We start from the raw sequence: 111,627 nt of genomic DNA on the forward strand, positions 1-111,627 counted from the left end.
CGTAGATGAGGCAGTCGCCGGTGAGCGGCATCACGCCTTCATGCGTCTCCAGCGAGGCCTCGCCATCGATGAGCAGACCCAGCCACAGGCCCGGTGCGGCCCCCGGCGTGCGGCCCGCGATGGTGAGGGCGCCGCCCGTCACCACCGCGAATTCGAAGCCCATCGGCGAGGTGATGGCGAGCACCGACCCGCCTGCCTCTGCCGTGTTCGGAAACGGCATCTGCAGGCGCTGCATGGCGGCGGCCCATGCCGGGGCGCGCTCCGCCGCCGGCAGCGACGCGACGTCGAAGGACCAGGCGTCCGGACTGGAGACTGCCTCCCCCGGCCGGGCCGGATCAGCGGGGATCGCGGACACTGCCCTTGTTCGGGAACATGCCACGGTCGATCCGCACATGGATGCCCTGCGTGCCATCGACAACCTGCGTCACGCCAAAGTCGGCGCCGACGCTCATCAGCGAATAGGCGTCCGTCCGCGACAGGCCCTGATGTTCGGAGAGCAGTTCGATCATGTCCATCGCGGCATTCTTCATCGCCGCATCGAGATCGTCGCCAAAGCCGTGGACGATCCAGTGATTGGGCGTCTCCAGCAGCGGCGATGGGAACTTGAAATCCTTGCGCAGGATGATCTGGAACAGCACGTCGAGCGAAGCTTCGATGGCGGTGCCGCTGATCTCGCCATCGCCCTGGCTGACATGCGGATCGCCGATGGAGAACAGCCCGCCCTTCACCTGCACGGGATAATACATGCGGGCATTGGCGCCGATCCGCCAGTTATCGATATTGCCGCCATGCAGGCCCGGCGGGATGGTGCTGACCGGCGCATCGACCGCAGGCGCGACGCCGGCGGTGCCGAGATGCGGGCGGGCAGGAATGGTTACGCCGGGCAGCGCCGGTTGCCGGTCGCAATGCGGGCAATTGGTGATGCGGCCGGGCGTCGTATAAACGCCCTCGACATCATAGGCGTAAAGCGCGGTGGCGGTGTTGGCGTTCGGGTCCAGCTCGTAGATCGTCACCCGCTCGGTCTCGCCGAACTCCTTGTAGAGATGCCCCCAGTTCGCCTGCAGATTGGAGCCGTAGTTGAAGCGCGGCGTCATCTGGAAATAGCGCACCTCCAGCATGTCGCCGGGCTCTGCGCCCTCGACATAGATCGGCCCGGTCATGATGTGACAGCCCGGTGCGCGCGTGCTGGGATCGACCTCGGTAAAGATGCGCTGGATGTGCTCGTCGAACATCAGCTCGGGATCGTCGCCAGCGTGGTGCGTCACCGCCTGCGCCTGGATGAGATCGCCGCTCTTGACGGTCAGCGCCGGTTTCAGTTCCGGTGAGAAGAAGCCCCAGTGCACGGTCTCAGGCGTCGCCCGCAAATAGTGCAGCGCTCCGGGCTGCGTTTCGCTCCGTCGCATTCCATGATTGCAGATCAGCGCCATAATTCCCCTGCTCGTCAGTCAGTGTTGGGTTTGTGGAGGCTCAGGAAGCCCCGATGAGGATGCTCGTCATGCCGAGCGACTTGTGATGGATGAAATTGGGGTGCAGCTGCGCTTCCTCACCCGGATGACGCGCACCCAGCACATAGAGCAGCGGCCAGAAATGGTCGGGCGTCGGCACCGACAGGCGGGCATCGTCGCCCAGCGCCGCGAAATCGATGACCGTCTGCGGGCGATCCGCGACCACGGCGTCCAGCATCGTGCTGTTGAACCGGTCGGCCCACGGATAGGGCTCGGCATCCGGGTTGTTCCAGTCCATCGCCGGCAGATTGTGGACGATGTTGCCGGTGCCCATGATGAGCACGCCCTCGTCGCGCAGCGGGCGGAGCATCTGGCCGATCTTCCAGTGCTGCTCGGGCGTGGCATTCACGTCCATGCCCAGCTGCACGACAGGAATATCGGCCTCGGGATAAGCGTGGACGAGCACCGTCCAGGTGCCATGATCCAGGCCCCAATTGGCATCCATATGGACCGGCACGGGATCGAGCAGTTCGGCCACACGCCGCGCCAGGGCGGGATCGCCGGGCGCGGGATATTGCATGTCGAACAGGGCCTGCGGAAAAGCCCCGAAATCGTGGATCGTGCGGGGTTGCGCCATCGCCGTCACGGCCGTGCCGCGTGTCAGCCAGTGCGCCGAGATGCACAGGATCGCCTTGGGCTTGCCGATGCTCTGTGCGATGCCCTGCCAGGCCTGCGTGGTGCTGCTCTGCTCGAGCGCCACCATGGGGCTGCCATGGCCGAAGAAGATCAGCGGCAGGCGGCTCATTGTCCGGCTCCCGCTGCGCAGGCGCACCTTGCGGACAGACAGGGTTGAACTTGTAGGCTCATGGTCGCTTTTGCCTCATGCTTGCCGCTCGGGCCGTTGCATTGGATGACTGGAGGCTATGGGAAGGGTCGCGGCCCGGTCTTGCAGATTGGCGCACAACATGTTGTTCCGCCAACCCGCCAAGCGGGCCGCACGCACCCCTCATTCCTTGGTGAACGTCTCGGGAAACTGCGGATTCTCGCCCGCCTTGCCCCACAGCAGGATCTCATTGCCCCACGGGTCGACGAAGCAGTGGTTATAGCCGTTGAACTCGGCCCAATAATGGTCGCGCCACAGCAGGGTCGCGCCCAGCTCCTGCGCCGTCGCCAGGATTCGATCCGCCGAATCATCGTCGCTGATCAACACCCAGATGCGCGGCTTGCGGCCATCGCTGGCGATATGGCGCGGCGCGACGCCTGCCGGGTCGGGATGCGGGCGCATATTGTCGACCTTGGCGATGCCCATATGGAGATTGCCGATCTCGCTGTCCGTCCCGTCCTTCTTCTTGAAGAAGCCGCCCGGCACCATGCGGTGATAGACGCCCATCGGGCGGGGATCATTCTCCCAGCCGAAGACCTGCGCGTAGAATTCGCCGGCAGCATTGGGATCGTCGGCGGGAATATCGAAGAAAATAAGCGAATTGGTCATCATCACCTCTGACTGGACACAAGCCTTTCGGCCGCCGCGCCAGTTAGGCAGCGCGGCGGACGCGAAGCTGTGTCTCCTACGAACAATGTTTTGATTTCGGGCCTCAGCCCGTCGCGGCGAGGCCCTGCCCCGCCGCCGGCGAGATCAGGAGGTTGCGTGCAACCGCGTGACCGGCGCCGAGGGGCCGCGACGACGGTCCCACTCCTGCTGGTAGCGGTCCACCAGCCACACATTGAGCTGGCGCTGCGCATCTTCCTGCCAGCTATAGCGCCCGCGCGGGGCGAAGCGGGACGAGAGCCCCTGCTGCACCAGCAGATCGACGTGCAGATCCTGCGCGACGATATCCGCCGTGTGCTCGTCATTGATCCGGCGCTTTTCCTCGAACTCCGGGTCCTCGAAGGCGCTGGGATGATAGAGGCTGCCGAAGGTCAGGCCGTGCGTGGTCGGCGAACGCGCATCCATGATGAGGTAGATCACCACATCGTTGAGCACGACCAGCGACAGCGTCGGCGGCAGGTTCACGAACAGCAGCCGGCTCTGCTCCTCCTCCGTCAGCTTGGGGAAGACCGGCAGCAGCGCCTTCTCGGTGGGGTTGAAGCTCGCATTGGGGTGCGTGGACCCGTTGAGGCGATAATAGCCCGCCGTCTCGCGCGGCACTTCGGGGAAGCTCGCCAGCGAACTCGGGACGAAATCGTGCAGCCCCTGGTGAAGCCGGCTGGCATGATAACCATCATTGTTATTCTCGAACTGGACCTTCCAGTTCCACGGATATTCGTGGGACAGCGGCTCGGGGCCGCGCAGGCTGGCAAACTCGTAATTCGCCACCACCGGCTCGATCGGCCCCATGCGCGATGCCAGCGATTCCGCTTCGGAATCGAAATTGACGAAGATGAAGCCGTGCCACAGCTCCACCTTGAGCTTGGGCAGATTATACTGCGCCTTGTCGAAATTGCAGGTGCGGCCCATCGCCGGCGCGCCGACCAGCTTGCCGTCCAGATCATAGGACCAGTGGTGATAGGGGCAGGTGAAACCGCGCGTATTGCCCTTGCCTTCCGCCACCAGCATGGCGCGGTGCTGGCACACGGCGGACATCGCCTTGATCTCCCCGTCCCGCCCGCGCGAGATGATGATCGGCTCATTGGCGTGGCTGGTCGTGAAGAAATCCCCGACCTCCGCGATCCACTCGTCCCGCCCGACGCAGAGCCACTCGCGATAGAACAGCGCGTCCTTCTCGAAGTCGTAGAACTCCTGACTCGTGTAGATCTCCGGCGGCAGCGTCTCCGCCTCGTCCGTGGGCTTCACCGAGGAGGCAAAGCTGTCGAAGAACTTGTCGGTCAGAAGAGTCATGTCACATCCTCGCAATTGGCGACCACGCCGCGCCGCGCGTTCAGTCCCGACCCTCGGCCAGAACCGCCATGCAGCGCGAAGCACCCCAGGCTGAGAAGATGTGTACCAACCGCCGCCCCGACTGGCTTTGCGCCGGGCGACCAACTTTTTGTCGAGAGAGGCAGGGTGGACCGGGTGGCGCGAAGCTGCGCGGGTTGGCCGGCGCCGTCAATAAGAGAGGTTGGGGTGCATTCCGGACGCGGCGCTGGCCCGACGCCGCGCATTCACGACGGGGCACGCTCTATAGCGCTTAACCTGTCTGCGATAAGGGGAAATGGTGGAGCCGAGGGGGATCGAACCCCTGACCTCTACACTGCCAGTGTAGCGCTCTCCCAGCTGAGCTACGGCCCCGATCATTGCAGCGGCGACGGGTGGGTCCGTCGCGGCGAGGCGCTGCCTTTAGGTCAGGCTCTGCCTCGCTGCAAGTCCATTTTTTATGGCGCGCAATCTTTCCTGCGCGCTCAGTTTTCTTCGTCGTTATCGTCGCCGGCATCGACGCCGAGATCGTCATCGCCGCCGAGATCGACGTCGTTGTCGGGCGAGCCTTCGGCCTCATCGACGTCGATGTCGATGTCCAGATCATCGTCCGCCGTGCTTTCCGTATCCGCGCCGGCCGCGACCTTCTGCGGCGCTTCCTCGAAGGGCAGCGGCTGCTTGGACTTGAGCACGGGCTCGGGCGTCCAGACATTGCCGCATTCGATGCATGTCACGGGCTCGTCCTTGCCCAGATCATAGAAGCGCGTTGCGCATTTGGGGCAGGTCCGCTTCGATCCCCATTCAGGCTTCACCATGTGCCGCCTCATCCTTCCAGAGAGTAATAGCCAAGTGCGCGGACAGGCAGGCCTGCCGCGAAGTGTGGGGCGCCTTGCCATAGCGGGCGGGCACTGTCAAAAGCAGTTCGCCATTTTTATTGCCCGCCCTCCTGCTCCGCGCAGCGACGGCCATTTTTCGGACCTGATTTTCATGACTGACATTGCGCGCAACATGCTCTTCGAGCCTGGCGCTCCGCTGCGCGGCACGGTGACCGTGCCCGGCGACAAGAGCATTTCCCACCGATCCCTGATGTTGTCCGCGCTGGCGGTGGGCGAGAGCTGCGTCTCCGGCCTGCTGGAAGGCGAGGACGTGCTGGCAACGGCGGCGGCGATGCGGGCGCTCGGCGCGCAGATCACGCGCGGCGAGGATGGCGTGTGGCGCATTCATGGCGTCGGCGTCGGCAGCCTGACGCAGCCCGCGACCGCGCTCGACATGGGCAATAGCGGCACCTCGACGCGCCTGCTGATGGGCCTGCTGGCGAGCCATGATCTCACCGCGACCTTCGTAGGCGATGCCTCGCTGAGCAAGCGCCCGATGGGCCGGGTCACCACACCGCTCGGGCTGATGGGCGCCGAGTTCATGACCTCGCCGGGCGGCCGCCTGCCGCTCACCATGCGCGGCATCGCCCCGGCGGTGCCGATCGAGTACCGGTTGCCGGTTGCATCGGCCCAGGTGAAGTCGGCCGTACTGCTCGCCGGCCTCAACACGCCCGGCATCACCCGCGTCATCGAGCCGGTGCCAACACGCGATCATAGTGAGCGGATGCTACGCGGCTTCGGGGTGGACCTGGTCGTGGGGATCGAAGCAGACGGCACGCGGATCATCTCGCTGACCGGTGAGGCCGAACTCAAGCCACAGACGCTGGTGGTGCCGGGCGACCCCTCCTCCGCCGCCTTCCCCGTGGTCGCGGCGCTGATCACGCCGGGGTCGGACATCACCGTCACCAATGTCGGCATGAACCCCACCCGCACCGGCCTGTTCGCCATGTTGCAGGCGATGGGCGCGGACCTGACGCTGACCAACCAGCGGGAAGTCGGTGGCGAGCCGGTCGCGGATATCGTCGCGCGCCACAGCACGCTCACAGGCATCGACGTGCCACCCGAGGTCGCGCCGAGCATGATCGATGAATTCCCGATCTTCTTCGTCGCGGCAGCCTGCGCACAGGGCACCACCCGCACCACCGGGCTGGATGAGCTGCGGGTGAAGGAATCGGACCGACTCGCCCTGATGGCGCAGGGCCTCGCCCGCCTCGGCGTGTCGGTAGAGGAGACACCCGACGGCCTCATCATCCACGGACGCGGTGGCGAGCCGCTGGACGGCGGCAATGAACCGCCGACGATCGGTGCCGATCTCGATCACCGCATCGCGATGAGCTTCGCGGTCGCCGGTCATCACACGCGCGGCGGCCTCATCATCGACGATATGAGCCCGGTCGCAACGAGCTTTCCCGGCTTCACCGACATGCTGGCCACGCTCAAGGGCGCGGCATGATCATTGCCGTCGATGGTCCCGCTGCCTCCGGCAAAGGCACAATCGCGCGGGCGCTGGCCCGGCATTATGGCCTGCCCCATCTCGACACGGGCCTGCTGTATCGCGCCGTTGGTATGACAGTCACGCGGCAGGGCGGGGACGCCGACAATCCGGCCGATGCCGCAGCGGCCTGCGCTTTTCCGGACAGCCTGCTCGCCGATCCGGCGCTGCGGTCGGAGGAAGCCGGCCCCCTCGCCAGCCGCGTCTCTCGTCACCCGCAGGTGCGCGCGGCGCTGCTGGAGCGGCAGCGTGCCTTCGCCGCACAGCCGGGCGGCGCGGTGCTCGACGGGCGGGATATCGGTACCGTAATCGCGCCGGATGCCGACGCCAAATTGTTCGTCACCGCCAGCCTTGCGGTGCGCGCGCTGCGCCGCCATGCGGAACTCTCCGCCCATGGCCATCCCGTCGCGCTGGAAGCCCTCTCCGCCGACCTCGCCGAGCGCGACGCGCGTGACATGCAGCGCGCCGATGCGCCCCTGAAGCAGGCCCAAGATGCGGACTTGCTGGATACAAGCAATTTGAGTATAGACGCCGCCGTTCAGCATGCGATCGCGCTGGTGGACGCTCGCCTGAAGAGTCGCCATTAGACGGCTTGGATGAGGCGCTTCGCGTTGCGAGGCGCCCTTTTGCTTTTCCCAAAGCACGAGTGATCGCCTTCGCGCCGCCTGGTGAATGCCCGGCCGGCATGAGGTCGTTCGGGCAGTTTGGCCAAAGACCACCGGAGACAACCGGTTGGCCAGCAACGACTTGAAGGAACTCTTACATGGCCTCTCAGGCAAACCCGACGCGCGATGATTTTGCCGCGCTTCTCAATGAATCTCTTGGTGGTGCAGACGGCGGCTTCGAAGGCCGCGTGGTCAAGGGCACCGTCACCGGCATCGAAAACGACCTCGCCGTCATCGACGTGGGCCTCAAGAGCGAAGGCCGCGTGCCGCTGCGCGAGTTCGCCATGCCCGGCCAGAAGGCCGATCTGAAGGTTGGCGACGAAGTCGAAGTCTATGTCGACCGTGTCGAGAACAGCAATGGCGAGGCCATGCTCTCGCGCGACCGCGCCCGCCGCGAAGCCGCGTGGGACAAGCTGGAATCCGAATTCGCCGAGAGCGCCCGCGTTGAGGGTGTCATCTTCGGCCGCGTCAAGGGCGGCTTCACCGTCGATCTCGACGGCGCCGTGGCCTTCCTTCCCGGCAGCCAGGTCGACATCCGCCCCGTGCGCGACGTCACCCCGCTCATGGACATTCCGCAGCCCTTCCAGATCCTCAAGATGGATCGTCGTCGTGGCAACATCGTCGTGTCGCGTCGGGCGATCCTGGAAGAGACCCGCGCCGAGCAGCGCAGCGGCCTCATCCAGACGCTGAGCGAAGGCCAGATCATCGAGGGGGTGGTCAAGAACATCACCGATTACGGTGCGTTCGTTGATCTGGGCGGCATTGACGGCCTGCTGCACGTCACCGACCTCAGCTACAAGCGGATCAACCACCCGAGCGAGATGATCAACATCGGCGACACGGTGAAGGTGCAGATCATCCGCATCAACCGTGACACGCAGCGCATCAGCCTCGGCATGAAGCAGCTCGAGAGCGATCCGTGGGAAGGCGCATCGGCCAAGTACCCGATCGGCGCCAAGCTCTCCGGCCGCGTCACGAACATCACCGAATATGGTGCGTTCGTCGAGCTGGAGCCCGGCATCGAGGGTCTGGTCCACGTTTCGGAAATGTCCTGGACCAAGAAGAACGTCCACCCCGGCAAGATCGTTTCGACGAGCCAGGAAGTGGAAGTTCTGGTGCTCGAGGTCGATGCCGAGAAGCGTCGCATCAGCCTTGGCCTCAAGCAGGCCCAGTCCAACCCCTGGGAGAGCTTTGCCGAGCGTCACCCGGTCGGCAGCCAGGTCGAGGGCGAAGTCAAGAACGCCACCGAGTTCGGCCTGTTCATCGGCCTGGACGGCGACGTCGACGGCATGGTCCACATGTCCGACATCGCGTGGGGCATCTCCGGCGAGGACGCGCTCAACCTGCATCGCAAGGGCGAGACCGTTCAGGCCATCGTGCTTGACGTGGACGTCGAGAAGGAGCGCATCAGCCTCGGCATGAAGCAGCTCGAAAAGGGCGCGCCTGCCGCTGGCGCGGTGCGTGGCACCGGCCTCAACAAGAACGAGACCGTGACCGTGACCGTTCTGGAAGTCCGCGACGGCGGCCTGGAGGTTCAGGCTGGCGACGACGGCGTCACCGGCTTCATCAAGCGCAGCGACCTTGGCCGCGACCGCGACGAGCAGCGCCCCGAGCGCTTCCAGGTCGGGCAGAAGTTCGACGCGCTGGTGATCGGTTTCGATCGCTCCAAGAAGCCGAACTTCTCGGTCAAGGCGCTCCAGATCGCCGAAGAGAAGCAGGCTGTCGCGCAGTACGGTTCGTCCGACAGCGGCGCGTCGCTGGGCGACATTCTGGGTGAGGCGCTCAAGGCGAAGAACTGATCGCCGGGTTTTCCCACCCTCTAATAATTGCGGCAGCGGGCCGGTCGAGCAATCGGCCGGCCCGCTCCGTTTACGGCCTGCTGCGGGGATTTTCCTTGATTGCTCGACGATGTTGGCGCATCGCGCGAGTCACGGAAAACGCAACGAAGGGGGACTCGGGGCACTTCCGGATTATGGGGGACGGCTTCGGCCTTTTCGGAAAGTAGCAGAGATGATTCGTTCTCAGCTCGTTCAAAAGCTTGCGCTTCTTCACCCTGACCTCAGCGGGCAGGAAGTCGATCGCATCGTGGATATCGTTTTCGACTCGATTACCGCGCGCCTGGCCGAAGGGGGCCGGGTAGAACTGCGTGGATTCGGCGCCTTCACCACCCGCGCACGGGACGGCCGCACGGGGCGCAATCCCCGCACCGGCGATTCGGTGGTGGTGCCGCCCAAGCGCGTGCCGCACTTCAAGCCAGGCAAGGAAATGCGCATTCGCCTGAATGCCGGCGACTGAGCACCGTCAACTGAGCCTTTGACGATCCGGCAGCCCGGCCATGCGGCAGCGCATCTGCCGGGTTGCGGTCATTCCGCGCACAGCATGTCCTTCACCCGGCTTGATAAGGGCTGGAACCGTCCTGCCGTGCATGGCATGGGCGTTCGCGCATCCCCATGTGCTTGCGGACGTGGCGAAATCGGTAGACGCAGCAGACTTAAAATCTGCTTCTCATCTGAGAGTGCGGGTTCAAGTCCCGCCGTCCGCACCATAGCGAATGCGATGTCGCCCCTTTCAAGCGCAGCCATGGTTGGACGAATCGCGTCGGCAGGCTACGGCCTCCCTGTAACGTCGATGGATTCTTGTCCGAACAGGGAGTGAAAGGCGATGGGCACCCGCCCCGCGCGAACCTGGGTCCGCCCCCTGCTGGCATTGGCCGTACTCGCCTCGGCGGGATGCAACAGCCCGCGCGACAACCGCACCGTTCGGGTGGACGTGATCGGCCAGAGCGAGGCGCTCGCCCAGCCGCTGCGCCACGGCAATGCACCGGCAGCCCGGCTGATCCTCGCCTCGACAGCGCAAGGGCTGCTCAGCTTCGATGCGCGCGGCGACATTGTCGGCGCGCTGGCGGAAAGCTGGATCGTCGAGGATGGCGGCCAGAGCTACATCTTCCGCCTGAAGCGGCTGCACTGGGCGGACGGCAAGCCGGTCCATGCCGATGAGGTCGCCCGGCTGCTGCGTGAGCGGATGCGCGCCAATCCGCTGCTGCTGGCGGGCCTTACCCCCGATGTCCGCGCCATGACCGACCGGGTCATCGAAATAAGGCTCGACATGAGCCTCCCCGCCTTCCTGCAATTGCTCGCCCAGCCGGACCTTGCGGTAATGACCCGCTCGGGCGACGGCACCGGCCCCTATCGCCGTGAGCCGGTTGCCAAGGGCGGGCCGGTCGTCCTGGCGCCCGCGATAGCTGCCAGCGAGGAGCCGGCGGAGGGCGAGCCCGAGAGCGAAGCCGCGCCCCCGGTCGAGCGGCGGGAAGTGCGCGCCGAGCGCGCGTCGCTGGCCTTGGTGCGCTTCCGCGCCCGCCATACCGATCTCGTGCTGGGCGGGCGCTTCCAGCACCTCCCCTTGATCGCCGCGGCCGGCCTCAACATGGCCGACGCGCAGGTCGACCCGGTCGAGGGCCTGTTCGGCCTCGCCTTTACGAGCACCTCGTCCTTCTTGGCAGACGTACCGGTGCGCGACGCGCTCGCCCGCCTTGTGGACCGGGACAAGCTCGCCGAGGTTCTGGGCTTGCCGGGCTGGCGCACCGCCACCTACCCGCTGCCTGCCTCCTATGAGCTGAACCGCCTGCCGAGCGCACCGGCATGGTCCGGCCGCTCACGCGAGGAGCGCGTCGAATCCGCCCGGCGGATCATCGACCGCTGGCGAGCGGACAAGGGCGACCCGCCGGTTCTGCGGATCGCCTTGCCGGACGGATCAGGCGCCTCCCTGCTGTTCCTGCGCCTGGTTCAGGATTTCGGACAGGCCGGATTGCAACTTGATCGGGTGGCTATCGACCAACCCGCCGATCTGCGGCTGATCGACGAGGTCGCGCCCTTTGACAGCGCGTTCTGGTATCTCGCCCGCCTCGATTGTTCGGCCGGGCTCCTGTGCGATCCGCGCGTGGCCAGCCGCCTCGCCGAGGCACGCAAGAGCCAGAATGACGAGGAGCGCGCTCGATTGCTGGCGGAAGCCGAGGAAGCGACGGTGGCGTTCAGCGGGTTCATTCCGCTCGGTCGTCCCATCCGCTGGTCGCTCGTCGGTCAGCGGCTCACCAACTTCAAACCCTCCTCGCGCGGGGTTCATCCATTGAATGCGCTGATCACCGTCCCCAACTAATCCTTCGCGCTGCCAGCAAGGCAGCCTGCAAAGGAACATGAATGGCCCGGGCGAGACCGCATAACGCCGCTGAAGGGATGGCGAGACAGTTTGAGAGCCTCGCCAGTTCGCGGCTCGGGCGCGATCCCCATGCGGTGCGCCGCCGCATCGAGATGATGGAGCAGGTGCTCGAAAATGCGATGGTGATCCCCGGGACGCGTATCCGCGTCGGGCTGGACGCTATGCTCGGCATCGTTCCCATCGTCGGCGATCTGCTCGCAGCGGCCATGGGCGCATGGATCGTTTGGGAGGCCCGCAATCTCGGGATGCCGCGCTGGCAGTTGCTGCGGATGAGCGGCAATGTCGCCTTCGACACCGCAATCGGCGCGGTCCCGCTGGTCGGCGACGCCTTCGACGTCATGTTCCGCTCGAACACGCGCAACCTGCGGATCATCCGCAAGCATCTCGACAAGCACCATCCACAAACAGCGATTATCGAAGGCTAAGCAAGCGGGCTCCGTCCCTCGGCGCCTTGAGCCTAAATGTTGCTGAAATCGAGACCGATATCTGCCGCTGGTGCCGACTGGGTCAACCGCCCGACACTGACATAATCGACGCCGGTGCTGGCAATGGCGCGGATGGTCTCCAGCGTAACCCCGCCAGACGCCTCCGTGGGCACGCGCTTTCCAACCAGCGTGACAGCGCCGCGCAGAACGCCCGGCGACATATTGTCGAGCAGCAGATGCGTCGCCCCGGCCGCGATGGCCGGCTCGATCTGGTCGATCCGGTCGACCTCCACGATCACCTCGGCAATCCCGGCAGCCACTGCCCGGCGCACCGCCTCGTCCACCGATCCGGCGACGGCGACGTGATTGTCCTTGATCATCGCCGCGTCCCACAGGCCCATGCGATGATTTTTCGCGCCGCCCATGCGCGTGGCATATTTCTCCAGCACACGCAGGCCGGGGATCGTCTTGCGGGTATCGAGCAGCGTCGCTCCGGTGCCGGCGATGCGGTCCACATAAGCCCGCGTCATCGTGGCGATGCCGGTCAAGTGCTGCACCGTGTTGAGTGCCGACCGCTCCGCCGTGAGCATCCCGCGTGCGCGGCCCTTCAGGCGCATCAGGTCAGTGCCGGCCGGCACCTGATCACCATCCGCGACGAGCAGCGTGATCTCGACATCGGGATCGAGCGCACGGAAGAAGGCTTCGGCCAACGGCAGGCCCGCAACCGTCACCGCGTCGCGACTGTCCATGACGCCGCTGAACACCGCATCGGCGGGAATGACGCTCTGCGACGTCACATCCCGCCCGCCCCCGTTTACAAGACCATCAAGGTCCTCGGCGAGGGTGGCGGCGACGAAGGCGTCGAGGTCGAAGCGGTCAAGTGTGAAGGGCATGATGCGCTCGCTTTTTCATCGCCGCCTCGAAAGCGCAAGAGCGTTCCTCAAGCTCGGCGAGGGAGGGACCGGCCAGCGCGATCCGCGCCTGCGCCATCAACCGCTCGCCTTCCAGCCGCAGCGCCTCCCGTCGGGGCTGCGAGGCGAGGCCTGCGGAAATGCCCAGCAGACAATCGAGAAACTGCGCCGCGGCAATAGGGCTGGTCGCGGCAGCCGAGCGCAGGGAGCCGAACCCGCGTCGCAGGAAATGATCGAAATCGTCATTGAGCGGAATGACACGCTGCCAGTCTTCTTCTTCCTCTCCCGGTCTGCTGCGCAGATCGCGCCGGGCAAGTTCGCTCATCGAAGCGCCGAGCCAATGCATCGCCGTCACCGCCGTGAAGGGATCGTTGATGCCAGGCGACAGGGCGCGCAAGCCAATCTCGACCAGCTCGTCGATCAGAAATTCGATGTCCTGCGCCGGAGACCGAAATCCAGCGAGTGAGAAACAGTCCCGCAGTTGCTCGGCCATCTCATCATCCACATGACAGCCGTGGACGGACATCAGGCCAATCTCGGGATGCACAAAATCGCCGGGACGCAGGCGCATGATCACGCGGCAATTGTGCTCGCGGGCAACGTCAGCCAGGCCCGAGAAATCGACGATCTGGATATAGCCGCTGCCCGTCGCCGGCACGATCTGCCCGTCGGACAACGCCATCATCTCCACATCGTCGCCCTCTTTCGGAAAGCGCTGACGCACTTCCTTGGTGAGGCGCCGTCCGATCTCCTCAAGTACGGAATTGATGCGGATGCTGGCGGGCACATGATTGAGGAAGAAGACCAGCACGCCGATGGAAATCAGCATCAGGCCGGTGGCGATGACCAGCGAGAGTTGCGGCACGAACCCCACATCGACACTGGATTCCGCCGCCTCCCGGACAACCCGCAGCACCATAACGGCATAGACGAACGTGCCGATGAACGTCGCCAGCGAGAGCTGGTTGCCGCGATCTTCCATGAAATTGATGAGCAGGCGCGGGCCGTAATTACCCGAGGCATAGACCACGGCGGCAATGGTGATCGAGAAAACGGTCGACGCCACGCCGATCATCGATCCGGCAATCACGTTGAGGACATTGCGCGCCCCCTCCGGCCGCGCGGCATCCACGAACTTGACGAGATGGGCGGCCTGCCCCGAGCGATCGATGGCGACGGTGACGATCGCCAGCGCGAGGGCGAGCATCGTGAATAGCGCCGGATAAAACCAGTAGCTCGCGTTAACGTTCAGCCAGAGCGAGCGCAGGCGGACGATCACCGGGGCGGCTCCCCGCTCACCGCGCTCCCACGTCGCCCTGCCCGACCGTGTCGCTAGCGAGATCCAGCATCCGGTCGAGGCTCTTCTTCGCGGCGACCCGCAGCTGCTCATCCATCTCGATGCGCGGCTGGAGATCGCGGAGCGCGATGTAGAGCTTCTCCAGCGTGTTGAGCGCCATATAGGGGCAGACGTTGCAATTGCAGTTGCCGTCCGCACCCGGCGCGCCGACGAAGCGCTTTTCGGGGATCGCCTTTTCCATCTGGTGGATGATGTGCGGCTCGGTCGCGACGATCAGCGTGTCGCCCGGCATATCCTTGGCATATTGCAGGATGCCGCTGGTCGAGCCGACATAATCGGCATGATCGATGATAGCCGGCGGGCATTCGGGGTGAGCCGCAACCGGCGCGCCGGGGTGCATGGCCTTGAGCTTGAGCAGCTCAGTCTCGCTGAAGCTCTCATGCACGATGCACACGCCCGGCCAGAGCAGCATCTCACGCCCCAGCTTGCGCGAGAGATAGCCACCCAGATGCTTGTCCGGCCCGAAGATGATCTTCTGGTCCTTGGGGAGCTTGCTCAGGATTTTCTCGGCAGATGAGCTCGTGACGATGATGTCGCTGAGCGCCTTCACCTCCGCCGAGCAATTGATGTAGCTGAGCGCGATATGATCGGGATGGGCCTCGCGGAAGGCCTTGAACTGCGCGGGCGGGCAGCTGTCTTCCAGGCTGCAGCCGGCGTCCATGTCCGGCAGGATCACGATCTTCTCGGGGCTGAGGATCTTCGCCGTCTCGGCCATGAAGCGCACACCGCAAAATGCGATCACGTCCGCATCCGTCTCCGCCGCCTTGCGGGACAGCTCTAGGCTGTCGCCCACAAAGTCGGCCAGGTCCTGAATCTGCGGCTTCTGGTAATAATGCGCGAGGATGACCGCGTTGCGCTCCTTGCGCAGGCGATTGATCTCCTCCAGCAGGTCCAGCCCCGCAAGACTTCCGCCGATCCCGCCGCGTGCATCCATCACCGAATCTCCTTTGTCATGCGGGGGAGATGGCCACGAAGCGCCCGGCGATCAACCTCTAACCGCGCTCAGGGGAAGAAGGCCCGCATATCGCGCATCGCGCCGGGTGTCCCGGCGACCATATCGCGCGTGATGGCAAGGCCCATCGGGCTGTAGGCGATGGCATCGGCAATGAGCTGACTGCCGATCAGGATGCCCGCTCCCCACAGCCATGCAGCGTGGACCCGTCCTTTGCGCCGCCAGTCCCACACCATGCCGGCCAGGATGAACATCATAGGCGCCACGACAGCCGCGACCCACCAGCCCCAGGGGATGAGGAACGGCATCGGCAGCAGCCGCCCGAAGCCGGGGCCGGTCAGCCCGGCCATGGCGCCGCACATCAGCCGCCGGTGCCAGTCGGGACGGGCGCGCAGGACGAGCGCCGCCCCGACGGTGAGCGCGAAAGCCAGCAGGCCGATGCTGTTGCCGAAGAGAAATTCATTAGTATCGAAGAAAGGAGGCCCGCCGATTGCGCGCACCGAATGACGCGTCACCGCCAGACCCAGCACGACCATGCCCGGCACCCAGAGCAGCGCGAGCACACCAAGTCGCCGGTGCAGGCGCACCGAGCCGCCCGCCGCCAGAAAGGATTGCGTGACGAAAAGAACCAGCCAGCCGAAGAAAACCAGCGCATGGACATGAAGCAGCAGGGGCGCAGCGAAGGTCGAGCGGCCGGCGGCGACGTTGAACGAGAAGCCCGCCACAATGACAAAGGCCATCGCCAACGCCAATTTGAGGAAGAAGCTGCGCTCGCGCTCGATCTCGGATCTGATGCCTGAAGCAAGTGTTGCCATGACGGTCCCCCACCGTTGCCTGGACGGCGGGGAAGCTGATCCTGTTCGCGCTTTCCGTCAAGCGCCTAAATCAGCACCCTCGCCCAGACCCCGTCCGCTCTATCCTCTACCAGCCCCCGCCGTTGCAGATCGATGAGATGGGCCAGCACGGATCGTCCGGCGGCACCGTGCAAGCGTGGATTGAGGCCCACATACATGCTCGCGACAAAATCCGGGATGGTGACAGCGCCCTGCCGCTCCAGAATGCGCAGGATCTGTCCTTCCCGCATCCGCCGATGCCCCAGCATGCCGCGCGCGAAACGCTGGGGCTGCGTCACCGGTTCGCCATGGGCTGGATAATAGATGCTGTCCGAGCGGGCGACGAGACGCTCCAACGAGGCGAGATAATCGCTCATGTCGCCATCCGGCGGCGAGACGACGCTCGTAGACCAGCTCATCACATGGTCGCCGGTGAACAGCGCCGCTTCTTCCTCGAGCGCGTAGCACAGATGATTGGAGGTGTGGCCGGGCGTCGCCAGCGCCGTCAAAGTCCAGCCCGTGCCCACGATTTGCTCGCCCTCCGCGAGCACCTGGTCGGGACTGTAATCGGGGTCGAATGCCGCATCGGCGCGCGGCCCGTCATCCTCCAGCGTCAGCGGCGCGCAGCCGATGATCGGCGCGCCACTGCGCTGTGCCAGCGGCCGCGCCGCCGGACTGTGATCGCGATGGGTGTGGGTGCAGGCGATAGCAATGACGGGGCGACCGGCAATCGCCGCTTCCAGTGCATCCAAATGGGCAGGATCATCCGGGCCAGGATCGATTACGGCAAGGTCGCTGTTGCCCACCAGATAGGTCTGCGTCCCCTCAAAAGTGAAGGGCGAGGGATTGGGTGCCAGCACGCGCTGCACCAGCGGCGACAGGCGCATGACCCGGCCGGTGTCGGCGGCGAGACTGGGGGCAGCAGGCATCATCTCTTCCATGTGTCACGGCCGCCGCCGATTGCAAGGCGCAAGCGGAAATGCGGGCGAAACTGTCGGAGCGCTTTACAGGTCGCAACCTCTTGCCCCGCCCTTAACCAGCGTCGCCGCCCGCTTCCCTCACCCGGAGAAACTGGCACGGCGCTTGCTCTTCTTGTCGACACACCCGCTTTGGGGGACGGGCACCCGGTCTTCTTGCCTGTCCCCCAATCCCTTTGTCTCCCAATCCCTCCGAACTCCGGCGCCCGAACGCAAAGCGGGCGCCGGGCTTTTTGCCCCGCGCCCGCTTGAAAAACCAAATGGAATCCGATCAGGCGGCGATGACGCCCTGCTCTGTGAGAAGCTGCTTGAGCTCGCCCGCCTCATACATTTCCATCATGATGTCCGAACCGCCAAGGAACTCGCCCTTCACGTAAAGCTGCGGGATGGTCGGCCAGTCGGAAAAGCTCTTGATGCCCTGGCGGATCTCCTGATCCTGCAGCACATCCACGCTCTCGAAGGGCGCGCCGAGCCGTTCCAGAATGGCAATGGCGCGGCTGGAGAACCCGCACTGCGGGAACAAGGGCGTGCCTTTCATGAAGAGCACGACATCGTTCTTGCCGACGATATCGGCGATGCGGGCGTGGACGGGGTCGGTCATGTCTGGTCTCCGGGCAGCAGTGCGGCGCGATGCCGGCGCTGCGCTATCAGTTGGGAACGGCTGTGGTCAGTTGCAAGGCGTGAAGCTCTCCGCCCATGCGACCGCCCAGCGCGGCATAGACCGCACGCTGCTGGGCAATGCGATTCATCCCCCGAAAGCTCTCGGAGGTGACGCGCGCCGCATAATGATCGCCATCGCCGGCCAGATCGGTGATCTCCACCGTCGCATCCGGGAAAGCCGCGAGGATCATCGCCTCGATATCGCCAGCCGCCATGGGCATGTCAAAAGCCCCTCAATTCTCTTCCTGCATGAACTGGCGACGCGCCTCGGCGGCCTTGTCGCTCAGCGCCGTGCGTACGCGCTGCTCGTCCATGTCGACGCCGGCCGATACGAGATCGCCCATCACCTTGCGGATCACGTCCTCATCGCCGGCTTCCTCGAAGTCCGCCTGCACGACCGCCTTGGCATAGGCATCGGTCTCTTCCTTGGTCAGCCCCATCAGGCCGGCCGCCCACTCGCCCAGCAGGCGGTTGCGCCGGGCAGCAACCCGGAACGCGAGTTCCTGATCCATGGCGAACTTGGTCTCGAACGCCTTCTCGCGATCGTCGAATGAACTCATGAAAGAAGCACCTTCATCTGGAGGTAAGCGATACAAACTCTACTTAAGAAGCAGCCGCCCCAATGGCAACGCGCGGGCCGGGGCGAGCGAACGATTTCAGGCGGCCGCCGGCACCAGCCAAGGCCGCGTCTGCGCATCGCGCGCCTCGAACGCGCCGATGGTATCGCCCTGCGCCATCGTCAGGCCGATCTCGTCGAGCCCGCCCAGCAGGCAGCTTTTGCGGAACGGGTCGATCTCGAAAGTGAAGCGGTCCTGAAACGGCGTCGTCACCGACTGGTTCTCAAGGTCGATGCTGATCGGATCGGTCTTGGCGACCTCCAGCAACCGGTCGACCGCTTCCTGCGGCAGCACCACGGTCAGGATGCCGTTCTTGAAGGCATTGCCGGAGAAAATATCGGAGAAGCTCGGCGCGATGACGGCCCGCACGCCCATGTCGATCAGCGCCCAGGCGGCATGTTCGCGGCTCGACCCACAGCCGAAATTGTCGCCCGCCACGATGATCGGCGCACCGGCATAGCGCGGATCGTCGAACACATTGCCCGGCTCCTTGCGCAGCGCCTCGAACGCGCCCTTGCCCAAGCCCGTGCGGCTGATGGTCTTGAGCCATTCGGCCGGAATGATGATGTCGGTGTCGACATTCTTCAGGCCGAAGGGATAGGCGCGACCTTCAACGGTGGTGACGGGTTCCATGCTGGTCCTGCTGATGACGGGCTGTTTGACCGGTCAAGTGGCGGATGTGCGCGCTTGCGTCAAGATGCCGACCCGATATGCAGGCGGCCGACGGCGATGTGCGGAGGAGATGAGGCAATGGCAACAAGCGGCACATGGCGGCCGATGCGCGCCAGTGACATGGCGGCAGTCAAGGCGATCTCCGATGCGGTCCATGGCCACTATACCGAGGATGAAGCGATCTACGCCGAGCGCCTCGGCCTGCATCCGGCGGGCTGTTTCGTCTTCGAGGATGCCGGGCGCGTGCTCGGCTATCTTGTCGCCCACCCTTGGGAAGGGAACAGCGTGCCCGCCTTCAATGCCCCATTGGGCGCCATTCCCGAGAACCCCGGCAGCTATTATCTGCATGATCTTGCCCTGCTGCCCGACGCGCGCGGCAGTGGCGCCGGGCGCACTGCGCTGGGGCTGATCGTCACACAGGCGCGCCGCGAGGGTCTTGGTGAAATCTGGCTGACGGCCGTCAATGGCGCAGACAGCTTTTGGGCCTCGCAAGGCTTCGAGGTGGTCGAAGCGCCCGATCCGGCCGGTTATGACGAGACTTGTCGCCGCATGAAGCTGCGTGTTTCGATGGCCTGACAGCGCAGATTGAGAAGTCCGCGCCCGTCTAACGTCACACGCGCATTCAGCGTGCGGCTGGCTTTTCCGCCTTTGCGGGCACAGCCGCGGACTGGCCGAGGCCCATGGCCATGGCGGCGCTGCCGAGAGCACCGGCGACCAAAATCCAGAAAATGACTTTCATTGCGTCCCCTTACGCTTGCTCGGGCACCATTAGTTCGCGAACGTCCGCAAGTCGACCCCTGATCGCGGCAGCGGCGGCCATCACCGGCGAGACGAGATGGGTGCGCGCACCCGGCCCCTGCCGACCCATGAAGTTGCGGTTGCTCGTAGAGGCACAACGCTCGCCACTGGGAACACGATCCGGATTCATGCCCAGGCACATGGAGCAGCCCGGCTCGCGCCACTCGAACCCGGCCTCGATGAAGATGCGATCCAGCCCCTCGGCCTCGGCCTGATGCTTGACCAGACCGGAGCCGGGCACGATCAGCGCCTGCTTGATGCCGTCGGCAACCTTGCGGCCCTTGAGCACCGACGCAGCCGCCCGCAGATCCTCGATGCGGCTGTTGGTGCAGCTGCCGATGAAGATATGCTCGACCGTCACGTCTTCCATGCGCTGGCCGGCGGTGAGGCCCATATAGGCGAGCGACTTGGCCGCAGCTTCCCGCTTGGACGGGTCCTCGAAGCTCTCCGGATCGGGCACGATGCCGGTGATCGGCACCACGTCCTCGGGGCTGGTGCCCCAGGTGACGGTCGGCGCGATCTCGCTCGCCTCCAGCCGCACATGCTTGTCGAACACGGCGCCTTCGTCGGTCACCAGCGTGCGCCAATAGGCGACCGCGCGCTCCCAATCGGCACCCTGCGGCGCCATCGGGCGGCCCTTGATGTATTCGAACGTCTTCTCGTCCGGCGCAAAGAGTCCCGAGCGCGCGCCACCCTCGATCGCCATATTGGCGACGGTCAGCCGGCTCTCGATGCTCATGGCGCGGAAAGTCGAGCCGCGGAATTCCATGACATGGCCGGTGCCGCCGGCGGTGCCGATGCGGCCGATGACGGCGAGGATCACGTCCTTGGCGGTGACGCCATAGCCCAGCTCGCCCTCGACCTCGATGGCGAGCGTCTTGCTCGGCTTGAGCAGCAACGTCTGCGTGGCGAGCACATGCTCGACCTCGCTGGTGCCGATGCCGAACGCCAGCGCGCCCAGCGCGCCGTGCGCGGCCGTATGGCTATCCCCGCAGACCAGAGTCATGCCGGGCAAGGTGAAGCCCTGCTCGGGACCGACGACGTGGACGATGCCCTGATTGATATCGGTCGCGCCGAAATAGCGGATGCCGAACTCGGGCGCGTTGCGCTCCAGCGCGGCGAGCTGCTGCGCGCTCTCCTTGTTGACGATGGGGATGCGATTGCCCTGCGCATCCACCCGCGCCGTGGTCGGCACGTTGTGGTCAGGCACAGCCAGCGTGAGGTCGGGACGGCGCACCTTGCGCCCGGCAAGGCGGAGCCCCTCGAACGCCTGCGGGCTGGTCACTTCATGGACGAGGTGGCGGTCGATATAGATCAGGCACGTGCCATCGTCGCGCTTCTCGACGACGTGCGCGTCCCAGATCTTCTCATAAAGGGTGCGGGCCTGGGTCATAATGGGGCTGCCCTACATCTGTCGCGGTCGGGGGGGAAGCCCCTATATCGGGCGCTCGAAGTCCGTTTCAATGGCGCGCGCGGCGCTCCTCCTCTCGTCGCCCCGGACTTGATCCGGGGGTTCCGCTGCCTGGTGCGCGATCGCTGAACAAGAAGCGTCATCCCGGATCAAGTCCGGGATGCGGAGTGTTGGCGGGGCAGCGGAGCGCTCGGAACCGCCCCTCCTCAGAAGAGAAGGGGGTAACTACCGCGCGTTAACCCGACGCCCTACGAGACGTAATGCGCCGTCGTCTTGGCCGCGACTTCCTCGGCGGTAACACCCGGCGCCAGTTCCACGAGGCGGAAGGGCTGATCGTGCGAAACGCGCTGGAAGACGCACAGATCGGTGACGATCATATCCACCACATCCCGGCCGGTGAGCGGCAGGGTGCATTCCGGGATGAACTTGGGGCTGCCGTCCTTGGCGGTGTGCTCCATCACCACGATGATCTTCTTGACGCCGGCGACGAGGTCCATCGCGCCGCCCATGCCCTTGATCATCTTGCCGGGGATCATCCAGTTGGCGATGTCGCCCTTTTCGGAGACTTCCATCGCACCCAGCACGGTGAGATCGATGTGCCCGCCGCGGATCATCGCGAAGCTGTCGGCGCTGGAGAAATAGACGCTGCTCGGCAGTTCGCTGATCGTCTGCTTGCCGGCATTGATGAGATCGGGATCGACCTCGTCATCATAAGGGAACGGGCCGATGCCGAGCATGCCGTTCTCGCTCTGCAGCGTGACTTCCACGCCCGGCGGGATGTGATTGGCGACCAAGGTCGGGATGCCGATGCCGAGATTCACATAGAAGCCGTCCTGAAGCTCCTTCGCGGCGCGCGCGGCCATTTCATCGCGTGACCAGCCCATTATGCGGCCTCCCTTTCGCGGACAGTGCGGAATTCGATCTTCTTGTCATAGGGCGCACCGACGATCATGCGCTTCACATAGATGCCGGGCAGATGGATGCTGTCCGGATCGAGGCTGCCGACGGGCACCACTTCCTCGACTTCCGCGACGCAGATCTTGCCGGCGGTGGCCATCGGCTGGTTGAAATTGCGCGCGGTCTTGCGGAAAATCAGGTTGCCCGCTTCATCGGCCTTCCAGCCCTTGATGATGCACAGATCGGCATAGATGCCGCGCTCGAGCACATATTCCTGCCCGTCGAAAATCTTGGTTTCCTTGCCCTCGGCAACCTGCGTGCCCACACCGGTCTTGGTGTAGAAGCCCGGAATGCCCGCACCGCCGGCCCGGCAGCGCTCGGCCAGCGTGCCCTGCGGACAAAACTCCACCTCCAACTCGCCTGCCAGATACTGCCGCTCGAACTCCTTGTTCTCGCCCACATAGGACGAAATCATCTTCTTCACCTGGCGGGTGCGCAGCAGCTTGCCCAGCCCTTCGCCGTCGATGCCGGCGTTGTTGGAGGCGAAGGTGAGATCCTTCACGCCAGAATCGCGGATCGCGTCGATCAGGCGCTCGGGAATACCGCACAGGCCGAACCCGCCGGCGCAAATGAGCATTCCGTCGTGGAGCAGGCCATCGAGAGCGGCTGCAGCATCGGGATAGAGTTTCTTCACGCGTGTCTCCTTGGCACGGATGGAGCGAAAGCTGATCCGCCCATAAGAGCGCGGGACCGGACGGTCAAATGCCCGGATTGCATGAAGCGGTAGGGAAACCGAACCGTACCGGGTGAGCGATGCTTGCTCGGACATAAACAATGAAGGCCGCACTCGCATCCGCGAGCACGACCTTCATCAAAAACGCTTGAGCGTTACGGCTTGGGGTCAGACCCGGTCGCCGAGGGCTCCCTTCACGGAGCCTTTGAGGCCCTGGCCCTTACCCTTGAGCTCTTGGCCGAGACCTTCAGCCTGTTGATCGGGATCGTTGCGCTGCTTGCCGATCTCCTGTTTGGCCTTGCCGACTGCTTCGTTGACGGCACCCTTGGCCTTGTCGATCAATTCACCCATGATAGGTCTCCAATCGCTGAATTCTAATACGGCCGGACGATCCGACCGTCTGAAAATCAAACGAGTTGGGACGCGGCTGGTTCCGACAAACACGACCAGCGGTTGGCCGCGCTTGGCTCAGATCAAGCCGGCGAGCGGACTTGAGGGGTCGGCATACATGCGTCGCCCCATGCGCCCGGCGAGGTAGGCCATGCGCCCGGCTTCCACAGACGCCTTCATCGCGGCCGCCATCAGCACCGGCTTTTTGGCTTCGGCAATGGCGGTGTTCATCAGCACGCCGGTGCAGCCCAGTTCCATCGCCACCGCTGCATCGGAGGCCGTGCCGACGCCGGCATCGACCAGCACCGGCAGCTTGGTGCCTTCAACGATCAGACGGATGGTCACCCGGTTCTGGAGGCCCAGGCCCGAGCCGATGGGCGCGCCAAGCGGCATGATCGCCACCGCGCCCGCACTCTCCAGCTGCTGCGCGGCGATTGGGTCGTCGGTGCAGTAGACCATCGGCTTGAAGCCCTCCTTGGCGAGGATTTCCGTCGCACGGATGGTCTCGACCATGTTCGGGTAAAGCGTGCGGGCTTCGCCCAGCACTTCCAGCTTCACCAGATCCCAGCCGCCCGCCTCGCGCGCAAGCCGCAGCGTGCGGATCGCGTCTTCAGCCGTGAAGCAGCCGGCGGTGTTCGGCAGATAGGTGATCTTCTTGGGGTCGATGAAGTCGGTGAGCATCGGCGCCTTGGGGTCAGACACATTCACCCGGCGCACCGCCACGGTGACGATCTCCGCGCCCGACGCCTCAACCGCGGCGGCGTTCTCTGCAAAATCGCGATATTTGCCAGTCCCGACGATCAGCCTGGAACGGAAGGTGCGACCCGCCACGCTCCAACTATCGTCGGCCAGCACCGGCGATCCATCGCCACCGCCGACGAAGTGCACGATCTCCAGCTCATCGCCATCCTCGACGATCACATCGGCCAGCTTCGCACGCGGCACGACCTCCAGATTACGCTCGACCGCCACCTTCTCGGGCGCCAGCCCAAGCTCATTGGCCAGATGCGCTATGCTGTGCCCGGCGCGCACGCGGCGATGCTCGCCATTGACCCGGATGCCGATCGTTCCGTCCGCGCTCATGCCGTGTGTTCACCTTTCGCTTTGAGAGCCGTTCGCCACGCCATATAGGGTGGAGCCCAAGGCTCGCAACCAACAAGGACCGGATGGCCCCATGACTGCCGCGCGAAAAATCTATGTCCTCAATGGCCCCAATCTCAACCTGCTCGGCACGCGTGAGCCGGAGATATATGGCTATGATACGCTCGACGACATTGCCGACCGCATGGAAGACGAGGCCCGGCGCGCCAGCGTGGAGCTGGATTTCCGCCAGTCCAATCATGAGGGCCATCTGATCGATTGGCTACATCAGGCCAATGCGGAAGCAGCGATGGCCGTCATCCTGAACGCGGGCGGCCTCACGCACACTTCCGTGGCGCTGCACGATGCGATCAAATCCATCACCGTGCCGGTGATCGAGGTTCACCTCTCCAACCCCACCGCGCGGGAGAGCTTCCGCCATCATAGCTATGTCGGCATGGCCGCGCGCGGATCGATCGCGGGCTTCGGCGCGCTCTCCTATATGCTGGCGCTGGAAGCGGCGCTTGAGATGGATTGAACCAGACAGGGCGTGCAAACGGTTGCCTTATCGGGCGAAGGGCAATAGGCCCCAGCCCCACTCCAGAACAGAATAAAGCTTTCTCAAAGGGAAGACCAATGGCCGACAAGACCAACGAAGGCTCGATGCAGGTGGACGTTAAGCTGGTGCGCGAACTGGCGAAAATGCTGGACGCGACGAACCTCACCGAGATCGAGGTGGAAGACGGCGACCGTAAGATCCGCGTCGCCCGCACCCCCGCTGCCCAGAGCGCGACCTATGCGCCGATGGCCGCCGCGCCCGCACCGGCAGCCCCGGTGGCTGCTGCTGCGCCGGTGGAAAGCGCCGCCCCGGCCCCCGCGGCCGGCCCCGCCGCCGGCACGATCAAATCGCCGATGGTCGGCACTTGCTACCTCACGCCCGAGCCCGACGCCCCCGCCTTCGTCAAGGTGGGCGACGCAGTGAAGGCGGGCCAGACCCTGCTGATCGTCGAGGCCATGAAGGTCATGAACCCGATCACCGCACCCTCTGCCGGCACGGTCCAGGCTGTGCTGGTCGAGAACGGCCAGCCGGTCGAATATGACCAGCCGCTGATCGTGGTCGCGTGAGGACACGCCAGCCATGAGCATCGAGAAGCTGCTGATCGCCAATCGCGGCGAGATCGCCCTGCGCATCCACCGAGCCTGCCATGAGATGGGCATCAAGACGGTGGCCGTGCATTCGACCGCGGACGCGGACGCCATGCATGTGCGCTTGGCCGACGAAGCCATCTGCATCGGCCCCCCCGCTGCGAAAGACAGTTATCTCAACATTCCCGCGATCATTTCCGCCGCCGAAATCTCGGGCGCGGATGCGATCCATCCGGGCTATGGCTTCCTGTCCGAAAATGAGCGTTTCGCGGAAATCGTGGAAGCGCATGACATCATCTTCGTCGGCCCCAAGCCCGAGCATATCCGCGTGATGGGCGACAAGGTGGAAGCCAAGCGCACCGCCGGCGCGCTCGGCCTGCCGCTTGTGCCGGGCACCGACGGCGCGATCGAGGACATTGCAGACGCCAAGCAGCGCGCGAGAGAGATCGGCTATCCGGTGCTCGTGAAAGCGGCCTCCGGCGGCGGCGGGCGCGGCATGAAGGTTGTCCCCACCGAAGACGAGTTCGAGAACCTGATGTCCCAGGCCAAGAGCGAGGCCAAGGCGGCGTTCGGCGACGACACCGTCTACATGGAAAAATATCTCGGCAATCCGCGCCATATCGAGTTCCAGATTTTCGGCGACGGCAAGGGCAATGCCATCCATCTGGGCGAGCGCGACTGCTCGCTGCAGCGCCGCCACCAGAAGGTGCTGGAGGAAGCGCCCTCCCCGGTCATCTCATCGGCTGAGCGCAACCGCATGGGCACGCTCGTGGCCAAGGCGATGGCCGACATGGGCTATCGCGGCGCGGGGACCATCGAGTTCCTGTACGAGAATGGCGAATTCTACTTCATCGAGATGAACACCCGCATTCAGGTGGAACATCCGGTGACGGAGATGATCACCGGCTTCGATCTGGTGCGCGAGCAGATTCGCATTGCCGAGGGCAAGCCGCTCTCGGTGACGCAGGACGAGCTGGAATTCCACGGCCACGCCATTGAGTGCCGCATCAATGCGGAAGACCCGGTGACGTTCATGCCCTCCCCCGGCAAGGTGCAGATGCTCCACGTCCCCGGCGGCATGCATGTGCGCGTCGAAAGCGCGCTCTATCAGGGCTATAGCGTGCCGCCTTATTATGACAGCATGATCGGCAAGCTGATCGTCTACGGCCGCACCCGCGAGGGCTGCCTGATGCGCCTCAAGCGCGCGCTTGAGGAGTATGTCATCGAGGGCATGAAGACGACCATCCCCCTGCACCAGAAGCTGATCGAGGATCCGGACGTGCAGAATGGCGATTACAGCATCAAGTGGCTGGAAGAATGGCTGGAGCGGCAGAAGGTCGATTGAGCGGGCAACCGCCACTGCGCATCCGTCCGGTCGCCCCGGCGGATGCGGAGGCCATAACGGCGATCTACGCCCATCATGTGCAGCATGGCACAGCGACCTTCGATACGCAGGCGCCCACGGCCGAGCAATGGCGCGAGAAGATCGCGTATCTGGCGACGCGGGGCTGGCCCTTCATTGTCGCGGAAGATGAGGACGGCGCGGTGATCGGCTATGCCTATGCCGCGCAATTCCGCGACCGCCCCGCCTACGCTCATGCTTGCGAAGACAGCGTCTATCTCCATCCAGCGAAGACCGGCCAAGGCATCGGCAGAGCGCTGCTGGCGGCGCTGATCCCGGCCGCCGGCGCGGCAGGCTTCACCCAGATGCTCGGCGTGATCGCCGGCGGCGAGGACGCCTCGGTCGCGCTCCACGCCGGCCAGGGCTTCCGCCACGCCGGGCGCATGGAGAAGGTCGGCTATAAATTCGGGCGCTGGCTGGACACCATCTACATGCAGCGGGCATTGCCCGGCGACGACCAGCCGGCCTGACGGACGGGCAAACGAAAAGGATCAGGCGATGAAGGCGACCATCTACCACAACCCCCGCTGCTCGAAATCTCGCGAGGCACTGGCGATCCTGCAGGAAACGCCGGGCGTCGAGGTGGAGATCGTCGAATATCTCAAGACCCCGCCGAGCCGCGACACGCTCGCTGCCCTCTATCAACGCGCCGGCCTGACCCCGCGGGAGGGCCTGCGCAAGGCCGAGGACGGCGCCAAGGCGCTCAAGGACGCGGACGACGCCGCCATCCTCGACGCCATGGCTGCCGACCCCATCCTGATCGAACGCCCGCTGGTGGCGACCGAAAAAGGCGTGCGGCTGGGCCGTCCTCCGGAGGCGGTGCGGGAGATCCTGTAAGGCGACCGCTCAGCCGACCTCTACGCCTTTCCAGAAGGCGATGCGGTCGCGGATTGCTTCCGCCTCGGGCTTGGGATCGGGATAGTACCAGGCGGCATCCGGATTGTCGGCGCCGGCCACGTGCAAGCTATAATAATGCGCTGTACCCTTCCACGAGCAGACTGTCGTGGTGTCACTCGGGCGGAGGACGGCGGGATCGACGGCATCGGCGGGGAAATAGTGGTTCCCTTCCACGACGACCGTGTCGTCACTGCGGGCAATGACGGCGCCGTTCCAGCGGGCTTCGACCATGCGGTGTCTCCTTAAGTGTGATCGGGAGGCGCAACCAGGCAGTTAAGCTCGAGACTTGTTAGAACAGGCAATCAGTTAGCAGGGGCGCAACGATACTCCCGGGCATAATTGACACTTTTCAATCCAGAGACCGCCTTTTTGCATTCGCCACTGTCATCAACGTAGCCAAAGATTAAGCCGGTGCGTTCCCATTCACCGTCCATGTTCTTCATCTCGATCCAGTAGTCCGTATCCGTTCCTACGCGATTATTCTGCACCTGCCGTATCAGGCCGTCCTTTCCGGAAACTCTATCGCCGCTTCCACAAGCAGCGATTGAGAAACACAAGAAAAGCAGTGCAAATTTCATACAGGGCATGTCCGTAGTTGGACCCCTTTTCATGAACGAGCTAGGGGGAAGAAACCTCCTCCCCCCATCCTCTCCTCAGACCGCCAGATCTGCAGGGACCACGGGAAGCGAGCGGATGCGCTTGCCAGTGGCGGCGAAGATGGCGTTGATGATCGCCGGGATCACCGGCGGCAGAGCCGGTTCGCCGAGGCCGGTCGTATCATTGTCCGAGATCACCCATTCGACCACCACGTCCGCCGGTGCATCGACGATGCGGGGCAACGGGTAATCGTGGAAGTTGGTGCGGTTGGCCGCGCCATCCTTGATCTCGATCTTCTGGCCGGACAGCGCCTGGCCCAGCCCGTCGATCACCGCGCCCTGCGCCTGATGGAGCGCGTTGATGGGGTTGATGATCTGCCGGCCGACATCGCCCGCAACCCAGACCTTGTCGACGCTGACCTTCCCGGTCTTGGCGACGGTCACGTCCACCACTTCGGCGAAATAGCCGCGATGGCTGTAATAGAAGCCAAAACCCCGGCCCTTGCGCACGCCGTCCCCAGCATCCCCGCCGGTGCGGCCCTTCCAGTCCGCCATCTGGCAGACCTTGTCGATCACCGCGCGGGCACGGCCCGTGTTGAACTCGGGTACGCTGCCATCCATGCCGGGGCGGTTGCCATGCTTCATCAGCCGCGCCTCGCCAAGCGTGCGGCGCATCAGCTCGGGCAGGTCGATCCCGCCGGCCAGCGCCACCTCGTCGAGGAAGCTCTGGAACGCAAAGGCCAGTGCATTGGAGCTCGGCGCGCGCAGATACCCCGTCGGCACGTTGCTCTCGACATAGGAGACCGAGAGATCGACATCCGCTAGCAGAGGCGCCGGAAATTCCGTCGCGGTCATGGCGGCGCCGGTGTCCGGCTTGCCCTCCTTGCCGTAAGTGATGAAATGGTCAGTGAAGGCCACGAGCTTGCCCGAGCCATCGATGCCGGCCTTGAAATCGTGCCAGCCGCCGGGCCGGAAGAAATCGTGGCGCAGATCGTCGGTGCGGGTCCAGATCATCTTGATCGGCCGACCGGGCAGCGCCTTGGCGATCTGGGCGACCTGCGCCATGTAGTCGTTCATCAGTCGCCGGCCGAAGCCGCCACCAATGCGCGTCATGTGAATGGTGATCGCCTCCGGCGCAATGCCAAGCGCCTCGGACACGACCTTGCGCCCGTCGGCGGGGAGCTGGGTCGGCGCCCAAAACTCGATCTTGCCGTCCTTGAACAGCGCGGTGCAGTTCTGCGGCTCAAGCGTTGCGTGGGCGATGTAGGGATATTCGTAGCGCGCCGTGACGGTCTTTGCCGCGCTGGCCATGGCCTTGGCGGCATCGCCGGCCTTGTGGATCGAATCCTCCGGCGCAGCCGCCATCTTGGCCTCGGCCGAAGCCTTGAACGCCGCGCTGGAGAAGCGCTTCTGCGCCTCCATGTTCCACACGGGCTTCAGGGCCGCGCGCGCCTGATTGGCGACCCACCAGCTTTCCGCCACGATAGCCACCGCATCGTGCGGCCCCTTGGGATTATAGCCACTGTTGAGCGGCACCACGGCGATAATGCCGGGAAGCGCCTTCACCGCCGCCTCATCGAAGCTGGTGAGCGTGCCGCCATAAGCCGGGCACGCTTCGATCGCGGCATGGAGCAGGCCGGGCTTCTTCACATCGATGCCGAACAGGGGCTTCCCCGCGACGATGGCCGGCGTATCGACGCCGATCTTGGACTTGCCGATGATCTTGAAGCTGGCCGGGTCCTTGAGCGGCACGGTCTTGAGGTCCGGCGCCGCGATCTTCGCGGCTTCCGCCGCCAGCTCGGCATAAGTGACGCTGTGCTTGGCCGTGGGCGAACCGGACGTCTGCGAGACGCGGCCGCCACCGGTGGTGAGCGTGTCTTCCGGCACGCCCCAGCGCGCCGCCGCCGCCTTGATGAACATCTGACGCGCCGCCGCGCCGATCTGGCGCATGGGCATGTAGTTCATCGGCGTGGTGAAGCTGCCGCCGGCAACCTGCATGCCGTAGGTCTTCTCGTCGGCGATGGTCGTCTCGGCGGTGACCTGCGCCCAGTCGACATCCAGTTCCTCGGCGATGAGCATCGGCAGCATCGTCTTGACGCCTTGGCCGATCTCCGGGTTCTTGGAGCCGATGACGAAGCGGTTGTCCGGCAGTACGCGGATATAGGCGTTGATGATGACCGCCTTCTCGCCGGGCGCCTGCGCGAAAGCGAAGCGCGCATCGAAGGCGAGCACCGCGCCGCCGACCAGCGTCGCCTTGAGCAGCCCGCGGCGGTTCATGTTGAGGGGCGCGTTCATGCCGCGGCTCCCTCTTCGAGGCCAGCCGCCTGCTTGATGGCCTTGCGAATGCGCAAATAGGTCGCGCAGCGGCAGATATTGCCGCTCATCGCCGCATCGATCTGCTGATCGGTGGGCTTGGGCGTCTTGGCGAGCAAAGCCGTCGCGGAGACGATCTGCCCGGCCTGGCAGTAACCGCATTGCGGCACGTCCAGCTGCGTCCACGCCTCGCTCACGGCCTTGCCGACCGGCGTGGTCGCGACATGCTCGATGGTCGTGATCTGCTTGCCTGCCGCCGTGCCGACCGGCGTGGTGCAGGAGCGCACGGCCTGCCCGTCGATCATCACCGTGCAAGCGCCGCACAGCGCCATGCCGCAGCCGAACTTGGTGCCGACCATGTCCAGATCTTCACGAAGCACCCAGAGCAGCGGCTTCTTGGGGTCGGATTCGACCTGCCTTTTTTGCCCGTTGACCATCAGTTCGGTGGCCATGCCGCTTCTCCCTCCGCAATGTCTCGATGAACAGCGACATTGCCGTTGCTCTCGCCCGGTTGTCAATGTCCGTAGGCTTGCAATAATGAGGCTGGCGAGAGATGGCAGCGGCTCCCCTGCCCCCACCCCGATACAGGACGAGCGCTTGAACGATATCGATGCCATCATCGCCGCCGCGCGCGACTGGGCCGGCCAGCCCATGGCGCTCGCCACCGTCGTGGAAGCCTCGGGCTCCGCGCCAAGGCCGCGCGGCGGGCATATGCTCATTGCGGCAGATGGACGCTTTGCCGGATCGATCTCGGGCGGCTGCGTGGAATATGACGTGTTCGCCATGGCCGAGCGCGCGCTTACGAAGGGCGAGACCGGCCTGCGCTATTTCGGCAGCACCGACCCCAGCATATGGGAGCCGGGCCTGCCCTGCGGCGGGCAGATCGGCGTGCTCGTCCAGCCGGTGAGCGAGGCGGGCTTTGCGCCGGCGCTGTTCGAAGCGATCGCGCAGGGTCGCGCGGCAGGCAAAGCAGTGGCGATCTCCACCGACCTTACGACCGGCAAGGCACGGCTGGGGACGCAGGCAGGGCAGTTCGTCAATCTCTACGAGCCGGCGCGCAAGCTGCTTATCGTCGGCGCGGTGCAGATCGGCCAGGCGCTGGCGGCCATCGCGCAGACGCTCGGAATGGGAGTGACGGTCAACGACCCGCGCGAGCGCTTCCTGAGCGCAGAGCGCTTCCCCGGCGTGACGCTAACCGATGCCTGGCCGGACGAGGCCGTCGCCAGCTTCGCGCCGAATGCCGCCTGCGCGGTGGTGACACTGAGCCACGACATCAAAATCGATGACCCTGCGCTGATCGCCGCGCTGGCGCAGTCGACCGGCTATATCGGCGCGCTCGGATCGCGTGCCAATCATGCGCGGCGGCTGGAGCGGCTGGCGGCGGCAGGCGTGGGTGCGGACGAGCTGCGCCGGGTGGACGGGCCGGCCGGCCTGCCGATCGGCGGCCTTGGTCCGCAGGAGATTGCCCTCTCCATCGCCGCCGGCATGGTCGCGGCCTTTCGCGGGGCCCGCTGATGGCGCTGCCCGGCCTCGCCGTGGCGCTGCTGGCGGCGGGGCGCTCGATCCGCTTCGGCACGGCGGACAAGCTGGTGGCGGACCTCGGCGGACGCGCATTGATCGGCTGGGCGGCTGAGACCGGGCTGACGGTGGAGGCGACCCATCATCTGCTGGTGGCGCCGGCGGGCGTGGACTGGGGAAGCCATGCACCGAAATATCGGCTGGTCGTCAATTCTCGGCCAGAAGCGGGGATGGCGCACTCTTTGGGTCTGGCGGCGACGGCGGCGCAGGAAGCCGGAGCCTCGACGTTGATGGTGCTGCTCGCGGATATGCCGTTTGTCACGGCCGAGCATCTGGATGCGGTGCTTGGGCAGTTTGCGACGGATGGAGCGTCCGCTGTCTTCTCTTGTTCGCCCGAAGGCGTTGCTCAACCGCCCGCGCTGTTTCCGGCGCGGGCTTTCGCTGATCTCCAAGCGCTTGAAGGAGATCGGGGTGCGCGGGGGCTCGCCACAGGGTCTGCGCTGGTGAACGCCGACGCACGGCTGCTACTGGATGTCGATACGCCGGAAGACCTCGCGTGGGCGCGGGCGATGGTTGCGAACACGGAGAGCAAAGCTCCGGACTGAGCGCACTCTCAATCCCGGCAGCATCACCCTTCCCGTGCTCCTGCGAAGGCAGGAGCCCAGTGCGTTTGAGAACCACGGCGACGTATAGAGAAAGTTCGCGCACATGCCGAGCGTATCGGGTTCAAGTCGGCTGATTGATTGAAGCGCTTTACCGCCCTGAGCTCCTGCCTTCGCAGGAGCACGAGAGAAATCTCGATTTGCGGAGCGATGCCCTCTCGATGCCCCCCCTTAAATCTCCAGCTGGCTACCCAGTTCGATCACGCGGTTGGTCGGCAGGCGGAAGAACTCCATCGGGCTTTCCGCGTTGCGCAGCATCCAAGCGAAGAGCTTTTCGCGCCAGATCGGCATACCGGGACGGGCGGCCGGCAGCAGGGTCTGGCGGGTGAGGAAGAAGCTCGTCTCGATCATGCGGAAAGGCTGGCCGCAGCCTTCCACCATCGCCAGTGCAGCGGGCACGTCGGCCTCTTCCATGAAGCCGTAATGGATCAGCACCCGATAGAAACCGCGCCCAAGATCCTCAACCTGATAGCGATAGGAGGCATCGACCGTCGGCACGTCGAGCACCTTCACCGTCAGCAGCACCACCCGCTCGTGCAGCACCTTGTTGTGCTTGAGATTATGCAGCAGTGCGTGCGGCACGCCATCCGAGGTGGAGGTCATGAACACCGCCGTGCCCTGCACCCGCACGGCGCTGTTGGCGGCCGAGGCGACGAAGACCGGGATCGGCATGGCCGCTTCGCTCAGCCGATCGACCATCAGCCCACGGCCCTTGGCCCAGGTGGTGAGCATGGTGAAGATCACCAGACCGACCAGCAGCGGGAACCAGCCGCCATCCGGCACCTTGGTCAGATTGGCGCCGAAATAGGCGATGTCCACGATGAAGAAGATCGCCAGCGCGCCATAGGCCAGCAGGCGGTTCCACTTCCACAGCGAGAGCAGCAGCACCGCGAGCAGGCAGGTGTCGATGAACATCGCGCCCGTCACCGCGATGCCATAGGCCGCGGCGAGATTGCTGGAGGAACGGAACGAGAGCACCAGCAGGATGACCATCACCATCAGGCCCCAGTTGATGACCGGGATGTAGATCTGCCCCTGCGCGCTGGCGCTGGTGTGCTTGATCTTGAGGCGCGGAATGAAGCCGAGCTGGATCGCCTGCTGGGTGAGCGAAAAGGCGCCGGTAATGACGGCCTGGCTGGCAATGATCGTCGCGACAATAGCGAGGATGACGAGCGGCAGGCGGAAGTTTTCCGGCGCGAGCAGAAAGAAGGGATTGCGGATCGCGTGATCCACCTGATCCGCCGGCAGAGAGAGGATGAACGCTCCCTGCCCCAGATAATTGAGCATGAGGCCGGGCAACACGAAGAACAGCCAGGAAACCCGGATCGGGTTGCGCCCGAAATGCCCCATATCCGCGTACAGCGCTTCCGCGCCGGTGACGGCGAGCACGACGGAGCCGAGCGCAAGGAAGGCCAGCAACTTGTCGGTCAGGAAGAACTGGAAGGCATACCAGGGATTGAGCGCCAGCAGGATCGCCGGATCGGTCGCGATATGCATGATGCCGAGGCCCGCAAGCGTCGCAAAATAGACCAGCATGATCGGCCCGAAAAGCTGCCCCACCCGCGCCGTCCCACGCGACTGGATGGCGAACAGGCCGATGAGGATCGCCACCGAGATCGGCAGCACCAGCGGCGCGAAATGCGCGTTGACGGTGATGAGACCTTCCGACGCGGACAGCACGGACATGGCCGGGGTGATCATCGAATCGCCGTAGAAGAGCGCGGTGGCGAAGACCCCGAGGATGACGATCGGCCCGGTCCAGCGCTTGCGCCCGCTGCGGCGGTTCACCAGCGCGAGCAGCGCCAGGCTGCCGCCTTGCCCCTTGTTGTCGGCCCGCATGATGATCGAGACATATTTGATCGTCACGACGATCATCATCGACCAGAAGATCAGGCTGAGCACGCCGTAGATATGCAGCGCATCAGGCGCGAGCGGGTGATGCCCCGCGAACGTCTCGCGGAAGGCGTAGATCGGGCTGGTGCCGATATCGCCGAAGACAATACCCATCGCCGCCAGCGCCATCTTGCGCAGGCTGTCCGGGCCATGCCCATGACCAGCGGCCGCAGGATTCCCCGCCGCAAAGTCTCGTGGCTGATCGGTAGGGCTCACTTGCCCGCCTGACTCGCAATCATCAATCGCGCTTCCCTTGCCCAGGCCCTGCCCTGAACGGGCGGCGCCCTAGCACTTCGTCGAGAGGCACGCAACGCACCATCAGGGCCCGGCATTTCCGCTTTGAGGCGCTCCAGCCTGCGGGGCATCGCCCTGAGATGGGCCACCATGCGCCATGGCATCGCGCCGCTCGATGAGCGCATTGAGCAACGCCACGTTGCGGATCAGCTCTTCACGCAGCTCGAAATCCTCCGGCAGGCGCGCTGCCAGCTTCAGCCAGACATCACGCGCGCGGTCGAACTGACCCGATTCCGCTAGGGCAAGCCCATAGAAATAATTGGGAGAAACGCCGTCCGGCTGGAAATGCAGGGCCTGCGCGAAGGCATAATCCGCCGCCGGGGTCAGCGTGCCATTGCCATGCGCGACCAGCGCATTGCCCAGCCCCACCCAGATGTTCGCGTCATCGGGATATTCTTTCAGGCCCGAGAGCAGCACATTGGCGGCGCCGGCCGTGTTGCCCTTGCGGGCGAGCGCGTCGGACACGACAAGCCATTTCGTCGCACCCGTCAGCCGCTCGCCGATTTCCGAGCGCTTCTTGGCCAGCGCCTCATCGAACTTCACGCGCGAGTCGTTCGCCGCGACCGGCTTGTCGGCCAGCCCCGGGCTGCCCTGCCAGGCATAGCCGGCGAGGCCGAGCAGCAGCGCAGTGGCAACCGGCGCGGCCTGGCGGAGCGGGAGGCGCGCACCAAGCATGATGCCGATGCCGACGATGAGCGCGAGGCCCGCTGCGATCAACAGGCCGGTCATGCCTTCGCTCCCTTGCGGCGGCGCATCCGCCCATATGCCAGCGCCCCGCCCGCGCCCAGCAGCATCAGCGGTGCCGCCCACAGAGGCCAGAGAATGGGGTCGGCGGTCGGCTTGTAGCTGATCCAATCCCCATAGCGCTCGATGAGCCAGGCGCGAATGGCCTCGGGGTCTTCGCCCGCGGCGATGCGCTCGCGGATGATCGAGCGCAGGTCCGCCGCCATGCTCGCGTCGCTGTCCGCAATGGACTGGCTCTGGCAGGTCAGGCAGCGAATCGTGTGCATCAGCTCGGTTGCCTTCGCCTCCAGCGCCGGATCGTCGAGCTGGCGATTGGCATAGGGTGCGGGCGGCAGTGCCGTCTGCGCGAACACAGGTGCTGGCAGGATGGCGAGCAACGCCGGCAGGATCAGCGCGACCCTCATGATTGCGCCTCGCGCAGCTTTTCGAGGATCATGTCCACATCCTGCGGGCCGATCACGCCGATATGCTGGTAGCGGATGATGCCCTTGCCATCGACCACGAACGTCTCCGGCACTCCGGAAGACCCCATATAGAATTGCAGGGCACTGCGCTCATCCAGCCCGATGCGCTGATAAGGGTTACCGTGGCGCGTAAGGAAGTCGTCCACATCGGCGCGGGCATCGCGGATCGCGACCCCATCGATGGGCACGCCCCGTTGGGCGAGTTGCAGGAGCACCGGCGCCTCGGCGATGCAGGGCACGCACCAGCTCGCGAAGATGTTGAGCAGCCGCGGCTGCCCGTCCGCCATTGCCTTGGTCGAGAGCGTCGGGCGACTGGAGGCGCCCGCGGGCAGGTCCATCGGCGGGACCGGCTTGCCGATCATCCGGGATTGCACCACCGTCTGCTGCTCGCGGTTGAGGCCGAGCGAGGCCACGCCGAGGAAGATCACATAGGCAATCAGCGGAATCCACAGGATGAGCGAGCGCTTGCCGAACTTCATGCCAGCGCCTCCTGTGGATGCTCCGCAGCCGCGCCAGATGCGCGCGCGATCCGCGCCTGCTTGCGCTCGCGGCGGACGCGGCCGACCAGCGCCAGCGCGCCGCCCAGCGCGATCAGGCCCGCGCCGCCCCAGATCAGCGTGACGAACGGCTTCCACCAGATGCGCAACTGCCAGCGGCCATTTTCGAGCGCTTCACCGAGCACCAGATAGAGCTGCCCGTTCCAGCGGGTAAGTTGGATGGACTCGTTGGTCGGCGTCGGCGGATCGGTGAAATAGCGGGCCTGAGGCCGCGCGGTGCCGATCACCTTGTTACCGCGCCGCACGACGAGCTGCGCTTCCATGGCGGTCCAGTTCGGGCCGGCATAAGGCCGCACGCCATCCATGGTAACGGTGTAGCCGGCGATCTCGAACGAGTCGCCCGGCGCCGCAGCCGCCAGCCGCTCGGAAGAGAAGGCAGATTCGCTGGCCATGCCGGCGAGGCTTACCGCACAGCCGAGATGCGCGATCACCATGCCATAAGTGAACATGGGCGTTCGCCGCAGATTGCGCTTCCAGAGCGGCGCGACGCTGGCCACGGCCACGGCGGCGGCCATGACGAGCCCCAACAGCGGCAACCAGCCGATCGGCCGATCCTCAAACAGCAGCACGGCGACCAGCGCGACGGCAGCAGCACCAGCGGCGGGAGCGGAACGCCGCAGCGCCGCGCCGGGCTCGTCCCGCCGCCAACGTAGCAGCGGCCCGACGACCAGCGCGGCCATCAGCACGAGCGTGATCGGCCCGATCACCGCGTTGAAATAAGGCGGGCCGACAGAGACGCTCTGGCCCAGCATTTCGGTCAGCAGCGGATAGAGCGTGCCAATGAGCACCAGCCCCAGGATCACGCACAGCAGCAGATTGTTGACGACGAGCAGCGCCTCGCGGCTCAGCGGATCAAACCGCGCGCCCTCGTTGACCGTGTGGACCCGCATAGCGAACAGCGCGAGCGCGCCGCCGATATAGAGGCCGAGCAGAATGAGGATGAAGCTGCCGCGCGTGGGATCGACCGCGAAGGCGTGGACGCTGGTCAGGATGCCCGAGCGCACGAGGAAGGTGCCGATCATCGACATTGCGAAAGCGACCACTGCCAGCATCACCGTCCACGCGCGCAACGCATCGCGCGCGGCGAGGACCGAGGCGCTATGGAGCAGCGCCGTCGCCGCCAGCCACGGCATGAGCGAGGCATTTTCGACCGGATCCCAGAACCACCAGCCACCCCAGCCCAGTTCATAATAAGCCCAGTAGGAGCCGGCCGCGATGCCGATGGTCAGCAGGACCCAGGCACCCAGCACCCACGGCCGGATCGCACGGGCGAAGCGGGCATCCACCTGCCGGGTGAGCAGCGCGCCCACCGCGAAGGAGAAGGCTACGGACAGGCCGACATAGCCAAAATAAAGCGTCGGCGGATGGAAGGCGAGACCGGGGTCCTGCAACAATGGATTGAGCCCCTGCCCCTCGACCGCCGGGGGATTGAGGCGCTGGAAGGGATTGGAGGCAAACAGCAGGAAGGCATAGAAGCCAAGGCTGATCGCCGCCTGCGCGCCGAGCGTCGCGAAATGGGTCGCGCGGTCGAGACTGCGCTCGAACAGCGCCACCGCGCCGCCGGCAAGGCTCATCACTGCCACCCAGAGCAGCATCGAGCCCTCGTGATTGCCCCAGGCGCCGGCGAATTTGTAGATGAACGGCTTGAGCGAATGGCTGTTCGCCGCGACCAGATAGACCGACATGTCGGAGATCAGGAACAGGACGATGAGCAGCGCCATGGCGAGACCCGCCAGCACGCCCTGCGCGACCGCCAGCGGCCGGATGAAGCGCGCCGCATCGGCATTACCGCGTGCAACGGCCAACCAGGCGAGCAGCAATTGCAGGCCGGCGAGCGTGGCCGCGAGCCACAGGGCGGCAAGGCCGGCTTCAGCGATCATTGGCCGCTTGCATCCACCTGATGGGTCTGCGGATCATATTTGATGCCCTCCATCTCGCGCGGCATGTAGCGCTCATCATGCTTGGCGAGGATGTTGGTGGCTCGGAACACGCCGTCTTCCCCAAAGGCACCTTCCGCCACCGCGCCGCTGTTCTCGGCAAAGAGGTCGGGCGTGATGCCGGTGAAGGAAGCCGGCACGGTTGCTTTGCCGTCGGTCAGACGGAAATCCACCGTCGTTCCGTTGGCGTGGCGCTTGATACTGCCCGCTTCGACCATGCCACCCAGACGAATCGCGCGGCCCGGCTCGACCTTGGCGGCCAGCGCTTCGGCGGGCGTGTAGAAATAGGCAGCCTGCGAGCGCAGCGCGGACATGGCCAGCAGCACGCCCCCGATCATCGCGGCCAGCGCCAGCACCACGAGGATGAGGCGCTGATGCTTGCGCTTGGGGCCAGCTTTGTTCCCTGCTCTGTTGGATGACACCGCAACCATTTCAATCCCGCTCCAGCAAATCCCGCGCCCGGCGCTCCGCCTGCCGCGCGCGAGCCCAAGCCCACAGGCTGGTCGCAACCGTCGCAACCAAGGTGAGGCCATAAGCCGCAATCACGAAAGGCCAGGGATTCATGATATACGCCCTCAGCCCCGCGACATCCGGCGCAACCGCGCCTCGATCCGATTTTCCGCCAGCATCGCCCGCATCCGCAGCAGCACGATCGCCGTGAACCAGAGGGTAAAGCCGAGCACGGTCAAGCCAAGCGGCCAGAGCATGGAGGGCGCGATGCTGCTGCTCATGCCGACCACGCTGATGCTCTTGGCCTGGTGGAGACTGTTCCACCACACGACTGAATAATGGATGATCGGCAGGTTGAGCGCGCCGATGAGCGCATAGATCGCCGTCACGCGGCTGACACCGCCAGCATCGCCCCGCTCCACGCTGGCGCGCGCCAGCGCGATATAGCCGATGTAGAGGAACAGCAGCAGCAGCATGGAGGTCAGGCGTCCGTCCCACTCCCACCATGTCCCCCAGGTAGGCCGCCCCCAGATCGATCCGGTGGCGAGGCACAAGGCGGTAAAAACCGCCCCCGGCACAGCAATGGCGCGGCCGGCAACGCTCGCCAGCGGGTGACGCCAGACGAGCTGCATGATCGCCGCGATGGTGAGGCCACTCCAGCCGCCCATGCCCAGCCAGGCCGCCGGCACGTGGATGTAGAGGATGCGGAAGCTGTGCCCCTGAAGATAATCCGCCGGGGTCATGAACAGCCCGGCCCAGCAACCGGCGAGAATCAGGAGGATGCCGCCCCAGAAGCACCAGGGCGTCGCAGGCACGGCAATCGCCAGGAAACGTCGCGGGTTCGCAAGGACGTGCATCCCGCCCCTTTAGAGGCAGCGGGGCAGGCGCGCCAGTGGCTTTGGGTAGAGAATATCGTCCTCCAGCAGGACCGGCCCACGCGCCCCAGCCTTGAGCTGGTTCTGGGTGTCAGCGATTTGGGGACGCCGTAGTTGGTCGTCAGAACTGGATGGTCAGAATCGGCGTGCTGATGAGCTTGCCGCCCTTGCCGGCAGTCCGTAAGATCTTGTCTTTCATGGGGTTCTCCAGTGGCGGCTGGAGGAACGGCGCGATCAGACAGACGGTTCGCGTAGAGGAGGCAGCTCAGCGCAGATAGGGGTTGGCGCGCTTGCGGGTCTTGCGGTCGATGCCCATCAAAAGCCCCAGCGAGATCATGATCGAGAGCATCGCGGAGCCGCCATAGGAGACGAGCGGCAAAGGCAGGCCGACGACCGGCGCGAAGCCGACGACCATCATCATGTTGATGGAGATGTAGAGGAACAGGCTGCACGTCAGCCCCGCCGCCAGCAGCTGGTCGAAGCGGCTGGCCGCATCCCGCGCGACGTTCATGCCCCAGCGCAGCAGAAGCCAGAACAAGGCGATGATGACCGTAGCGCCGAGCAGTCCCCACTCCTCGGTGATGGCCGGAAAGATGAAATCCGTATGCGACTCAGGGAGATAATGGAGATGGCTCTGACTGCCTTGCAGGTAGCCCTTGCCGAAGAAGCCGCCCGAGCCAATGGCGATGACCGACTGGGTGATATGATAGCCCGCGCCCAACGGATCGGCCTCCGGGTTCATGAAGATCGTCACGCGCCGCTGCTGGTGCGGCAGCAGGAAGCTGTAGATCACCGGGATCAGCACGATCGCGGCCGCGCCCGCCGCCGCATACAGCCGCAGCGGCAATCCCGCGAGAAAGGTCACGACCGCCACGGACAGCACCAACATCATGCCCGTGCCGAGATCAGGCTGGAGCAGGATGAGCGCGAAGGGCACCACCGTGAGCGCGACCGGCGGCCACAGCGCCGTGAAGGAGCGCGTCGCGGCGGGCGGCAACATCTCGTAGAATCGCGCGACCATGCCGATGACGGCCAGCCGCACGAACTCGGAGGGTTGCAACTGCATGAAGCCGAGATTGAGCCAGCTCCGCGCCCCGCCCCCCACGATGCCCATCATCAGCACAATGATGAGCAGCGCGAGACTCGCCAGATAGGCCGGGAAGAGCAGCGGCTTGAACTGCTCGGAGGGGATGTAGGAAATCACCAGTGCCAGGATCAGAAACAGCGCAAAGCGCAGCAGATGCGCACCGGCCCACGGCACCATCGAACCACCAGCCATGGAATAGAGTGCGAGCGCGCCGACCACCGCCAGCGCCGTCACGATGCCGATGGCACGCCAGGACTGGTTGGCGATCGCAGGCGGGACATGCACGAGCATCATTGGACGGATCTTGAACCGGAGTTTGGGAAGGCGACGTTGCCCTACCCGCCTAATGCCTTTCCGCCTCCAGTGAAAGCACGCGCTTCACCCCTTCGCCTCAGGCAAGCGCTCGGCAGATCGAGCGAGCTTGCCACGCCCGACCTGCCAAAGCCATGTTTCCTCCCATTCTCATCCCGGCAGGGCGTAGGCGATCACTTCATCGCCAATCGGCGTCTCCATGAAATGGTGCCCGCCCGCCATGATGACGAGATACTGCTTGCCGTTCACCTCATACACGCTCGGCGTCGCCTGACCGCCGGCCGGCAGCGTATCCTGCCAGAGCGTCTTGCCCGTCTCGATGTCGATGGCGCGGATCAGATTGTCCGTCGCTGCGGCGATGAAGGCCACACCGCCAGCCGTGACCACCGCGCCGCCATTGTTCGGCGTGCCGATGTTGATGGGAAGCATGGACGGAATCCCCCAGGGGCCATTGCGCCGCGCGGTGCCGAAGGGGCGATCCCAGATGGTCTGGCCCGTCCGCATGTCGATCGCGCGGATGCCACCATAAGGCGGGCGCTTGCACAGCAGGCCAGTCAGCGACAGCCGCCAGCCGGCATTTACCGAGATGGCATAAGGTGAGCCGGCCTGCGGGTCTTGCGAGCCATGCCCGCCACCCTCGCTCATGCTGCCGCCCCGCGCCTTCTCGTCGCCGCGCGGCGCCGGGAAGCCCCTACGGTCCGCCTCGGCGCGCGGCACCAGGCGATTATAGTTGGGCATATTATTGTAGTTGGCGAGGATCACGCCGCGCACCGGATCGATGGCGAGGCCGCCCCAGTCCGTGCCGCCATTATAGCCCGGATATTCGACGAAGTGCTTGTCCGCCGTGGGAGGCGTGTACCGCCCGCGATATTCCGCCTGACGATATTGGATGCGGCAGACCATCTGGTCGATGGGGGACATGCCCCACATGTCGCTTTCCTTGAGGTCGGGGAAGGCGAGCGTGTGGTAGGTCGAGTAAGGCTGGGTGGGGCTGCGCCGCTGCGGCTCCACGCCGGTGCGCGGCACGGCCCGCTCCTGCACCGGGAATATCGGCTGGCCGGTGCGACGGTCCAGCACATAGATTTCGCCCTGCTTGCTCGGCAGGATCAGCGCCGGCACGGTGCCGGAGCCATTGGGGAAATCGACCAGCGTGGCCTGCGCCCCGAGATCATAATCCCACACATCCCGATGCACCGTCTGGAAACGCCAGCGGGGCTTGCCGGTCGTTACGTCCAGCGCAACCAGCGAGGATGAAAAATCGTCCTCCTGCGGGCTGCGGCTCCCGCTCCAATAATCAACGGCGGAATTGCCCATCGGCAGATAGACAAGCCCCAGCGACTCATCGCCGCTGGCAATGGTCCACATATTGGGTGTGCCGCGCGCATATTCCTGCCCGGCCGGCGGATCGCCCGCCCAATCCGGGTTGAGCATGTCCCAGGCCCAGCGCTTCTCGCCCGTGACCGCATCATAGCCCTGGATGACGCCGGACGGCGCATCCCGCTTTTGCCCATCCAGCACTTGGTGCCCGGTCACGATCACGCCTTGCACGATCGTGGGCGGCGATGTGATCGAGACCATGCCCGGCACCACCCTGCCCATGCCGCGCTTGATATCGACCGCGCCGTTCTCGCCGAAGTCGGAACAGGGCCGGCCGGTCTGCGCATCCACGGCAATCAGGCGGCCGTCCAGCGTACCCTCGATGATGCGCGTCGCGCAGGCCTGCCCTTGCGTGGCTTGCGGCACAGCATAATAAGCGACGCCCCGGCACGCGGCCGTGTAGGGAATCCACGCATGATCGACCTTGGGATCGTAGCGCCAGCGCTGCTGACCGGTCGCCGGATCGAGCGCGATGAGAATATTAGTGGCCGAGCACAGATAGAGCGTATTCCCGACCTTCAGCGGCGTCGTTTCGGCGCCATATTTGTTGTCGGCCATATCCTCGGGCAGATCGCCGGTGTGGAACACCCAGGCGCGCTGCAATTTTCCGACATTGGCAGGGGTGATCTGGCCGAGCGGAGAATAACGCTGCGCTGCGTAACTGCCGCCATAAGCCGGCCAGTCCGTCCCGGGTCGCAATAGCGAGGGATCGGCCACCGTCGAGGCTAGCCGCGCCGGCATCGTGCCGACGTCAGGAAGGTTGAGGCGGGAGATCACCACGCCACCCACGGCCAGCACAAGCACGGCTGCCACGCTCGCCATAATCGGCAAGCGCCATTGCCAGCGCTCGGGCTGGAGCACCGGCAAGGTCAGCAGCACAAGGATCAGGAGCACCGTCGGGCCGACGGTGAAGGGAATCAGCGCCCACCCATCGAGCCCGGCCTCCGCCAGCCCCCAGATGATCGAAAGTCCATAAGCCGCGAGATAGACCCAAACGCCCAGCACCCGCTGTCGGATGAGGAGAAAGCCCGCCAGACCGAGGAGCACCCCGGCAATGAGGTAATAGAGGCTGCCACCCAGCACCGCGAGCCATGCGCCGCCGATAGCCAGCACAAGGCCGACCAGCGCGATAATCGCGCCGACGATGGTTGCGAAGAGGGAGCGAGCACGCGCGCGGGACGTCCAATCAACCGGCATGGCGATCTCCTTTTGCAAGGGAAACAGCCCCCGGGTGGCATGGTTCCGAACTTTATGCCCTTCGCCGATTTTGGCAGCTTCACGCGCTTATGGAGGCCCCGCCCGTGCCCAACCCGGGGCATTCACCACCTTTCTTGCGACAATGGGGCGACAAAGCAGTTTGACGCTCCTATATGGCCGGCAACGAGGATCGCGACGCGGCGGGAATCGCACCCCGTCGGCTATGAGTAGAGCCATGCTGACCACGCACCCATTTGATGACGACAAGCTGCGCGAAGAGTGCGGCGTTTTTGGCGTATATGGCGCCGACACAGCCTCCGCCATGGTGGCGCTGGGCCTTCACGCCTTGCAGCATCGCGGGCAGGAAGCCGCCGGCATCACCAGCTGGGACGGTGAGGAGTTCCACACCCACCGGGCCATGGGCCATGTCGCGGGCAACTTCGACAAGGACGATGTGATCCGCCAGCTCGCCGGCCATGTCGCCTGCGGCCATGTGCGCTATTCGACCACCGGTGAGACGGCGCTGCGCAACGTCCAGCCGCTCTATGCCGAATTGTCCTCGGGCGGCTTCGCCATCGCCCATAATGGCAACATCTCCAACGCGATGAACCTGCGCAAGCGGCTGGTGCGCGATGGGGCGATCTTCCAGTCGACTAGCGATACCGAGGTGATCATCCACCTCGTCGCCAAATCGCGTTACCGGACCCTGCTGGATCGCTTCATCGATGCGCTCAAGCAGGTCGAAGGCGCCTATTCGCTCATCTGCCTGACGCGCGAAGGCCTGATCGCCTGCCGCGATCCGCTTGGCATCCGTCCGCTCGTCATGGGCCGGCTGGGCGATGCAATCATCTTCGCCTCCGAGACTGTCGCGTTCGATGTGGTCGGCGCGGAATATATCCGGCAGGTCGAGCCCGGCGAATTGATCGTCGTGACGCAGGGCGGCGAAATCCGCTCGCACCGCCCCTTTGGCGAGACGGCGCAGGCCCGCCCCTGCATCTTCGAGCATGTCTATTTCTCGCGGCCGGATTCCATCGTGGATGGCAGCAGCGTCTATTCGGTCCGCAAGGGCATTGGCGCGCAGCTGGCCATCGAGAGCCCGGTCGATGCCGATCTCGTGATTCCCGTGCCGGATAGCGGCGTGCCTGCCGCCATCGGCTATGCGCAGCAATCGGGCATTCCGTTCGAGCTGGGCATCATCCGCTCGCATTATGTTGGCCGCACCTTCATCCAGCCGGGCGACAAGGTTCGCCATCTGGGCGTGAAGCTCAAGCACAATGCCAATCGCGCGCTGATCGCCGGCAAGCGCATCGTGCTAATCGACGATTCGATCGTGCGCGGCACCACCAGCCTCAAGATCGTGCAGATGATGCGCGAGGCCGGCGCCAAGGATGTGCATATGCGCATCGCCAGCCCGCCGACCCGGCATAGCTGCTTCTACGGCGTCGATACGCCCGAGCGCGCCAAGCTGCTCGCGCACCGCATGGACGTTTCGCAGATGTGTTCGTTCATTCATGCCGACAGCCTCGCCTTCGTGTCGATCGAAGGCCTCTACCGGGCGATCGGCGAGGCCCGCCGCAACGATGAGCTGCCGCAATATTGCGATGCCTGCTTCACCGGCGATTATCCCACCACCCTCACCGACTTCGACGATCAGGCCGAAGTGAACCAGCTCGAACTGCTGCGCGAACGCGTGGTCTGAGCCGGAGCGGAGACAGCATGACCGACACGACCGACAACCGGCCCCTGGCCGGGCGCCTTGCCCTCGTCACCGGCGCCAGCCGGGGCATCGGCGCGGCCACCGCCATCGAACTCGCGCGCGATGGCGCGCATGTGGTTCTGGTCGCGCGGTCCGTGCCGGATCTTGAAGCGGTGGAAGAACAGATCCACGCCGCCGGTGGCAGCGCCACCATCGCCCCGCTCGACCTGACCGACGGGGAGAGCATCGGGCGCCTGGCCACGGCGATCAGCGGGCGCTGGGAAGCGCTTGACGTGCTGGTGCTCAATGCTGCCACGCTGGGCACGCTTGCCGCCGTGACCGCCATCGACACCAAGGAATTCGCCCGGCAGCTCACGCTCAACATCGCCTCGACTCAGGCGTTGATCGCGGCCTTCGATCCCATGCTGCGCAAGAGCGGCGATGCACGCGTCGTGGCCCTCTCCACCGGCGTCGCGACGGCGCCACGCGCTTATTGGGGCGCCTATGGTGCCTCCAAGGCGGCGCAGGACGTGCTGGTGAGCGCCTATGGGCAGGAAGTCACCAAGATTTCCAAGGTCCGCACCCACATCGTCAACCCCGGCCCGACCCGCACCACCATGCGCGCCCGCGCCTATCCCGGCGAAGACCCGGCCACGCTCAAGACACCGGACGTGGTCGGTCGTGCGATTGCCGATCTGGTGGTCAGCGATGCGGCCGACGGCACGCGGGTCGATCTGCCGCGGTAAGAGCGGCGGCCGGCGATTGGGCCGGCTTTTTCCATCAACGATTTGGGGCGGTGCTTTTGCGCCCTGGGCTCCTGCCTGCGCAGGGGCACAAGGTGGTGTGGAGCATCACCGCGTGGACGTTTGATCGGGCGTACAAGTGAGCCGTTAAGCCCAAGCTGTGCTCCTGCGCAGGCAGGAGCCTAGGGCAGCAGAGCTCCACGACGGCGGATTGACCAGCGCTTTGACAAGCGCTCCGACAATCCCGCCACCCGCTCAGATCACTCCGTCAGATCGCTCCACACATTCTTGATCTTGCTGAAAAACCCGCTCGACTGCGGACATTCCTCGCCGGTCTCGGTGGCGCGAAATTCCTCCAGCAGTTCCTTCTGCCGGGCAGAGAGCTTGGTGGGCGTCTCCACTTCGATCTGGATGACGAGATCGCCCCGGCCGCGTGCGTTCAGTACCGGCATACCGGCGCCGCGCTGGCGCAGTTGCTTGCCGGACTGGATGCCGGCGGGAATGCGGATTTCATGATCCTCGCCGTCCAGGCCGGGCACCTCGATGGTGCCGCCCAAGGCCGCGAGCGTGAAGCTGATCGGCACGCGGCAGAACAGGTTGGTGCCGTCCCGCTCGAAAATCTGGTGCCGCTTCACATGCAGGAAGATGTAGAGATCGCCCGCCGGCGCGCCGCGCGGTCCGGCTTCGCCCTGCCCGGTGAGGCGAATGCGCGTGCCTTCATCGACGCCAGCCGGCACCTTCACGTCCAGCGAACGGCGCTTGTCGACACGCCCCTCGCCGCGACAGGCGCGACAGGGTGATTTGATCCGCTGGCCCGCGCCATGACAGCTCGGGCAGGTCCGCTCGATGACGAAGAAGCCCTGCTGCGCCCGCACCTTGCCGTGGCCACCGCAGGTCGGGCAGCTTTCCACGCTGGTCCCCGGCTCCGCGCCGCTACCGTCGCAGGCGTCGCACTGGGTGGAAACATCGATCTCGATGGTCGTGTCGCGCCCATGGAAGGCATCTTCCAGCGAGATTTCCATGTCGTAGCGCAGGTCCGCGCCGCGCCGTGTCTGTTGCCGGCCACCGCCGCCAAAACCATCGCCGAAGATCGTCTCGAAAATATCGGAGAAATCGGAGAAGCCGGCCTGACCGCCCCGTCCGCCGCCCATGCCGCCCTGCTCGAAAGCGGCGTGGCCGAACCGATCATAAGCCGCGCGCTTCTGCTCGTCCTTTAGGCAGTCATAAGCTTCGTTGATCGCCTTGAACTTGGCTTCGCTCTCCTTGCAGCCCGGATTGCGATCCGGATGACACTGCATGGCCAGCTTGCGATAGGCGGACTTGATCGTCGCGCCATCCGCTGTCCGCTCGACTTCGAGCAGCTCGTAATAATCGATTTTGCTACTCATGCCCCGCAGCAGTCCCAAGCAATCGCCCGGCCGGCCAGTTGATGGGCCGGCCGGGCGTCATTTCCGTTCAATCAGGCTTTGTTGTCTTCGTCGACTTCCGAGAACTCGGCGTCGACGACGTCATCATCAGCCTTCTGGGCCGTGCCTTCGGCGCCCGGAGACGCGGCCGCAGCCTGCTCCTTCTCGTAGATCGCCTGGCCCAGCTTCATAGAGACCTGAGCCAGTTCCTGGGTCTTGGTCTTCATGGCCTCGACATCGCCGCCCTCGACTGCGCTCTTGGCCGCGGTGACAGCCGCCTCGATCTCGCCCTTGAGCGCCTCGTCCACCTTGTCGCCATGCTCGGCGAGTTGGCGCTCCGTGGTGTGGATCAGGCTCTCGGCGTTGTTCTTCGCCTCGGCGCCCTCGCGACGCTTCTTGTCCTCCTCGGCAAAGCGCTCGGCATCCTTGACCATCTGGTCGATGTCGGAATCGCTCAGACCGCCAGAGGCCTGGATCTTGATCTGCTGCTCCTTGCCGGTGCCTTTGTCCTTGGCGGACACGTTCACGATGCCGTTCGCGTCGATATCGAACGTGACCTCGATCTGCGGCACGCCACGCGGTGCCGGCGGAATGCCGACCAGATCGAACTGGCCGAGCAGCTTGTTGTCCGCCGCCATTTCACGCTCGCCCTGGAAGACGCGGATGGTCACTGCCTGCTGATTGTCATCAGCCGTCGAGTAGACCTGGCTCTTCTTAGCCGGGATCGTGGTGTTGCGATCGATCATGCGGGTAAACACGCCACCCAGCGTCTCGATGCCCAGCGACAGCGGCGTCACGTCGAGCAGCAGCACGTCCTTGACGTCGCCCTGCAGCACGCCGGCCTGAATGGCGGCGCCCATGGCGACCACTTCATCCGGGTTGACGCCGGTGTGCGGCTCCTTCCCGAAGAACTCCTTCACCACTTCGCGCACGCGGGGCATGCGGGTCATGCCGCCGACGAGCACGACGTCGCTGATCTCGCTGGAGGAAACGCCTGCGTCCGCGATCGCCTTCTTGCAGGGTTCGAGCGTGCGCTTGATGAGCGCCTCGACCAGCCGCTCAAGGTCGGCACGGGTGATGGTCTTGACCAGGTGCTTGGGACCAGTCGCATCGGCGGTGATGAACGGCAGGTTCACTTCCGTCGTCTGCGCGCTGGAGAGCTCGATCTTGGCCTTCTCGGCGGCTTCCTTCAGGCGCTGCAGCGCCAGCTTGTCGCCGCGCAGGTCGATGCCGTCATCCTTCTTGAAGCCATCAGCGAGATATTCGACGATCTTGGAGTCGAAGTCCTCACCGCCGAGGAAGGTGTCGCCGTTAGTCGACTTCACCTCGAACACGCCGTCGCCGATCTCGAGGATCGAGATGTCGAAGGTACCGCCGCCAAGGTCGTAGACCGCGATGGTCTTGCCTTCGCTCTTCTCAAGCCCATAGGCGAGCGCGGCCGCGGTCGGCTCGTTGATGATGCGCAGCACTTCAAGGCCCGCAATCTGGCCGGCGTCCTTGGTCGCCTGGCGCTGCGCGTCGTTGAAGTAGGCCGGCACGGTGATGACGGCCTGCGTCACGGTCTCACCGAGATAGCTCTCGGCGGTTTCCTTCATCTTCTGCAGGATGAAGGCGGAAATCTGCGAGGGGCTGTAGTCCTGCCCGCCAGCATTCACCCAGGCGTCGCCATTGGGACCCTTGGCAATGTTGTAGGGGACCAGCTCCATGTCCTTCTTGGTCAGCGGATCGTCGAACCGGCGACCGATCAGGCGCTTGACGGCATAGACGGTGTTGTCCGGATTGGTCACGGCCTGACGCTTGGCCGGCTGGCCAATGAGCCGCTCGCCATCCTTGGCGAATGCCACGATGGAGGGCGTGGTGCGCGCGCCTTCCGCATTCTCGATCACTTTCGGCTTGCCGCCGTCCATCACGGCGACGCAGCTGTTCGTGGTGCCGAGATCAATACCGATAACCTTAGCCATATTTGCCCTCTTGTACCCCATGTGTAGTTGAGCGCCCGGAATTGGGCCGCTGCCGGGGCGGCTCCGCACTCAGGCCGAAACCACCCCGTTGACCGCGCCGATATAGGAGGGTGTTTTCGGGTCACAAGAGCCTCGGTGAATTACCTATGGACGGAAACGCAAGCACGTGGGAACGCCACTCGAATTAAGGGGTGACTTGACCGTTCATAGCTGGTTGCGAATAAGCGCCTGACGATTGTGAGCTGCGGTGCTCACCCGTCGGGCACGATTTGGCCATTCTGTCCATGCTATGCGGGTGCCTATGATCAAAGTTTTGTTGATTACCGAGGACCTGCCTGCGAGCAACTACGGGACGGGCCAGCGCATCAGATTGTGGAAGGAGGCAATCGAGACCATCGGCGAATGCCGCGTACTTCATATGGCGTTGCCCGGCAGCGCCCCCAGCGTCGCGGACTACGGCGCGCCTATGGCTTTCGATTATCGAGCCGGCCGTATGAAATGGCTCTGGTGGCAGGGCAGCTTTGGTTATTATCGGGCTGCGCGGCGTTACGACGACCTGCTTCACGGCATTCATCGCGAGTTTCCGTTTGACGCGGCGATCTGCAGCTTTTTCAAAACCGCGCCTGTCGCACCGCTCGATCTGGCGCCCTGCATCCTTGATGTGGATGCGCTGCTCTGGCCAGACAGCAGCTTCGCAAGCGCGATCTGGCCGCTCACGCAAATGGCCATGCGGCGCCGGGCGCGCCGCTTTGCGGAAACCGTCGTCATTGCAAAGCATGAGGGGGACGTTCTCGCATCACCGGGCCTACAGCCCAAATTGCTTCCCGGTGCATCCCGCACGGTTCAGGCCGCACTGGATCCTGAGCAACCGCGTGGCCGCAACATATTGTTCGTGGGGCCCCGCCACTGGCAGCCCAATCGGGAGGCTATGGAAGCGCTCATAAGCAGCGGGCTTCCGGCCCGGCTGGACGATGCGGGCTACACGCTGCGCCTCGTCGGCCAGGGCACGGACGAATTCCCGCCGATGCGCGGCTTGAGCGGCGGCGGTTTCGTGGATGATATCGCGCAGGAATATGCTCAGGCTGCGCTTGTCCTGAGTTCCACGGAAGCAGGCAACGGCGCGAACATCAAGCTGGCAGAAGCCATCCAATATGGCTGCGCAGTCATCGCAAGCGACTATTCAGCGCGCGGCTACGAAGGTGTGCTCGTGCCCGGCGAGCATCTCATGACCTATGCGGACCCTGCCGCCCTGCCCGACCTCGTCATGGCGACCCTGGCCGACGAGCCACTGCTTCGCCGCTATCGCGCAAATGCGGCACTGGTGGCCCGCGAGCGGCTGAGCAAGGAAGCGCTTACGACGCTGGTTGCCGGATGGCTCGAAAGCGCGATCGCCTGGGGCCAATAACCCTCCCACTTGGCATGCTCTGGCCCAGCCTCTATCGGGTTAGCCAAATAGACGACCGGAGAACGGCAATGCTCAAGGCCCGCACCCTCTTCACGGCAGCCGCGATGCTGGCGATGCTCGTCGCTTGCAGCGACCCCCCGCCGCTGGATGTCGATGGCGGCTTCCTGCGCCTTAACCCCAATCCCAATGCCCCGTCAGCGGCCTATTTCACGATCCACGGCGGCGCCGATGATGTCGTGTTGCGCGACGTGCTGACCGACGAGGCCGTGCGTGTGGAAATTCACGAGAGCGGCACCAAGAACGGCGTCGCCTCCATGCGCCCAGTGAAGACGGTGGACGTGCCCGCCGGCGCGACAGTGAAGTTCGAACCGGGCGGCAAGCACCTCATGCTGTGGTCGATCAACCCGCAGGCGCTTGAGGACAAGAAGATGACGTTCACCTTCATCTTCTCCAATGGCCAGCGCATTCTCGCCGACGCCATCGTGCAACAGCCAGGCGCGGATGGAGAGATGGCCGGCATGGAAGACCATAGCGGCCATTGAGCTGGGCTTAGCCTGTCCAGGAATATGATGGGAAGATGGGCGTGACGGCCCTGGGATGGTGGCGCAGACAAGACTGAACCTGCGGCCCGTCTGATAGCGAAACGATCTCCAATGTTAGAACGGATTTAATACTTGCGGAGTTAGAGACTTGCTGCCGCGCGCGCCCGCTTTATGGGGCGGCTGGGCGGAGAAATGTGGTGGGGTCGGTTGATGGAAGACGTGGCAAGCAAACCGTGGGGCGGCTTGCTCCTTATCTTGCCCCTTCTCGTTCATCAGTACGAAGGCGATGTCTTCATTGAGCAACAGGCGGCGAATGGCCTGCACCAATGGATTCGCCATTTCGGCCAGATGACATTGTGCGTGAAGGTCGTGAACGCTCCCCCTCCTGCGGACAGCGTCTCGATCGCAGGGCTTGGCTTGGGACCCAATCTTGCCGTTGAGCTGATGCCGCCAGGGTGGACGCCCCTTTCCTTTGCCAAGGCCTATCCAGAGATGCGTGCCAAATTGTCACGGCTGATCGACAGCCACGCGTTCCTCCATTGTGCCCTTGGCGGGGTATGGGGAGACTGGGCCGCCGTTGCGGCGCTGATGGCCGCTCGCCGAGGACGGAAGGTCGCCGTGTGGACGGACAGGGTCGAGTCGGAAGTCATGCGCATCGACGCCCTCAGAGCGTCGGGCATCCGGCGCTTTGTCAGGCTTATGAATGCGAGCCTCGCGCGACGCCTGGAGCGTCGCGCGATTGGTTCGGCAGCGCTTGGCCTGTTCCACGGCAATGATTGCTACCAGACTTATCGTGGGTTCAATGCCAATTCGTTTCTTGTGCACGACATCCATTTGAAGCCGCACGACAAAATCTCGGACGAGAGCCTGGTCCGCAAAATACGCGACGTCGAGCACGCCCCACTGCGTCTGATCTACATTGGGCGGTTTCACCCCGATAAAGGTGTCATGGACTGGATAGAAACGCTCCGTCTCGTCAAAGAGGCGGGGGTAGCGTTTCGTGCCCAGTGGTTTGGCGATGGCCCGCAACGGGAAGAGGCACGCGCAAAAGTGCTGGCGCAAGGGCTTGAAGAACAGATCGAATTCCCCGGCCTCCTTGTCGATCGATCGGAGCTGCTGGATAAGTTGCGCGCGGCGCATCTGATGCCGTTTTGTCACCTGACACCTGAATCTCCGCGAAACCTGATTGAGGCGCTGGCGTCCGGAACACCCATAGTCGGTTATGAGTCAGCATATCCTCAGGATTTGATTTCGGGCCACGGCGGCGGCGTGCTCACCCCCATGGATCCTCAGGCTTTAGCGGCTGAACTGGTCCGGCTGGGGCGTGATCGGGCTGCCCTCGCGGCGTTGATCGGCCGGGCGGCTCAGGATGGTGCGCACATGAACGACGAAGCCGTGTTCGCTCATCGGGCATCGCTGATGAAGCTATACTGTCGAGCCGAACCTCGGGGCGTCGAAGCTCTCATCAGCGGGACGGGCCTTGAGGGCGCGCGCCGTGACAGCGATTTCAAACCCTGCGCTTAGCCTGGCCGGATAGAGGCGACGGCCTGCCCCCGAGCATGTGCCATCGAAAATCACTCCCAAGCTATCCTTGGCCAGGGGCAAGGTACTGCTCGTCATCGATGTGGGAGCGAACATTGGCGCCGCATGTATTTGATTTAGAACCCGCAAACCGGCGTGAAATGCTGTACGGGATTTGCACCGATCAGCCCACGAAAGAGACCTTTGTTTTGGGTCTGCCCCGGAAATGCGGTTTTTTCATTCGCTCGGAAATGTGCATTAAAAACCCTTGAATCAGGGCGTTTAATGGTGGGCGCGGCAAGGATTGAACTTGCGACCCCACCCGTGTGAAGGTGACGAGGCTGTTTTTGTAAGTCTCTGCTTTATTTGGCATTACTTTGCCCCCTTCTTCTTTTTTGTACGCGCTTTGTACGAAAAGTCCCTTTGGGCCAGGGACAGGCCGGTGGCAGCTTCGGCTTGCGCGAGGCCGCGATAGAAGGCGCCGTGGATCTTGCTCACGGTCTCTTCTGCATGGGTGTAGGTGCGTTTCATCAGCGCTGTGTCTGACCAGCCCCCGTAGGCGCCCGCTGCCTTCTCATCGATCTGCTGGCGGACGTTCATCTCTTGCCCGAAGCCGTGACGGCCCGCTGCGTGGAACGGGATGACGGGGATGCCGGCGGCTTCGCAGGCCTTTACCCAGCCCTTGCGCGGGCTGGACCGATCAGCAAAACCGAAGAGCCGCAGGTTCTCTGGCTTGCGAACGGCGCCACGGGGATAGCGGCGCGGCAACGAGGCCAATTCCGCCACCAGCTCGGCCGGCACTTCCAGCCAGCGATCATCATGGCCCTTGGCGCCGGGAATACAGATCTGGTTTTCATCGAAGCGGCAATGCTTATCAGGATGCATGGCGATCGCCTGACTGATCCGCGCGCCGGTCACGAACATGGTGAGGGCCAACGCGGCATGACGCTCGCCGGCATGCTCACGGAATTTGAGCAGCCATTCCCAGCTCCCCGGTTCCTTCTTGACGCGGCTGAGCTTGCCGCGCCTGCGGTCCTGCCGGATGCGGTCCTGCTTGCTGTAGCCCTTGACGTGAAACAGGTCGCCGCTGTCGGCATCGCGGAAATTGTTGATGACCGCACGCACCGGCGTGATGACCTGCCGCGTCCAAGTGTCCGTCGAGGCATTGGGGTACAGCCTGGGCGCCAAATCTCGCACGTCTTTGGGCGAGATGTCGGATACCAGGCGTGCGCCCCATAGTTCCGTAATGGGTATGAGGTAGCGCGCCGTATTCGCATTGGCCGGATACATCATCACGGCTTCGGCGAAGGTCAGCAGCCGGCTCGCCCCGACGAGGTGTTCGGCTATCCGCCGCTCTTCTTCGTCCCGGCACCATGCCCACGCGCCCGCTTCTTCAGAAGCTCCAGTGCTGCATCGGTAATATTCGGTGATGGGTTTGCCGAGATATTCGACACGACCCTTGGCCCACCAGGTCGGGCCTCGGCGATACGGCTCGATCGGCAACGTGCTTCTCCGAGAATGAGATCAATATGTGCGGGGGTGATGAACACGGCGCGGCCGATGCGATGGCAGGCGCCAAGACGGTTAGCCCTGTCCCGCAAAGCGCGCTCCGATACCTCGAAGCCGCGTGCGGCCAGCTCCTCGATCCAGGCGGCGGGCGAACGGGCGCGGTCCAGAATGACGGAACCGGTCTCCATCACCGGCGCCCATCAAAGCCGGCGAACATGTCGTCCATGCCGAGCGCTGCGAGATAGGTCTGGAGGACCGCCTCCATCTCCTGCCGGTCCTGCGCCGGCAGTTTCCGCAAGCGGATGACCTGGCGCATGATCTTCACGTCATAACCGGTGGCCTTGGCCTCGCCGAAGACGTCCCTGATGTCGTCCGCGATGCCCTTCTTCTCTTCCTCAAGGCGCTCGACGCGCTCGATGAGCAGCCGCAGTTGCTCGGCGGCGATGTTGTCAGCCATGTTCGAGGTCTCCCTGTTCCGGGCAGCTCACGCCGCCATCCCCAGCGTGCCGGGCCGTTCTGCGAGCGCCGCGTAGACTTCCAGCTGGCGCGCGAGGCGCACGGCGTCGGCCGGGGTGAAGGTGCCCCCGACCAGAACCGCGACACGATAGGTGCCGTCCGTCTGGCGCTGCAGATGCATGTGCGGTTCGATGGCCGGCGCCGGTGCCGGGACATCGCAGCCCATCGCCAGCGCGATCTCCCGCGCCTCGATGGAGGGGGCCAACAGATCGTCATCCTCACCTGCGGCGGGGATGATGGCGATGGTGCGCGGGGCGCAATCCGGGCAGAGGACGCCGCCGGCATCGCCGAAGGTCCAGCCATCCGGCAACACTTCGTTGGGGCGGTTCTCTTGCCGGGCGCAGGCGAGGCAGAATGAGATGAAGGGGCCGCGCGTTTGCACGGCCGCTGTTTGGGGCGTCGTCTTGGCAGGCATCGGGGGCATTCCTTTCAGACAAAGAGGACCGTTCTGAATTTGAAATTCAGTCTTTAACCACCTGATATTTTGCGGATTTTATGGCATCTTGGATGCCGATACCGTTCTGCTTAGCCCGAGGGCCTCCTGCAGACGGCATCATTGGCCGGCGCGCTGCTCACGACATCGATGCCGTCGAACAGCGAGGCCTGGCCGAAGGCGTGGCCCGGTGGCTTGACCTCGCGATAGTGCGGCGGCCGGAATTCCGGCGACACGCCCGAAGGCGAGATGATCTCTTCCACCTGCAGCGCGGCGCGCCAGCGCATCGAGCATTTGAAGTTGGAGCACAGATAATAGAGCTGGCGCAGCGTCGGCGTGATCTCCTCGGACGTGCGCACCATCGCCCGCTCGTTGCAGACGGGGCAGCGCACGATAGGGAGGCGCCGCTTCTCGCCCCGGCTGACCGCAGCCTGAGAGCCGGGATCGATTTGGCCGGGATCAATTTCGATGGCCTGATTCACGCCCTGTCCCCCCATTGCCGGAGACACGCAGCCGATTGGCCACGCCGGTGAGGGCTTCGATCCCCTCCTCAATCTCACGGAGTGCATTTTCGACGGAACCCGCATCCCGTCCCTTCTCGATGGCGGCGAGCGCGGCACCGACCGCCTCACCCGTCTCTTTCGCGGCTTTGCCGGCCGCCGCGATCAGCTCGCCGGTGGACGAGCCGCCGGTTTCGTCGCCCATCTCAAGCTGCAGCTCATAGCATTCGAGGAAGGGCCGCCCGTAGCCACCCGCGCGCAGATAAGCGAGATCGAGGCGACGGGCCTTCTGCAGGCTGATCTCGCGCTCGGCATCCGGGTCAGACAGCTTGCGCACCCAATTCTCGGAGCAGCCGAGAAGCTGCGCGCAGCCATCATAGCCGATCAGCTCCGCGACCCGGCACAGCGCGCGCTCGAAGGTAAGGGGCCGACGCTCCTTGGTCACTGGCCGTCCTCCGTCGACAGGAGGATCGTGCCCGGCAGCGTGGGATGACCGCCGGGCACGGCTTGAGAGAGGCCACAGCCAGGGCAGTTTGCCCCCCTGCCCCGCTGGCTTTCCTCAAGATCACGTTCCAGACTTGCGATGCGGAGGTTCTTGGCGGCGATCGTGAGATCGCGATAAGCAAGATTTGCCCGCAGGTCCGCGATCATGTCTTTGACCGCGGGGATCAGGCTGTGCAGCCCTGCAACGATGCACAGGATGGTGAGGCCCAGGCACAGGGCAATGGTCCCGGACACGTTCATGCCGCCTCCGGCCTGCGGTCAAAAGTCGGCATTCGATTGGACTGGCGCACGAGGTCGAGCCCGGTAAGAATCGGCTCGCAGTCGTCGGATGGCTCTGCATCCGTGGGGGACGCTGAATGATCGCGAGGGTAAATATCGGGACGAAGATCGTGACGGGACACGCCTGTCGCCGCTTCGACACGGAGCACATATTCGGCGGGGAGTCGCTTCGACGACCGCGTCCACTTCCACACGCTCGGTTGTTTTAGTTCGCAAAGCCGAGCCATTGCGGACTGGCCGCCCAACATTTCGATCGCAGTCATCAGCGCTTCGAAGGGGGTCGTTGTCGTGATCATTCCGCTGAATATAGATCAATCTATAGAACGGTCAATAGACAAATCTAACTGTGCGCTTATAGCCAGTTCTATATGGTGTCAGTCCATGGATCTAGGCCGGCGACTTAGCGATCGGATAAATGATGTCGGTCTATCTCAGGCCGAGTTAGCGCGGCGCATTGGCATCAAGCAACCCAGCATCAACTATTTGATTTCGCGGGGTCCGCAGGGTTCAAAGCACCTTCTGAAGATCGCCCGCGAATTGCAGACTACGCCCGAATATTTGCTGGGCGAAACGGACGATCCGCAAGGTAGCGCTCCGGACAATGTGCTGGCAGATGCCGAGACTCGGGAAATGGCGGAACGCTTTAAGCGCCTCGGCGGGCGGGACCGGCGCGCACTGTTGCAGATCGCACGCTCTCTTGACGGCGGCTAGACGGTCAACGCAACCAAAGACGAACCGAGCCACAGCTAACGGGCACTGGTGAAGCCTCATAAAATTCGCATGTGCTCGAAATCGTCACGGCAGTAATTCAGTCTTTGGCTAGAAAAGCTGACTGTCCGGACACGACGACATTCCGGACATAACCCCATTGAAGGGCGTTATTGTGCTGGCTCGGGCCATCGCCTCCAATTTGATCCTTCGCTGCAAAGCGAATGAGGCCCTTTACAAAGAGAAGTCGCATCCATGATCGCTCGGACGGCATCAACTCGAGCGCACGGTGCCTCTGGCGAAACTTCGAGGATAACTTGCGGCTCGGGATTGAAGTTAGTCGATAACGCCATGTAGCGCCGCAACTTCTCGTCGGAAATTGCCACGTTGTTCCAAAGCGTTGAACCGTCTTGCCTGATGTGGACGAACTGAATGGATCTCAGATGAGCGATGCCTTCCCGTTCGCCGCCCCAATCCGCGGGAGGCGTCGAGCAGCTGGACGCATATGTCTCAGGGGCACGATCGCAGCTCATGACCATCGAGGCGGCAAGAAGGGCAAACGAGAGAGCAAACAATTTTCTCACTGGTATGTCCTGAAGGCTTACGCGCCGCGTAGCAATCGCTACCTTTCGCCTCAATATTTTCGCATCTCGATCTTCCGCTTTCCACGCCAAACCCGCCGTTTGAAGATCAGCAGGAAGCGGCCCGAAGCGGTCATGACTGAAATCCAAAATGGTCTCTGAATTGGTGGCGGTCAGGGGCTCTTGCGGTTGCGACGACCCGTTCCAAATCCCATTGACCGAATCACACGATGTTCCTCATATGTTCTCAATCAGGAGACACATATGGAACGCATCAACGATATTCGCGACGCGGTCGCGAAGGCGCTGGAAGACCGCGGCTTGGACAACCGTCAGTTTCTCGGAGAGATCAGGGCCGGCCTGCGGGACGATGGCCCGTTCATGACCGGAGCACTGGCCTGCGCCGAGCTGCTGCTGGCGCCGGCCGAGTGATGTGGCGCGCTACGTTGGCGACCTCAAGGTCGCGACGTGCATCTTCGAGGCTGCTGCCTGGCACCTTACCGTGAAAGTGATCTGCCCGTGCGGACGGGCAGGTTCGTTCGCTCCGCATGGGCTGTGGTGGATCTTCGAGCGAAAAGGCTGGTCGGACGATTTCCGGGATGCGCGCATTCGCTTCTATTGCGCGTCCTGCGCACGACGGGGCCGCGCGTCGGCGCGCCCGATCAGGATCGAGACATCGCAGGAAAAGCCGAGGGTTCATCTGCCTGCTCCAGATGAACGCACATGGAACCGGGCGGTCAACAGGTTCAGAGGCTGAGCTTGGCTTAGGCGACGGACATCATCTGGCTTGGATAAGGCTGCGCCAGCGCGCAGGCGCCGGCATAATCGGTGCTAAGCCACGTCTCATAATCCTCGGCATGGAGGATCACCGGCATAGCTTTGGGGTGAAGCGGGGCGACCAGCGGGTTCGGCTCGCATGTCAGGAAGGCGAACACCGCGCCGATCGGGCTAGGCCGCCAGATCCCGGCGAAGCAGGAGACCGGTTCTGCTGGGATGCGGAACCACCATTCCTCGCGGCCTGCACCGATCTTCGGCTCGGCAAATTCATCGAACGGCACGAGGCAGCGCTGCTCCGGCTTGGCGAGCATCGACTTCCAGAACGGGCTGGTGAGATTGCGGACATTCGTCACATGCTTGGTGACCGTCGTGCCCGGGCGCTTGCCCTTCATGACATGGGGCACGCCCCAGATCATCTGATCCAGCATCATGGCGCCATCCTGCCGGCGTGCGACGGTGGCCAGCTTGCGCGGCCAGATATCGGACGGTGCCGCCGGCAGCTCAAACTCAGGAAGGGGGGCGCCGATGAACTCACGCCATGTGGAGAGCTTGGAAGGATCAGCTCGGAAGTGATTGCACATGGCTACCTCCCATCAATGGCCGCGCCGGAGCGCGTGCGATTTACTCTCAAATAGTGACTCCGGGCCGATACTCCAGCGATCAAAAGCGGACTGACGGCACATAACGCCAACTCGGACGGGGGGGGGGCCGATCCCGTGCTTAGAAAAGAACTGCTCGATAAACGCGAGCACCTGGAGCTTGCGGCTCGCCATCACAAGCGAAGGTCGGAGAAAACCGTGTAATTTTCGGATTTCATTCTATCACTTCGACGAGATTATATCGCCCAAAACGAGCTTGATCAGCCGCGACAGCCGATAAGCTACGCCAATATTCTTCAAACATTTTCTTACATTCACCATCGGCAATTTGAATCGAGTATTGATCACGATCCTTGATCGGTCTTCCTTTGACCAAGTCGCCGATTTGACTCCGAATTATTTGTTGATCACTCTGTGAGACGCCGAGCGTCGTCGCATAGACTCTCTTGATACTATTTCTCTTTTCGCCCTTCGGTACATTATCATTAAGTATCTCCATATTTTGCTCGTGAAATGCAAAGCCGAGAAAGACGAGTGTTTCGGCCTCATTCACGATGGTCTTAATCCGATGCAAAAGCTGATTGTCCTCGATTGTCTCGGAAAAGGTCAGGATCCGATTTGCGATGCGAAGTAAGTCCGCGCTCTCTGAGCCAAATGGAGTTCGACCTTCTGCCCCTAAAGTGAGTGCGCCTAGATCGCCATAAGGATGGACGATCCGCACCTTGCTCATGATTGCATCTACTTCCCGCACCATCCTCGGAAAGTAGACCGCGATGGCTCGATGAAGAAACACTTCCAGGCAACGATCATAGTTGAATACGATGAAAGAGACATTCTCAAACGCGGACAAAGGATCGTCAGCGGGCACTCCCGAAAAGAGGTGCTGAGCCAAGCTGACGTACCAAGTATCAGCTACCGACCGCATGTCGAACGGCGAGCTTTGATCGGCGGTCGGCGCAAGGCGGCTGCGAGCCTCGGCAGCCAGAATAGCTTTTGCGATCCCAAGTTTGCCTAGCAAAACGTATTCTCTATTGTCTTTGTGGGTTTGAAGAAATGTGTCAATTGAAGGTGCGAGTTGCATTGCCTCCGCGACTTCTCTCCCTGAACGCAAGAACTGGTTATCCGGCCAAGGGTCTGGGTCCTGTCGGACCATGTGTTCGAGGATGCTGAGCAGTTGCGGATCGCCTTGAGTTAACGTCTGTAGACGGCCCACCCGGAAGTCGACGAGCTGGGCGATCCGTTTAGTAAGATGTTTCCCTATCGGTAGTTCTGCCTCAGCACTTGCCCCTGCGCCGATCACGAAAACGGTCTTTGATTTGAACATTCTTTGTCCTCAATCGGCGCGGCAATTTCTCATCCATCATGTGGTGGTACTCTAAACCGCGCATCCTGACATTACATGTATTCATTTTTCTAACGGCCGGCGGTATATCCTCGCCTCCTACCGAGCTACCGGGATCTGGCGAATATCCGTCGTCCAGGACGGGCTCTTCTGCCCCCGCTTGGTGTCGAAGCTCCGCCCGCCAAAACCCTGTGCCGCAAGCTGGATCGTCCCCCGGCCGAACCGGTCGTTGAGCCCGTCCATGGCCGCCAGCAGGCCTCGCGCGCGTGGATCGGCCTGGACGAACAGATCGCCTTGGCCTGTTCCTTCCGGCACCAGCTCCTCCAGCAGCACCCCGCACTTGGTGTAGATCGCTCCCGGCTGATGCATCGCCTCCATCATCTTGCCGGCGAGCGCCGCGATGATGCGTGGATCGTTGCTGGGTGGCGAAAGGCGGGTCTGCCGGCTCGCCGAGGGCGCATTGGCGCGGAACCGCGATCCATGCGCGAAGGCGATCAGCCGCGTCGCCATCAGGCTCTGCTCCCGCAGCTTCTCGGCCGCGCGCACAGCCCGCCGCACCATTGCCTCGCGCAGTTCGCCGAGGTCAGTCACCGGCGCGCCGAACTGGCGCGTGACGGCCGTCGCCTTGCGTGCCTCCGGCTCAGGCTTGAAGTCGTCACAGGCGATGCCGTTCAGCTCCAGCACCAGGCGCTCAAGCACGACTGTGCCGATCGAGCGCGCCACCGCTGGCGGCATGGCGACCAGATCGGCCACAGTCCGCACGCCCAGCGGCTGCAGCCGCGCCGCCAGCGCCCGTGCGATGCCCCACACCTCTGTCACCGGCCATTGCGCAAACAGCCGCGTGCGCAGCTCGCTATCGTGCAAATCCACGACGCCGCCCCACACCTTCTCGGTGGCCTTGGCCAGTGCGTTGGCCACCTTGGAGAGCGTGCGCGTCGGCCCTAGGCCGATCCGCGTCGGCAGGCCTACCGTGCGGAGGATCGCGGCGCGCAGCGCGTGCGCCGCCTCCACATCGCCGCGGCCGTCCGCCAGCGTGGGCAGTCGGTAGAAACTCTCGTCGATCGAATAGATCTCCACCAGGTCGCTATGCTCGCCGATTACCGCGTTGAACCGACGGTTCATGTCGGCATAGAGCTCGTAATTGGACGATCGCAGCTCGATACCGTGCCGTTTGATCACGTCACGGATCTTGAATACCGGATCGCCCATCTTGATGTGCAGCGCCTTCGCCTCGGCGCTGCGGGCGATCGCGCAGCCGTCATTGTTGGAGAGGACGATCACAGGCACGCGCCGTAGGCGTGGGTCAAATACCCGTTCGCTGGAGACATACATATTCTCCACGTCGATGATCGCCCAGCTCACCGTTGATAATCGCGCACGCCGGCGCGCACCACGCCCCAAATCTCGGTGGTTTCGTCCGCCAGATGGTCGGCATAGCTCTGCCGGCTGTTCCGCGCTTCCAGATAGGGCACGCCGCCGCGATAGACGAGCTGACGGCACACAAAGCCGCCGGCGACGATCGCTATGACGATATGGCCGTTGCGTGGTGTCACATCGCGGTCCACCACCACCACGTCCCGGTCAGAAATGCCGGCATCGATCATGCTGGAGCCATCGATGCGGAACACGAAGCTGCCGGCCCGGTTGAGCCGCAGCAACTCCGCCAGATTGATGGTGTCCTCCTCCCAGTCCTGGGCGGGGCTTGGAAAGCCGGCGCCCGCCACACCGATCGGCTTGAACCGGATGCCCGGCGCCATATCGGCGAGCGGGACCGGCTGCGCGATTGGCAGCAGCATGATCAGATTCCCTGGCTCGTCACCTCACATAACGCCAAAGAGAACAGATTGGGAACATCCCAAACGTGCAGTTCGTCGCTTTCTCCGGCCAGGCGCGCGGTGACGCTACGACGCCGCGGCAGGGGTCGCGTAAGTGCCGGTGGCTAGGCCGACGACGACATAGCCGACGTTGAGCCACGACAGCCAGCACACCAGCAGCGCGCCCAAACCATGGCCGACGGCGAAATTCATTCCCATCGATATGAACACGCCAACGAAATAGGCGATGGAGCTCATTTCCGCGATCTGTTGCGCCGAACTGGCGGTCGCGTTCTTGATCGCCCGCAGCTCTGTCAGGATCTCGGAATTATCTACAGTCGCAAGAATCTGCCCCGGTGCCGCAATCGCTCCTGCGGCAGCTGATGATCCGCCAATGCGGCCCGCATAGCCACAGCCACCGCATCCTTCACAAATCGCACCGTAAGCCCTCGAGCCATTTCCGGAGCAGAGTTTGCACGAAGTGGCGGGTTCAAGAACGTGGACGGATCCGGCACCGCCGCATCCCTCGCACACCGCCCCGTATGCCCTCGATCCGTTTCCGTAACAAAGCTTGCAAGACACAGCCGTCGTCATGATTTCCCCCGCATATTTGCCAGCCAGCGGCTCACCTAGTTCCGCGGCCGCAGCGTCAGAGCTTCGAGATCTTTGCGGTCATAGGTGTTGAGATAAACTGGCTCTTCAGCCGGCTGCAGCACGCCGCCGGAGAATTTGAATTCCTCGAACTGGCCCCCGTGCGTTTCGCCCTTTTCATCGGGCCGTAGAGCGTAGCGATAGCAGAATTCATGTCCCATCACCCCTGCCCAACGCTCTCGGAGGTCCTTGCGCCACCGTTCGAGGCCGTCAGGATCGGCGCTGATATCTGTCGATTGGATCTTCGCCACATTGTCGAAGGTGGTGTAATAATTGGCGCGCTCGACGGACCATTCGTCGGTCGTCACACAGATCGCATCGCTCTTCAGCTTTTGCTGTTGCCGCATGACGTGCTTCTCGATGTCGTTCCACTTGTAGGCGGACATCGTATTTACCTGGGTCGGGCTGACCACCGTCTCGGCATATTGCACGCTATCGCAACTGTTGCCATCGCCCGGGTGGTAGCAGTACAGGACGCCGTTCTTAAATTTGTCGAACATAGTCTGGGCCGAAACGTACAGCCTGCCATCGGGCGTTTTCGTCGGGGCCTCGGTCTTCACTTCAGCGGCGACGGCAGCGCCGTTCCCGGCGGCCGTGCTGTCGGGAGCTCCTTGCTCCGAGCATCCAGACAAAATGACCAGCGCCGCAGCACCGGCTTGCGCGCGAAAACGATTCTTACCCACGATGACCCCCCACAAGGTTCACGTGATGTTTACCGACTTTGCGAGCGTGGCAAAGCGAGAAAATGGATGCTGAAAGCGGCCAGTCCGGACACGACGCCGGTTCTGCCGTTATTGGGACTAGCGCTAATATCCACCAAACTCCCGTTCAAGGGCACGAAGGACCGGCTCGAAATCGTTCATTGCCTTTCGGTGGCGAGCATCTCGTTCACTCAGCGATCCGCGCCAAGTGCGGCAACTGCTCAAGACTATAAAATCCGGGTCAGGTCCGCTGCGAGCGGTATGAACCTCGATCAATCTCTTTATGCGCTGACCAAAGCGTCGTTCGAAATCTGCAGAATGGCGCCTTTGCGTGCGCGACGGACAGTCGTGGTTAGCCGCAGCATCTTGCTTCGCGTATTCCAATCTATAGGCCAGATTGGATGGCAGAGGTTCAGCGAGTTCTGCGGGGTCAGTGGGTGCGTGGGCAAATGTTGGCGTCGCCAGGTAAACCAGGAAAAGAAAACAGATTCTCATTCGCCAATAGTGTGGCCAGAAGCCGCCACCGTCAATGTCCGCTTCCCACGCCAAACTCGCCCTTCACCAATCCTTTGTCAGCGCTCGGAAGCAGCCACCCATTTTTAAGAGGCCGGCCTTTCCCCTGGCTTGCTCAGACCTGTGCTCGGTCACCAATCGCGCCGCCTAGGCTGCGAATATACGGCACCCAGACGAGATAGGCGCCTTTGGCCAGCTCGTCAGCATGTAGGGCACGGATGTCGTCAAGAGAGCTGGGTGCGACGACCTCTTGATCCTCGAACCAAAGCGCAAGGGCATCGAGAGCCTGGGGCACGACATCGTTCGCATCATCGGCTGCAGAAAAACAGCCTGGAAGATCCGGAAAGGTGACGCCAAAGGCGCTATCGGCGCCCTTATGCACGAGGGCAAAATAGTGGTTCATATCAAGCCCTCCTTGGCGGTTTCAAATCCAGCCTGCCGCTTAGCGATGCCTCGGCCAGTACCGCATCACCGCTGGGCTTCCAACTCCAGATCAGTGCACAACCCGCCCGAACCATCCATTCTGTGTGTGGCACCCTCGATCAGCCACTTCCGGCCATCGATCTCGGCTTTGAAACCGTCCAATGTCGCCGGGATCTCGGGGAACAGGTCAGGCCGACCATAGGCCAGTGTCAGGCGCGCGGTCGCGACGCGGCGGGCGATGCGCGCGCTTTCGGCCTCTGCGGCCTGCTTGGCGTCCGCCTCGCTCGCATAGAGCTTGCGCAGGCGCTTGGCCTTCCCCTTCCCGCTGTGCCCGTGCTGCACCTTGTGGCGCGCGGCGCCGGCCTTGTCGTGCCAGCTCGCCTCGACGCCATCATACTGACCGCGCGTGACGCGCTGATAGTTGACGGTCACCGTTTCGTTGCGAGCGATCTCCACGGTCGGGAGAGCCTTGCCGCTCGCTGTCTTGCCGCTGCCGATGGGCGCGAAGATCAATGCGCCGGCTTTGACCGTCGCCACGGCGTCGAACCGCTTGCCCAGTGCCTGCAGCAGCGCGGCGTCGCTCTTTGCGCCATGGCCGAGCGCGGGAATCGCCATGCCGCCCAGCTTGCCATCCACCTTTGCGGTCAGGCCATTGGCGGCGGCAATGGCGCCGATGACCTCGCTCACCGTCTTGCCCACGAAGCTGCGCTCGCGGCGGACGCGGAAGGCATCGGTGAAGTCGGCCGAGCGGGCACGGATGGTGATGATATCCGGCGGCCCGGAAAAGCTGGCTTCATCGACCTTGAATTCGCCCTTGTCGATGAGGCCCAGCGGCAGGCCGCTCCCGCGCTCCCAACCGAGGCTCACGCGTAGCCTGGCGCCCTCCTTGGGGATTTCCAGCTTCCCGCCCACATCGCTCATGACGATATCGAGCTGATCGGCCGCATCGCCGCGTTTCTCCGCGATGGTGAGCGTGATCAGCAGCGGATCGATGGTGCTGGTCAGATCCTTGCCGTCCAGCGTCACCTTCCATCCCGCCTTGGGGTGGACATAGCCGCTCAATCGACCCGCTCCAGCTCAAGGGTGAAGTTCGCCTTTCGCGCGAAGCCATCCACCATGAACGTCTCCGAGGACAGATCGAGGCTGCGGATCGTGAACTGGCCAAGCACCTCCTGTCGACCGCTCAGCAGCGTGTAGCTCTCGCCCGTATCGGCCATCTCCCGGATGCGATCGAGGCTCGAATGATTGCCGACCACGCCGGGGTAGAGGCGCCCGGTCAAACGCATGGTTTCATCCCCCGGCCCGAGGAACTGAGAAGCCGCCCGCGCGCCGAAGCGATCGGACTTGGCGTGCCGCCAGTTCCATGTCTGGGCGAGCTGCTCATAGGGCAGCGTCCCGATCTCAAAGAGGAAGGTATCGAGCGACATCATCATGGGTCAGTCCTCATCCTGGAATGCGCTACGCTTGGCAGCGTCCCGCTCGGCCTGGATGCCGGCGAGGATCCTGCGCACTTCAAGCGCGATGTCCTGGGCAGACTGACCGGGCGCAGCCTGGATGGTGATATGCACGTCCCCAAAGCCGCCAAATGAGGAGGGTGCAGCACCCGCCCCTGCCCCGCCACGCCTCGGCGCCATCGGTTCGAGCGCCGGTAGCGCGACGCGGTGCGTCATCTCCTGCGCCGCCATCGCCGCCGCGCCCTGCCCTTGCGAGATACCGAGAGCGAGGCCGGCGGCGATGTTCGAGCCAAGCCCCATGAAGACGCGGCTCGGGCTGTGGATCCCGAGCAGCTTCTTCGCGCCCGTCACGAGCCGCCCGAGGAACCCGGTCACCTCCGCATAAGCGCGCGGGAACATGGCCTTAAACCCGGCGATGAGGCCGGCGACGATCATGCCGCCAATCGGATTGAAGATGCCGAGCAGCATGGCCGGCGAGAAATTGGCCTTGATCCATGTCCAGCCTGCCGAGACGGCGCCTTTGACGGCCGCGACCCCGGCCCAGAAGGCCGCCTTGATCTGGTCCCAATAGCGATAGATGAGATAGGCCGCGCCGCCGACCGCTGCGACGATTCCCACGATGATCAGCACGACCGGATTGGCGAGCATCATGGCGCCGGCCGAGACGATGCCGCGCCCGAGCAGCAGGAAGCCTGTGCGGAGCAGACCCAGCATCGAGACGATCGCCGGGCCGTTGCGGGCAAAGAACCCGTACACGCCGGCTGCAGGGCCAAGGAACGCGCCGAACAACCACATGAGCGCACCGACGCCGATGCGCAGGGCGCCAATCCCCACGACGATGCCCACAAGCGAGGCGGCCATGCCGGGATTGGCCTCTGCCCAGGCAGCGATCCGGTCGGTCAGCCTTGCCGCCGCTTCGGTGATGCGCACGATCGACGGCAACAGCACCGGGCCAAGCGTGAGCGCCATGGTCTGCAGATTGCCGATGATCGCGGGGATCTGTGCATTCATGTCCCCCATACGGCGGTTGAAGCTCGCATCGATCGCGCCCGAGCTGGCCATCGCCTCAGCGCGGATGCGTCGATACTCCTCCATATTCTGGATGAGCGGCCGCAGGGCCTGCTGCGCTTGCATGTCGCCGAACAGGAAGCTGATCCGGTCGAGCTTGCCGCCAAGCGTCGTGTTCGTGATTTCCGCGATGGCTTCGAGCGGCGTCTTGCCGTCCGCATAGGCTTTTTTCAGCGCGGCCGGCAGATCGACGCCCATCTTCTGAAACTTGTCGATGGTCTCCTTGGTGTTGATCTTGGCCATCAGGTTCTGGAGATTGGTCGCGGCCGACGCGGCGTCGCCGGTGCCTTTGCGCGCGATCTGCGCGGCTGCAGCCAGATCCGCTACGGCCCCGACGCCCTGCTGCCCAAAGGCCCGCGCTTGCGCGGTCAGCATCGGGAAATACTGCGCCATGTCCTTGATCTCGAACGCGCCGGCATTGCCTGCCGCCGTCATCGCTTCGAGCGCCTTGGCATTCTCGTTGATCGGAACCTTGAGGTTCGAGAAATTGGCGAAGGATGCCGCCGCCAGATCATCGACCGACGCCTTGTACGCTGTCGCGACCCGACCGATCGGGCCGATCATCTGCACGGCCTGCTGCGGCGTCATGCCAAAGCCCGCGAGCGTGTCGACGCCGGCGCGCATATTCTCCGGCAACTGCCGCGCAGCGCGCGCTGCAGCCAGGATGTTCCGCTGAAGCTCTGCCGTCTCTTTCTGCGAAAGCTCTGCCTTGAGAGCGATATCGGTCATGCCGGACTGGAAATCGCCGATCCCTTTGACCGCGAGTATGGCCGGGGCAAGCATCATGGCGCCGCCAATCATTTGCTGCTGCCCAGATGAGCGCAGGGCAGCGCCGCGCGCTTGCATGCGCTCGACCTGATTGCTGATGCGCAGCAGGCGCACCTGCTCCTGCATCTCGCGGTTTGTCCGCGCGATCTGGGCTTGCAGATCGGCCTCCTGCGCGAACAGCCCGGTCACATTGCCGCTGGTGCCCGCGATCTGAGCGCGAACACCGGTCAGCTCGCGCTCAAGATCGCGGGCATGGCGTTTCATGCCGGCCAGCTTCTCGCCGCCGGTCTGCGCCAGGCCGACGATGCCTTTGAGCGAACCGGAGAGGCGGTCCACCGTGGCGAAGCTGACGACCAGGCGCAGAAGGTTGCTCATGGGATTACCCCTTTCCCGGCGCGTTCATCTGGTTCCACGTCCGCACGGCGGCGTTGCGCCAATAGACCAGCTCTTCGAGGCTGAGCGGGTCCATCTGCTCGGGCGTCCAATGGAAGATGGCGGCAATGTCGGCCATCAGATCCCCAACGATTCCTCGATCCGCTGGCGCTGCGCGGGTGTCAGAAAAAAACCGAAGATGACATTCCCGAATGCGGCCAGATCCTCGACCTCAAGATTGGCCACTTCCGGCTCGGTGAGCGGCGGCATCGTGATCCGCGGAATGACGGTGATGAGGGACTGCACGTCGCTCTGGCCGAGGGCCTGCAGCGAGATCCCGCGCAGCTCGCCCGCCTTGGGCTTGCGCAGATCCACGCGCCGGATCTCCGTATCGCCGCGCTTGATGGGATTTTCGAGAATGACGTGCGGCACGGCGGGCGTAGCGCCGTCGCCGGAAGTGGCGTGATCGGACATTGCGGATGCTCCCTGATGCGGATGGTCAGTGTCTTCGCCCCGCCGTGCCATCCGCATTACTCACGGCGGGGCGAAGCTGGTCAGATCCCGAGGATGGCGCGCAGTTCGGCGTGGCGGTCGATGCCGCCGACGCGGCAGATCAGGTTTGGAATGTCGATCTCGACGAGCACGGTGCCATCGACGGTCAGCTTGTAATAGCTGGCGGCCGTCTTCACCGTTTCTTCGGTCTGGGTGCCGGGCTTGGCGTTCCCCGGCTCGATCGACTGATGCCGGCCGCGCACGACGATCTCGACGGCCTTCATCTGTGCCGTGCCATCATCCTGATAGGCGCCGACCCAGCGGATCAGCTCGGCATCGTGGGTGGCGGCGGCAAAGCCCGTGTAGATCGAGGAGATATGGCCGCCAGCCTTCCACTCGAACTCGATAGGCTCCTGCCCCAGGTCGATCTGGATTTCGCCGTCCATACCGCCGCCCCGATAGCCTTCGAATTTGCGGGCAAGGCTGGGCAAGGTGACTTCGGAGATCTGCCCCACATAGCTGGTGCCGTTGTGGAACTGGTTCATGTTCTTGAGAGTGGCGGGAAGGCCCATGGCTCAGTCCTTTCTGGTCGGAAAATCGGGCGCGTCAGCCGAGCTGGTCGGCGATGCTGGCGTAGAATTTATCGGTGATGCGCTGGTTCAGAAGGATCGCCTCGGCCGGCGCGCAGGCCGTGTATTCATAGTCGATGGTGATGCTGCCAGCAGCGAGTGAGGCGGCCGGATTGGCATCGGCATCGAACCAGCAGCGCGCGCCCACGATCCTGCCCTGCGATACGAGCGTGCGGAACCGCCCGTTCACCGTCTCAACGATATCCTTGACCAGGCTGGCCGTGATCGGCTTGTCGATGGCCCAGAGCAGACCATTGGCGATCTCGTCCATAAGCACCTGCGCCGTGCGCACGACGCTCTCGAAGGCAAAGAGCGGTTCGCTCGCCATGGTGCGGTTGCCCCAGAAGCGAAAGCCGTTCGCCCGAATCAAGGTCGTGACGTTTTTGTCATTGAGTAGGCCGGCCGAGGACGCACCGCCGAGCAGATCGAAATCGACCGGCGTTGCGATTCCGGTCACGCCGTTGATGGGCATGTTGGACAGCGTCTTGTGCCAGCCTGTCTCGCTGTCGATCCTGGCGCGCAGGCCAAGGGCGCGGGCGACGGCGCTTCCGGTCCAGTCCGTGAACTCGGGCCAGATGAGCATCAGCTCGCGCTGGCCGAAATCCCCGGCGAAATCGCTCACCTCGGTCAAATCGTCGCCACTGGCCGCCGCATAGGCGAAGCCGCGCAGCTTCTGCGCCACAGCCACCAGATCGTTGATGACCTCAGCCGTATCGAGGCCGGGTGCCCCCAGGATGCGCGGCCGGATGCCAAGCGTGCTTTCGGCCTGCAGCAGCTTCGCGACCCCGGCCTTTGTGTTGGTCTCGGTCGCCTCGGCATCGACGCCCGTTTCAACCCGCACCACCACCACGATCGGGCTGCACTGATCGGCGATGGCATCGAGCGCCTTGGCGAGCGTGCCGGCCACGCCAGCCTTGGCGATCGCCGCCGTCACATTCGTCACGAGGACGGGCGTGTTGACCGGGAACGTCGTCACGTCCGCGTCGCTTGCCGTGGCCACCAGGCCGATGATTGCGGTGGAAGCGGCGGCCACAGCGCGCGCGCCGGTATTGATCTCGTTGACCTTGATGCCGTGAATGATGGCCATGGTTCGTCCTTTCCTAGAACGCGATGGAGAGATTGAGCGGCGCGCCACCGGGGAGGTCGAGCCGGGTGCCCTCGATCAGGAGGGTCAGCTTGCCGGCAGCGTCGCCGCCACCGACGACGATGCGCGAGAGCTTTACGCGCGGTTCCCAGCGGGCGATGGCGCCCGCGCTTGCCGCTGCGATGAGCTGGCGCGTGACGGCATTCAGCGGCGCGTCGATCAGCTCGAACAGCCGCGATCCATAGTCGCGCCGCATGACGCGCGTGGATATGGGCGTGGTCAGGATGTCCCAGATCGACTGCGCGATATGCTCGACGCCATCGATCCGCTTGCCGGTAGCGCGCTCCATCCCGCTCATGCGGGTGCTCCGGAGAGCGCGCTGCCGGCCTGCACGCCGCTATGCTTGTGGCCTTTGAGGCTCTTGCCCCCGCCGATCACATCATCGCTTGCCGTGACCGTCTCGCTCACGTCGACCTTGCCTGTGACGGTCACGTTCCCCGTGATCGCGACGCCCTCGGGTGCATTGATGGTGAGCTTGCCGCCGGCGAGCGTTATGGCCAGCACATGGCCCTCGGGATCATAATCGATCGTCGAGCCGTCCGGCATCAGGATCCGTGCCCGGCCGTCGCTGGCCGGTGCCGGGAACGCATTGGAGTAGAGGCCGCGCAGGGCGACGCCATGGGCGATGTCGCCCTCGGGGCACAGCAAAAGGATCTGCTCGCCGACCGTGGGCGGGCACCAGGTACGGAAGCCGCCGGCCAGCTCAAGCCAGGGCACGGACGGCGAGACGATGTCGCCGAGCTTTGCGGTGAGCGTGGCGTCGGCAAGGCCGACCGTCTCGACCACGCCGATGCGGATCAAGTCGCCAAGGAGGCCGGGCATGTCTTCGGTCTGCGCCATGAAAGACTGCATCCACCGCCGGTGGATGCAGAGCTACCCTAAGGGCTTGTGGGATCGGTTCTCACAAGAGAGGCGGTAGCGACGGGGACGGGCGCCAGTCTAATGTCGCGTCCGCTCGCAAGCAGCAAGAAGTTGAAGCTATTATTTCGAACCCGACTTTTGTGGCGCGGTGCTTTCGTTATATTGACGCAAATGCGTCATTTGGCTCTTTCAGCGATCGTCGCGGTTCTTGCTTCTTGTTCGGGCGCCAGTGGCCCATCCAGCGATGTAGCTCGTAACGGCTGCGGCGACCTTACAGCGGGATTTCATCATGCCAATGATGAGGCGTTCTGGAGCGAGCGCCCGACGGGCATCGAGCCTCCTTACGTCAACGCCCTCAGAATTGATGGTTCGGGTCGGTTTCTATGGGGTGATAATGCTGCGGCAATTTCGGAAGCTAAACTTGACGAATATCTAGGGCAAACTGCATCGTTCCCCATCGCGGTTTATGTGGCTCTCGATTTCCATCCCGATACCCCGTGCACCGCTATCAACAAGGCACGAACGCTCATGAACCGGCATCTATCGTGTGCCGAGAGCGGACTTTGCCTGCAGGGCGATTACCGTGCCTGGATCGAAAGCAATAACCGCTAGGCGGGGGAAACCACCCCGGCGGCGATCTTGGCGGGATAACCCCGAGCGACTTCTTCAACGCGCGTCTTAGTCGCAGCGCGGTCATAGCTGCTGTCATCCTTCAGCACTGCTCGCACATTGCGCTGATACTTTGCGCCGTCGATCGTCAGGGTCACGGGCACTTCGTTGGTGTCGGCGTTGAAGGCGCCAATGCTGATTTTCATGAGGTCTTCCTTTCGAGATTGCGGGGTCAGACGCCCTTGGTCTGGACGTGGACGCGCACGTAGCGATCGTCCGCGTTCCAGAACTGGATCGCGTAGGGTTGGCCGGCACCATTGTAGAGGGTCTGATACCAGTCGGTGGCGTGCTGGCTGACCGTTTGGTTAGCAGGCCAGTATGCCGAAATGACGGGGTTCACCCAGCTCGAATGGCCGACCGGCAAGTTGTAGGTGCCGATGCTGTCCGGCCCGATGGTGATGAAACCCCACGTCTCCTTGAGGCCGTCCGCTGTCACGCGATAGCCGCCATTCTCGACGATGTAGCTCGCGGTCACTTCAAGAAAGGCGTTCGCATGCTTGCCATCGAGCGTATCAGCATCGAGGCCGGACCCCGCGCCATCGTTGGTCGAGGTCCAGACATAGCCGCCATTCACATAGAGCGGCGCGTTCACGAGATTGTAGGTCGATCCGCTGTAATGCAGATATCGGTTGCCGCCGTTCCCGAACCAGACCACGCCTTCGACGCCGCCGGCTCGGGAGGTCGTAATATCGCCATTGGCTGCAATACGGCTGACGGCGTTCCCATCGCTCGCCTCGACATTGCCGGTCGACTGAATCGACCCCGCTGTCCAAATATTGCCACCGGTTGAGATCGTGACCCGATTAACGCCGCCATACTGAAACGACCAGCCCTGCGGGCCGCCGCCGATGAATGTGACATCCGCGAAGTAGAAGCGCGCAATGCCGTCGGTCGAATAGACCCATGCGCCCGCATTAGCGCGCAGGAAGCCGCTCGAATTGATCCCGTCCAGCAGATCGGCATCGAGGCCGGAGCCGGACCCGTCCACGGTGGCGAGCTTGGCGAGGATATCGGCCGCCGTGTAGAGCGAGGCATTGAGCGGCGTGTAGCCCAGGCGCGCAACGATGTTGGTGAAATAGTTGCTATCCTGACCATCGAGCAGATCCGCATCGAGGCCCGAGCCGGCGCCATCATTGCCCGCATGCCAGACCATATTGCCCCGGATCGTGACGGACAGGCTCGCCAGTTCGAGCGTGTCGAGATTGCCGCCGCCCGAGACGCCGATTTTCAGGCTCTTATAGCCCGCAAGATTGGGCCGCAGGATCTGGGCAGTGCTCCCATTGGTGCGGCTGAGAAACAGATCGCCACTGCTGATCTCGATCGACGGCGCGGCCACGGTGCCGGTGAAGGTATCGCCGGCCTTGTTCGCGGGCGTGTAGCCCAGGCGCGCGGGGATATTGCCGTAATAGCTCCCGTGCTGCCCATCGAGCAGATCGGCATCGAGGCCCGAGCCGGACCCGTCATTGCTGGCTCGCCAGACATCGCCGAAGGTAACTGCTGCCCAGGTTGCAAGGCCCATCATGAGCTTCTTGGGTGTGACGATCCGCTGATCATCCGCGCCGGCATCCGTCTCGGCTTGCGTGGCGATCTCGGCAACGCCTTTCACCGTCTCGGATGCGGGCGGATTGATGAACTCCAGATCGCCGAAGGTGAGGCTTGCTGCCGCGATATCGGCGAATTTGATATCGCACTGGAGCAAGGCGATGGAGCTGGCCGTTTTCTCGACGATGGCGCCGGCCTGGCCGTACAGAGCGAAGAGCGTGCCATCGGCGAGATAGAGCGCAAAGCTGCGCATCGTGAAGGCGTCGGCGCTATCGTCCCGCGCGATCAGGTGGATCGTATCGGGCGCCACCGTCCCCCCGCCCGCCGCCGCGACCCGCTTGAACTCGCCGGCCAGCGCTGTCGCTGTAGGCACCGCCGCAACAGCCGTCGCCGACAGGCCGACTTGCGTGATCGTGAGGGGCGCCGTGCCGGTGCCTTCTGCATTGACGACTGCGTCGCGGCCGGCGTTGGTGACGGTAAGCGTAAGCGCCATGCTGCAGGTCTCCTTAGGCCGCCATGTCGAGCCGGGCGGACACCACGGCACGGGCGTAGGGTGCGATGCCGATCGCGCCGGCGGCGGCGATGGCGAGCGTGAAATCGAAGGGTCGGCTCAGCGGCTTGGCGCGCTCGACCTGCCTGATCGTGGCATCGACATAGGCCGCGCCTGGCGCCGCACCGTTGACCTCGGACAGGGCGAGGATGAGCGAGAATGTGCCCGGCTCACCCATCGGCTCGGTTTCCCACCATTCGCGGATGGAAATGGAACCACCCAGCGCCGCGACGGCGGCACGCACGGCCGCGAGCGTGCCTTTACGGCGATGCACGGCAATCGCGCTGGCGATCACCTGCCGCCGCACGGAGACCGGCCAGCTCGCATCCCACTCATCGACCGAGAGCGCCCAGGCGAGCCATGGCAGGTGGCGCTCTGGGCAGCTCTGCGGGGACCAAACCTCGCGCAGCGGCACGGGCACCGCCTGTCCCATCACCGCCGCTTCAAGGGCCAGTTCAAGCGCCGAGGCGTTGGGTGGCAGCAAGCTCATTCGTCCGTGCCGCCATTGGTGAGGGCGATGCCAGTGCAGTGCGCGGCCTCGCTCGGATCGATGACGATATCGGCCGCCGGCTCGACCAGAACGACATTCTGGACGCCCGCCACATGAAGGGCTGCGAACAGGCCCGAGCGCGTCACATCGAAGCCAAGGCGCTTGTGGGACTGAACATAAGCCTCGGCCCGGGCCTGCGCTTCGGCCAGCACGACGACAGGGTCCGGCCCCGCATAGGTCTTGATCGTCGCCTGCACGGCATATTGGACGATGCTGGCCGATTGCACGGTCACCCGGTCGGCCACCGGCCGCACCGTCTCATCGGAGAGCGCCGCCGTGACGGCCGCGAGCAGCTCGGGCGCCGCCGTGCCATCGCCGACGCGCGAGAGCACATAGACGGTCACTTCGGCGGGCGCAGGCGACGCGGCCGAGGCGTCAAGGACATCCCCATCAGCGCTTAGCGCATGGGCAATGTACGCACCGCTCGGCCCGGCCACCGACATCGCCTCAGGCGCGAAGATGATGCGCCGGCGGAAATCCTCATCGCCTTCCATCACGGCCGGCGTGTCCGCCTCGGGATCCGCCGGCACCAGCTCCAGTCGCGGAACCCCGAAAAGGGCGCCGAGATGATCGAGGTCCGGTCCCTTGGCATAGGCTACCATGACCGCGCGGGCAGCGTCGTTCACATGCTGGCGGATCAGCAATTCGCGGTAGGCCGCGACCTGCAGGATCTTCACCGCCGGGTCGCTCTCAAGGCTGGCGTCGAAGTCCGGCATCACGGCCAGTAGCGAGGCGGTCATCGCGCCAAAGATCGCCTCATAGCTGAGCTGCTCGACCACGGCGGGCGCCGGCAGGCGCGATAGGTCGATGGCTGAGAAGGTCGCGTCCGTCATGGTCGGAGCAATGCCCAGCGCTCACATCTTTGCACCCGCGCGCTCTTGTGAGGACCGTTCTCACAATCGGCCCAAATGGCGCCCGCGCCCTGCCCGACCGAAGGTTGCTGCAGACCGATCTCATAGGGGCGTGCATCAATGGCGAAGGCCTATATCACCCGTTACAGCACCAATTCGCTGAACTGGCAGCGGCTTTCTTCCGGCCAGGCGCTGTCGGTGCTTGGCCATCAGGACGGCGACGGGATCGCCCTTGACCTTGCAGACGGCGAGCAGGCCGAGACCGAGGCGTTTGACGGCCCGTGCCTCTGCCGCATCGTCATCGTGAGCGGCGACGCGCAGGTGCGCATCGCAAAGGATGCCGATGCCGACACCGGCGAGTTGTGGCTCGATGGCACGACCGATCAGCGATACGTCCGAAAGGGCGAGCGCGTCGCGATCAAGAGGGCCGCGTGATGCTGGGCGGCTTTGGTGGCGGCTCGCGCGCGAACCTGACACGCGCACCCAAGCCCTTCACGGCGAAAGTGCCGTCCAAGGCAGGTGTCGTGTTCACTCTGCCGATGATGGGGCTGCTGTCTCCTGTCACCTTCACGAAGACGACCGGGCCGGCCAATCTTACCGTTCTCTCCGGCGGCGCCTCGACCGGCGCGATCGTGGCATCGCTTCCGATCGCGGTAGACGAAACACAGGAAATTGGCGGCTATGCCTTCGGGGCAGATGGGTGCCGCAAGCCGTGGTCCGCCTCGCTGACGGCTGTCACCCCGACGCCCACGCCAACACCGACCCCCGCGCTGGATGCCCCGACCGTGTACCCCCTCACCGTCGTCGAGGCTCTGGCGCCAGGTACTGAGATCGCGACCATCACCGGGCAGTCAGGAAACAGCTACACTCTGGCCGATGACGCCGGCGGGCGCCTCGCGATTGCAAGCGGTAGCAAGATCGTCGCCGGATTGACGCCTATCGCTCATGCGGACACGGCGTCGCTTTCATTCCAGATCGCAACCGCCAACGCAGGCACAAACCCGACCAGTCGGTCGGACGCGTTCACCATGACGGTGCAGGAAGCGGTCCAGATCGACCGGGTGGACCTGCGTTACAACACTGCAAACAGCCGCTGGGAAGTCGCAAAAGCCAGTGCGTTCCCCGGTGCGACATGGTCGTGGGAAGCGGAGGACGCCGGGGTACTTTCCGGTCAGACCCTGATCACTCTGGCATTTGCCGATGCGCCGGCGGGCCAGCGCGTGCGCGCTATCGCCACGGTGGGCACCGAGCAGAACGTCAGCAATTGGGCCATGGCGCCCAAAAATGAAGTGCTGCACGACATCAATCCAGCGGCGCTGCCAGAGGGCACGGACATCCTCAGTCTCGGCTTCACGTCAGGCGGCGGCACGCAGACCGGCAAGGTCAAAACTCGCAGTGGCAAGTTTGCGGTCGAAAGCGCCATCACGGCCGGCGGCGAGTACGGCCCGAACATGATCTTCAACGCGGGCGTCTCCAGCTACCGTCTGGAGGTCGAGACCTTCGTCGCCGCGGTGCCGCAGAATAACTACGACGCCAGCCGCCTCATCGGCACGCAGGTCAGTTCCAGCGGCAGTTACTCGCTCCGCGTCGACATCCGGGAGACAAACGCCTCCATGGACAAGCGCGCGCCATGGCCGCCGACCCAGTTGAGCGACTGGGCCGGAGGTAGCAACCCTGCCGGCACCATGTTTGCTATTGAGAACGTGTGGAGCGAAGGCAATCTGTACGCGAAGCTCTTCAAGAGATTGCCGGGCGAGAGCGCCAGTTGGATCCGCCTCGATACGGCGGGGGCTCAGGGCATAAATGTGAACGCGACCGGTTCGGCATTGCCCGAGAGCACCAGCTTCGCCCTCTTCTTCCCTAACAACACGGGCACGGCTAATCCGAGCTTCCCGATAACCGCGTACGGTCGAGTGCGTGTCCTCGCAGTGGACGTAAACGCCCCCGCAATTGGTTCTATCGACTGGAACGAACCGGTGGCTGGTCAGCCGATGTCTTTTACTCTGACCGGCGCGTGCCCTGCCGGAGAGGCGAATTGCGAGATTGTGCTGCGACTTGCCGATGGCGCGGAGATTCTGCCGCCGCAGACCGTGGCCGTGGTGGGGGGCGTCGTCACCGCTACCATCGAATACCCGACGCAGCACACATCCTTCGTCGTCAGGCTGCGCAGGGCGAGCAATGTGAACAGCTTCGCTGAGTGGACAGTCGGCGAAGTTGTTACATTTGAAGCCATCGAACCTCATGTGTTCGGCGTCAACTCCTCTCCGACCAGTGCCGGCAACCCGGTCGATATCGTCAAAGACCGCGGTCGGATCGTCTCCTGGCGCTACCAGAACCTGACCAACGGTTCTCAGTATTATATCCCGGATGAGGACTTCAACGCCGATGGCTGGCCGGCCGTGCAGCCTCCACCGGGGCACGCCATTTCTGCCATCATCTTCGAGGGAGCCAACCCCGGCGGACGCAGCGGCGCGTGGGATTTAGCTACCAACGCGGACGCCACCATCTCGGTCAACACTTCGGAGAACATCACAGCGTCCAACATCACGGCTCGCGGCGCCCGTTTCACACAGAATAGCGCCACGGCACTGACAAACCTCTGGGTGCGTTTCGCCAACGTCACCGTTCCCGCTGGCGGCTTCCAACTGTCTATTCTGCCGGTGCTCGCCCCAGGAGAGGAGCACGACCCGTCCGAACTCATGACCCCGCAAGTCGCCGCCATCTGGCACGTCGACAATTTTGGAGGCGTCGAGGGGAACATGTGGTGGCGCAACATGAAGGTCACATTGGCGGAGTCAGTCGACCCGAAGCGGCCATATTTCGCAGGCACCAAAGAGTTCGGCGTAGCCGTCTGCAAGCAGACAAAAGGCAGTCTCTTCTGGACCTTCCCCTATGACGAGGTCGCTAACCACCTTGAGACCAAGGTCGCCAACGATCTCACATACTTCCTCGCCCACGCGCCCACCTATTCTCGCTCAGCCGGCGAGGTCGCCAACGAGGTCTGGAATTACATCACCTACAACAAGCAATGGTGGACGATGGCGGTCGCCGGCGCCAACCGCGGCTTCCTTCCAGGCGTCGCGGTGCCGTCCGGCGGCTCAATCACGCTTGAGGTTTACACAGACTGGAATCCCACCGGCGGCGTCATCTCCGGCGGCAAGGACGAGAATGGCAACGTAACGCCGGGCAAGACACGACGGGTGTTCAATCCCGGCGAGGTCATCCTGTGCGGCTCCAGCAATTATCAGGCCGTCGTCAAAAAGGTCGTTGCCTCCTCGCCCGTACCCATTGGAACCGACGTATGGGAGGCCAGCGACGCAAACTTCCAGACGCTGGGGCTGTTTGACTCGATCAACACGTCGGCTCGCCGGGAGCAGAGTTATCAGCAGATGCGGCTCGGAAACCTCGGCCATGAAATCCTTGGGAACCGCTTCACCAGCGTCCTTGGCACCTTCCTCGGCGACCAGCCTAATCAGGTGGCGAGCTATCTTCTCTGGAACGACAGTTGGCAGGGCATCGATTACTTCTCGCCCTCGTTTTATGCGGGCGAAGCTCAGGATTACACGACGACTGCTTGGGCACAGCAGCACACCTCGAACTTCGCCAACTTCAAGACCAACTTCCACAGCCGCTTCCGTACCACGGCGGCCACGACGGTCGACAAGCTGAAGCTCCTGAAGCACGGCACGCGCCGTATCATGCTCGCCAACGGCGTGCCGGCCGAACTCTGCCCTAAGATGGGCTTCCTGTACGAGGGCTTTGACCACAACACCTTTATCAAGGTGCCGAGCGCCCAACAGGCAGGCTTGAAGGCGGCGGTCTCCGCCTGCCTTGCGAGCCCGGAGGACAAGGCCGAAGCGGCCATCTTCAACGGCCGCCTTCGCGATGAAGTAGGCGGCGTCATGTGCTATTTCGCCGACGTCGAGAAGGTCACCTACAATAGCTGGATCGAGCAGATGCAGTGGTTCGGTATGCGCCAGTACAGCCTGCCCGGCCCTCTCAACAACAACGACGCCGACGAACAGCGTTACCTGGCGTTGCTCAACCACTTCGGTGCCGTATGACGACGAAGCGCGCCACCGAGCAAGCCGAAGCCGGCAATCATCATGGCCCATGTGGCAGGCTCAGGCACAGCTTGCCGCTGCGCCTCGACCGAGACCCAGCCCGAGGCGAGATACGGATCGGCGATGTCGACAGTTTCGACCGTCAGACCCGTCAGTTGCGCCTGGCCGTAGATCCAGGTCACGCTACCCCTGACAAAGTCGTCCGAGGTGGTGCGAGGCGCGGCGACGCCGTCAGAGAATGTCAGCGACATCGACGGCCCGCCGAATTCTTGCGGGTTGGCCAGAAAGGTCATCTGCGTGTCAGTGACTGTGCACTGGAATCGCAGCCAACATCCCATCTCGCCAGTCGGAAAATAGGCTGTCGCAGTCACATATGCCGGCGTCCAGTCGGGCGCGTTCTCGTAAAGAATGCCCGTGCCGGTCGCCGTGTATTTGATGAACGTGACCGCCTGTGCAGGCAAGGCAGCTGCGGCCAGAGCGGCCGCCAGAAAAAGCTTCAACATCAATCACCTCCCACAATGGTGGGCTGGCTAACAGCACGCGCGACCGAGTCGCGCAAAATCCCGAAATGGCACAGGTGGAACAGTTTATGAGCGGGCCGATGTTGTCTGAAAAACTCGATCAACTGATCGGTGAAGTGCGCGGGATGCGCGAAACGATGGGTGGCCTCTCCAATCGGATGGTCGTCGTCGAGCAGGAGACCAAGAGCACCAAGGAGATCGTGGAAGCCTGGAGCGCCGCGAAGACCTGGCTGCGCTGGTTCAAGTGGATCGTCGGGCTGGTCGCATCTCTGGGCGCGATCTTCGCCGCCTATAAGGGCCTGGCGAAATGAGCTGGCAGCAACAGGCCCTCCGCTGGGGCACGCCGGCCGTCGTGGCGATCATCTCCGGCATTTTCGCAATCGAGGGCGGATTTGTCGACCATCCGTCCGATCCGGGGGGCGCGACCAACCATGGCGTGACGGAACAGGTCGCCCGCAAGCATGGCTATCAGGGCGATATACAGGCGCTGCCGCAGGACGAGGCGGCCCGCATCTACCATGTCGATTACATCGTAAAGCCGGGCTTCGCGCCGCTGGTGGAGCTGTCCCGGCCAGTCGCCGAAGAGATCATCGACAGTGGCGTGAACGCGGGGCCGGCGCAGCCCTCGCGATGGCTGCAGACGGCGCTAAACTCGTTGAATCGGCGCGGAGCTGATTATCCGAACATCGCGGTCGACGGGCAAGTCGGGCCGGGCACGATTGCTGCCTATCGCAATCTCCAGCGGCGACGCGGGGCGGCAGCAGCGTGTGAGATGGTGGTGAAGCTGCTCGATGCCCAGCAGGCCGCCCACTATCTGCGCCTGGCCTCCAACGACAATGCCTATGAAGATTTCATGCCGGGCTGGACCATCAACCGGATCGGCAATGTCGATTTCAGAGAATGCCGGTCGTGAGCGCGCTTCTGGCGAAGGCGCGCGACATGCTCGCCGGCTCGCGCCTGGTGCCGCTCGCGCTGATCGTGATCGTCGCGGTGCTGGCGACGCTCACCATAGCCAAATGCACGGGCGGAAAAGACCGGACGGCCGCGCAGGCGCAGCAGACGACGCGGTCGGCCGAGGCCATCGCCAACGCGGCGCAAGCCGCCATCGATCAGATCGGCAACCAGGCGGCGACAGAGCGCGCCATCGAGACCGCAATTGGCCAGGCACAGGGGGAAATTTCCAATGCGCAAACCGTCAATGATATTCGCGATCATGTGCTTGATCGGCTGTGTGCGAAGCCATCCCATCGTGGAGACCCCGCCTGCGCGCTGTGGCGACCTCATCCCTAAAGCCTATGATGCGCCTGTGGCGGCCGCCCCGGTGCCTATCACGCCGGATTACAGCGCCTGGTTGGGCAAACCCTTTACGGACAGCATGGGCGTTGCTTTGGTCGCGCCGTGGGCGTCGGCCTATGTTGCAGCGGACGGGAAGCAGGAAATCGTGCAGGAGCGACTGGCGACGGTGATAGCGATCATTCGGAATTGTGAAGCGATGGTGAATGCAGCGCGCCCGAGGTAACAGCTTTGGCGTCGCGAGCCTTACGTCACGGTGTAGCAAGCGGCGCATAATGTCCTTCGGGGTTGCCTGCCGGTGGACTACGATCTAAGGGGCGCCCGCCTTAATGCTGTCGAATATCGAAATATCGCGAGGAAAAACCTTTGAGCAAAGCCGCCGCGGATAATCGACCAGAGGCTATGGCGAAAGCCTCCCTCCTTGATTTTCTCCGTTCGGCAGGGTTGCTCACCCCCAAGGCAGTGGCAACGGCCGAACTCATTTTCGACAAGCATAGCGTGCGAGCTGACGTCGTGATGTGCGACCACACTGACATCCACTGTTTTGAGATAAAAACGGAGCGCGACACCCTCACCCGCTTGGATCGCCAGCTGGAAGTCTACAACCGCCATGCGGACTTCGTTACTGTCGTAGCTGCAACAAAGCACATTAACACGATCTTGTCGCGGGTCAGCTCTCACGTCGGAATCTATGAAATGGTGGGATTCAGGTGCCGGAATCCGATCCGCGTCGTCAGGGAACCGGAACCTTCCCCGTATCGGCATGTCGATGCGATGCTATCCATGCTTCCTGTAACTGAGCTTCAAGCTCGCTTTCAGTTAATCGGCCGGCTCAACCGCCAGGACGCGATTGCGAAAGCAGTCGAACTGCCTGATGCCGTGAAAAAACAGGCTGTCCTCGCATTCCTCGCGGAGCGATATGGACCAAATAGCCGTGCTTTGCTGCGGGCCACAAGGCGCCGGAGGATCCAGGCTGACGATCTTTCAATTCTCAGGCGTTGGAACCAGGCCGACAGGACGGTCGAGATCAAGAACGTTTTCCCCATCTCCGGCGGTATGCGGCAAATATGCGAGGATACCGAAGTATACACCCACGTCGGCCAAAGCTTTGGCCCTGTCCCCGCTGAATTGAGGGCGTTGCTCGCCGGTTAATCGACCCACGGCTCGTCGGTCGACAGTGATGCGTTCCCGAATTGCGCCTGAACATGCATGTGGATGTTCATCCTGATCGTCGTCCATTTGCCCGGCGCGCCCAAACCTTTCATGTGTCCGTTAGCAGCCTCCCTAATTCGCTGCGCTCCCCAACAGAGATTGCCGTCATCCCATTTTGCGTCGGCACGCACGCGACGGGCTGCGTCTTGGAATCCCTCCCGCCGCCGATGATAAATCCATTCGCCAGGGGTTGGATAATCGACGCGTGGGACCCCTCGAAACGCTGGCAAACGTTCAGATGCGAATATCGCAGCATGGTCGCCATAGTTCAGGTCAATGCCGGACGTGACGAGAGGAGGACTAGTCTTCAACATCTCGTAAAGCTGCCGCTCTCGGATTGCGAGGCAGGCATACTCCTCGCCGATCGACGTGAACTCGCTCGGGAAGCTCGAGGCTATGAATACATGGGTCCGAGACCCACCAGAGATTTGCATGTTTGAGGAAAGAATTGCGCTTTGGGTGGCGATGCCAATCGAGGTTAGGTCGTCGCGGTTCCCGATCTGCTCAAAATCGTAAATCATCAGGATGTGAGTTTGGCCTAAGAAGAAATTCGTTAGGCCGGCAGCTTGTGTTAGGTTCCAACCTTGCGACCGCCGAAACCGAAAAATCAGCCCTCGGTTCAGAGAGGCGAGCTGCTGAACCTGACTTCTGAGGATCGCAGCGTCATCGGTCCACTGCACTACTGGAATGCGTCTCTCATCACTCGCTATAAATGAGCACCACGCTTGATATCCGTTTACCGGATTATGAAGCGCTGAGACTTCTGAGCGTCCTAATGCCGCCCAATCGGCGCGATCTTGGGTTTTGTAAATCTTGTCAGAGGGAGGGAGTGGCTGGGCGAGGTCGATACCGACAGGGCGACTTCCGTACGCGGCCTCAATATGATCGGTCGATCTCACAATTGGCCCGCCTTCGCCCTTCTTCGGGTGCGGCCATGCCTGAATGCGAACAATCGGAAAAAGGGAATCCTTAATGGGCTCAGCCAACCGAAGGAGGGCTTCCGCTTCACTCTGACGAATAGTCAGGCTTGGGAAATATTTGGATATCAACAAATGGCGCCCCCTCCCAGACCTCGCATTGTTAGGTCAAGACCCCCAAGCGTATGTTCATAGCTGCCGGCGACACTTGAAGAGCCTCAGCTAATTTTTCAACATCCCGCTCACCTTCCCGCATGATCTGAGTAATGAGGTGCCAAGGCATCAGTATCTCGGCGGCAAGAGCATTTGCCTCCCACTCGCGCCGTTCCGATAGGCCGCTACGGTAAAAGGTATCGTCCACGAGTTCATTCCCAATGACGTCGCGATGCAGCACGTAATGCGCGATTTCATGAGCAATTGTAAAGCGTTGCCGGTTACGGTGTTCGTGCCGATTGACTCTGATCGTCCAGCTCTTGCGGTCATTTTTGTCGAGCACGAGCATGCCAGACACGGCGAGCGGCAAATCGCTGATGACGACCTTGACACCCAAATCGTTGGCAATGGCTCCCAATTTGACCGGTGCCTCACCCTGATGACGCGCGATCGCTTCCGCAGCGTACGGAGGCAACTGAGGGATGCTTAGTCGCGCCATTCTTCGTCTCGCATCTGATGTTCCGGGGCAGAGTCGGACGTTACAATAGAAGCGCGCAAGGCGTCCTGCACCGCGTCGCGCGCGCGAGTTTCCATACCGGCGGCAATGGCTGCGTCGACCTGCTCCTTAAATTTCTCCGAACCGAAGTAGTTATCACTTCCTGTTTTCGAGGTTTCTACCGCCAACTGTTCTGCAATCCCGCGCAGGGTCTGGAACCCCCAGATCGCGGCGACAGCCACAATAAAGCCTATAAACGTCACGATGAGCGAGACTACAGTCAGCAGGATCGCAATGAGATCCTTATATTCCCAGTCACCAGGACGGATGAGCGCTGCGCCCTGCGCATCCAAAAGTAGTACCAACAGGACGAACATCGCAATGTTCGCAACTAGTATCGCTCGCCTCGCCCACCGCATATCTTCTGATAGTTCGCGGAATTCCGATTGTCGATGCGCAATAACGCATCGCTCCTTTCATCGAGCACGGCTGGAAAGATCGCCAGATGCAGCGATTTGTTGCTCCGCTCAGATGATTTTACAGCATCGCCAATCATGTGCTTTTCGAGGGACTGCCTATGATCGCGCATCTCAAACCGATCAATTGATGATGATAGCCGGCGCGCATTCCACTGACTCAAACGCGCGTCGCCACGTCTGTGGTCGGGCCGCCCATCTTTTCGATAGCAGTCGTATCTTGGTGCTTGTTTGCAAGCAGGTCGATCACCGCTAATTTGCAACATCAAGAATATGTTCGGTGACTGCATCTAAGATCTCCGACCTGTCAGATGCGGCGAACCCAAACAGCTGGCGCATGGCATACTTCACCTCCGGTCCCTGCGCCGAGGGCTTATCGAACAGGCCGAGCTGGTGAATGCGCGCGACCGCCGCGACGCGGCCGGCGAAGCTCACCCATGCTTCCTGCGCGTTGGCGCTGGCGTTCATGAGGCCGCTGCGCCGAATCTTGCGGAACATGGCCCGTTGCCGGATCGACGGGCGCCTCATTTTGCCGGCTCCCGCGTTCTGCTCCCCGTCTGGCACGGGTAGCCAGCGGATGACCTTGCCATATTCGAAGCTGCGGATCCCGCCCGCGCGCACGTCGAAGCCGGTCATCAGCGGACCTTGGCGCGCCCAGCTGTGCATCAACACCACGCGCGGCTTGTCGCTCCCGCCCTCGGGATACAGAAATTTAACGGCATAGGCGCCGGGCGCGGGGTCTTTGGGGCGCTTGCGGGCTTCAAAGCGCGATCCATCAGGGTTGCGTTGCGCGCCGATCCGGCGCTGCTGGCTAATTCGCAACGTGCGGGCGACCTTGCGAAAGAGCGAGCGCCGTTCGGCGGGCCGCAACGACTGCAGGATCGCGCCTGCGAAGCTCTCCAGCTCGCCCAGGTCATGGGCGCCGATGTCAGCCATCAGGGCGCCGGGGTGCCGACGATGAGCGCGCCGCTCTGATCGAAGATGCGTTTGAGCAGCGTGGCCGGGTCGGACAGCGGCATGTCGTCGGCCGGCGGCTCTTCGCGCAGCGTCATCCTGTACCCGCCGCCGGGCTGCGGCAGCACATCGACCGCCTCCACGCTCGGCAGCGACACCGAAATATCGACGCGGCCATTGTCAAGGATATCGACCTCGAAAGCGATCTGCTGTTCCGCAATCTCGTGGTTTTGCAGGGCGGCAGGCTCATGACGACGAAGCCAGAGGATCAGCGGCAGGAAGAACTGCGCCGGCTCGCCGGGGAAGCCCAGCACGTCGATCGACAGGCGCGCGCGATACTCGAAACCGAGATTTTCAGGATGATAGCGCGCGACCAGGCGCCCGCCGGTGAGGTAGATTAACAGGGCTTCGGGATTGCGCTTCAGCTCGGGCAGCTGCTCGACCATGAAGGCGCGCAGGGCATCGGCTTTCGACATGGCTCAATCCCAAAGCTGGATGATGTCGCGATCCGGTCCGGACTCGCGCGTGACAATCGGAAGAGTGATTTCCTGCCCCTCGGCCAGCAATGCGCCGGCGCCGGCGACATCCCGATTCTCTTCCAGCACCTGCTCCACGGTGCCGGACCCTTCGCCGAGGACACGCCAGACCAGCGCGTCCAGCGTCTCGGCCTGCAGCGCCCTGGCCGTCATCGTGGCCATCAGATCAGCTCCACGGCGGTGCGCGAGGTGCCGAGGATCGCGCGAATGGCGTGGGTGCCGTTGCGACGATGATCGTCGGGCGTCAGCTCGACCTGATTGGCATCATTCACCCCGCTCGCCGTGGCAGAGACATCGCGGTGCGTCTCGATCAGGTCGGCGGTCGCCCAGGCATAGACCGCGCGCCGGAAAAGGCGGACAAGCCTCGGCTCGATGACGGCCGCCTGGCCTGCCCCAACCGTGATCTCGGTCGAGGGGATATGCGCCAGCGCCTCATGGCCCGCCGCGATCTGGGAATCGCGCCAGACGGAGAGATTGTCGTCGACGATGATCAGGCCGCCGACCAGCGCTTCGACGACGCGCGCGTCGGGGATCAGATTGCCACCGATGCGCATGGCATCGCGAAAGGCGTTGATGTCGATCGCAGGCCAGAACTCACCAAAGGCGATGACATGATCATCGGGGGTTGCCGGCGGCTGCGGTGAAGTCACGAAGCTCATGGCTCAATCCCGTCCATAAACAAGCGGGGGGTGGGGATCAGAACCAACCGGAGGCGCGTGGCCTCGCCTGGTTCTTCACCGCCCCCCGGCGCCGGGGCGCAAGCTCAATCCTTGGCGGTTTGGACCTTTGCGGTCAGCCGCTCGATATCCTTTTTCACGCCGCAGTTCTCATGCAGCCCGAGCGCCCGCTGGAAGGCCGCAAGCGCGCTCACCATGGCGTGCTGCTCGGCGCCGGCCGGCGCGGTCGCGTTGTCCTTTGCCGCCTCGGCCTCGCGCAGCAGCAGCTTGCCCCGCGCCTTGTAGAGCTTGGCGCGAACCTGATCCGGCATGTCCTTCTCGGACGTGAGATCGATGGTGCGATTCACGACATCGAGGTCAAAGGACTGGTCGATCTGACAGGCCTTGAGCGCCGCCTCGGCTACTTCCTCGGCGATAAGCGTCGGCGCCTGGCGCACGATGTTTTGCGGCAGAGCCAGATCGAAGTGCAGCACATGCTCAGCGAGATCGAGGCCGCGCGCAAAATCGCCGATGTCGAGGCGCCAGATCATCATGGTCGCGACGATCTCATCCTGCAGGGCCTGGCCGCTTTCCGTGGCAGCGAGCAGCGTTGCATCGACATGCGCGTCATAGGCCTCGATCAGCTCGGCCTTTTTTGCGATCTTGGCCTCGACCGACTGGATCTGGCGAAGGCTCGCGATGTCCGTCCCGAGGGCGGCGAGCAGCAGCTCATATTCTGTGGCGGCGGGGCCATCGGCCGGGCGCGCGGCGGCGAGGCCCACCGGCGCCTTGTTCGCCGCCTGGGCCGCGAGGACCGTCTGGCGGTGGACGGCGGCCAGGCTGGGCTTACCCTTGGCGGCCGGCGTCGCGGCAGTCAGGCCCGCCGTAAAATTCGGGGGCGGACTGACGCTGACCGGCTCGGCCGAGGGACTGGCGTCCGCTTGGCTCGCCTCGGCCGCCAGCTGGGCGGCGACGCGTTGACGGTGAAGGGAGGCAAAGCTGCGCTTGGCCATGTGCGGATGCTCCTTACTGGCGACGAGAGCGGGAGGTTAGACCGGTTGCCCGGTCAACATCGGCTCGGCGCAAAGCCCGAACCGCTGCTGTCCCTCCCCTTCTCGCGGGGGTTATTCTCAGTCTTCCTCGACCGCCTGAATGTTCTTGGCAGCGCACATGAAATCGAGATCCTCGATCACATAGGCGTCGTTGGACGAGCGGAAGTCCTCGACGCGGTTCTTCCTCGGATTTTCGATGATGTGGCGGCGCTGCTTGCCCTCCTGCTCGTAGATCGAGAGGTTGTCGAAGCGGGTGATCGCGATCGTGCCGGCGGGCATGAACGGGATGCGCGTCGCCGGCAGGCCGCCCAGGCGCTTGGTGGACATGATGACATCGCGGGCGAGCTGCTCGGTCGGGTCGATCGCCGCGTTGATCATCGGGAAATATTTGTCGTGCAGCAGGTCGCGCGAGACCATGACGACAAGCTCGGGATCCTCGGACGCCCAGGGCGGCAGCAGCGAATTGACCATGTCGTAGACCAGCGCGTCGAGCGTGGCATAGTCGCCGCCATCGCCATAGGTGACCTTGTTGGCTTCGGCGCCCTGCTTCATGAACTGCGCCGGCGCTTCCTCGTCCAGCTTCTTGAGCCAGCCCTTGTTGACGTCCTGCAGCATCGGGAAGTTGGCCTTGTTCGTCGTCGCCGCGACGCTCTCGCCGTTCCAACCGATGCGGATGTTGTCGAGACCGATGGCGATGGCGATCTGATTGGCGATGCGCTGCTGGAAGTCGTCGAACTTCGCCCACATGTCGAGCTTGGCATAGGTCAGATGGGTGTCGAAATTCGTCTGGAAGCACTCGAACCCGCGATTGTCGAGGCCGGACGGATCGGTCGTGGTGCGCTCACCATTGCCGCTCGTGTCGGTGCGTCCGGCGATCGGATTGCCGACCGAGAGGCCGATGATCTCGCCCTTCAGCTCGGGCACCGGCACGATGTTGATCTTGCCGAGGAAGCCGATTGATTCCTGGCGCTTGTCGATCAGGCGCTGCTGGACGCTCGGGTCGACCGAGAAGTTCTTGCTGGTGTCGTTCACGCCATGGATTTCGCCGATCCGGCCAAGATAGGCGTCGAATTTGAGGCGGGTTTCGTTACGCATTTTTGGCTCCGATGATCAATTTTCAGGCGCGGATTTTCAGGCGCGGATCGGGTGGATGTCAGAAGTCGGCGAGCAGCTCGCCGGTGCCGCCGCTGGCGGGTTCGCGCGAGCGGTAGGATTGGCTGGGGGTCTTCTCGATGGTGCTCGCCAGGGCGGCCTGATCCTCGGCCAGCTTGGCGACGCGGGCGTTGATCGCCGTGAAGCCCTGAGTGACGCCCTCGCCCATCTTCTCGAACATGCCGGCAAGGGATGCGGCGAACTTGTCCAGATCGGTAGGGGCCGCAGCGGGAGGCGCAGGATCTACGGGCGGGACGACTTCCGCCGTCGCCGGCGCGGCCTTGAAGCTCTCGAAGAACGCCTTGGCGCTGCTGAACAAGTCAGCCAGCCCGCCGGCAGCGGGGGCTTCCTCTGCATAGGCCATCTCGAATTCCTCGATCTGGCACAGATTGTCCTTCCGCTTGTCATCGCGGGTGCTGAATTTCAGCACTTCGGTGCCCAGCGACGCCGGGGAATCGGTGAATGCGAGGCCGACCAGATAGGCTTTGCCGGTGCCGGCGAAGTCGGGCTGGATCTCCACGCTCGAAAAGAGCTTCTGGCCCGCCTGATTGTAACGCTGCGCTTCGTCCGTGACATCGAATGAGGCGAAGAGTGCCAAGCGCTTTTCGGTCTTGCCGCCGATCTGCAGGTCGATCTGCTCGGCCTTGACGCCGTCGACGGTGCCCCAGGCATTGAACGGGCCATCGGGCGAGTAGCCGCGCAGGTGCTCGCAGTTGATGCGGGCGGCATAGGTGGCCGGATTGTAGCTGTCGGCCATCTCCTGGATCATCTGGCGGGAGATCGCCCGGTTATCGACAGTCTGCCCTTCGACGGCGACACGGAAAAACTTGGTCTTGGCCATTCTCGGCTCCCTGCGGCTCGAACTGCGGGTTCAAAATCAGTCCCGCCATTGGCCATTTCCGAGGGGTGAGAGACAACCGGTGCCAATTGTGAGGACCGTTCTCACAAGTGGCGCACCGGGCGCCGCGCTGGCGCCTGCTCCATTCTCGCGCCGCTATGAGCATGTTGACCGGCAGCGATGGGCAGGCCGTCCCTTATGACGTGCGCCGCGTCGCGCGCAGCCTGTACTGGCGCGCCTATGGCGTGACGGAGATCGCTGCCGTCCTTGGCCTCAAGCGCACAACGGTGCAGGCGTGGAAGGACCGCGACCGCTGGGAGGACGATCCGGTCATCCGGCGCCTCGAAGACAGCTGCGAAATGCGGCTCAACGCCCTGATCTTCAAGGAAGACAAGAACAACAACGACTATAAGGAAATCGACGCGCTGGCCCGCGTGATCGAGCGCACGGCCCGCGTCCGCCGCTATGGCGAACCCGGCGGCCATGAGGGCGATCTCAATCCCAAGGTTGCCGCACGAAACGCCAAGCCGAAGAAGAAGGCGCCGAAGAACCTCATCACTCGCGACGAGGCCGACCGGCTCAAGACCGCCTTCCTCGACGGGCTATTCGGCCATCAGGAAACATGGTGGCAGAACATCAGCCGCCGCACGCGCTTCCTGCTCAAGAGCCGCCAGATCGGCGCAACCTTCTATTTCGCCCGCGAGGCGCTGATCCGCGCGCTGGAAACCGGCAACAACCAGATATTCATTTCGGCGAGCCGCGCGCAGGCCAACATCTTCCGGCAGTACATCGTCGAATTCGTGTTCGCGCAGACGGGCAAGATGCTCAAGGGCGACCCGCTGGTCATCGATCGCGGCGAGGATGAGGACGGCAAGCAGCTCGAACCCGTCACGCTCTACTTCCTCGGCACCAATTACCGCACGGCCCAGGGCTATCACGGCGATGTCTACATCGACGAATGCTTCTGGATCTTCGGCTTCGAGCAGATCAACAAGGTCGCGTCGGCCATCGCGACGCAAAAGCGCTACCACAAGACCTATTTCTCGACGCCGTCCACGATCGCGCACGAGGCCTATCCGTTGTGGACGGGCGAGCGGTTCAACCGCCGCCGCGAGCGCAAAGATCAGATCAAGATCGACATCAGCCACAGCGCGCTCGCCGTGCATGGCGCGACGGGCGCCGATCAGATCTGGCGCCACATCGTCAATCTGGACGATGCCATTGCCGGCGGCTTCAACCTCATCGACCGCGCCGAGCTGGAGCTGGAATATTCGGTCGACGAATTCTCCAACCTGTTTCTGTGCGACTTTGTCGACGACAGTAAGTCGAGCTTCCCGCTATCGATGCTGCGGCCGTGCATGGTCGATAGCTGGGATGTCTGGAAGGACTTCGACCCCTATGCCCTGCAACCGTTCGGCCAGGGCGAAGTGTGGATCGGCTATGATCCACAAGAGAGCGAGGACGGCGACAGCGCGGCGTGCGTCGTGGTGGCGCCACCGACCGGCCCCAAGGGCAAGTTCCGCGTGCTCGAAAAGCTGCAATGGCGCGGCAAGGACTTCGAGGCGCAGGCCGGCGAGATCAAAAAGCTGTGCTCGAAATATCGCGTCACCGAAATCGCCATCGACACGACCGGCATGGGCGCGGCGGTGCATCAGCAGGTGGTCAAGTTCTTCCCGATGGCTAGGCGTATCGATTACTCGGCGCTGACCAAGACGATGATGGTGCTCAAGGCGAAGAACGTCTTCACCAAGCGGCGCATCGAGTTTGACGCTGGCTGGCGCGATCTCGCTGCCGCGCTGATGTCGATCCACCCCCAGCTCACCGCTGGCGGCAAGCAAATGACCTATGTGGCGCGGCGCAGCGAGGCCACCGGGCATGGCGATCTCGCCTGGGCACTTCTGCACGTCCTCTACTGCGAGCCGATGGACGGCGGTGTCGGCGGAAAATCCAGCATGGAGATAATGTGATGAGCGGCACCGATATCGATGTTGAAACGAGCACCGGCGTGCGCATGTTTTCCTTCGGCGATGCCGAGAGCGTGCTCAATCGCCGTGATCTGCTCAATAATGTCGAATGCCGGTTCGAGGGCCGATGGTTCGAGCCGCCGGTGCCGTTCAAGCTGCTCGGCCGCGCCCTGCATGTGCAGCCCCATCATGAGAGCGCCATCCGCGTGAAGCGCAACCTGCTGGTGAAGCACTTCAAGCCCTCCCGCCTGCTCAGCCGCACCGCCTTCGGCAAGTTCGCCCTCGACTATCTGGTGATGGGCAATGCCTTCCTCGAGGAGGTGCCCAACATCGCCGGCCGCACGATGCGCCTCGACCACAGCCTTGCCGTGCGCACCCGGGTCGGCAAGGCCGGCCGCGCCTTCTTCCTGCCAGATCATGCCTGGGGCGGCTTCGGTCAGCCCCATGAATATGAGGCGGGCCGGCTGATCCATCTCGCCGAACCGGATGTTGCGCAGGAGGTCTACGGCCTGCCGGAATATCTCTCGGCCATGCAATCGGCCTTCCTCAATGAGGCCGCCACACTGTTCCGCCGCCGCTATTACATCAACGGCGCCCACGCCGGCTTCGTCTTCTATCTGAGCGAGGCCAGCATGGATCAGAAGGATGTCGACATGGTGCGCGAGGCCCTGCGCGAAGCCAAGGGCGTCGGCAACTTCAAGAACCTGTTCATCAACGCGCCGGGCGGGAAGAAGGACGGCGTCCAGATCATCCCGATCAGCGAGGTCGCGGCCAAGGATGAGTTTCTGGGCATAAAGGGCACCACCCGCGATGACATCCTCGCCGCGCACCGCGTCCCGCCGCAGATCCTCGGCGTGGTGCCGCAGAATAATGGCGGCTTCGGTGATGTCGGCAAGGCGAACGACATCTTCTTCGCCAACGAGATCGAGCCGCTGCAGATGCGCTTCCTCGAAGTCAACGACCGGGTCGGCGAGGAGGCCATCACCTTCGAGCCTTACCGGCCCATGGGCAACGCCGTGCCCGCCAGTTCTCCCGCTTAACGGCGGGGAACGGGGCGCGGTAACGCCCCGTCCAGGCAATCAGTCTTGCCTCAAGCCGTGGGGGTGCATGCGCCCCCGACTCGTCCCGCCTGCCATGCACGGCGGCGGGCCGTATGTGGAATGAAGGTTAAGGAGTCGAGTGCGATGAAAATGGAACCTGTGCAGCCCGCGCGTCCGCTGGCGGCATGGATCGGGGGCAAGCGCAAGCTGGCCAAGCGTCTGATCGCCCGTATCAACGAGGTCGATCATGACAGCTATGTGGAGCCGTTCGTGGGCATGGGCGGCGTGTTTCTGCGCCGTGACCGGCGGCCGCCGTGCGAGGTCATCAATGACTGGAGCGAGGATGTGTCGACCTTCTTTCGCGTGGTGCAGCGGCACTTCGTGCCGTTCGTCGACATGATCCGCTTTCAGATCAGCTCCCGCGCGAATTTTGAGAAGCTGGCGGCGCAGGATCCGCGCACGCTGACTGATCTGGAGCGGTCGGCGCGGTTCCTTTACCTGCAGCGCCTGGCGTTCGGCGGGAAGGTCGATGGCCGTAACTTCGGCACGTCACCCGGCCTCGGCGCGCGGTTCGACGTGACAAAGATCGTGCCGATGATCGAGGCCGTGCATGAAAGACTGGCGGCCGTGACGATCGAGCGCCTGCCCTGGCGCCAGCTCATCGAGCGCTGGGATCGGCCGGCGACGCTGTTCTACCTCGACCCGCCCTATCACGGCAACGAGGGCGACTATGGCGCCGGCATGTTCGGCCGCGCTGAGTTCGCTGAAATGGCGGACGTGCTGGGCGGCATCAAAGGCCGCTTCATCATGAGCATCAACGATCATCCCGAGATCCGCGAGCTGTTCGCCCGCTTCACGATCGACGAGGCGGCCACAAGCTACAGCGTCGGCGGCCAGGCCAAAGCCAAGGCCGTGCGCGAGTTGATCATCACGGGCTGAATGCCCGCCTGACGCCCCCACAGCGACACGACAAGCCCGAGGCGCCCCGGCCAAGCCGGCGGCGCCTCGACGCGTTGGGCGGCCAGCTGGGCGGCCACGTCAGCCCGAGCGCGGCCGGCCCCTGACATCCTTGCCACCTGACCCGCGCGCGCCGCGCTTAGCTCCCCCCCTCGCCTGCACGCTTCCCCTGCCAGAAATGACGCAACAGGCATTATACGCCGCATCGGCGGTCCTCCGGGCTTTGAGACCGCTGAGCGACGCATCGGCGGCGACGCGTTTTGACGCACCCAGCCCCCGTTTTGGACGCCTGATTATGGCACGGCCTTTGCGCGGTATCCCCCTGGATACCCCAGGACCGGCCCAAGCCGGTCCGCCCCCTACGGTGCGTCCGTAGAGTGAGGGTGCCTCCATGGGCTGATCTGGGGTCGTGGCTCCGATAATTTGCGCCTCGCGCAGCGAGTCCTTCTCTCTTTATTCGGAAACGGCCTCAATCATGCCGCCGGGTGGACTCGCCCTATCTGAAAAAAGGCGCGACATGCGTTCGAGCGTTTTTCGGAGATATGGATCAGTGACCTGGGCAAGCTGCTCCTCGGGCGGCAATGCGTCCCACGCCTCGCGGATCTTGCGCGTCTGGATCGCCTCAGCCTGGCCGGCCGGCGGGCGACGGAGAATGCGACGGATGATATTGGCGACCTTGCCGGGCAGCGTCAGGAAATAGGCGTTGCTGATCTGGCGAACATATTGCCCGCCTGGCTGATAATCATCGACCGGTTCGGTACGGCGTTGCCAGTCGAGGAAGCCGTGGGCCTTCAAGTTCTTCAATGCCGTGACCACGGCAGATCGCGAACGCCGCACCGCCTGCGAAATATAATTGATCGCATAGTCCAGCCGACCGGTTTTCCGGCAGCGCCGACGCAGGAGGAACCGGTAGACCGCCAGCTCGACATCTCCAACGATCCCCCGCCTGCGCCCTGGCAGCTTCGTCGAGAGCATCAGATGTTCGAGCTGCGTCATGCGGGCATTGTTTTCCGAACTCGGAAACGTGTTCTCTCGCGCCCAGCGCCGCGATTCATAGTCGCCAGGGTGACGGCTATCGCGCCAGACCTTCTGAAATGTCCGGGCACGCTCGCCGCTGACCCTTCCCGCCAGGACGCCACCGATCGCGCGCGCGGTCATGCCCCTGCTCCGAACATCGTGCGCGCGGGTCGCTGTTTCTGAAAAAATCCGTGTACGGGATTTGTACGAGCGACATGCTCAAAACGGGCTTTGTTTTTACTATGTTCCGCAAATGCGGCTATACTATTCGGAGGGAATGGTGCATTAAAAACCCTTGAAATCAGGGCATTTAATGGTGGGCGCGGCAAGGATTGAACTTGCGACCCCACCCGTGTGAAGGGTGTGCTCTACCACTGAGCTACGCGCCCGGCGATCCAATCGCGGAGGCGAGCGCTTTGGCGATTGAGGGACGGCATGTCAAGCCGCTGTATCGGCCTTCCGTGCGATTCCTTCGGGCACCAGCGCGACACCGCGCTTCGCGTCAGTGCTTGGTCTGCGTCATCCGGTCGACATAGGCGATGCCGATGGCGGATGTGATGAACAGGCCGTGGATGATCGACTGCCACATCACCCCCTCGCTCGTCACGCGAGCCGCAGGCGTGCCCATGGCGCCAGCCTCGATGAATGTGCGCAGCAGGTGGATGGAGGAAATGCCGATGATCGCCATCGCCAGCTTCACCTTGAGCACGCCGGCATTCACATGGCTGAGCCACTCCGGCTGATCGCGATGGCCCTGCAGGCCGAGCCGGGACACGAAGGTCTCATAGCCGCCAACGATGACCATGATCAGCAGGTTGGAGATCATCACCACGTCGATCAGCCCGAGCACCATCAGCATGATCTGCTGCTCGGTGAACTCGTAGGCGTGGAGGACGAGGTGGATCAGCTCCTTGATGAACAGGAACACATAGACGCACTGCGCGACGATGAGGCCCAGATATAGCGGGAGCTGAAGCCAGCGCGACCCGAAGATCAGCAGCGGCAGCGGACGGAGCGGAGCGTTGGGATCGGCAGGTGTCATGGCGGCGCCAGATAATGGGCCGCCCAAGCCCTGTCATCCCCGATTCTGGTGGCCGCCCGGTGATCATCGCACGCTGCGCGCGCTCGACCGACCTGCTGCCGCTTGCATGGCCGGTTCCCCTCACCCATATCGCGGCGCATGGCAGACACCCAGCACAGCGCCATGCCGGTCTGGCACGGCACCACCATCCTCTCCGTCCGCGCTTCAGGAAAGGTCGTCGTCATCGGCGATGGCCAGGTCTCGATGGGGCAGACAGTCATGAAACCCAATGCCCGCAAGGTCCGCCGCCTGCATGATGGCAGCGTGATCGGCGGATTTGCCGGCGCCACGGCGGATGCCTTCACGCTCTTCGAGCGGTTGGAGAGCAAGCTGGAGCGCCACAACGGGCAGCTCATGCGCGCCGCCGTGGAACTGGCGAAGGACTGGCGGACGGACAAATATCTGCGCAATCTCGAAGCCATGATGATCGTGGCGGACAAGGATACGACGCTGATCCTCACCGGCAATGGCGATGTGCTGGAGCCGCTGGAAGGCATTGCCGCGATTGGATCGGGCGGCAATTACGCGCTCTCCGCCGCGCGGGCGCTGCAGGATTATGAGAAAGACGCCGAGACGCTGGCGCGCAAGGCCATGAAAATTGCGGCGGAAATCTGCGTCTACACCAATGACAGCCTGACCATCGAGATGCTGGACAGCGCCACCTGACACATCATCCCGCCCCACCCCGTTCGTCTCGAGCGAAGTCGAGAGACGGACAGACCGGCTTCAACGTGTCTCGACTTCGCTCGACACGAACGGATTTCAAAGCACCCTTATGAACGACAATCTCACCCCCAAAGCCATCGTCACCGCGCTGGATGCGCACATCATCGGCCAGGCCGAGGCCAAGCGCGCCGTCGCCGTTGCCCTGCGCAACCGCTGGCGGCGGCAGAAGCTGCCGGCCGAGCTGCGCGACGAGGTGACGCCCAAGAACATCCTGATGATCGGCCCCACGGGCTGCGGCAAGACGGAGATCAGCCGCCGTTTGGCCAAGCTCGCCGATGCGCCGTTCATCAAGGTGGAAGCCACCAAGTTCACCGAGGTCGGCTATGTCGGCCGCGATGTGGAGCAGATCGTGCGCGATCTGGTCGAGGAGGCGGTGCGCCTCGAACGCGAGCGCCGCCGCGAGGCCGTGCGCGGCGCGGCCAGCGAGGCCGCCATGGGCCGACTGCTCGATGCCCTCACCGGCAAGGAAGCCAGCGAGGCCACGCGCCTCTCCTTCCGCCAGCGGATCGAGAGCGACCAGATGAACGATGTCGAGGTGGAGGTCGAGGTGACCGATGCCCCGGCCGCGCCGATGGAAATCCCCGGCATGGGTGGCAATATCGGCATGATCAACCTGTCGGACATGATGTCCAAGGCGCTCGGCCAGCAGCAGAAGAAGCGTCGCAAGATGCGGGTTGCCGATGCCTGGGACAAGCTGGTCGAGGAAGAGCAGGACAAGCGGCTCGATCAGGACGATGTCGCCCGCGTCGCCATTGCCTCGGCCGAGCAGAACGGCATCGTGTTCCTCGACGAGATCGACAAAATCGCGGTGAGCGACGTGCGCGGCGGATCGGTGAGCCGCGAGGGCGTCCAGCGCGATCTGCTGCCGCTGATCGAGGGCACGACGGTCGCCACAAAATACGGCCCGCTCAAGACGGACCATATTCTGTTCATCGCCTCGGGCGCCTTCCATGTCGCCAAGCCGAGCGACTTGCTGCCGGAACTGCAGGGCCGCCTGCCGATCCGCGTGGAATTGAAGGGCCTGACCGAGGAGGATTTCGTCGCGATCCTCTCCGACACCAAGGCCTCGCTGCCCGAGCAATATGCCGCACTTCTGGCGACGGAAGGCGTCACCATCCAGCTCGCGCCGGACGGTATCCGCGCGATCGCGAAGATCGCCGCCGACGTGAACGAGCAGGTCGAGAATATCGGCGCGCGGCGGTTGCAGACCGTGATGGAGAAGCTACTGGAGGATGTGAGCTTCGAGGCGGACACCCGCGCGGGCGAGACGATCACCATCGATGCCGGCTATGTCGAGCGCCAGCTTTCGGGTATCGCCAAGAACACGGACCTGAGCAAATATATCCTCTGAACCGGAGGCGTTAAGGGAGCGATTGCGCATGAGCTATGAGACAGTGCTGGTCGAGCAGCGCGGTGCCGTCACGCTGGTCACGCTCAATCGCCCCCAGGCGCTCAACGCCCTCAACAGCCAGGTGCTGGCCGATCTGATCGCGGTGTTCGAGTGCTACGATGCGGACGACGCGCAGCGCTGCCTCGTCCTCACCGGCAGCGAGAAAGCCTTCGCCGCCGGCGCGGACATCAAGGAGATGGCCGACAAGACCGGAGCGGACATGTACCGCGCCGAGATGTTCGCACAGTGGACCAGCCGCATCGCGGCGACGCGCAAGCCGTGGATCGCGGCGGTCGCCGGCTTCGCGCTCGGCGGCGGGTGCGAACTGGCGATGATGGCGGACTTCATCATAGCAGCGGACACGGCGAAGTTCGGCCAGCCGGAAATCACTTTGGGCGTCGCGCCCGGCATGGGCGGGTCCCAGCGCCTGACCCGCGCGGTCGGCAAGGCCAAGGCGATGGACCTGTGCCTCACCGGTCGCCGCATGGATGCCGAGGAAGCCGAGCGGGCTGGCCTTGTCGCGCGCATCGTGCCGGCCGACGATCTGCTCGACGAAGCGCTCAAGGCGGCGGAGGCCGTCGCCGCCATGCCGCCGCTCGCCGTCATGGCCAACAAGGAGCTGGTCAACCTCGCCTTTGAAACCACGCTCACCCAGGGGCTGGTCAGCGAACGGCGCATCTTCCAGCTCCTCGCATCCACCGAAGACAAGGCGGAGGGCATGGCAGCCTTTGTGGAAAAACGCCGGCCGGAATGGACCGGGAGTTAAGCGCCGCCGCAAAGCGCTGCGCCGATGAGGCACGGCACAACGGGTCGCCGGAAATAATAACAACTTTAAAGATTTGGAGACGTTTCACCCTCTAGGTGGAGCGCTCACGGCGAGCGGCGCGGCTTGATGAGACGAGCCCTCCGTGGTTGACCGAAATAAGATGTGAGATGTGACGGTGGGTAACATCAAAGGCCGAGGCAGCCCCCTGCGTCATCACCCCGAAGCGGTTGAAATCGATCTGATTCGCGGTCTCTTTCACGCCTTCGCGCCGGCGCTGGTCATGACGATCAGCTTTCTGTCTGCGGGGCTGGTGATCCTGAACCGCACCGGGGACAGCATCCTGCTCGTCCTGCTGATCCTGGGCGCGGTTGCGTCCGTCGCCCGCCTCGTGTCGGCGCATCTGATCGCACCGATCATCCATGCCGAAGGGGTGACGATCGAGCAGGCGAGATATCTCGAGCGGCTCTTCGCGATTCCCTATCTCTGCTTTTCCCTTGTGCTTGGCCTGTTCGGCTTTCGCCTGCTCCAGCTTCCCTCGGCGGACACCCATATGGTGGCTGCGGCCCTGTCTCTGAGCTATTGCGCCGGCGTCGCTGTCGGTATGGGATCGCGGATGTGGATCGCGGTGCCGAGCATGATGCTGGCGCTCGGGCCGGTGATCGCCGCGATGCTGCTGCAACCCGACTTTCTCTATAAGCTCAGCGGCGCCGTGATGGCGGCGATCCTGCTCAGCGGTATCCAGAGCCTGCGTGGCAAGCAGAACCGCTCGGCGGACGACATCGCTCTGCGCATCGCCTTCTCGCACCTCGCCCGCAAGGATGCGCTGACCGCCCTCCCCAACCGCATCGCGCTGCGCGAGTGGTGGGAGCAGGTGGTCGCCTCCGGGGCGGAGAACAAGCTGGTCGCGGTCCATTATCTCGACCTCAACGACTTCAAGCCCGTCAACGATCGCCATGGTCATCCGGTGGGCGATGCCCTGCTCGCCGCTGCCGGCAAGCGCATCGCCCGGACGATAAGGGACAGCGACATCGTCGCGCGGCTCGGCGGAGACGAATTTGCGGTCATCCAATATGACATCGTGAACGCCGACGACGCCGCCCAACTCGCCGCCCGCATCCGGGAGGCGATCACCCAGCCGTTCAGCATCGGCGCGCTGACCCTCAAGATTTCGACCGGCCACGGCTTCGTGGTGTCGCGCGGCCGGGACGAAGCGCTCGAAGACCTGCTCGCCCTTGCCGACAAGGCGCTCTACACCAGCAAACAGGGCGGCGAAATTTCCCAATATGAGGCCGTCGAGACAATCACCCGCCGCGTCGCCTGATCAGCACGTCCATCTCCATCCGCACCCGGTAGCCACATGGGTCAACAAGTGTGACGCGCGGGTCAAGCCAGCGGCGTTGGATTCACGCACCTTGTGCGGCATAGCCTGAAGGCGTGGTACCGCCTTGCTCATCGCGCGCAGGCGGCCGAACGTCGGGAGAGGATATGAAGACGCACGGGCTTGCTATTCTGGCCGCAACGGCGCTGCTGGGCGCCAGCGCTTGCCAGATGACGACCTCCACCACTTCGGTAGCGCCGGAAGCCGGCATCGGCCACGCGCAGATGGTAAAGGCCGACGATCAGCCCGGCCAATGGGCATCCTACAGCCGCACCTGGGACGAACAGCGCTACAGCCCGCTCGACCAGATCAATGACAGCAACGCCCATCGCCTCGGCCTCGCCTGGTTCGACGATCTCGACACCTATCGGGGCGTGCAGGCCACGCCGCTGGTGATCGAGGGCGTGCTCTACAACGAAAATATCTTCAACGTCGTCACGGCCTATAATGCCAAGACCGGCGAGAAATTGTGGGTGTACGACCCAAAGGTCGGCAAGGAATGGGCCGGCCTCGCCTGCTGCGGCCCCTCCTCGCGCGGCCTTGCCGCCTGGGGCAACAAGATCATCATCGGCGCGCTCGATGGGCGGCTGATTGCCATCGATCGCAAGACCGGGGCCGAACTCTGGTCCGCGCAGACCTTCGATCGCAAGGAGCAATATTCGATCACCGGCGCGCCGCGCGTCTATGACGGCAAGGTGATCATCGGCAATGGCGGCGCCGACTATGGCTCGCGCGGCTTCGTGGTCGCCTATGATGCCGAGACCGGCAAGCGGCTGTGGAAATTCTACATCGTCCCCGGCAACCCCGCCAGCGGCCCGGACGGGGAAGCCTCCGACAGCGCTATGAAGATCGCCGCGCCGACCTGGCACGGCAAATTCTGGGAGACCGGCGGCGGCGGCAATGCGTGGGACAGCTTCGCCTACGATCCCGAACTGAACCTCGTCTACATCGGCACCGGCAATGGCAGCCCGCAAAGCTGGCATCATCGCAGCGACAGCAAGGGCGACAATCTGTTCCTCTGCTCGATGGTGGCGGTGGATGCGACCACGGGCGCGTACAAATGGCACTACCAGATGGTGCCCGAGGAGGATTGGGATTACACCTGCACCCAGCCCATCGTGCTCGCCGACCTCAAGATCGACGGCAAGCTGCGCAAGGTCGCCATGCAGGCGCCGAAGAACGGCTTCTTCTACGTGCTGGATCGCGCGACCGGCAAACTGATCTCGGCCAAGAGCTATGTGTCGGTCAACACATGGGCCAGCCATGTCGACATGAAGACGGGGCGCCCCGTAGTACTGCCCACCGCGCATAACACGACCACGCCGCACATCATGAGCCCGAGCTGGATGGCCGCGCACACCTGGCACCCGATGAGCTACAGCCCCAAGACCGGGCTGGTCTATCTCTCGGCGCAGGAGCAGGGGTCGATCTACGCCAACCAGCCGGACGGCGCGTACCAATATGTGCGCGGGCGCAACAACACCGGCTTTGATCATGCCAACCAGCCGGAGCTGCGCAAGCAGCTGATGAACGAGATCATGGCGAGCGAGAAAGGCTATCTGCTTGCCTGGAACCCGGCAACCCAGTCCGAGGCCTGGCGCGTCCCCTATCCGCATCCGGGCTCAGGCGGCGTGCTGACCACGGCTGGTAACATCCTCGTGCAGCCGACCATCAACAAGACCGTCGCCATCTACCGGGCGGACAATGGCCGGAAGCTCTGGGAAATGAACGTCGATCAGGCCGGCGTCGCGGGCGCGATGACCTATATGATCGATGGCGAGCAATATATCGCGCTCAATGTCGGCTGGGGCGGCTCGCCGGTCTATAATCTTGCCAAGGATGGCCCCTTCCGCTTCGCCACCGCGAAGCTGCTGGTGTTCAAGCTGGACGCCAAGGGCGTGACGCTGCCGCCGATGAAGACGCAGGAAGAGACCGCCTATCTGCCCCGCCAGCGCATCCCTACCGAGGTCGCCGCGCGCGGCGCGGCTCTCTATGGCGAGACCTGCAATCGCTGCCATGGCGACAATGCCGTCGGCGGCATCAAGGATCTGCGGCGGATGAGCAAAGATGCGCATGATGGCTTTCTCGACATTGTGCTGAACGGAACCCTGCTCCACAAGGGCATGCCCAATTTCAGCGGGGTGCTGACCAAGGCGCAGACCGAAGACATCCACGGCTATCTCATCACCCGTGCTCAGGAAGACTGGTAAGGGCACGGGAACGGGCACCCCGCGCCGACGTTAGACCAATGAGAGACAACAGGCGTGGGACGAGATCATGACGAGACAAGCGAAAACCGATAAGCCGAAATCGGCAACCCCGCGCCGCGCGAGGACCAAGGCCGTGAACCCGCGTCAGTTGCCCGTGGTGGTGGAGCATGACAAAAGCACGACGCAGGTCATTGCCGACAAGGCGGTCAAGACCGGCCGCGCCCTTGGCAAGACCAGCGTGCGCCTGGCGCAACCGATCGTCAAATCGATCAAGCATGAGGATAACCGCACGCTCGCCAAGATGGTGGTCGCAGCGGTGACGCCGCGCCTCATCAACTACGGTCTGCGCTTTGCGGTCCGCAATCCGGTGCTGACCGTCGCCGGCATTTTAGTGGCCGCGACCATCATCGGCTCGCAGGATGATGGGGCCCAAGAGGAGAGCTGAGCTCTTCTCCGACAGCGGCACAAACGCAAACGCCGGGGCAAAACCCCGGCGTTGCTGTTTATGGCTGAGGGCGTTCGGGGCGCTTAGTGCGGCCCCTTCCCGTCCGACACGCCGCCCCAATCCTCATTGGCCCGCGCGATCAGATAGCCATGGATCGCCTCGGCATCCTCGGCCGAGATGAGGTCCGCAAAGCTCGCCATCCCCTTGTCGGCATAAAGACCCTTGAGAACGATGTCGTTGAACTTCGCGTGCGTCTCGCGCGTCATCATCCGCAGATCCTTGACGCCGCCGATGGCCTGCTGGCCGTGGCACACCGCGCAGGTCTCGGCGAAGAGCTGCGCCCCGCGTGCGACCTGCGCCTCGCTGGCGCGGAGCGGCGGCGGCTCCGGCGCTTTCGCGGCCGGCTGGAGCGCCGGCAACTGCGCCGTGCCGCCCAGCTTGAACACGATCAGCCGGGCCGGCGCACGTGGCATCTCGATGCCCTGCCCGCGCTCGACCATGGCGGCGCCCCCGCCCCAACCAGCGTTGACGGCGACATATTGCACGCCATCCAGCGTGTAGGTGATCGGCCCGGCCACCGGCGCGCTCTGCACCGGCATTTCCCAGAGCAGCTTGCCGTTGCGGGCATCGAAGGCCGCGAAGGTCTGGCGCGTCGTGCCCTCGAAAACGAGGTCGCTGCCCGTGACCATCACGCCGCCATTGCCGTGGCGCGGCAACGGAATCTTCCAGGCAGCCTTCTGCTTCACCGGATCCCAGGCCAGGAGATAGGCCTTGTCCATGGCCACGGCCCCTTTCATCAGCTCGCCACGCTTCTTCGCCGCCTCGCCGGTATATCCACCCCAGCCCGCATTGGAGCGGAACGGCTTGGGCTGGAAATCGGGATCGAGCGCCAGCACCATGCCGGATTCGTAGAGCGGGAAATAAGCCAGCTTGGTGCGCGGACTATAGGCCATGGGGAACCAGTTATGCGCGCCGCCCGGCCCCGGCTTCACCAGAAACGGATCCTGGCCATAATGCGCATCCGGGTTCATCTTCGGGCGGCCGGTCTTGGGATCGATGCCGAGCGTCCAGTTCGCCGGCGCAATCTGGCCGGCCGAGATGAACTCGCCCGTCGCGCGGTCCAGCACGTAGAAATAGCCGTTCTTGGGCGCCTGCATCAGCACCTTGCGGTCACGCCCGCCGATCTTCAGGTCCGCCGTGACGATGGATTGCGTGCAGGTGTAGTCCCAGTCCTCCTCGGGCACCATCTGGTAGTGCCAGGCATATTTGCCGGTCTCGACATTCACCGCGACGATGGAGCAGATGAAGAGGTTATCGCCTTTGCCATTGCTGCGATAATGCCAGGAGAGCGGCGACCCGTTGCCCGTGCCGATATAGACAAGCTTGAGCGCGGGATCATAGCCGATGCTGTCCCACGCATTTGCCCCGCCGCCGAGCTTCCAATAGTCGCCGGACCATGTCTTGCGGATCATCTCCATGACATTGTCGGACGCGGCGCCATCCGGTCCCTTGGCCGGATCGCCCGGGGTCAGGTAGAATTTCCAGGCTTCCTTGCCGGTATCGGCATCATAGGCCGCGACGAAGCCGCGAATGCCCATGTCGCCGCCGCTATTGCCGACGACCACCTTGCCGTCGAACACGCGCGGTGCGCCGGTGATGGTATAGGGCATGTCCTTCGGCGTGCTCTGCACCGACCAGACCGGCTTGCCGTCCGCCGCATTGAGCGCAATCACCCGCCCGTCCAGCGTCGCGATGATGACCTTGCCCTTCCACAGCGCCAGGCCCCGCGCTACCGGCTCGCAGCACGCATAGCGCCCGAACTCGCGCTGCACCTGCGGATCATAGGTCCACAGGCGCTTGCCGGTGCGGGCATCATAAGCAATCGTGATGTTCCAGGGCAGCGTGTTGTAGAGCACGCCATCGGCATAAAGCGGCGTCGCCTCGACACCCCGGAAGGTATCGAGATCGTCATACCAGGCGATGCCGAGCTGGCTTACATTCTGCGCATTGATCTGGTCGAGCGGACTGTAGCGCTGGGCGCTGTAAGTGCGCCCGTCATGCAGCCAGTCCGTGCCGTCGGTCGCCTGCGCCGCCATCCGCGCACTATCGACCTCGGCCCGGCCGCTGGCCTGCAACTGCGCCATGAACGCGATCATCAGCGCGCCCAGAACCAGCAGGGCTATGCCCACCGCACCGGCGGGCCGTCTCCACATCGCCATCATCGCGTTCAGTCCTTCGGCGGCTGGCCAATGGGCTGCGATCCATCGACCCAGCGACCGACCTTGAGCGAATCCATCTGCGCCTTCGTGCCCGGCGGGCGGTGATAGGCGCCGACTTCATCCCGATCCGGTGTGAACACCTTGCCGGAGACCGGATTGGGATAATGGAACGGCACGATGTAATAAGCAGGATAGGTCAGGTAGACGACCGAGGGCGGCAGATCTGGCGGCGGATCGAACTTGTCCGGCCAGGTATTGTTCATCGCCCATTTGCCCCAGCCTTCCCAGCTGGTGTACATGGTGAAGGGCCCGGTCAGGCGGCTGATCTTCCAGACGCCATTCTCCTTGCGATACTCATTCTCGTAGAGCGGCAGGCCCCAGCCGCCGTTGCTCATCACGAAGGCGCGCGCCCGCACCCAGCCGGTCTTGCCGTCGGCGGAGATGTCCGGGATCGGCTGGAACTGCATGTGGTTGGCGAGCGCACCCTTCTTGGTGCCGTCCGGCCCGAAGGCCTTCTGCATATATTCGAGTACCCGCGCCTTGCCGAGGAAGATGCCCTTGCCGCCAATCTCCAGCGTGGCATCCTCTGTGAACAGCTCGGACAGCGGATGCCACTGGCTCTTGTCCACGAAATAGCCGTAGCTGCGCTGCAGCTTCTCGATGGCGTTGAGGTCTTCCAGTCGGGTGATGCGCTCATCCAGCGCGGCGAGGCGTTCGGCGGTCGTCTTGGGGGCGGTTTGCGCCGAGGCCTGCGCCACAGGAAGCAGGGCGGACGCGGCGATCAGGGCCGCGACGATGCGGGTCCGGTTCATCATGGTTGCCTCATTCCCTTTGCTGCGCTGCTCTCTTCGCGCTTGCCGCTCTCCATGCCGCGATCCGGGCGGCCTACGATGTCATCGCCCTCCATCGGCAGCGCCTTGAGCGACTGGCCGGTGACGGGATGATCGTAGCTGAACGCCGGGAGATAAGCGTTCGGGAAGGAGCGGTAGACCTCCGTCGGCGGCTTGTCCGGTGGGAACAAGGCGCTCGGCCCGTCCATCTGGATCGCATATTTGGCGAAGCCGAGATCATAATCGGTCATGGCAGTGACGTAGAAGTGCAGCGTGTCGAACTTCCACACCCCGCCTTCCTTCACATATTTATTCTCGTAGATGCCAACGCCCCAACGGCCGTTCTCACCGGGCCGGGCGAGCATCACCATGCCCTGCCAGCGCCCAGTCGCTGTGCGGCCATCCGGCGCCACCACCACAATGGGCTGCAGCATCATGTGATTGTTGAGGCTGCCTGCGCTCAGGCCCTGCGGCCCAAAGAGCAGCATCGCCTGCCGGATGCGCGCCGGGCCAATATAGACCCCGCGCTGCCCATATTCGAACTGCCCGCGCGCGGTGAACAGGTCCGCCGCCTGGTTCCACAGGCCCTTGTCGAAATAATAGCCGAAGGTCGCGGTGAGGTTCTCGACGGCGAGCTGGTCCTCCAGCGCTTGCACCCGCTTCTGATAGGCGGCGACCTTGCCCCGCAGCGCCGCGTCGCTCTGGGCGGCGGCGGGCGCAGGTGCCGTGATGACAAGGCCAGCAATCAGCGCGGCCATGATGCTGTTGCGGGCGCTCATTGCACGGTCTCCGACACGGGCTGGCCAGTTACGGGATTGGGCGCGTGGAACGGCGGAAGCGTGCGATCCGGGAAGGCCCGCGGGCTGGTCGACGGGCGATCCGGCGGCATGGCCTTGCTGGCCGCGCTGCGCACCAGCCCCTCACCGGGCTTGAGCCGCGCCCAGCCCTTTTCATAAGGCGCCACGAAGTTGATGTAGAGGTGCAGCCGCGCGATCTTCCACACGCCGCCTTCCTTCACATAATCATTCTCGTAAATGCCGTCGCGCCACTCGGCGTGCTGCTTGTGCTGGCCGAGCATTCCGAGGTCCCGCCAGCGCGCCTTGGCGCTGCGGCCATCGGGCGCGACATCCACGACCGGCTGGAGCGTCACCCACTCATTGAGCTGGCCGTAGATCAGCCCGTCTTGCCCGCCATGCAGGGCCTTCAGATAATCGCGGATGCGGTCCTTGCCGATGTAGACGCCATCGGCGCCGATCTCGATGCTGCCCTTGTCCGCAAACAGGTCGGCGGCGTCCTGCCACAAGCCCCGGTCGAGATAATAACCGAAGGCGCGCTGCAGCTTCATCACCGCGCGGGCGCCCTCCAGTTTCTCGACGCGCGTGGTGAGCGTGTCGATCTCCCGGTCGATGCCCGTCTGCATCTGCGCCTGCACCGGCCCGGCCGCGATGAGCAGCGCCCCCAGTGCCAGCCCCAGTCTCAGCGATGCCGCACGCCTCATCGCAGCTCTCCCATCGGCACGGCCCGCAAAGCGAAGGCGCCTGGGTCCTGCCCCTTGAGAGCGGGATCGAAGAGGAAGCGGCCCTTGCTCTCCACCGCATAGGCAAAGCCACCGAAGTGGGTGACGCCGGGCACGCCGTCCATGCCATCCTTGAGCAGTTTCACGGTCACATCATCTCCTTCGATGGTGAGCAGGCTGATCCGCCCTGCCGGCCCTTCGGCCTGCAGGAAGCGGTTGCCCCCGACGGGCCGCAGGCCATCCGGGCCGTTGAGCGGCTGCGAGACATTGAGCTTCGTCAGGCCGGCAAAGCTGCCATCCGCTCGCAGATTGACCCGCAGCATTATGTTCTGCCGGACATTGTTGACGTAGAGCGTGCCATCCTCGCTGAAGGCGATGCCATCGACACCGCCGAGCAGGGCCTTATCCTCGACCAGCAGCGACACCGCCTCTGCACCCGGTGCAAGCGTGAAGATGCGCCCATTGGTGGTCTCGGCGATATAGGCCGTGCCATCCTTGGCGAGCGCGATGTCGTTGCAGGCGCTGGCCGGCGCAGGCATCTCGTAGCGCTTCTTGAGATCGCCCGATGCGAGGTCGAAGGCGACGAGCGCGGACACCGCGCCCACCTGCCCCATCGGCACCGAGCAGGCCCACAGCGTGTTGGTCCGCTCGTCGACGAGCACGCCCAGCACCGCTGCCAGCTTGTTCTTCTCGTCCGGGCGGATCCAGGCGATGGCCTGCGTGCTGCCCGGCACAGCGCGGTAGATATTGCCCTTGAAGCTGCTGATGTAGAAATTGCCCTTGGAATCGACGTCGGCATTCTCGGGGAACACGCCCTTGTCCGCGACGATGATGTCCTTCGGCAGCGGCCTCGCAAACGGCGCGGGCATGAGATAGGGCACTTCGTTGGAGATCGTCTCGATCCGCGCGATGCGGCCATTGGCGATCTTGAAGATGCTTACGAAACCCACGGTGCGCGCATAATGCGCCTCGGCCGGGTAGCTCTGGCCGTCCCGCCCGGTGAACTGCATCTGCGCCCCGGAGAGGTCGCGATAGCCGATCGCAGCGACCAGCCCGCGTGCCTCATCGATGGCCACGACTTCATGGCGCAGCGCCTCGACCTCGCCGAACAGGCCGCGCGTCAAAGGCGCCGCACAGCCGGCATCCTTCGCACTTTTAGCGACCAGCAGCCCCGTCACCGGCACGCCATTCTCGATGGTCGTGCAGCCCTTGTCGAAGCTGACCGCCGCGCCTTCGCCATTGGCGGCAGCAGCGGCGAAATAGGCATCGACCAGCGCCGTCATCTGACCGCGCGGCAGGCGTGCCTTCGGGCTGAGGCTGGCGGCCAGGCTCTTGGCCGGCGCGTAGGTAACCGGATCACCGAAGGGCTGGCGCCCCTGCTTGCGCCGGATGACGGATTGCACGGCGGCAATCCTGCCGCCCTCCGTCGCCATGTCCATGGCGTAGAAGCCGGGCTGGCCATGATCCTCGACAGAGCCGAACCAGACCACGCGGCCCGTCTGGCTGTCCGTCACCACCAGCGGCGCATCACCGACCGCCTTGATCGTGACCCAGGAGCTTTCGCCGATGCGGACCGGCACGCTGTTCTCGGCGTAGAGCACCGGATCGGCCCATGCCACGCCGACCGGATCGGCCTTGGCCATCGCGCTCATAAAGCTGCCCGCGAGCTGGCTGAGGCAGGCGGAGTCGCAAGGCGCAGAAGATTGTGCCGTGGTCTGGGCCATGGCCGGCGCGGTGACGAGCGCGCAGAGCGCGGCTGCGGTGAGAAACGCGCGCCTCATTCGCCCTGCTCCCCATGCTCGCGGCCGGTCGCCCAGGGATTGTGCATGAAATAGGGCACATAGGTGAACACGGCCTCGATCTCCTGAATCGCGCCGTCTCTCACGCGGAAGGCTTCCAAGAGCGTGATCGAGTTCGGCCATTTGAGCGCGGTCTTCATCTCGCGCCCGTCGGTCAGCTTGTAGCGGTCCACCTCATTGTCATGATCGAAGAAGCCGGAGGCAATGACGACGCCGCGCTCCTCGTCGACGAGAGGGAAGCGCCGCTCGCGGATGCGCTTGTTGATGTAGTAAATGCCGAGCTTGAACTGTTCGAGGCAGCCCGAGGCCAGCGAGGCCGCATTGCCGTTCGCGCCGGGCTCGGCGGAAACGCCCTTTCCCGGTGCGGTCGTGCTGATGCCGTTCTCCAGCCGCCCGCAATCCGCCGTGAACGGCGCGAACACCGTGCCGTCATTACGCTCGACCGTGTTGAAGTAGCTCTGCGCCACCGCAATCAGCCGCGCCCGCGAGACGCGCTGATCGGGCGGCAGAACTTCGTTGAAGGCAGGGTGATGCGCGACCTTGTCCGGATCGCCAAAGGGCGCCGGCAGACCCGTGCGGCGATGTACGACCGTCTCGATCTGGTCGATCTTGTCATTCTGCACGCGCATCCGCATCGCATAATATGCCGGCTCGCCATGCTCCCATACGACGCCGAACCAGGCGACCTGCCCAGTGAGCGGATCGGCGGCTTCGAGGCCCGTCGGCGCGACCTTGCTGATCGAGCGCCACAGACCCTTGCCGATCGGGATGACGACATTGTTCTCGGTAAACTGCACGTCTGCCGCGAGCTTGAGGGACGAGGGGTCCTTCTTCGCCAGCGCCGCCATGTAGTCGCGCGCATAGCCGATCAGACAGTCGCGATTGCAGGTCGGAATATTGACGGCGCTCCGCTCGCCAAAGGCCTGCGCCATGGCTGGTGTCGCCGTCGTTGCCAGAAGCGCGGCGCCTGCCGCGACCATCAGCCGCGTGTGCCAGCGGTGAACCCTGTTGCTCACAAATTTCCCCTCCTGTCGCCTTCCGCCCAGCGATGCCTGCACTGATCGCTTGTTACGGAGCGGGGCCACCATAAGGGGCGTTTCGCGCGCTTGTCACGCGCCGAAGGTTGGAAAAGCCGCGGATTTCCAGATCAGCCCGGCGAATGTCCGGCTCGATCAAGGTCGCTCTGAGGGGCCAGCGTCGAGAGCGCGTCCGGCGGCCGCCTTCTCCCGTGAGGGCGAGCCCTCAGGTGCAGATGGTTGCGGTGAGGACCGGTATGCCGGTATACAAGATGCTGACCAGACCGGTGACGGCGCTGGCAAAGGCGAGCCAGGCCAGCAGGTCCATACGACTGGAGCGGGGCCGAAAGACCCAGCATAGCCATGCCGCCGCGCCGACCGAAACCAGGTAGATGACGACCAGCACCACCCGCGCGGCGCTCACGCTGGCGAGGCCGGCATCGTCCCAGCCCCAGGCGCAGGAGAGGCCCTGCACGGCATATAACAGCGCGAAGGCCATCGCCCAGGCGATCAACCCTGCCATCGCTCGGAACAACGCGGTCATGCCAGCAGTCCGGAAAGATGGGTGCACATGAGCGTGATGGCGCAGACGGCAATGGCATAATCCGCCCAGAGCCGCGCGATCCTGGGCTCGGCGCCATGGGTGGCGGCCACATATCCTCCCCGACGCCGTTGCCAGACGAACAGGCCGATCAGCAGAGCGAGTGCCGCGTGGAGTATGGCATAGCCGAGCAGCACGGCCACCACCGCCCCATAAGCATGCAGCGTGGGTGCGGGAGACAGCAGCCAGGCGGTCACGATCAACGCAGCCAGCAACGTCGCCAGCCCACCCCCGGCAATGGCAACATGGCGCAGGCGGCGGCCGAACAGCGCGGCCACCCCCGCCCCCACGATCCCCGCCA

121 protein-coding genes, 3 tRNA genes and 1 pseudogene (2 of these 125 cut by a window edge) are annotated in these 111,627 nt (G+C 63.9%); 39 read left to right on the top strand and 86 right to left on the bottom strand.

Going from position 1 to position 111,627, the window contains the following annotated elements:
• The 7 genes from M2334_RS11750 to M2334_RS11780 all read right to left on the bottom strand — a co-directional run.
• On the bottom strand, positions 1–355 hold the 5' end (the start) of the coding sequence (locus tag M2334_RS11750) for a helix-turn-helix domain-containing protein (protein ID WP_264586860.1). 665 nt of this gene lie to the left of the window's left edge; the window shows 355 of its 1,020 coding nt (coding positions 1–355); it begins with the start codon at positions 353–355; the stop codon falls past the left edge of the window.
• Entirely contained in the window at positions 336–1,427 is a 1,092-nt protein-coding gene (locus tag M2334_RS11755) for an acetamidase/formamidase family protein (protein ID WP_181559146.1), read from the bottom strand. The genes M2334_RS11750 and M2334_RS11755 overlap by 20 nt, the downstream gene beginning before the upstream one ends.
• A 40-nt stretch (positions 1,428–1,467) precedes the next feature.
• Entirely contained in the window at positions 1,468–2,250 is a 783-nt protein-coding gene (gene ygiD, locus M2334_RS11760; protein ID WP_264569825.1) for a 4,5-DOPA dioxygenase extradiol, read from the bottom strand.
• A 201-nt stretch (positions 2,251–2,451) separates the two neighbouring features.
• On the bottom strand, positions 2,452–2,937 hold the full coding sequence (locus M2334_RS11765; protein ID WP_264605509.1) for a VOC family protein: 486 nt from the start codon (positions 2,935–2,937) through the stop codon (positions 2,452–2,454).
• 144 nt (positions 2,938–3,081) lie between these two features.
• Positions 3,082–4,284: an aromatic ring-hydroxylating oxygenase subunit alpha gene (locus tag M2334_RS11770; RefSeq protein ID WP_181559143.1), complete on the bottom strand. Its 1,203-nt coding sequence runs from the start codon at positions 4,282–4,284 to the stop codon at positions 3,082–3,084.
• Between the two features lie 314 nt (positions 4,285–4,598).
• Positions 4,599–4,674: transfer RNA gene (locus M2334_RS11775), tRNA-Ala, on the bottom strand.
• 110 nt (positions 4,675–4,784) lie between these two features.
• Positions 4,785–5,114 carry a TIGR02300 family protein gene (locus M2334_RS11780; protein ID WP_181559142.1) on the bottom strand — a complete coding sequence of 110 codons (330 nt, stop codon included), beginning with the start codon at positions 5,112–5,114 and terminating at the stop codon, positions 4,785–4,787.
• Positions 5,115–5,286: 172 nt separating this feature from the next.
• Here M2334_RS11780 and aroA point away from each other — a divergent pair, with 172 nt between their 5' ends.
• The 7 genes from aroA (at position 5,287) to M2334_RS11815 (ending at position 11,968) form a co-directional block, all read left to right on the top strand.
• Complete coding sequence (gene aroA / locus M2334_RS11785; RefSeq protein WP_181559141.1) at positions 5,287–6,627, top strand: 3-phosphoshikimate 1-carboxyvinyltransferase; 1,341 nt, start codon at positions 5,287–5,289, stop codon at positions 6,625–6,627.
• Positions 6,624–7,253 carry a (d)CMP kinase gene (locus tag M2334_RS11790; protein WP_264605510.1) on the top strand — a complete coding sequence of 210 codons (630 nt, stop codon included), beginning with the start codon at positions 6,624–6,626 and terminating at the stop codon, positions 7,251–7,253. Before aroA ends, M2334_RS11790 begins: the two co-directional genes overlap by 4 nt.
• 176 nt (positions 7,254–7,429) lie before the next feature.
• Positions 7,430–9,130, top strand: a complete 1,701-nt coding sequence (gene rpsA / locus M2334_RS11795; RefSeq protein ID WP_181559139.1) for a 30S ribosomal protein S1 — start codon at positions 7,430–7,432, stop codon at positions 9,128–9,130.
• A gap of 211 nt (positions 9,131–9,341) precedes the next feature.
• Positions 9,342–9,626, top strand: coding sequence for an integration host factor subunit beta (locus tag M2334_RS11800; protein ID WP_181559138.1), 285 nt, complete (start codon positions 9,342–9,344; stop codon positions 9,624–9,626).
• Between the two features lie 163 nt (positions 9,627–9,789).
• Positions 9,790–9,876 (top strand) — tRNA-Leu (locus M2334_RS11805).
• A gap of 116 nt (positions 9,877–9,992) precedes the next feature.
• On the top strand, positions 9,993–11,483 hold the full coding sequence (locus M2334_RS11810) for an ABC transporter substrate-binding protein (RefSeq protein ID WP_264605511.1): 1,491 nt from the start codon (positions 9,993–9,995) through the stop codon (positions 11,481–11,483).
• Between the two features lie 77 nt (positions 11,484–11,560).
• Positions 11,561–11,968, top strand: coding sequence for a DUF4112 domain-containing protein (locus M2334_RS11815; RefSeq protein ID WP_264576197.1), 408 nt, complete (start codon positions 11,561–11,563; stop codon positions 11,966–11,968).
• A gap of 32 nt (positions 11,969–12,000) precedes the next feature.
• On the opposite strand, the gene nadC is transcribed toward M2334_RS11815, so the two are convergent.
• The 9 genes from nadC to leuD all read right to left on the bottom strand — a co-directional run bounded on the left by nadC (position 12,001) and on the right by leuD (position 18,908).
• Positions 12,001–12,861: a carboxylating nicotinate-nucleotide diphosphorylase gene (gene nadC / locus M2334_RS11820; RefSeq protein ID WP_264605512.1), complete on the bottom strand. Its 861-nt coding sequence runs from the start codon at positions 12,859–12,861 to the stop codon at positions 12,001–12,003.
• On the bottom strand, positions 12,845–14,158 hold the full coding sequence (locus tag M2334_RS11825) for a DUF2254 domain-containing protein (RefSeq protein ID WP_264605513.1): 1,314 nt from the start codon (positions 14,156–14,158) through the stop codon (positions 12,845–12,847). The genes nadC and M2334_RS11825 overlap by 17 nt, the downstream gene beginning before the upstream one ends.
• Positions 14,159–14,174: 16 nt before the next feature.
• Positions 14,175–15,170 (bottom strand): quinolinate synthase NadA, encoded by a 996-nt coding sequence (gene nadA, locus M2334_RS11830; protein WP_264605514.1) that lies wholly within the window; start codon positions 15,168–15,170, stop codon positions 14,175–14,177.
• Positions 15,171–15,238: 68 nt separating this feature from the next.
• Complete coding sequence (locus tag M2334_RS11835; RefSeq protein ID WP_264605515.1) at positions 15,239–16,003, bottom strand: hypothetical protein; 765 nt, start codon at positions 16,001–16,003, stop codon at positions 15,239–15,241.
• A 65-nt stretch (positions 16,004–16,068) separates the two neighbouring features.
• On the bottom strand, positions 16,069–16,953 hold the full coding sequence (locus M2334_RS11840; protein WP_413716445.1) for an MBL fold metallo-hydrolase: 885 nt from the start codon (positions 16,951–16,953) through the stop codon (positions 16,069–16,071).
• A 316-nt stretch (positions 16,954–17,269) separates the two neighbouring features.
• The gene (grxD, locus tag M2334_RS11845) at positions 17,270–17,599 is read right to left on the bottom strand and encodes a Grx4 family monothiol glutaredoxin (RefSeq protein WP_264569806.1); all 330 of its coding nucleotides are present in this window, start codon (positions 17,597–17,599) and stop codon (positions 17,270–17,272) included.
• 46 nt (positions 17,600–17,645) lie between these two features.
• Entirely contained in the window at positions 17,646–17,879 is a 234-nt protein-coding gene (locus M2334_RS11850; RefSeq protein WP_181559130.1) for a BolA/IbaG family iron-sulfur metabolism protein, read from the bottom strand.
• Positions 17,880–17,891: 12 nt separating this feature from the next.
• Entirely contained in the window at positions 17,892–18,218 is a 327-nt protein-coding gene (locus tag M2334_RS11855; protein WP_264574774.1) for a DUF1476 domain-containing protein, read from the bottom strand.
• Positions 18,219–18,314: 96 nt separating this feature from the next.
• On the bottom strand, positions 18,315–18,908 hold the full coding sequence (gene leuD / locus M2334_RS11860) for a 3-isopropylmalate dehydratase small subunit (RefSeq protein WP_264579379.1): 594 nt from the start codon (positions 18,906–18,908) through the stop codon (positions 18,315–18,317).
• Between the two features lie 117 nt (positions 18,909–19,025).
• Here leuD and M2334_RS11865 point away from each other — a divergent pair, with 117 nt between their 5' ends.
• Positions 19,026–19,523 carry a GNAT family N-acetyltransferase gene (locus M2334_RS11865; protein WP_264605517.1) on the top strand — a complete coding sequence of 166 codons (498 nt, stop codon included), beginning with the start codon at positions 19,026–19,028 and terminating at the stop codon, positions 19,521–19,523.
• Positions 19,524–19,695: 172 nt separating this feature from the next.
• Here M2334_RS11865 and leuC read toward each other — a convergent pair whose 3' ends face one another.
• The 5 genes from leuC to thiS all read right to left on the bottom strand — a co-directional run bounded on the left by leuC (position 19,696) and on the right by thiS (position 24,259).
• Positions 19,696–21,138 carry a 3-isopropylmalate dehydratase large subunit gene (gene leuC / locus M2334_RS11870; RefSeq protein WP_264605518.1) on the bottom strand — a complete coding sequence of 481 codons (1,443 nt, stop codon included), beginning with the start codon at positions 21,136–21,138 and terminating at the stop codon, positions 19,696–19,698.
• Between the two features lie 266 nt (positions 21,139–21,404).
• Positions 21,405–22,040, bottom strand: coding sequence for a CoA transferase subunit B (locus M2334_RS11875; protein WP_264576204.1), 636 nt, complete (start codon positions 22,038–22,040; stop codon positions 21,405–21,407).
• Entirely contained in the window at positions 22,040–22,747 is a 708-nt protein-coding gene (locus M2334_RS11880) for a CoA transferase subunit A (RefSeq protein WP_264569800.1), read from the bottom strand. The genes M2334_RS11875 and M2334_RS11880 overlap by 1 nt, the downstream gene beginning before the upstream one ends.
• Before the next feature lie 207 nt (positions 22,748–22,954).
• The gene (locus M2334_RS11885) at positions 22,955–23,137 is read right to left on the bottom strand and encodes a CsbD family protein (RefSeq protein WP_264576205.1); all 183 of its coding nucleotides are present in this window, start codon (positions 23,135–23,137) and stop codon (positions 22,955–22,957) included.
• 117 nt (positions 23,138–23,254) lie between these two features.
• Positions 23,255–24,259 (bottom strand): sulfur carrier protein ThiS, encoded by a 1,005-nt coding sequence (gene thiS / locus M2334_RS11890; protein WP_264605519.1) that lies wholly within the window; start codon positions 24,257–24,259, stop codon positions 23,255–23,257.
• 91 nt (positions 24,260–24,350) lie between these two features.
• On the opposite strand from thiS, the gene aroQ reads away from it, so the two are divergent.
• From aroQ to arsC, 5 genes are all read left to right on the top strand, one after another.
• Positions 24,351–24,794 (top strand): type II 3-dehydroquinate dehydratase, encoded by a 444-nt coding sequence (gene aroQ, locus M2334_RS11895; RefSeq protein ID WP_264605520.1) that lies wholly within the window; start codon positions 24,351–24,353, stop codon positions 24,792–24,794.
• A gap of 98 nt (positions 24,795–24,892) precedes the next feature.
• Positions 24,893–25,381 (top strand): acetyl-CoA carboxylase biotin carboxyl carrier protein, encoded by a 489-nt coding sequence (gene accB / locus M2334_RS11900; RefSeq protein WP_264574769.1) that lies wholly within the window; start codon positions 24,893–24,895, stop codon positions 25,379–25,381.
• 13 nt (positions 25,382–25,394) lie between these two features.
• A complete protein-coding gene (gene accC, locus M2334_RS11905; RefSeq protein ID WP_264605521.1) occupies positions 25,395–26,747 on the top strand; it encodes an acetyl-CoA carboxylase biotin carboxylase subunit in 1,353 nt (450 codons plus the stop codon).
• Positions 26,744–27,274 (top strand): GNAT family N-acetyltransferase, encoded by a 531-nt coding sequence (locus tag M2334_RS11910; RefSeq protein WP_264569794.1) that lies wholly within the window; start codon positions 26,744–26,746, stop codon positions 27,272–27,274. The genes accC and M2334_RS11910 overlap by 4 nt, the downstream gene beginning before the upstream one ends.
• A 28-nt stretch (positions 27,275–27,302) precedes the next feature.
• Positions 27,303–27,641 carry an arsenate reductase (glutaredoxin) gene (arsC, locus tag M2334_RS11915; RefSeq protein WP_181559117.1) on the top strand — a complete coding sequence of 113 codons (339 nt, stop codon included), beginning with the start codon at positions 27,303–27,305 and terminating at the stop codon, positions 27,639–27,641.
• 9 nt (positions 27,642–27,650) lie between these two features.
• Here arsC and M2334_RS11920 read toward each other — a convergent pair whose 3' ends face one another.
• The 4 genes from M2334_RS11920 to M2334_RS11935 all read right to left on the bottom strand — a co-directional run bounded on the left by M2334_RS11920 (position 27,651) and on the right by M2334_RS11935 (position 31,062).
• Complete coding sequence (locus tag M2334_RS11920; protein WP_264569792.1) at positions 27,651–27,932, bottom strand: DUF427 domain-containing protein; 282 nt, start codon at positions 27,930–27,932, stop codon at positions 27,651–27,653.
• A 71-nt stretch (positions 27,933–28,003) separates the two neighbouring features.
• Positions 28,004–28,279, bottom strand: a complete 276-nt coding sequence (locus M2334_RS11925) for a hypothetical protein (RefSeq protein ID WP_264569791.1) — start codon at positions 28,277–28,279, stop codon at positions 28,004–28,006.
• Positions 28,280–28,354: 75 nt separating this feature from the next.
• Complete coding sequence (locus tag M2334_RS11930; RefSeq protein WP_264605522.1) at positions 28,355–30,592, bottom strand: xanthine dehydrogenase family protein molybdopterin-binding subunit; 2,238 nt, start codon at positions 30,590–30,592, stop codon at positions 28,355–28,357.
• Positions 30,589–31,062 carry a (2Fe-2S)-binding protein gene (locus tag M2334_RS11935; protein ID WP_181559114.1) on the bottom strand — a complete coding sequence of 158 codons (474 nt, stop codon included), beginning with the start codon at positions 31,060–31,062 and terminating at the stop codon, positions 30,589–30,591. Before M2334_RS11935 ends, M2334_RS11930 begins: the two co-directional genes overlap by 4 nt.
• A 145-nt stretch (positions 31,063–31,207) precedes the next feature.
• Between M2334_RS11935 and M2334_RS11940 the strand changes: the two genes are divergently transcribed.
• The gene (locus M2334_RS11940; protein ID WP_264605523.1) at positions 31,208–32,125 is read left to right on the top strand and encodes an XdhC family protein; all 918 of its coding nucleotides are present in this window, start codon (positions 31,208–31,210) and stop codon (positions 32,123–32,125) included.
• Entirely contained in the window at positions 32,125–32,733 is a 609-nt protein-coding gene (locus tag M2334_RS11945; RefSeq protein WP_264605524.1) for a nucleotidyltransferase family protein, read from the top strand. Before M2334_RS11940 ends, M2334_RS11945 begins: the two co-directional genes overlap by 1 nt.
• Before the next feature lie 228 nt (positions 32,734–32,961).
• Here the strand turns inward: M2334_RS11945 and M2334_RS11950 are convergent, their stop codons facing one another.
• The 10 genes from M2334_RS11950 to M2334_RS11995 form a co-directional block, all read right to left on the bottom strand.
• Positions 32,962–34,899: a potassium transporter Kup gene (locus M2334_RS11950; protein WP_264569786.1), complete on the bottom strand. Its 1,938-nt coding sequence runs from the start codon at positions 34,897–34,899 to the stop codon at positions 32,962–32,964.
• 102 nt (positions 34,900–35,001) lie between these two features.
• Positions 35,002–35,706, bottom strand: a complete 705-nt coding sequence (locus M2334_RS11955; RefSeq protein ID WP_264605525.1) for a tetratricopeptide repeat protein — start codon at positions 35,704–35,706, stop codon at positions 35,002–35,004.
• Entirely contained in the window at positions 35,703–36,125 is a 423-nt protein-coding gene (locus M2334_RS11960; RefSeq protein ID WP_264574759.1) for a cytochrome c-type biogenesis protein CcmH, read from the bottom strand. The genes M2334_RS11955 and M2334_RS11960 overlap by 4 nt, the downstream gene beginning before the upstream one ends.
• Complete coding sequence (locus tag M2334_RS11965) at positions 36,122–36,664, bottom strand: DsbE family thiol:disulfide interchange protein (protein ID WP_181559109.1); 543 nt, start codon at positions 36,662–36,664, stop codon at positions 36,122–36,124. The genes M2334_RS11960 and M2334_RS11965 overlap by 4 nt, the downstream gene beginning before the upstream one ends.
• Positions 36,661–38,622 carry a heme lyase CcmF/NrfE family subunit gene (locus M2334_RS11970; RefSeq protein WP_264605526.1) on the bottom strand — a complete coding sequence of 654 codons (1,962 nt, stop codon included), beginning with the start codon at positions 38,620–38,622 and terminating at the stop codon, positions 36,661–36,663. The genes M2334_RS11965 and M2334_RS11970 overlap by 4 nt, the downstream gene beginning before the upstream one ends.
• Positions 38,619–39,110 (bottom strand): cytochrome c maturation protein CcmE, encoded by a 492-nt coding sequence (gene ccmE / locus M2334_RS11975; protein WP_264569781.1) that lies wholly within the window; start codon positions 39,108–39,110, stop codon positions 38,619–38,621. The genes M2334_RS11970 and ccmE overlap by 4 nt, the downstream gene beginning before the upstream one ends.
• 1 nt (position 39,111) lies before the next feature.
• Positions 39,112–39,243, bottom strand: a complete 132-nt coding sequence (ccmD, locus tag M2334_RS11980; RefSeq protein WP_264569780.1) for a heme exporter protein CcmD — start codon at positions 39,241–39,243, stop codon at positions 39,112–39,114.
• Positions 39,244–39,254: 11 nt separating this feature from the next.
• Positions 39,255–39,986: a heme ABC transporter permease CcmC gene (gene ccmC, locus M2334_RS11985; protein WP_264579396.1), complete on the bottom strand. Its 732-nt coding sequence runs from the start codon at positions 39,984–39,986 to the stop codon at positions 39,255–39,257.
• 283 nt (positions 39,987–40,269) lie between these two features.
• Positions 40,270–41,385, bottom strand: a complete 1,116-nt coding sequence (gene rodA, locus M2334_RS11990) for a rod shape-determining protein RodA (RefSeq protein WP_264574755.1) — start codon at positions 41,383–41,385, stop codon at positions 40,270–40,272.
• Between the two features lie 168 nt (positions 41,386–41,553).
• Complete coding sequence (locus M2334_RS11995) at positions 41,554–43,977, bottom strand: membrane-bound PQQ-dependent dehydrogenase, glucose/quinate/shikimate family (protein ID WP_264605527.1); 2,424 nt, start codon at positions 43,975–43,977, stop codon at positions 41,554–41,556.
• Between the two features lie 235 nt (positions 43,978–44,212).
• On the opposite strand from M2334_RS11995, the gene purF reads away from it, so the two are divergent.
• Together purF and M2334_RS12005 are read left to right on the top strand one after the other, a co-directional pair.
• Positions 44,213–45,676 (top strand): amidophosphoribosyltransferase, encoded by a 1,464-nt coding sequence (gene purF, locus M2334_RS12000; RefSeq protein WP_181559103.1) that lies wholly within the window; start codon positions 44,213–44,215, stop codon positions 45,674–45,676.
• Between the two features lie 17 nt (positions 45,677–45,693).
• Positions 45,694–46,419 carry an SDR family NAD(P)-dependent oxidoreductase gene (locus tag M2334_RS12005; RefSeq protein WP_264594870.1) on the top strand — a complete coding sequence of 242 codons (726 nt, stop codon included), beginning with the start codon at positions 45,694–45,696 and terminating at the stop codon, positions 46,417–46,419.
• A gap of 257 nt (positions 46,420–46,676) precedes the next feature.
• On the opposite strand, the gene dnaJ is transcribed toward M2334_RS12005, so the two are convergent.
• Positions 46,677–47,804 carry a molecular chaperone DnaJ gene (dnaJ, locus tag M2334_RS12010; protein ID WP_264574752.1) on the bottom strand — a complete coding sequence of 376 codons (1,128 nt, stop codon included), beginning with the start codon at positions 47,802–47,804 and terminating at the stop codon, positions 46,677–46,679.
• 71 nt (positions 47,805–47,875) lie between these two features.
• Positions 47,876–49,783 (bottom strand): molecular chaperone DnaK, encoded by a 1,908-nt coding sequence (gene dnaK, locus M2334_RS12015; protein WP_264605528.1) that lies wholly within the window; start codon positions 49,781–49,783, stop codon positions 47,876–47,878.
• Positions 49,784–50,084: 301 nt separating this feature from the next.
• On the opposite strand from dnaK, the gene M2334_RS12020 reads away from it, so the two are divergent.
• From M2334_RS12020 to M2334_RS12030, 3 genes are all read left to right on the top strand, one after another.
• Positions 50,085–51,188 (top strand): glycosyltransferase, encoded by a 1,104-nt coding sequence (locus M2334_RS12020; RefSeq protein ID WP_264594871.1) that lies wholly within the window; start codon positions 50,085–50,087, stop codon positions 51,186–51,188.
• Positions 51,189–51,256: 68 nt separating this feature from the next.
• Positions 51,257–51,730, top strand: a complete 474-nt coding sequence (locus M2334_RS12025; RefSeq protein ID WP_264605529.1) for a copper chaperone PCu(A)C — start codon at positions 51,257–51,259, stop codon at positions 51,728–51,730.
• Between the two features lie 210 nt (positions 51,731–51,940).
• On the top strand, positions 51,941–53,254 hold the full coding sequence (locus M2334_RS12030) for a glycosyltransferase family 4 protein (protein WP_264594873.1): 1,314 nt from the start codon (positions 51,941–51,943) through the stop codon (positions 53,252–53,254).
• 369 nt (positions 53,255–53,623) lie between these two features.
• Here M2334_RS12030 and M2334_RS12035 read toward each other — a convergent pair whose 3' ends face one another.
• The 7 genes from M2334_RS12035 to M2334_RS12065 form a co-directional block, all read right to left on the bottom strand.
• Positions 53,624–54,754, bottom strand: a complete 1,131-nt coding sequence (locus M2334_RS12035) for a tyrosine-type recombinase/integrase (protein WP_264605530.1) — start codon at positions 54,752–54,754, stop codon at positions 53,624–53,626.
• 193 nt (positions 54,755–54,947) lie between these two features.
• Positions 54,948–55,217 (bottom strand): DUF2312 domain-containing protein, encoded by a 270-nt coding sequence (locus M2334_RS12040; RefSeq protein ID WP_264605531.1) that lies wholly within the window; start codon positions 55,215–55,217, stop codon positions 54,948–54,950.
• A 27-nt stretch (positions 55,218–55,244) separates the two neighbouring features.
• Entirely contained in the window at positions 55,245–55,691 is a 447-nt protein-coding gene (locus M2334_RS12045) for a hypothetical protein (RefSeq protein WP_264605532.1), read from the bottom strand.
• Between the two features lie 110 nt (positions 55,692–55,801).
• Positions 55,802–56,191: an ogr/Delta-like zinc finger family protein gene (locus M2334_RS12050; protein WP_264605533.1), complete on the bottom strand. Its 390-nt coding sequence runs from the start codon at positions 56,189–56,191 to the stop codon at positions 55,802–55,804.
• Positions 56,169–56,654 carry a hypothetical protein gene (locus M2334_RS12055; RefSeq protein WP_264605534.1) on the bottom strand — a complete coding sequence of 162 codons (486 nt, stop codon included), beginning with the start codon at positions 56,652–56,654 and terminating at the stop codon, positions 56,169–56,171. The genes M2334_RS12050 and M2334_RS12055 overlap by 23 nt, the downstream gene beginning before the upstream one ends.
• Positions 56,651–56,953, bottom strand: coding sequence for a hypothetical protein (locus M2334_RS12060; RefSeq protein ID WP_264605535.1), 303 nt, complete (start codon positions 56,951–56,953; stop codon positions 56,651–56,653). Before M2334_RS12060 ends, M2334_RS12055 begins: the two co-directional genes overlap by 4 nt.
• Positions 56,950–57,288, bottom strand: a complete 339-nt coding sequence (locus tag M2334_RS12065) for a helix-turn-helix domain-containing protein (RefSeq protein ID WP_264605536.1) — start codon at positions 57,286–57,288, stop codon at positions 56,950–56,952. The genes M2334_RS12060 and M2334_RS12065 overlap by 4 nt, the downstream gene beginning before the upstream one ends.
• 85 nt (positions 57,289–57,373) lie before the next feature.
• Here M2334_RS12065 and M2334_RS12070 point away from each other — a divergent pair, with 85 nt between their 5' ends.
• The 3 genes from M2334_RS12070 (at position 57,374) to M2334_RS12080 (ending at position 58,713) form a co-directional block, all read left to right on the top strand.
• Positions 57,374–57,703, top strand: a complete 330-nt coding sequence (locus tag M2334_RS12070) for a helix-turn-helix domain-containing protein (RefSeq protein WP_264576231.1) — start codon at positions 57,374–57,376, stop codon at positions 57,701–57,703.
• A 440-nt stretch (positions 57,704–58,143) separates the two neighbouring features.
• Entirely contained in the window at positions 58,144–58,443 is a 300-nt protein-coding gene (locus M2334_RS12075; RefSeq protein ID WP_264605537.1) for a hypothetical protein, read from the top strand.
• 102 nt (positions 58,444–58,545) lie between these two features.
• The gene (locus M2334_RS12080; protein WP_264605538.1) at positions 58,546–58,713 is read left to right on the top strand and encodes a hypothetical protein; all 168 of its coding nucleotides are present in this window, start codon (positions 58,546–58,548) and stop codon (positions 58,711–58,713) included.
• Between the two features lie 332 nt (positions 58,714–59,045).
• Here M2334_RS12080 and M2334_RS12085 read toward each other — a convergent pair whose 3' ends face one another.
• From M2334_RS12085 to M2334_RS12160, 16 genes are all read right to left on the bottom strand, one after another.
• On the bottom strand, positions 59,046–59,639 hold the full coding sequence (locus M2334_RS12085) for an SOS response-associated peptidase family protein (RefSeq protein WP_264605539.1): 594 nt from the start codon (positions 59,637–59,639) through the stop codon (positions 59,046–59,048).
• 232 nt (positions 59,640–59,871) lie between these two features.
• Positions 59,872–60,981, bottom strand: coding sequence for a hypothetical protein (locus tag M2334_RS12090; RefSeq protein ID WP_264605540.1), 1,110 nt, complete (start codon positions 60,979–60,981; stop codon positions 59,872–59,874).
• 117 nt (positions 60,982–61,098) lie between these two features.
• Entirely contained in the window at positions 61,099–62,361 is a 1,263-nt protein-coding gene (locus M2334_RS12095; protein WP_264605541.1) for a Y-family DNA polymerase, read from the bottom strand.
• On the bottom strand, positions 62,358–62,795 hold the full coding sequence (locus M2334_RS12100) for a LexA family protein (protein WP_264605542.1): 438 nt from the start codon (positions 62,793–62,795) through the stop codon (positions 62,358–62,360). The genes M2334_RS12095 and M2334_RS12100 overlap by 4 nt, the downstream gene beginning before the upstream one ends.
• 105 nt (positions 62,796–62,900) lie before the next feature.
• Complete coding sequence (locus M2334_RS12105; protein ID WP_264605543.1) at positions 62,901–63,071, bottom strand: hypothetical protein; 171 nt, start codon at positions 63,069–63,071, stop codon at positions 62,901–62,903.
• Positions 63,072–63,442: 371 nt separating this feature from the next.
• Positions 63,443–64,147: a hypothetical protein gene (locus tag M2334_RS12110; protein WP_264605544.1), complete on the bottom strand. Its 705-nt coding sequence runs from the start codon at positions 64,145–64,147 to the stop codon at positions 63,443–63,445.
• A 646-nt stretch (positions 64,148–64,793) separates the two neighbouring features.
• Positions 64,794–65,081 (bottom strand): type II toxin-antitoxin system HicB family antitoxin, encoded by a 288-nt coding sequence (locus tag M2334_RS12115; RefSeq protein WP_264605545.1) that lies wholly within the window; start codon positions 65,079–65,081, stop codon positions 64,794–64,796.
• A 65-nt stretch (positions 65,082–65,146) separates the two neighbouring features.
• A complete protein-coding gene (locus M2334_RS12120) occupies positions 65,147–66,163 on the bottom strand; it encodes a contractile injection system protein, VgrG/Pvc8 family (protein WP_264605546.1) in 1,017 nt (338 codons plus the stop codon).
• Entirely contained in the window at positions 66,160–66,534 is a 375-nt protein-coding gene (locus tag M2334_RS12125) for a phage tail protein (RefSeq protein WP_264605547.1), read from the bottom strand. The genes M2334_RS12120 and M2334_RS12125 overlap by 4 nt, the downstream gene beginning before the upstream one ends.
• 3 nt (positions 66,535–66,537) lie before the next feature.
• The gene (locus M2334_RS12130) at positions 66,538–68,766 is read right to left on the bottom strand and encodes a phage tail tape measure protein (protein WP_264605548.1); all 2,229 of its coding nucleotides are present in this window, start codon (positions 68,764–68,766) and stop codon (positions 66,538–66,540) included.
• Between the two features lie 4 nt (positions 68,767–68,770).
• Positions 68,771–68,902: a GpE family phage tail protein gene (locus M2334_RS12135; RefSeq protein WP_181559080.1), complete on the bottom strand. Its 132-nt coding sequence runs from the start codon at positions 68,900–68,902 to the stop codon at positions 68,771–68,773.
• Positions 68,902–69,237 (bottom strand): phage tail assembly protein, encoded by a 336-nt coding sequence (locus M2334_RS12140; RefSeq protein ID WP_264605549.1) that lies wholly within the window; start codon positions 69,235–69,237, stop codon positions 68,902–68,904. The genes M2334_RS12135 and M2334_RS12140 overlap by 1 nt, the downstream gene beginning before the upstream one ends.
• 80 nt (positions 69,238–69,317) lie before the next feature.
• Positions 69,318–69,827: a phage major tail tube protein gene (locus tag M2334_RS12145; protein ID WP_181559078.1), complete on the bottom strand. Its 510-nt coding sequence runs from the start codon at positions 69,825–69,827 to the stop codon at positions 69,318–69,320.
• A gap of 34 nt (positions 69,828–69,861) precedes the next feature.
• Positions 69,862–70,971 carry a phage tail sheath subtilisin-like domain-containing protein gene (locus M2334_RS12150; RefSeq protein WP_264605550.1) on the bottom strand — a complete coding sequence of 370 codons (1,110 nt, stop codon included), beginning with the start codon at positions 70,969–70,971 and terminating at the stop codon, positions 69,862–69,864.
• Positions 70,972–70,984: 13 nt separating this feature from the next.
• Positions 70,985–71,326: a GPW/gp25 family protein gene (locus tag M2334_RS12155; RefSeq protein ID WP_264605551.1), complete on the bottom strand. Its 342-nt coding sequence runs from the start codon at positions 71,324–71,326 to the stop codon at positions 70,985–70,987.
• A complete protein-coding gene (locus tag M2334_RS12160) occupies positions 71,323–71,868 on the bottom strand; it encodes a phage baseplate assembly protein V (RefSeq protein ID WP_264605552.1) in 546 nt (181 codons plus the stop codon). The genes M2334_RS12155 and M2334_RS12160 overlap by 4 nt, the downstream gene beginning before the upstream one ends.
• 192 nt (positions 71,869–72,060) lie before the next feature.
• On the opposite strand from M2334_RS12160, the gene M2334_RS12165 reads away from it, so the two are divergent.
• Positions 72,061–72,501 carry a hypothetical protein gene (locus M2334_RS12165; RefSeq protein WP_264605553.1) on the top strand — a complete coding sequence of 147 codons (441 nt, stop codon included), beginning with the start codon at positions 72,061–72,063 and terminating at the stop codon, positions 72,499–72,501.
• On the opposite strand, the gene M2334_RS12170 is transcribed toward M2334_RS12165, so the two are convergent.
• Genes M2334_RS12170 through M2334_RS12185 form a run of 4 tightly spaced genes read right to left on the bottom strand, consistent with a single transcriptional unit; the run spans position 72,498 to position 76,033 of the window.
• On the bottom strand, positions 72,498–72,704 hold the full coding sequence (locus tag M2334_RS12170) for a hypothetical protein (RefSeq protein ID WP_264605554.1): 207 nt from the start codon (positions 72,702–72,704) through the stop codon (positions 72,498–72,500). The genes M2334_RS12165 and M2334_RS12170 overlap by 4 nt on opposite strands.
• Before the next feature lie 26 nt (positions 72,705–72,730).
• Positions 72,731–74,593 carry a hypothetical protein gene (locus tag M2334_RS12175; RefSeq protein ID WP_264605555.1) on the bottom strand — a complete coding sequence of 621 codons (1,863 nt, stop codon included), beginning with the start codon at positions 74,591–74,593 and terminating at the stop codon, positions 72,731–72,733.
• Between the two features lie 13 nt (positions 74,594–74,606).
• A complete protein-coding gene (locus M2334_RS12180; RefSeq protein ID WP_264605556.1) occupies positions 74,607–75,140 on the bottom strand; it encodes a phage tail protein I in 534 nt (177 codons plus the stop codon).
• Positions 75,137–76,033: a baseplate J/gp47 family protein gene (locus M2334_RS12185; protein ID WP_264605557.1), complete on the bottom strand. Its 897-nt coding sequence runs from the start codon at positions 76,031–76,033 to the stop codon at positions 75,137–75,139. Before M2334_RS12185 ends, M2334_RS12180 begins: the two co-directional genes overlap by 4 nt.
• 138 nt (positions 76,034–76,171) lie before the next feature.
• Here M2334_RS12185 and M2334_RS12190 point away from each other — a divergent pair, with 138 nt between their 5' ends.
• The gene (locus M2334_RS12190) at positions 76,172–76,486 is read left to right on the top strand and encodes a hypothetical protein (RefSeq protein ID WP_264605558.1); all 315 of its coding nucleotides are present in this window, start codon (positions 76,172–76,174) and stop codon (positions 76,484–76,486) included.
• Positions 76,486–80,115 (top strand): hypothetical protein, encoded by a 3,630-nt coding sequence (locus M2334_RS12195; RefSeq protein WP_264605559.1) that lies wholly within the window; start codon positions 76,486–76,488, stop codon positions 80,113–80,115. The genes M2334_RS12190 and M2334_RS12195 overlap by 1 nt, the downstream gene beginning before the upstream one ends.
• Here the strand turns inward: M2334_RS12195 and M2334_RS16750 are convergent.
• Positions 80,079–80,186 (bottom strand): annotated as a pseudogene (locus M2334_RS16750) (PEPxxWA-CTERM sorting domain-containing protein); the annotation flags it as partial. The gene M2334_RS12195 and the pseudogene M2334_RS16750 sit on opposite strands and share 37 nt — an antisense overlap.
• Positions 80,187–80,716: 530 nt before the next feature.
• Between M2334_RS16750 and M2334_RS12205 the strand changes: the two are divergent.
• From M2334_RS12205 to M2334_RS12220, 4 genes are all read left to right on the top strand, one after another.
• Positions 80,717–80,947, top strand: coding sequence for a hypothetical protein (locus M2334_RS12205; protein WP_264605561.1), 231 nt, complete (start codon positions 80,717–80,719; stop codon positions 80,945–80,947).
• A complete protein-coding gene (locus M2334_RS12210) occupies positions 80,944–81,549 on the top strand; it encodes a glycoside hydrolase family 108 protein (protein WP_264605562.1) in 606 nt (201 codons plus the stop codon). Before M2334_RS12205 ends, M2334_RS12210 begins: the two co-directional genes overlap by 4 nt.
• Positions 81,546–81,926 carry a hypothetical protein gene (locus M2334_RS12215; protein ID WP_264605563.1) on the top strand — a complete coding sequence of 127 codons (381 nt, stop codon included), beginning with the start codon at positions 81,546–81,548 and terminating at the stop codon, positions 81,924–81,926. The genes M2334_RS12210 and M2334_RS12215 overlap by 4 nt, the downstream gene beginning before the upstream one ends.
• A 369-nt stretch (positions 81,927–82,295) precedes the next feature.
• Positions 82,296–83,081, top strand: a complete 786-nt coding sequence (locus M2334_RS12220) for a sce7726 family protein (protein WP_264592914.1) — start codon at positions 82,296–82,298, stop codon at positions 83,079–83,081.
• Here the strand turns inward: M2334_RS12220 and M2334_RS12225 are convergent.
• The 10 genes from M2334_RS12225 to M2334_RS12270 form a co-directional block, all read right to left on the bottom strand.
• Positions 83,078–84,193 (bottom strand): beta family protein, encoded by a 1,116-nt coding sequence (locus M2334_RS12225; RefSeq protein ID WP_264605564.1) that lies wholly within the window; start codon positions 84,191–84,193, stop codon positions 83,078–83,080. The two genes, M2334_RS12220 and M2334_RS12225, sit on opposite strands and share 4 nt — an antisense overlap.
• A 28-nt stretch (positions 84,194–84,221) precedes the next feature.
• A complete protein-coding gene (locus M2334_RS12230; RefSeq protein ID WP_264592912.1) occupies positions 84,222–84,710 on the bottom strand; it encodes an ImmA/IrrE family metallo-endopeptidase in 489 nt (162 codons plus the stop codon).
• Complete coding sequence (locus M2334_RS12235; RefSeq protein WP_264592911.1) at positions 84,698–85,084, bottom strand: hypothetical protein; 387 nt, start codon at positions 85,082–85,084, stop codon at positions 84,698–84,700. Before M2334_RS12235 ends, M2334_RS12230 begins: the two co-directional genes overlap by 13 nt.
• 351 nt (positions 85,085–85,435) lie before the next feature.
• The gene (locus M2334_RS12240; protein ID WP_264605565.1) at positions 85,436–86,119 is read right to left on the bottom strand and encodes a phage virion morphogenesis protein; all 684 of its coding nucleotides are present in this window, start codon (positions 86,117–86,119) and stop codon (positions 85,436–85,438) included.
• On the bottom strand, positions 86,119–86,613 hold the full coding sequence (locus tag M2334_RS12245; RefSeq protein ID WP_264605566.1) for a phage tail protein: 495 nt from the start codon (positions 86,611–86,613) through the stop codon (positions 86,119–86,121). Before M2334_RS12245 ends, M2334_RS12240 begins: the two co-directional genes overlap by 1 nt.
• Positions 86,614–86,616: 3 nt before the next feature.
• Positions 86,617–86,835 (bottom strand): tail protein X, encoded by a 219-nt coding sequence (locus tag M2334_RS12250; protein WP_264605567.1) that lies wholly within the window; start codon positions 86,833–86,835, stop codon positions 86,617–86,619.
• Positions 86,835–87,332, bottom strand: a complete 498-nt coding sequence (locus M2334_RS12255) for a head completion/stabilization protein (protein WP_264605568.1) — start codon at positions 87,330–87,332, stop codon at positions 86,835–86,837. The genes M2334_RS12250 and M2334_RS12255 overlap by 1 nt, the downstream gene beginning before the upstream one ends.
• Positions 87,333–87,436: 104 nt before the next feature.
• Complete coding sequence (gene gpM / locus M2334_RS12260) at positions 87,437–88,342, bottom strand: phage terminase small subunit (RefSeq protein ID WP_264605569.1); 906 nt, start codon at positions 88,340–88,342, stop codon at positions 87,437–87,439.
• A 117-nt stretch (positions 88,343–88,459) separates the two neighbouring features.
• The gene (locus tag M2334_RS12265) at positions 88,460–89,476 is read right to left on the bottom strand and encodes a phage major capsid protein, P2 family (protein ID WP_264605570.1); all 1,017 of its coding nucleotides are present in this window, start codon (positions 89,474–89,476) and stop codon (positions 88,460–88,462) included.
• Between the two features lie 58 nt (positions 89,477–89,534).
• A complete protein-coding gene (locus tag M2334_RS12270) occupies positions 89,535–90,374 on the bottom strand; it encodes a GPO family capsid scaffolding protein (protein ID WP_264605571.1) in 840 nt (279 codons plus the stop codon).
• Positions 90,375–90,529: 155 nt separating this feature from the next.
• Between M2334_RS12270 and M2334_RS12275 the strand changes: the two genes are divergently transcribed.
• The 3 genes from M2334_RS12275 to M2334_RS12285 all read left to right on the top strand — a co-directional run bounded on the left by M2334_RS12275 (position 90,530) and on the right by M2334_RS12285 (position 94,314).
• Positions 90,530–92,338 carry a terminase large subunit domain-containing protein gene (locus tag M2334_RS12275; RefSeq protein ID WP_264605572.1) on the top strand — a complete coding sequence of 603 codons (1,809 nt, stop codon included), beginning with the start codon at positions 90,530–90,532 and terminating at the stop codon, positions 92,336–92,338.
• On the top strand, positions 92,338–93,375 hold the full coding sequence (locus M2334_RS12280) for a phage portal protein (RefSeq protein WP_264605573.1): 1,038 nt from the start codon (positions 92,338–92,340) through the stop codon (positions 93,373–93,375). Before M2334_RS12275 ends, M2334_RS12280 begins: the two co-directional genes overlap by 1 nt.
• 144 nt (positions 93,376–93,519) lie before the next feature.
• Positions 93,520–94,314 (top strand): DNA adenine methylase, encoded by a 795-nt coding sequence (locus M2334_RS12285; protein ID WP_264605574.1) that lies wholly within the window; start codon positions 93,520–93,522, stop codon positions 94,312–94,314.
• Between the two features lie 471 nt (positions 94,315–94,785).
• Here the strand turns inward: M2334_RS12285 and M2334_RS12290 are convergent, their stop codons facing one another.
• The 3 genes from M2334_RS12290 to M2334_RS12300 form a co-directional block, all read right to left on the bottom strand.
• Entirely contained in the window at positions 94,786–95,490 is a 705-nt protein-coding gene (locus M2334_RS12290) for a hypothetical protein (protein ID WP_264605575.1), read from the bottom strand.
• A 173-nt stretch (positions 95,491–95,663) separates the two neighbouring features.
• A tRNA-Val gene (locus M2334_RS12295) sits at positions 95,664–95,738 on the bottom strand.
• Positions 95,739–95,851: 113 nt separating this feature from the next.
• Positions 95,852–96,391 carry a TIGR00645 family protein gene (locus M2334_RS12300; RefSeq protein ID WP_264594874.1) on the bottom strand — a complete coding sequence of 180 codons (540 nt, stop codon included), beginning with the start codon at positions 96,389–96,391 and terminating at the stop codon, positions 95,852–95,854.
• A 162-nt stretch (positions 96,392–96,553) separates the two neighbouring features.
• Between M2334_RS12300 and hslV the strand changes: the two genes are divergently transcribed.
• From hslV to M2334_RS12330, 6 genes are all read left to right on the top strand, one after another.
• Positions 96,554–97,096, top strand: a complete 543-nt coding sequence (gene hslV, locus M2334_RS12305; protein WP_264595414.1) for an ATP-dependent protease subunit HslV — start codon at positions 96,554–96,556, stop codon at positions 97,094–97,096.
• A gap of 109 nt (positions 97,097–97,205) precedes the next feature.
• A complete protein-coding gene (hslU, locus tag M2334_RS12310) occupies positions 97,206–98,507 on the top strand; it encodes an ATP-dependent protease ATPase subunit HslU (protein WP_264569771.1) in 1,302 nt (433 codons plus the stop codon).
• A gap of 28 nt (positions 98,508–98,535) precedes the next feature.
• Complete coding sequence (locus M2334_RS12315) at positions 98,536–99,312, top strand: enoyl-CoA hydratase-related protein (RefSeq protein WP_264605576.1); 777 nt, start codon at positions 98,536–98,538, stop codon at positions 99,310–99,312.
• A 175-nt stretch (positions 99,313–99,487) separates the two neighbouring features.
• Positions 99,488–100,633: a GGDEF domain-containing protein gene (locus tag M2334_RS12320; RefSeq protein WP_264576269.1), complete on the top strand. Its 1,146-nt coding sequence runs from the start codon at positions 99,488–99,490 to the stop codon at positions 100,631–100,633.
• A gap of 164 nt (positions 100,634–100,797) precedes the next feature.
• Positions 100,798–102,900 carry a PQQ-dependent dehydrogenase, methanol/ethanol family gene (locus M2334_RS12325; RefSeq protein ID WP_264605577.1) on the top strand — a complete coding sequence of 701 codons (2,103 nt, stop codon included), beginning with the start codon at positions 100,798–100,800 and terminating at the stop codon, positions 102,898–102,900.
• A gap of 133 nt (positions 102,901–103,033) precedes the next feature.
• Positions 103,034–103,345, top strand: a complete 312-nt coding sequence (locus M2334_RS12330) for a hypothetical protein (RefSeq protein WP_264605578.1) — start codon at positions 103,034–103,036, stop codon at positions 103,343–103,345.
• Positions 103,346–103,428: 83 nt separating this feature from the next.
• On the opposite strand, the gene M2334_RS12335 is transcribed toward M2334_RS12330, so the two are convergent.
• The 8 genes from M2334_RS12335 to ctaD form a co-directional block, all read right to left on the bottom strand.
• On the bottom strand, positions 103,429–105,567 hold the full coding sequence (locus M2334_RS12335) for a PQQ-dependent dehydrogenase, methanol/ethanol family (protein WP_264605579.1): 2,139 nt from the start codon (positions 105,565–105,567) through the stop codon (positions 103,429–103,431).
• A 5-nt stretch (positions 105,568–105,572) separates the two neighbouring features.
• Positions 105,573–106,379 (bottom strand): nuclear transport factor 2 family protein, encoded by an 807-nt coding sequence (locus M2334_RS12340; RefSeq protein ID WP_264584588.1) that lies wholly within the window; start codon positions 106,377–106,379, stop codon positions 105,573–105,575.
• Positions 106,376–107,173 carry a nuclear transport factor 2 family protein gene (locus M2334_RS12345; RefSeq protein WP_264605580.1) on the bottom strand — a complete coding sequence of 266 codons (798 nt, stop codon included), beginning with the start codon at positions 107,171–107,173 and terminating at the stop codon, positions 106,376–106,378. Before M2334_RS12345 ends, M2334_RS12340 begins: the two co-directional genes overlap by 4 nt.
• A complete protein-coding gene (locus M2334_RS12350; protein WP_264605581.1) occupies positions 107,170–107,892 on the bottom strand; it encodes a nuclear transport factor 2 family protein in 723 nt (240 codons plus the stop codon). The genes M2334_RS12345 and M2334_RS12350 overlap by 4 nt, the downstream gene beginning before the upstream one ends.
• Positions 107,889–109,691 (bottom strand): SMP-30/gluconolactonase/LRE family protein, encoded by a 1,803-nt coding sequence (locus M2334_RS12355; RefSeq protein ID WP_264605582.1) that lies wholly within the window; start codon positions 109,689–109,691, stop codon positions 107,889–107,891. Before M2334_RS12355 ends, M2334_RS12350 begins: the two co-directional genes overlap by 4 nt.
• A complete protein-coding gene (locus tag M2334_RS12360) occupies positions 109,688–110,725 on the bottom strand; it encodes a hypothetical protein (protein WP_264605583.1) in 1,038 nt (345 codons plus the stop codon). The genes M2334_RS12355 and M2334_RS12360 overlap by 4 nt, the downstream gene beginning before the upstream one ends.
• Before the next feature lie 226 nt (positions 110,726–110,951).
• The gene (locus M2334_RS12365; protein ID WP_264605584.1) at positions 110,952–111,269 is read right to left on the bottom strand and encodes a hypothetical protein; all 318 of its coding nucleotides are present in this window, start codon (positions 111,267–111,269) and stop codon (positions 110,952–110,954) included.
• On the bottom strand, positions 111,266–111,627 hold the final stretch of the coding sequence (gene ctaD / locus M2334_RS12370; RefSeq protein WP_264594884.1) for a cytochrome c oxidase subunit I. 2,092 nt of this gene lie beyond the right edge of the window; the window shows 362 of its 2,454 coding nt (coding positions 2,093–2,454); the start codon falls outside the window, past its right edge; its stop codon occupies positions 111,266–111,268. The genes M2334_RS12365 and ctaD overlap by 4 nt, the downstream gene beginning before the upstream one ends.

It is taken from the genome of Sphingobium sp. B11D3D (assembly GCF_025961755.1).
GTDB lineage: Bacteria > Pseudomonadota > Alphaproteobacteria > Sphingomonadales > Sphingomonadaceae > Sphingobium.

Coding starts and splice junctions, on each gene's coding strand:
- M2334_RS11755 (WP_181559146.1), bottom strand. CDS start 1,427: ATGGCGCTGATCTGCAATCATGGAATGCGACGGAGCGAAACGCAGCCC.
- ygiD (WP_264569825.1), bottom strand. CDS start 2,250: ATGAGCCGCCTGCCGCTGATCTTCTTCGGCCATGGCAGCCCCATGGTG.
- M2334_RS11765 (WP_264605509.1), bottom strand. CDS start 2,937: ATGACCAATTCGCTTATTTTCTTCGATATTCCCGCCGACGATCCCAAT.
- M2334_RS11770 (WP_181559143.1), bottom strand. CDS start 4,284: ATGACTCTTCTGACCGACAAGTTCTTCGACAGCTTTGCCTCCTCGGTG.
- M2334_RS11780 (WP_181559142.1), bottom strand. CDS start 5,114: ATGGTGAAGCCTGAATGGGGATCGAAGCGGACCTGCCCCAAATGCGCA.
- aroA (WP_181559141.1), top strand. CDS start 5,287: ATGACTGACATTGCGCGCAACATGCTCTTCGAGCCTGGCGCTCCGCTG.
- M2334_RS11790 (WP_264605510.1), top strand. CDS start 6,624: ATGATCATTGCCGTCGATGGTCCCGCTGCCTCCGGCAAAGGCACAATC.
- rpsA (WP_181559139.1), top strand. CDS start 7,430: ATGGCCTCTCAGGCAAACCCGACGCGCGATGATTTTGCCGCGCTTCTC.
- M2334_RS11800 (WP_181559138.1), top strand. CDS start 9,342: ATGATTCGTTCTCAGCTCGTTCAAAAGCTTGCGCTTCTTCACCCTGAC.
- M2334_RS11810 (WP_264605511.1), top strand. CDS start 9,993: ATGGGCACCCGCCCCGCGCGAACCTGGGTCCGCCCCCTGCTGGCATTG.
- M2334_RS11815 (WP_264576197.1), top strand. CDS start 11,561: ATGGCGAGACAGTTTGAGAGCCTCGCCAGTTCGCGGCTCGGGCGCGAT.
- nadC (WP_264605512.1), bottom strand. CDS start 12,861: ATGCCCTTCACACTTGACCGCTTCGACCTCGACGCCTTCGTCGCCGCC.
- nadA (WP_264605514.1), bottom strand. CDS start 15,170: ATGGATGCACGCGGCGGGATCGGCGGAAGTCTTGCGGGGCTGGACCTG.
- M2334_RS11835 (WP_264605515.1), bottom strand. CDS start 16,003: ATGGCAACACTTGCTTCAGGCATCAGATCCGAGATCGAGCGCGAGCGC.
- M2334_RS11840 (WP_413716445.1), bottom strand. CDS start 16,953: ATGATGCCTGCTGCCCCCAGTCTCGCCGCCGACACCGGCCGGGTCATG.
- grxD (WP_264569806.1), bottom strand. CDS start 17,599: ATGACCGACCCCGTCCACGCCCGCATCGCCGATATCGTCGGCAAGAAC.
- M2334_RS11850 (WP_181559130.1), bottom strand. CDS start 17,879: ATGCCCATGGCGGCTGGCGATATCGAGGCGATGATCCTCGCGGCTTTC.
- M2334_RS11855 (WP_264574774.1), bottom strand. CDS start 18,218: ATGAGTTCATTCGACGATCGCGAGAAGGCGTTCGAGACCAAGTTCGCC.
- leuD (WP_264579379.1), bottom strand. CDS start 18,908: ATGGAACCCGTCACCACCGTTGAAGGTCGCGCCTATCCCTTCGGCCTG.
- M2334_RS11865 (WP_264605517.1), top strand. CDS start 19,026: ATGGCAACAAGCGGCACATGGCGGCCGATGCGCGCCAGTGACATGGCG.
- leuC (WP_264605518.1), bottom strand. CDS start 21,138: ATGACCCAGGCCCGCACCCTTTATGAGAAGATCTGGGACGCGCACGTC.
- M2334_RS11875 (WP_264576204.1), bottom strand. CDS start 22,040: ATGGGCTGGTCACGCGATGAAATGGCCGCGCGCGCCGCGAAGGAGCTT.
- M2334_RS11885 (WP_264576205.1), bottom strand. CDS start 23,137: ATGGGTGAATTGATCGACAAGGCCAAGGGTGCCGTCAACGAAGCAGTC.
- thiS (WP_264605519.1), bottom strand. CDS start 24,259: ATGAGCGCGGACGGAACGATCGGCATCCGGGTCAATGGCGAGCATCGC.
- aroQ (WP_264605520.1), top strand. CDS start 24,351: ATGACTGCCGCGCGAAAAATCTATGTCCTCAATGGCCCCAATCTCAAC.
- accB (WP_264574769.1), top strand. CDS start 24,893: ATGGCCGACAAGACCAACGAAGGCTCGATGCAGGTGGACGTTAAGCTG.
- accC (WP_264605521.1), top strand. CDS start 25,395: ATGAGCATCGAGAAGCTGCTGATCGCCAATCGCGGCGAGATCGCCCTG.
- arsC (WP_181559117.1), top strand. CDS start 27,303: ATGAAGGCGACCATCTACCACAACCCCCGCTGCTCGAAATCTCGCGAG.
- M2334_RS11920 (WP_264569792.1), bottom strand. CDS start 27,932: ATGGTCGAAGCCCGCTGGAACGGCGCCGTCATTGCCCGCAGTGACGAC.
- M2334_RS11925 (WP_264569791.1), bottom strand. CDS start 28,279: ATGAAATTTGCACTGCTTTTCTTGTGTTTCTCAATCGCTGCTTGTGGA.
- M2334_RS11930 (WP_264605522.1), bottom strand. CDS start 30,592: ATGAACGCGCCCCTCAACATGAACCGCCGCGGGCTGCTCAAGGCGACG.
- M2334_RS11935 (WP_181559114.1), bottom strand. CDS start 31,062: ATGGCCACCGAACTGATGGTCAACGGGCAAAAAAGGCAGGTCGAATCC.
- M2334_RS11945 (WP_264605524.1), top strand. CDS start 32,125: ATGGCGCTGCCCGGCCTCGCCGTGGCGCTGCTGGCGGCGGGGCGCTCG.
- M2334_RS11955 (WP_264605525.1), bottom strand. CDS start 35,706: ATGACCGGCCTGTTGATCGCAGCGGGCCTCGCGCTCATCGTCGGCATC.
- M2334_RS11960 (WP_264574759.1), bottom strand. CDS start 36,125: ATGAGGGTCGCGCTGATCCTGCCGGCGTTGCTCGCCATCCTGCCAGCA.
- M2334_RS11965 (WP_181559109.1), bottom strand. CDS start 36,664: ATGAAGTTCGGCAAGCGCTCGCTCATCCTGTGGATTCCGCTGATTGCC.
- M2334_RS11970 (WP_264605526.1), bottom strand. CDS start 38,622: ATGATCGCTGAAGCCGGCCTTGCCGCCCTGTGGCTCGCGGCCACGCTC.
- ccmE (WP_264569781.1), bottom strand. CDS start 39,110: ATGGTTGCGGTGTCATCCAACAGAGCAGGGAACAAAGCTGGCCCCAAG.
- ccmD (WP_264569780.1), bottom strand. CDS start 39,243: ATGAATCCCTGGCCTTTCGTGATTGCGGCTTATGGCCTCACCTTGGTT.
- ccmC (WP_264579396.1), bottom strand. CDS start 39,986: ATGCACGTCCTTGCGAACCCGCGACGTTTCCTGGCGATTGCCGTGCCT.
- rodA (WP_264574755.1), bottom strand. CDS start 41,385: ATGATGCTCGTGCATGTCCCGCCTGCGATCGCCAACCAGTCCTGGCGT.
- M2334_RS11995 (WP_264605527.1), bottom strand. CDS start 43,977: ATGCCGGTTGATTGGACGTCCCGCGCGCGTGCTCGCTCCCTCTTCGCA.
- purF (WP_181559103.1), top strand. CDS start 44,213: ATGCTGACCACGCACCCATTTGATGACGACAAGCTGCGCGAAGAGTGC.
- M2334_RS12005 (WP_264594870.1), top strand. CDS start 45,694: ATGACCGACACGACCGACAACCGGCCCCTGGCCGGGCGCCTTGCCCTC.
- dnaJ (WP_264574752.1), bottom strand. CDS start 47,804: ATGAGTAGCAAAATCGATTATTACGAGCTGCTCGAAGTCGAGCGGACA.
- dnaK (WP_264605528.1), bottom strand. CDS start 49,783: ATGGCTAAGGTTATCGGTATTGATCTCGGCACCACGAACAGCTGCGTC.
- M2334_RS12020 (WP_264594871.1), top strand. CDS start 50,085: ATGATCAAAGTTTTGTTGATTACCGAGGACCTGCCTGCGAGCAACTAC.
- M2334_RS12025 (WP_264605529.1), top strand. CDS start 51,257: ATGCTCAAGGCCCGCACCCTCTTCACGGCAGCCGCGATGCTGGCGATG.
- M2334_RS12030 (WP_264594873.1), top strand. CDS start 51,941: ATGGAAGACGTGGCAAGCAAACCGTGGGGCGGCTTGCTCCTTATCTTG.
- M2334_RS12040 (WP_264605531.1), bottom strand. CDS start 55,217: ATGGCTGACAACATCGCCGCCGAGCAACTGCGGCTGCTCATCGAGCGC.
- M2334_RS12045 (WP_264605532.1), bottom strand. CDS start 55,691: ATGCCTGCCAAGACGACGCCCCAAACAGCGGCCGTGCAAACGCGCGGC.
- M2334_RS12060 (WP_264605535.1), bottom strand. CDS start 56,953: ATGAACGTGTCCGGGACCATTGCCCTGTGCCTGGGCCTCACCATCCTG.
- M2334_RS12065 (WP_264605536.1), bottom strand. CDS start 57,288: ATGATCACGACAACGACCCCCTTCGAAGCGCTGATGACTGCGATCGAA.
- M2334_RS12070 (WP_264576231.1), top strand. CDS start 57,374: ATGGATCTAGGCCGGCGACTTAGCGATCGGATAAATGATGTCGGTCTA.
- M2334_RS12075 (WP_264605537.1), top strand. CDS start 58,144: ATGAGCGATGCCTTCCCGTTCGCCGCCCCAATCCGCGGGAGGCGTCGA.
- M2334_RS12080 (WP_264605538.1), top strand. CDS start 58,546: ATGGAACGCATCAACGATATTCGCGACGCGGTCGCGAAGGCGCTGGAA.
- M2334_RS12085 (WP_264605539.1), bottom strand. CDS start 59,639: ATGTGCAATCACTTCCGAGCTGATCCTTCCAAGCTCTCCACATGGCGT.
- M2334_RS12090 (WP_264605540.1), bottom strand. CDS start 60,981: ATGTTCAAATCAAAGACCGTTTTCGTGATCGGCGCAGGGGCAAGTGCT.
- M2334_RS12100 (WP_264605542.1), bottom strand. CDS start 62,795: ATGCTGCTGCCAATCGCGCAGCCGGTCCCGCTCGCCGATATGGCGCCG.
- M2334_RS12105 (WP_264605543.1), bottom strand. CDS start 63,071: ATGAGCTCCATCGCCTATTTCGTTGGCGTGTTCATATCGATGGGAATG.
- M2334_RS12115 (WP_264605545.1), bottom strand. CDS start 65,081: ATGAACCACTATTTTGCCCTCGTGCATAAGGGCGCCGATAGCGCCTTT.
- M2334_RS12125 (WP_264605547.1), bottom strand. CDS start 66,534: ATGATGATGTCGCTCGATACCTTCCTCTTTGAGATCGGGACGCTGCCC.
- M2334_RS12130 (WP_264605548.1), bottom strand. CDS start 68,766: ATGAGCAACCTTCTGCGCCTGGTCGTCAGCTTCGCCACGGTGGACCGC.
- M2334_RS12135 (WP_181559080.1), bottom strand. CDS start 68,902: ATGGCCGACATTGCCGCCATCTTCCATTGGACGCCCGAGCAGATGGAC.
- M2334_RS12140 (WP_264605549.1), bottom strand. CDS start 69,237: ATGTCCGATCACGCCACTTCCGGCGACGGCGCTACGCCCGCCGTGCCG.
- M2334_RS12145 (WP_181559078.1), bottom strand. CDS start 69,827: ATGGGCCTTCCCGCCACTCTCAAGAACATGAACCAGTTCCACAACGGC.
- M2334_RS12150 (WP_264605550.1), bottom strand. CDS start 70,971: ATGGCCATCATTCACGGCATCAAGGTCAACGAGATCAATACCGGCGCG.
- M2334_RS12155 (WP_264605551.1), bottom strand. CDS start 71,326: ATGAGCGGGATGGAGCGCGCTACCGGCAAGCGGATCGATGGCGTCGAG.
- M2334_RS12160 (WP_264605552.1), bottom strand. CDS start 71,868: ATGGCGCAGACCGAAGACATGCCCGGCCTCCTTGGCGACTTGATCCGC.
- M2334_RS12165 (WP_264605553.1), top strand. CDS start 72,061: ATGCGTCATTTGGCTCTTTCAGCGATCGTCGCGGTTCTTGCTTCTTGT.
- M2334_RS12170 (WP_264605554.1), bottom strand. CDS start 72,704: ATGAAAATCAGCATTGGCGCCTTCAACGCCGACACCAACGAAGTGCCC.
- M2334_RS12175 (WP_264605555.1), bottom strand. CDS start 74,593: ATGGCGCTTACGCTTACCGTCACCAACGCCGGCCGCGACGCAGTCGTC.
- M2334_RS12180 (WP_264605556.1), bottom strand. CDS start 75,140: ATGAGCTTGCTGCCACCCAACGCCTCGGCGCTTGAACTGGCCCTTGAA.
- M2334_RS12185 (WP_264605557.1), bottom strand. CDS start 76,033: ATGACGGACGCGACCTTCTCAGCCATCGACCTATCGCGCCTGCCGGCG.
- M2334_RS12190 (WP_264605558.1), top strand. CDS start 76,172: ATGGCGAAGGCCTATATCACCCGTTACAGCACCAATTCGCTGAACTGG.
- M2334_RS12195 (WP_264605559.1), top strand. CDS start 76,486: ATGCTGGGCGGCTTTGGTGGCGGCTCGCGCGCGAACCTGACACGCGCA.
- M2334_RS12205 (WP_264605561.1), top strand. CDS start 80,717: ATGTTGTCTGAAAAACTCGATCAACTGATCGGTGAAGTGCGCGGGATG.
- M2334_RS12210 (WP_264605562.1), top strand. CDS start 80,944: ATGAGCTGGCAGCAACAGGCCCTCCGCTGGGGCACGCCGGCCGTCGTG.
- M2334_RS12230 (WP_264592912.1), bottom strand. CDS start 84,710: ATGGCGCGACTAAGCATCCCTCAGTTGCCTCCGTACGCTGCGGAAGCG.
- M2334_RS12235 (WP_264592911.1), bottom strand. CDS start 85,084: ATGTTCGTCCTGTTGGTACTACTTTTGGATGCGCAGGGCGCAGCGCTC.
- M2334_RS12240 (WP_264605565.1), bottom strand. CDS start 86,119: ATGGCTGACATCGGCGCCCATGACCTGGGCGAGCTGGAGAGCTTCGCA.
- M2334_RS12245 (WP_264605566.1), bottom strand. CDS start 86,613: ATGTCGAAAGCCGATGCCCTGCGCGCCTTCATGGTCGAGCAGCTGCCC.
- M2334_RS12250 (WP_264605567.1), bottom strand. CDS start 86,835: ATGGCCACGATGACGGCCAGGGCGCTGCAGGCCGAGACGCTGGACGCG.
- M2334_RS12255 (WP_264605568.1), bottom strand. CDS start 87,332: ATGAGCTTCGTGACTTCACCGCAGCCGCCGGCAACCCCCGATGATCAT.
- gpM (WP_264605569.1), bottom strand. CDS start 88,342: ATGGCCAAGCGCAGCTTTGCCTCCCTTCACCGTCAACGCGTCGCCGCC.
- M2334_RS12265 (WP_264605570.1), bottom strand. CDS start 89,476: ATGCGTAACGAAACCCGCCTCAAATTCGACGCCTATCTTGGCCGGATC.
- M2334_RS12270 (WP_264605571.1), bottom strand. CDS start 90,374: ATGGCCAAGACCAAGTTTTTCCGTGTCGCCGTCGAAGGGCAGACTGTC.
- M2334_RS12275 (WP_264605572.1), top strand. CDS start 90,530: ATGAGCATGTTGACCGGCAGCGATGGGCAGGCCGTCCCTTATGACGTG.
- M2334_RS12280 (WP_264605573.1), top strand. CDS start 92,338: ATGAGCGGCACCGATATCGATGTTGAAACGAGCACCGGCGTGCGCATG.
- M2334_RS12285 (WP_264605574.1), top strand. CDS start 93,520: ATGAAAATGGAACCTGTGCAGCCCGCGCGTCCGCTGGCGGCATGGATC.
- M2334_RS12290 (WP_264605575.1), bottom strand. CDS start 95,490: ATGACCGCGCGCGCGATCGGTGGCGTCCTGGCGGGAAGGGTCAGCGGC.
- M2334_RS12300 (WP_264594874.1), bottom strand. CDS start 96,391: ATGACACCTGCCGATCCCAACGCTCCGCTCCGTCCGCTGCCGCTGCTG.
- hslV (WP_264595414.1), top strand. CDS start 96,554: ATGCCGGTCTGGCACGGCACCACCATCCTCTCCGTCCGCGCTTCAGGA.
- hslU (WP_264569771.1), top strand. CDS start 97,206: ATGAACGACAATCTCACCCCCAAAGCCATCGTCACCGCGCTGGATGCG.
- M2334_RS12315 (WP_264605576.1), top strand. CDS start 98,536: ATGAGCTATGAGACAGTGCTGGTCGAGCAGCGCGGTGCCGTCACGCTG.
- M2334_RS12325 (WP_264605577.1), top strand. CDS start 100,798: ATGAAGACGCACGGGCTTGCTATTCTGGCCGCAACGGCGCTGCTGGGC.
- M2334_RS12335 (WP_264605579.1), bottom strand. CDS start 105,567: ATGATGGCGATGTGGAGACGGCCCGCCGGTGCGGTGGGCATAGCCCTG.
- M2334_RS12340 (WP_264584588.1), bottom strand. CDS start 106,379: ATGATGAACCGGACCCGCATCGTCGCGGCCCTGATCGCCGCGTCCGCC.
- M2334_RS12345 (WP_264605580.1), bottom strand. CDS start 107,173: ATGAGCGCCCGCAACAGCATCATGGCCGCGCTGATTGCTGGCCTTGTC.
- M2334_RS12350 (WP_264605581.1), bottom strand. CDS start 107,892: ATGAGGCGTGCGGCATCGCTGAGACTGGGGCTGGCACTGGGGGCGCTG.
- M2334_RS12355 (WP_264605582.1), bottom strand. CDS start 109,691: ATGAGGCGCGCGTTTCTCACCGCAGCCGCGCTCTGCGCGCTCGTCACC.
- M2334_RS12365 (WP_264605584.1), bottom strand. CDS start 111,269: ATGACCGCGTTGTTCCGAGCGATGGCAGGGTTGATCGCCTGGGCGATG.